The 90,598-nt window shown below is 70.3% G+C and carries 90 protein-coding genes, 2 tRNA genes and 2 pseudogenes; 43 read left to right on the top strand and 51 right to left on the bottom strand.

Annotation, left to right across the window (positions count from 1 at the left end; translation table 11 throughout):
- Positions 1 to 227 precede the first annotated feature (227 nt).
- The 4 genes from EXE41_RS10555 to EXE41_RS10570 all read left to right on the top strand — a co-directional run bounded on the left by EXE41_RS10555 (position 228) and on the right by EXE41_RS10570 (position 4,051).
- Positions 228 to 1,850, top strand: coding sequence for a cryptochrome/deoxyribodipyrimidine photo-lyase family protein (locus EXE41_RS10555; RefSeq protein WP_137690974.1), 1,623 nt, complete (start codon positions 228 to 230; stop codon positions 1,848 to 1,850).
- A 59-nt stretch (positions 1,851 to 1,909) separates the two neighbouring features.
- Entirely contained in the window at positions 1,910 to 2,143 is a 234-nt protein-coding gene (locus tag EXE41_RS10560) for a YgaP-like transmembrane domain (RefSeq protein WP_049932943.1), read from the top strand.
- 181 nt (positions 2,144 to 2,324) lie between these two features.
- Entirely contained in the window at positions 2,325 to 3,557 is a 1,233-nt protein-coding gene (locus EXE41_RS10565; RefSeq protein ID WP_137690975.1) for an FAD-dependent oxidoreductase, read from the top strand.
- Positions 3,558 to 3,640: 83 nt separating this feature from the next.
- Positions 3,641 to 4,051 carry a MaoC family dehydratase gene (locus EXE41_RS10570; protein ID WP_086216005.1) on the top strand — a complete coding sequence of 137 codons (411 nt, stop codon included), beginning with the start codon at positions 3,641 to 3,643 and terminating at the stop codon, positions 4,049 to 4,051.
- A gap of 313 nt (positions 4,052 to 4,364) precedes the next feature.
- Here the strand turns inward: EXE41_RS10570 and EXE41_RS10575 are convergent, their stop codons facing one another.
- The 10 genes from EXE41_RS10575 to EXE41_RS10620 form a co-directional block, all read right to left on the bottom strand.
- A complete protein-coding gene (locus EXE41_RS10575) occupies positions 4,365 to 5,417 on the bottom strand; it encodes a 3-oxoacyl-ACP synthase (RefSeq protein WP_137690976.1) in 1,053 nt (350 codons plus the stop codon).
- Between the two features lie 151 nt (positions 5,418 to 5,568).
- Positions 5,569 to 6,753 (bottom strand): branched-chain amino acid ABC transporter permease, encoded by a 1,185-nt coding sequence (locus tag EXE41_RS10580; protein ID WP_080508617.1) that lies wholly within the window; start codon positions 6,751 to 6,753, stop codon positions 5,569 to 5,571.
- Between the two features lie 199 nt (positions 6,754 to 6,952).
- Positions 6,953 to 8,005, bottom strand: coding sequence for a branched-chain amino acid ABC transporter permease (locus EXE41_RS10585; protein ID WP_086216007.1), 1,053 nt, complete (start codon positions 8,003 to 8,005; stop codon positions 6,953 to 6,955).
- Positions 8,002 to 8,700 carry an ABC transporter ATP-binding protein gene (locus EXE41_RS10590; RefSeq protein ID WP_049932949.1) on the bottom strand — a complete coding sequence of 233 codons (699 nt, stop codon included), beginning with the start codon at positions 8,698 to 8,700 and terminating at the stop codon, positions 8,002 to 8,004. The genes EXE41_RS10585 and EXE41_RS10590 overlap by 4 nt, the downstream gene beginning before the upstream one ends.
- Entirely contained in the window at positions 8,697 to 9,608 is a 912-nt protein-coding gene (locus tag EXE41_RS10595; protein WP_049932950.1) for an ABC transporter ATP-binding protein, read from the bottom strand. The genes EXE41_RS10590 and EXE41_RS10595 overlap by 4 nt, the downstream gene beginning before the upstream one ends.
- The gene (locus tag EXE41_RS10600) at positions 9,608 to 11,032 is read right to left on the bottom strand and encodes an ABC transporter substrate-binding protein (RefSeq protein WP_137690977.1); all 1,425 of its coding nucleotides are present in this window, start codon (positions 11,030 to 11,032) and stop codon (positions 9,608 to 9,610) included. Before EXE41_RS10600 ends, EXE41_RS10595 begins: the two co-directional genes overlap by 1 nt.
- Before the next feature lie 167 nt (positions 11,033 to 11,199).
- The gene (locus tag EXE41_RS10605) at positions 11,200 to 11,901 is read right to left on the bottom strand and encodes a helix-turn-helix domain-containing protein (protein WP_049932952.1); all 702 of its coding nucleotides are present in this window, start codon (positions 11,899 to 11,901) and stop codon (positions 11,200 to 11,202) included.
- 441 nt (positions 11,902 to 12,342) lie between these two features.
- Positions 12,343 to 13,317, bottom strand: coding sequence for a hypothetical protein (locus EXE41_RS10610; protein ID WP_094579733.1), 975 nt, complete (start codon positions 13,315 to 13,317; stop codon positions 12,343 to 12,345).
- Between the two features lie 106 nt (positions 13,318 to 13,423).
- Positions 13,424 to 15,028: a class I adenylate-forming enzyme family protein gene (locus EXE41_RS10615; RefSeq protein WP_137690978.1), complete on the bottom strand. Its 1,605-nt coding sequence runs from the start codon at positions 15,026 to 15,028 to the stop codon at positions 13,424 to 13,426.
- A 1-nt stretch (position 15,029) separates the two neighbouring features.
- Entirely contained in the window at positions 15,030 to 15,836 is an 807-nt protein-coding gene (locus EXE41_RS10620) for an alpha/beta fold hydrolase (protein ID WP_241987228.1), read from the bottom strand.
- A gap of 119 nt (positions 15,837 to 15,955) precedes the next feature.
- On the opposite strand from EXE41_RS10620, the pseudogene EXE41_RS19630 reads away from it, so the two are divergent.
- The 3 genes and pseudogenes from EXE41_RS19630 to EXE41_RS10635 all read left to right on the top strand — a co-directional run bounded on the left by EXE41_RS19630 (position 15,956) and on the right by EXE41_RS10635 (position 19,155).
- Positions 15,956 to 17,265, top strand: a pseudogene (locus EXE41_RS19630) (phosphoribosylamine--glycine ligase).
- 83 nt (positions 17,266 to 17,348) lie between these two features.
- On the top strand, positions 17,349 to 17,903 hold the full coding sequence (locus EXE41_RS10630) for a transcriptional regulator (protein WP_049933122.1): 555 nt from the start codon (positions 17,349 to 17,351) through the stop codon (positions 17,901 to 17,903).
- A gap of 19 nt (positions 17,904 to 17,922) precedes the next feature.
- Entirely contained in the window at positions 17,923 to 19,155 is a 1,233-nt protein-coding gene (locus EXE41_RS10635; RefSeq protein WP_137690979.1) for an HD domain-containing protein, read from the top strand.
- A gap of 105 nt (positions 19,156 to 19,260) precedes the next feature.
- Here the strand turns inward: EXE41_RS10635 and EXE41_RS10640 are convergent, their stop codons facing one another.
- Entirely contained in the window at positions 19,261 to 19,665 is a 405-nt protein-coding gene (locus EXE41_RS10640; RefSeq protein ID WP_049933119.1) for a universal stress protein, read from the bottom strand.
- Positions 19,666 to 19,802: 137 nt separating this feature from the next.
- Here EXE41_RS10640 and EXE41_RS10645 point away from each other — a divergent pair, with 137 nt between their 5' ends.
- The 5 genes from EXE41_RS10645 (at position 19,803) to EXE41_RS10665 (ending at position 24,320) form a co-directional block, all read left to right on the top strand.
- Entirely contained in the window at positions 19,803 to 21,089 is a 1,287-nt protein-coding gene (locus EXE41_RS10645; RefSeq protein ID WP_137690980.1) for an HD domain-containing protein, read from the top strand.
- Positions 21,090 to 21,120: 31 nt separating this feature from the next.
- Entirely contained in the window at positions 21,121 to 21,900 is a 780-nt protein-coding gene (locus tag EXE41_RS10650; RefSeq protein ID WP_137690981.1) for a class I SAM-dependent methyltransferase, read from the top strand.
- 74 nt (positions 21,901 to 21,974) lie between these two features.
- Entirely contained in the window at positions 21,975 to 23,039 is a 1,065-nt protein-coding gene (locus EXE41_RS10655) for an amidohydrolase family protein (protein ID WP_137690982.1), read from the top strand.
- Positions 23,040 to 23,143: 104 nt separating this feature from the next.
- On the top strand, positions 23,144 to 23,599 hold the full coding sequence (locus tag EXE41_RS10660) for a hypothetical protein (RefSeq protein ID WP_086216028.1): 456 nt from the start codon (positions 23,144 to 23,146) through the stop codon (positions 23,597 to 23,599).
- A 79-nt stretch (positions 23,600 to 23,678) separates the two neighbouring features.
- The gene (locus EXE41_RS10665; RefSeq protein WP_086216027.1) at positions 23,679 to 24,320 is read left to right on the top strand and encodes a thymidine kinase; all 642 of its coding nucleotides are present in this window, start codon (positions 23,679 to 23,681) and stop codon (positions 24,318 to 24,320) included.
- 46 nt (positions 24,321 to 24,366) lie between these two features.
- Here the strand turns inward: EXE41_RS10665 and EXE41_RS10670 are convergent, their stop codons facing one another.
- The 4 genes from EXE41_RS10670 to EXE41_RS10685 form a co-directional block, all read right to left on the bottom strand.
- Positions 24,367 to 25,548, bottom strand: coding sequence for a PAS domain S-box protein (locus EXE41_RS10670; protein ID WP_137690983.1), 1,182 nt, complete (start codon positions 25,546 to 25,548; stop codon positions 24,367 to 24,369).
- Between the two features lie 72 nt (positions 25,549 to 25,620).
- A complete protein-coding gene (locus tag EXE41_RS10675; RefSeq protein WP_094583443.1) occupies positions 25,621 to 25,929 on the bottom strand; it encodes a hypothetical protein in 309 nt (102 codons plus the stop codon).
- A gap of 66 nt (positions 25,930 to 25,995) precedes the next feature.
- Positions 25,996 to 26,595 carry a hypothetical protein gene (locus EXE41_RS10680; protein WP_137690984.1) on the bottom strand — a complete coding sequence of 200 codons (600 nt, stop codon included), beginning with the start codon at positions 26,593 to 26,595 and terminating at the stop codon, positions 25,996 to 25,998.
- Complete coding sequence (locus tag EXE41_RS10685) at positions 26,592 to 27,263, bottom strand: bifunctional 2-polyprenyl-6-hydroxyphenol methylase/3-demethylubiquinol 3-O-methyltransferase UbiG (RefSeq protein ID WP_086219777.1); 672 nt, start codon at positions 27,261 to 27,263, stop codon at positions 26,592 to 26,594. The genes EXE41_RS10680 and EXE41_RS10685 overlap by 4 nt, the downstream gene beginning before the upstream one ends.
- Positions 27,264 to 27,322: 59 nt before the next feature.
- On the opposite strand from EXE41_RS10685, the gene EXE41_RS10690 reads away from it, so the two are divergent.
- Positions 27,323 to 27,835 carry a CinA family protein gene (locus tag EXE41_RS10690; protein WP_086219776.1) on the top strand — a complete coding sequence of 171 codons (513 nt, stop codon included), beginning with the start codon at positions 27,323 to 27,325 and terminating at the stop codon, positions 27,833 to 27,835.
- A gap of 91 nt (positions 27,836 to 27,926) precedes the next feature.
- On the opposite strand, the gene EXE41_RS10695 is transcribed toward EXE41_RS10690, so the two are convergent.
- The 7 genes from EXE41_RS10695 to EXE41_RS10725 form a co-directional block, all read right to left on the bottom strand.
- Positions 27,927 to 28,130: a hypothetical protein gene (locus EXE41_RS10695; protein ID WP_086216023.1), complete on the bottom strand. Its 204-nt coding sequence runs from the start codon at positions 28,128 to 28,130 to the stop codon at positions 27,927 to 27,929.
- A gap of 109 nt (positions 28,131 to 28,239) precedes the next feature.
- Positions 28,240 to 28,629, bottom strand: coding sequence for a hypothetical protein (locus tag EXE41_RS10700; protein ID WP_049933103.1), 390 nt, complete (start codon positions 28,627 to 28,629; stop codon positions 28,240 to 28,242).
- A gap of 31 nt (positions 28,630 to 28,660) precedes the next feature.
- Complete coding sequence (locus EXE41_RS10705; protein ID WP_049933102.1) at positions 28,661 to 30,817, bottom strand: pentapeptide repeat-containing protein; 2,157 nt, start codon at positions 30,815 to 30,817, stop codon at positions 28,661 to 28,663.
- Between the two features lie 72 nt (positions 30,818 to 30,889).
- A complete protein-coding gene (locus tag EXE41_RS10710; RefSeq protein WP_049933101.1) occupies positions 30,890 to 31,657 on the bottom strand; it encodes a metallophosphoesterase in 768 nt (255 codons plus the stop codon).
- Between the two features lie 141 nt (positions 31,658 to 31,798).
- Positions 31,799 to 31,872, bottom strand: a tRNA-Thr gene (locus EXE41_RS10715).
- Positions 31,873 to 31,933: 61 nt separating this feature from the next.
- Positions 31,934 to 32,476 carry a GNAT family N-acetyltransferase gene (locus tag EXE41_RS10720; protein ID WP_137690985.1) on the bottom strand — a complete coding sequence of 181 codons (543 nt, stop codon included), beginning with the start codon at positions 32,474 to 32,476 and terminating at the stop codon, positions 31,934 to 31,936.
- An 86-nt stretch (positions 32,477 to 32,562) separates the two neighbouring features.
- Positions 32,563 to 33,285, bottom strand: a complete 723-nt coding sequence (locus tag EXE41_RS10725) for a CBS domain-containing protein (RefSeq protein ID WP_086219773.1) — start codon at positions 33,283 to 33,285, stop codon at positions 32,563 to 32,565.
- Positions 33,286 to 33,462: 177 nt separating this feature from the next.
- Here EXE41_RS10725 and udk point away from each other — a divergent pair, with 177 nt between their 5' ends.
- Positions 33,463 to 34,161: a uridine kinase gene (udk, locus tag EXE41_RS10730; RefSeq protein WP_086216020.1), complete on the top strand. Its 699-nt coding sequence runs from the start codon at positions 33,463 to 33,465 to the stop codon at positions 34,159 to 34,161.
- Between the two features lie 421 nt (positions 34,162 to 34,582).
- On the opposite strand, the gene EXE41_RS10735 is transcribed toward udk, so the two are convergent.
- The gene (locus EXE41_RS10735) at positions 34,583 to 35,965 is read right to left on the bottom strand and encodes a DEAD/DEAH box helicase family protein (protein WP_086219772.1); all 1,383 of its coding nucleotides are present in this window, start codon (positions 35,963 to 35,965) and stop codon (positions 34,583 to 34,585) included.
- Between the two features lie 49 nt (positions 35,966 to 36,014).
- Here EXE41_RS10735 and EXE41_RS10740 point away from each other — a divergent pair, with 49 nt between their 5' ends.
- Together EXE41_RS10740 and EXE41_RS10745 are read left to right on the top strand one after the other, a co-directional pair.
- Positions 36,015 to 36,977 carry an alpha/beta hydrolase gene (locus EXE41_RS10740; RefSeq protein ID WP_094593319.1) on the top strand — a complete coding sequence of 321 codons (963 nt, stop codon included), beginning with the start codon at positions 36,015 to 36,017 and terminating at the stop codon, positions 36,975 to 36,977.
- Positions 36,978 to 37,083: 106 nt separating this feature from the next.
- Positions 37,084 to 37,539 (top strand): cupin domain-containing protein, encoded by a 456-nt coding sequence (locus EXE41_RS10745; RefSeq protein ID WP_086219770.1) that lies wholly within the window; start codon positions 37,084 to 37,086, stop codon positions 37,537 to 37,539.
- A 57-nt stretch (positions 37,540 to 37,596) separates the two neighbouring features.
- Here the strand turns inward: EXE41_RS10745 and EXE41_RS10750 are convergent, their stop codons facing one another.
- Complete coding sequence (locus EXE41_RS10750; RefSeq protein WP_086216017.1) at positions 37,597 to 38,046, bottom strand: universal stress protein; 450 nt, start codon at positions 38,044 to 38,046, stop codon at positions 37,597 to 37,599.
- Positions 38,047 to 38,127: 81 nt separating this feature from the next.
- On the opposite strand from EXE41_RS10750, the gene EXE41_RS10755 reads away from it, so the two are divergent.
- Positions 38,128 to 39,726, top strand: coding sequence for an amidohydrolase (locus tag EXE41_RS10755; protein ID WP_086219769.1), 1,599 nt, complete (start codon positions 38,128 to 38,130; stop codon positions 39,724 to 39,726).
- A 97-nt stretch (positions 39,727 to 39,823) separates the two neighbouring features.
- The gene (locus EXE41_RS10760) at positions 39,824 to 40,075 is read left to right on the top strand and encodes a hypothetical protein (RefSeq protein ID WP_049932517.1); all 252 of its coding nucleotides are present in this window, start codon (positions 39,824 to 39,826) and stop codon (positions 40,073 to 40,075) included.
- 18 nt (positions 40,076 to 40,093) lie between these two features.
- On the opposite strand, the gene speB is transcribed toward EXE41_RS10760, so the two are convergent.
- Genes speB through EXE41_RS10785 form a run of 5 tightly spaced genes read right to left on the bottom strand, consistent with a single transcriptional unit; the run spans position 40,094 to position 43,176 of the window.
- Positions 40,094 to 40,924, bottom strand: coding sequence for an agmatinase (gene speB, locus EXE41_RS10765; protein ID WP_086219768.1), 831 nt, complete (start codon positions 40,922 to 40,924; stop codon positions 40,094 to 40,096).
- Between the two features lie 6 nt (positions 40,925 to 40,930).
- Complete coding sequence (locus EXE41_RS10770; protein WP_049932521.1) at positions 40,931 to 41,308, bottom strand: translation initiation factor IF-5A; 378 nt, start codon at positions 41,306 to 41,308, stop codon at positions 40,931 to 40,933.
- Between the two features lie 48 nt (positions 41,309 to 41,356).
- Positions 41,357 to 41,662 carry a hypothetical protein gene (locus EXE41_RS10775; protein WP_137690986.1) on the bottom strand — a complete coding sequence of 102 codons (306 nt, stop codon included), beginning with the start codon at positions 41,660 to 41,662 and terminating at the stop codon, positions 41,357 to 41,359.
- 60 nt (positions 41,663 to 41,722) lie between these two features.
- Positions 41,723 to 42,007 carry a hypothetical protein gene (locus EXE41_RS10780; protein WP_049932525.1) on the bottom strand — a complete coding sequence of 95 codons (285 nt, stop codon included), beginning with the start codon at positions 42,005 to 42,007 and terminating at the stop codon, positions 41,723 to 41,725.
- Positions 42,007 to 43,176, bottom strand: coding sequence for an aminotransferase class I/II-fold pyridoxal phosphate-dependent enzyme (locus EXE41_RS10785; protein ID WP_137690987.1), 1,170 nt, complete (start codon positions 43,174 to 43,176; stop codon positions 42,007 to 42,009). Before EXE41_RS10785 ends, EXE41_RS10780 begins: the two co-directional genes overlap by 1 nt.
- A 138-nt stretch (positions 43,177 to 43,314) precedes the next feature.
- On the opposite strand from EXE41_RS10785, the gene EXE41_RS10790 reads away from it, so the two are divergent.
- On the top strand, positions 43,315 to 44,334 hold the full coding sequence (locus EXE41_RS10790; RefSeq protein WP_086216013.1) for an AI-2E family transporter: 1,020 nt from the start codon (positions 43,315 to 43,317) through the stop codon (positions 44,332 to 44,334).
- 87 nt (positions 44,335 to 44,421) lie between these two features.
- Positions 44,422 to 46,056: a succinic semialdehyde dehydrogenase gene (locus EXE41_RS10795; protein WP_137690988.1), complete on the top strand. Its 1,635-nt coding sequence runs from the start codon at positions 44,422 to 44,424 to the stop codon at positions 46,054 to 46,056.
- A 50-nt stretch (positions 46,057 to 46,106) separates the two neighbouring features.
- Here EXE41_RS10795 and EXE41_RS10800 read toward each other — a convergent pair whose 3' ends face one another.
- Both EXE41_RS10800 and EXE41_RS10805 read right to left on the bottom strand, forming a co-directional pair.
- Complete coding sequence (locus tag EXE41_RS10800; protein WP_086216011.1) at positions 46,107 to 46,697, bottom strand: NAD(P)/FAD-dependent oxidoreductase; 591 nt, start codon at positions 46,695 to 46,697, stop codon at positions 46,107 to 46,109.
- Between the two features lie 95 nt (positions 46,698 to 46,792).
- Entirely contained in the window at positions 46,793 to 47,683 is an 891-nt protein-coding gene (locus EXE41_RS10805) for a hypothetical protein (RefSeq protein WP_137690989.1), read from the bottom strand.
- A 153-nt stretch (positions 47,684 to 47,836) separates the two neighbouring features.
- Between EXE41_RS10805 and EXE41_RS10810 the strand changes: the two genes are divergently transcribed.
- The 4 genes from EXE41_RS10810 (at position 47,837) to EXE41_RS10825 (ending at position 51,930) form a co-directional block, all read left to right on the top strand.
- A tRNA-Tyr gene (locus tag EXE41_RS10810) sits at positions 47,837 to 47,910 on the top strand.
- Positions 47,911 to 48,174: 264 nt separating this feature from the next.
- On the top strand, positions 48,175 to 48,840 hold the full coding sequence (locus tag EXE41_RS10815) for a thermonuclease family protein (protein ID WP_137690990.1): 666 nt from the start codon (positions 48,175 to 48,177) through the stop codon (positions 48,838 to 48,840).
- A 33-nt stretch (positions 48,841 to 48,873) separates the two neighbouring features.
- On the top strand, positions 48,874 to 49,629 hold the full coding sequence (locus tag EXE41_RS10820; RefSeq protein WP_049932537.1) for a hypothetical protein: 756 nt from the start codon (positions 48,874 to 48,876) through the stop codon (positions 49,627 to 49,629).
- A 402-nt stretch (positions 49,630 to 50,031) separates the two neighbouring features.
- Positions 50,032 to 51,930, top strand: a complete 1,899-nt coding sequence (locus EXE41_RS10825; RefSeq protein WP_137690991.1) for a DEAD/DEAH box helicase — start codon at positions 50,032 to 50,034, stop codon at positions 51,928 to 51,930.
- Between the two features lie 51 nt (positions 51,931 to 51,981).
- Here the strand turns inward: EXE41_RS10825 and EXE41_RS10830 are convergent, their stop codons facing one another.
- On the bottom strand, positions 51,982 to 52,536 hold the full coding sequence (locus EXE41_RS10830; protein ID WP_049932541.1) for an adenylate kinase: 555 nt from the start codon (positions 52,534 to 52,536) through the stop codon (positions 51,982 to 51,984).
- A complete protein-coding gene (locus EXE41_RS10835; protein WP_049932543.1) occupies positions 52,536 to 52,820 on the bottom strand; it encodes a hypothetical protein in 285 nt (94 codons plus the stop codon). The genes EXE41_RS10830 and EXE41_RS10835 overlap by 1 nt, the downstream gene beginning before the upstream one ends.
- Positions 52,821 to 53,026: 206 nt before the next feature.
- On the opposite strand from EXE41_RS10835, the gene EXE41_RS10840 reads away from it, so the two are divergent.
- From EXE41_RS10840 to EXE41_RS10860, 5 genes are all read left to right on the top strand, one after another.
- Positions 53,027 to 54,781, top strand: coding sequence for a thiamine pyrophosphate-binding protein (locus tag EXE41_RS10840; protein ID WP_137690992.1), 1,755 nt, complete (start codon positions 53,027 to 53,029; stop codon positions 54,779 to 54,781).
- 72 nt (positions 54,782 to 54,853) lie between these two features.
- Positions 54,854 to 55,366: a hypothetical protein gene (locus tag EXE41_RS10845; RefSeq protein ID WP_086216674.1), complete on the top strand. Its 513-nt coding sequence runs from the start codon at positions 54,854 to 54,856 to the stop codon at positions 55,364 to 55,366.
- Between the two features lie 103 nt (positions 55,367 to 55,469).
- Positions 55,470 to 56,534 (top strand): Gfo/Idh/MocA family protein, encoded by a 1,065-nt coding sequence (locus EXE41_RS10850; protein ID WP_086216673.1) that lies wholly within the window; start codon positions 55,470 to 55,472, stop codon positions 56,532 to 56,534.
- Positions 56,535 to 56,612: 78 nt separating this feature from the next.
- Entirely contained in the window at positions 56,613 to 57,815 is a 1,203-nt protein-coding gene (locus tag EXE41_RS10855; RefSeq protein WP_089308775.1) for a DUF418 domain-containing protein, read from the top strand.
- A 65-nt stretch (positions 57,816 to 57,880) separates the two neighbouring features.
- Positions 57,881 to 58,108 carry a hypothetical protein gene (locus EXE41_RS10860; protein ID WP_049932552.1) on the top strand — a complete coding sequence of 76 codons (228 nt, stop codon included), beginning with the start codon at positions 57,881 to 57,883 and terminating at the stop codon, positions 58,106 to 58,108.
- Between the two features lie 15 nt (positions 58,109 to 58,123).
- Here EXE41_RS10860 and EXE41_RS10865 read toward each other — a convergent pair whose 3' ends face one another.
- Together EXE41_RS10865 and EXE41_RS10870 are read right to left on the bottom strand one after the other, a co-directional pair.
- Entirely contained in the window at positions 58,124 to 59,791 is a 1,668-nt protein-coding gene (locus tag EXE41_RS10865) for an MATE family efflux transporter (RefSeq protein WP_137690993.1), read from the bottom strand.
- A gap of 44 nt (positions 59,792 to 59,835) precedes the next feature.
- The gene (locus tag EXE41_RS10870) at positions 59,836 to 60,894 is read right to left on the bottom strand and encodes a mechanosensitive ion channel family protein (protein WP_137690994.1); all 1,059 of its coding nucleotides are present in this window, start codon (positions 60,892 to 60,894) and stop codon (positions 59,836 to 59,838) included.
- 119 nt (positions 60,895 to 61,013) lie between these two features.
- Here EXE41_RS10870 and EXE41_RS10875 point away from each other — a divergent pair.
- The 3 genes and pseudogenes from EXE41_RS10875 to EXE41_RS10885 form a co-directional block, all read left to right on the top strand.
- Positions 61,014 to 61,284 (top strand): annotated as a pseudogene (locus EXE41_RS10875) (PAC2 family protein); the annotation flags it as partial.
- 143 nt (positions 61,285 to 61,427) lie between these two features.
- Positions 61,428 to 62,480 carry an HTH-type sugar sensing transcriptional regulator TrmB gene (gene trmB, locus EXE41_RS10880; RefSeq protein WP_049932559.1) on the top strand — a complete coding sequence of 351 codons (1,053 nt, stop codon included), beginning with the start codon at positions 61,428 to 61,430 and terminating at the stop codon, positions 62,478 to 62,480.
- 58 nt (positions 62,481 to 62,538) lie between these two features.
- Positions 62,539 to 62,892: a hypothetical protein gene (locus EXE41_RS10885; protein ID WP_086216669.1), complete on the top strand. Its 354-nt coding sequence runs from the start codon at positions 62,539 to 62,541 to the stop codon at positions 62,890 to 62,892.
- Between the two features lie 22 nt (positions 62,893 to 62,914).
- Here the strand turns inward: EXE41_RS10885 and EXE41_RS10890 are convergent, their stop codons facing one another.
- On the bottom strand, positions 62,915 to 63,556 hold the full coding sequence (locus EXE41_RS10890; protein ID WP_137690995.1) for a ribonuclease HI family protein: 642 nt from the start codon (positions 63,554 to 63,556) through the stop codon (positions 62,915 to 62,917).
- Between the two features lie 195 nt (positions 63,557 to 63,751).
- Here EXE41_RS10890 and EXE41_RS10895 point away from each other — a divergent pair, with 195 nt between their 5' ends.
- A complete protein-coding gene (locus EXE41_RS10895; protein ID WP_049932564.1) occupies positions 63,752 to 64,210 on the top strand; it encodes a universal stress protein in 459 nt (152 codons plus the stop codon).
- Here the strand turns inward: EXE41_RS10895 and EXE41_RS10900 are convergent.
- From EXE41_RS10900 to EXE41_RS10915, 4 genes are all read right to left on the bottom strand, one after another.
- Positions 64,207 to 64,947 (bottom strand): DJ-1/PfpI family protein, encoded by a 741-nt coding sequence (locus EXE41_RS10900; protein ID WP_137690996.1) that lies wholly within the window; start codon positions 64,945 to 64,947, stop codon positions 64,207 to 64,209. The two genes, EXE41_RS10895 and EXE41_RS10900, sit on opposite strands and share 4 nt — an antisense overlap.
- 96 nt (positions 64,948 to 65,043) lie before the next feature.
- A complete protein-coding gene (locus EXE41_RS10905) occupies positions 65,044 to 65,733 on the bottom strand; it encodes an SCO family protein (protein WP_049932567.1) in 690 nt (229 codons plus the stop codon).
- 117 nt (positions 65,734 to 65,850) lie between these two features.
- Positions 65,851 to 66,705 carry a sulfite exporter TauE/SafE family protein gene (locus tag EXE41_RS10910; RefSeq protein WP_137690997.1) on the bottom strand — a complete coding sequence of 285 codons (855 nt, stop codon included), beginning with the start codon at positions 66,703 to 66,705 and terminating at the stop codon, positions 65,851 to 65,853.
- Positions 66,706 to 66,812: 107 nt separating this feature from the next.
- Positions 66,813 to 67,325, bottom strand: a complete 513-nt coding sequence (locus tag EXE41_RS10915; protein ID WP_137690998.1) for a helix-turn-helix domain-containing protein — start codon at positions 67,323 to 67,325, stop codon at positions 66,813 to 66,815.
- Between the two features lie 112 nt (positions 67,326 to 67,437).
- Here EXE41_RS10915 and EXE41_RS10920 point away from each other — a divergent pair, with 112 nt between their 5' ends.
- Positions 67,438 to 67,791 carry a hypothetical protein gene (locus EXE41_RS10920; protein ID WP_086216664.1) on the top strand — a complete coding sequence of 118 codons (354 nt, stop codon included), beginning with the start codon at positions 67,438 to 67,440 and terminating at the stop codon, positions 67,789 to 67,791.
- A gap of 42 nt (positions 67,792 to 67,833) precedes the next feature.
- Here EXE41_RS10920 and EXE41_RS10925 read toward each other — a convergent pair whose 3' ends face one another.
- The 3 genes from EXE41_RS10925 to EXE41_RS10935 are packed head-to-tail and all read right to left on the bottom strand — an operon-like array spanning position 67,834 to position 71,509.
- The gene (locus EXE41_RS10925) at positions 67,834 to 68,697 is read right to left on the bottom strand and encodes a copper ABC transporter permease (protein WP_137690999.1); all 864 of its coding nucleotides are present in this window, start codon (positions 68,695 to 68,697) and stop codon (positions 67,834 to 67,836) included.
- Positions 68,694 to 69,488: an ABC transporter ATP-binding protein gene (locus EXE41_RS10930; protein ID WP_137691000.1), complete on the bottom strand. Its 795-nt coding sequence runs from the start codon at positions 69,486 to 69,488 to the stop codon at positions 68,694 to 68,696. The genes EXE41_RS10925 and EXE41_RS10930 overlap by 4 nt, the downstream gene beginning before the upstream one ends.
- Complete coding sequence (locus tag EXE41_RS10935) at positions 69,485 to 71,509, bottom strand: NosD domain-containing protein (RefSeq protein ID WP_049932577.1); 2,025 nt, start codon at positions 71,507 to 71,509, stop codon at positions 69,485 to 69,487. Before EXE41_RS10935 ends, EXE41_RS10930 begins: the two co-directional genes overlap by 4 nt.
- A gap of 104 nt (positions 71,510 to 71,613) precedes the next feature.
- On the opposite strand from EXE41_RS10935, the gene EXE41_RS10940 reads away from it, so the two are divergent.
- Positions 71,614 to 72,207 carry a nitrous oxide reductase accessory protein NosL gene (locus EXE41_RS10940; RefSeq protein WP_137691001.1) on the top strand — a complete coding sequence of 198 codons (594 nt, stop codon included), beginning with the start codon at positions 71,614 to 71,616 and terminating at the stop codon, positions 72,205 to 72,207.
- 31 nt (positions 72,208 to 72,238) lie between these two features.
- Here EXE41_RS10940 and EXE41_RS10945 read toward each other — a convergent pair whose 3' ends face one another.
- Positions 72,239 to 73,576 (bottom strand): hypothetical protein, encoded by a 1,338-nt coding sequence (locus EXE41_RS10945; protein ID WP_137691002.1) that lies wholly within the window; start codon positions 73,574 to 73,576, stop codon positions 72,239 to 72,241.
- Between the two features lie 275 nt (positions 73,577 to 73,851).
- Here EXE41_RS10945 and EXE41_RS10950 point away from each other — a divergent pair, with 275 nt between their 5' ends.
- The 4 genes from EXE41_RS10950 (at position 73,852) to EXE41_RS10965 (ending at position 77,164) form a co-directional block, all read left to right on the top strand.
- Complete coding sequence (locus EXE41_RS10950) at positions 73,852 to 74,574, top strand: hypothetical protein (RefSeq protein WP_137691003.1); 723 nt, start codon at positions 73,852 to 73,854, stop codon at positions 74,572 to 74,574.
- 107 nt (positions 74,575 to 74,681) lie between these two features.
- Positions 74,682 to 75,506, top strand: coding sequence for an IS5 family transposase (locus tag EXE41_RS10955; protein WP_137691004.1), 825 nt, complete (start codon positions 74,682 to 74,684; stop codon positions 75,504 to 75,506).
- Positions 75,507 to 75,648: 142 nt separating this feature from the next.
- Positions 75,649 to 76,221 carry a hypothetical protein gene (locus EXE41_RS10960; protein ID WP_137691005.1) on the top strand — a complete coding sequence of 191 codons (573 nt, stop codon included), beginning with the start codon at positions 75,649 to 75,651 and terminating at the stop codon, positions 76,219 to 76,221.
- Positions 76,211 to 77,164 (top strand): hypothetical protein, encoded by a 954-nt coding sequence (locus tag EXE41_RS10965; protein ID WP_137691006.1) that lies wholly within the window; start codon positions 76,211 to 76,213, stop codon positions 77,162 to 77,164. The genes EXE41_RS10960 and EXE41_RS10965 overlap by 11 nt, the downstream gene beginning before the upstream one ends.
- Positions 77,165 to 77,177: 13 nt before the next feature.
- On the opposite strand, the gene EXE41_RS10970 is transcribed toward EXE41_RS10965, so the two are convergent.
- Both EXE41_RS10970 and carB read right to left on the bottom strand, forming a co-directional pair.
- Positions 77,178 to 78,326, bottom strand: a complete 1,149-nt coding sequence (locus tag EXE41_RS10970) for a signal peptidase I (protein WP_137691007.1) — start codon at positions 78,324 to 78,326, stop codon at positions 77,178 to 77,180.
- A gap of 155 nt (positions 78,327 to 78,481) precedes the next feature.
- Entirely contained in the window at positions 78,482 to 81,712 is a 3,231-nt protein-coding gene (gene carB / locus EXE41_RS10975) for a carbamoyl-phosphate synthase large subunit (RefSeq protein WP_049932589.1), read from the bottom strand.
- Between the two features lie 242 nt (positions 81,713 to 81,954).
- Here carB and EXE41_RS10980 point away from each other — a divergent pair, with 242 nt between their 5' ends.
- Entirely contained in the window at positions 81,955 to 82,965 is a 1,011-nt protein-coding gene (locus EXE41_RS10980; protein ID WP_137691008.1) for a hypothetical protein, read from the top strand.
- 73 nt (positions 82,966 to 83,038) lie between these two features.
- Here the strand turns inward: EXE41_RS10980 and EXE41_RS10985 are convergent, their stop codons facing one another.
- The 4 genes from EXE41_RS10985 to EXE41_RS11000 form a co-directional block, all read right to left on the bottom strand.
- Complete coding sequence (locus EXE41_RS10985; RefSeq protein WP_137691009.1) at positions 83,039 to 83,263, bottom strand: hypothetical protein; 225 nt, start codon at positions 83,261 to 83,263, stop codon at positions 83,039 to 83,041.
- Between the two features lie 136 nt (positions 83,264 to 83,399).
- Positions 83,400 to 83,933 (bottom strand): DUF5815 family protein, encoded by a 534-nt coding sequence (locus EXE41_RS10990; RefSeq protein ID WP_086216682.1) that lies wholly within the window; start codon positions 83,931 to 83,933, stop codon positions 83,400 to 83,402.
- Between the two features lie 81 nt (positions 83,934 to 84,014).
- The gene (locus EXE41_RS10995; RefSeq protein WP_137691010.1) at positions 84,015 to 84,245 is read right to left on the bottom strand and encodes a hypothetical protein; all 231 of its coding nucleotides are present in this window, start codon (positions 84,243 to 84,245) and stop codon (positions 84,015 to 84,017) included.
- 60 nt (positions 84,246 to 84,305) lie between these two features.
- Positions 84,306 to 86,528 (bottom strand): CDC48 family AAA ATPase, encoded by a 2,223-nt coding sequence (locus tag EXE41_RS11000; protein ID WP_049932597.1) that lies wholly within the window; start codon positions 86,526 to 86,528, stop codon positions 84,306 to 84,308.
- Between the two features lie 222 nt (positions 86,529 to 86,750).
- On the opposite strand from EXE41_RS11000, the gene EXE41_RS11005 reads away from it, so the two are divergent.
- Together EXE41_RS11005 and larC are read left to right on the top strand one after the other, a co-directional pair.
- Positions 86,751 to 86,939, top strand: coding sequence for a hypothetical protein (locus tag EXE41_RS11005; RefSeq protein WP_049932599.1), 189 nt, complete (start codon positions 86,751 to 86,753; stop codon positions 86,937 to 86,939).
- Between the two features lie 72 nt (positions 86,940 to 87,011).
- A complete protein-coding gene (gene larC, locus EXE41_RS11010; RefSeq protein WP_137691011.1) occupies positions 87,012 to 88,364 on the top strand; it encodes a nickel pincer cofactor biosynthesis protein LarC in 1,353 nt (450 codons plus the stop codon).
- 28 nt (positions 88,365 to 88,392) lie between these two features.
- Here larC and EXE41_RS11015 read toward each other — a convergent pair whose 3' ends face one another.
- Positions 88,393 to 88,716, bottom strand: coding sequence for a hypothetical protein (locus EXE41_RS11015; RefSeq protein ID WP_086216685.1), 324 nt, complete (start codon positions 88,714 to 88,716; stop codon positions 88,393 to 88,395).
- A gap of 549 nt (positions 88,717 to 89,265) precedes the next feature.
- On the opposite strand from EXE41_RS11015, the gene aspS reads away from it, so the two are divergent.
- Complete coding sequence (aspS, locus tag EXE41_RS11020; RefSeq protein WP_137691012.1) at positions 89,266 to 90,570, top strand: aspartate--tRNA(Asn) ligase; 1,305 nt, start codon at positions 89,266 to 89,268, stop codon at positions 90,568 to 90,570.
- The last annotated feature ends 28 nt before the right edge of the window (positions 90,571 to 90,598 follow it).

Raw genomic sequence — 90,598 nt, forward strand, 5'->3', positions numbered from 1 at the left:
AACCGTCTCGGTAGCCGCTGCATTCAAGAACTCGTCGACCGAAGCTTCGTTTTGCAGGGCTTTGGAGCTTGTAGACACCGTCTCCAAACCCTGCTGCTTCGCACGTGAGGCTTTCTATGACAGGCTCGTGGCGGAACCCTATTCAACGTTTCCCGTCCCCGAGCCCGCGCCGCGTCCGAGCCCGGCCGACAGGCCCATGCGACGGGAACTCGTAACGGAGCTAACCCATGGCTTCCGGCGAGGACGCGCCGCTTCCAAGGGCTCCCGGCCCGGATGCGGCTCGGTCGATCTCTCGGTCCCACGACGCTCCCGACGAGCCGGGCACCGTCGTCTGGCACCGAGACGATCTGCGGATCGCGGACAACCCCGCGCTCGCGGCGGCCGCGGCGGACGCCGACCGGATCCTCCCGCTGTTCGTCTTCGACCCCGGCTTCTACGACGAGCGCGGCGCGGCCTGCGACGCCCGGATCGAGTTCCTTCACGACTGCCTGCGGGGCCTCGACCGCCAGTACCGCGACGTGGGCGGGGCGGGGCTGACGTACGGCCACGGCGACCCGCTGGACGTGCTCGCCCGGTTCGTCGACGCCGGCTGGGAGGTCGTCGCGAGCGCGACGGCGAGCGGGCGGTACGGCCGCCGGCGCGACGAGCGCGCCCGCGAGCGGCTCGGCGTCCGCTTCGTCGCGGGCGACGGGCTCGTCCGCGACGCGGACCGACCCCGCGAGGACTGGAGCGACCGCGTCGAGTCCTGGTTCGCCGCCGACCCGTTCGACTGGGACCCCCGGTCGGTCGCGGTTGAGCGCGTCGAGACGGGCGTCGACCCGGACCGGGTGAGCGACGCCTACGGAGTCGCCCCGACGAAGACGCGCGTCCCGACGGGCGGACGCGGTCCGGCGAAAGATCGACTCCGCGCGTTCGCGGAGCGGATCGCCGAGTATCCGGGGTCGATATCCTCGCCGGTCGACGCCCGCGAGGGGACGAGCGGCCTCTCGGCGTACCTCCGGTTCGGCTGCCTGTCGGTCCGCGAGGTCCACCGCCACGTCGACGAGCGCGCGCCGGACGGGCGCGGGAAGTCGATGTACGTCTCGCGGCTGTTCTGGAACCGCCACTACACGCAGAAGCTGCTCGACTGGCCGGGGTGGCTCGACCGCGCAGTGAACCCGGTGTACGAGGGGTTCAACGGCGACCGCCACGATCCGGACCTCGTCGCGGTGTGGAAGCGCGGCGAGACGGGGTTCCCCATGGTCGACGCGAGCATGCGCTGCCTGCGCGAGACGGGGTGGCTGAACTTCCGGATGCGGGCGCTGTGCGCGTCGTTCTACTTTCACATCCTCCAACAGCCGTGGCGGATCGGCGCCGACCACTTCTACGAGCACCTGATCGACGGCGACCCCGCGATCAACTACACCCAGTGGCAGTCGCAGTGCGGGCTGGTCGGCCGCCCGAGACTGCGCTTGTACGATCCCCGCAAGCAGGTCCGCGATCAGGACCCCGACGGCGAGTTCGTCGGGCGGTGGGTCCCCGAGCTCGACCCGCTCCCCGCCGCGCACCTCGACGCCCCCGAGAAGACGCCGCTCGCGGTCCAGCGCGAGGTCGGGATCGAGATCGGCGAGGCGTACCCGTACCCCGTCGTCGACTACGAGGCGGCCCGGGAGGAGTTCCGCGAGCGCTACGGCGCGGTCCACGGCGCGGCCGCGGCCCGCCTCGGCGACGAAGAGATCGCGCGACGCGCGTCACTGTCGGGGGGTGTCGGGGCCGCGCGGTCGATCGCGGCCGACCACGGCGAGCCGGCCGAGCCGAACGGGGACGACGCCGACGCGACCTCGCAGACCGGCCTCGACGAGTTCGGGTGAACGCGAGAGGCGAGTCGGCGGTGGAAAGGTTCATACGGCCGTGAGCCGTATTGTGACGCATGAACCAAAACGTCGGTGCGATGGACAAGCGCGTCAGGACTGCGGTCGGTGCCGTCGCCGGTGCTGCCTCGTTAGCCACCCTCGCGGGCTCCGGGCCCCTCCCCGCGGTCGCGGCCCCGGTGCTCGGCGTCGTCGCCCTCGCGATGCTCGCGACCGCCGCGACCGGGACCTGCGGCCTCTACTCCGTGCTCGGCGTCGACACCTGCCCCGCCGACGCCGGCGGACCGCGCTGAGCCGCCGTCGCGGCCGGATCCGGAATTCGGCCGGTAACACCCTTTCGAAACCGGTTTTCTCCCTCGTTCGACGGCAGTCTCAAGTGCGCGGAATGCGTATATATGGCATGATCGACAGTGACCGGAATCGACGGCGTCTCGCGGCGGAGCACGCTCCCGCGCCAACCCGGGTGACCGACGCGTGAGCGCCGACCCGACCGCGCTGGTCATCGGCGGCGGCGCGACGGGAACGGGCATCGCTCGGGACCTCGCCATGCGCGGCGTCGACGCGACGCTCGTCGACCGCGGCGGCCTGGGTAGCGGCACCTCCGGTCGGTCGCATGGCCTCCTCCACAGCGGGGCCCGCTACGCGGAGGCCGACGCCGAGGGGGCCGAGGAGTGTATCGTCGAGAACCGGACGCTCCGCGATATCGCCGGCGCGTGCGTCCGCGAAACGGGCGGCCTGTTCGTCCGGCTCGACGGCGACGACCCGGACTACTTCGAGGAGAAGATCGCGGCCTGCGAGGCGATCGGCATCGAGACCGAACGGCTCGACGGCGCCGCCGCCCGCGAGGCGGTGCCGGGCCTCGCCGACGAGGTCGCTGAGGCGTTCCGCGTCCCGGACGGCGTCATCTACCCGTCCCGGTTGGTTGCCGCCAACGCCGCTGACGCCGAGCGCCGCGGCGCGACCGTCCACCCGCACGCGCCGGTCGAGGACGTGACGGTCCGCGACGGCGCGGTCGAGTCCGTCCGCGTCGGCGGCGCGGTCGATGCGACCCTGACCCCGGACATCGTCGTCAACGCCACCGGTGCGTGGGCCGACTCGATCGCCGAGATGGCCGGCGTCGAGGTCGGAATGGCCCCGAGTCGGGGCGTGATGGTCTCGGTGGAGTACGACGGAGCGCCGCCCGTGCTGAACCGGTGTCGCGACCCCGACGACGGTGACATCGTCGTGCCCCACGACGGCGAGGTCGTGCTGGGGACGACGAGCGTGCCGGTCTCTGACCCCGACGACTACGAGACGGAAGACTGGGAAGTCGAGCGCTCCGTCGAGGAGTGCGCCGCGATGCTCCCCGCGGTCGCCGACGCGCCGACGGTCCGGACGTGGTGGGGCGTCCGCCCCCTCTACTCGCCCGACGAGGCGGGGTCGGACCGCCGCGGGATCTCGCGCGGGTTCACGCTGCTCGACCACGACCGCGACGGCGCGGCCGGGCTGTACAGCGTCGTGGGCGGCAAGCTGACCACCTACCGCCAGATGGCCGAGACGACCGTCGACGAGGTCTGCGACCACCTCGGCGTCGACGCCGCCTGCGAGACGGCGACGGAGCCGCTGGCCCACGCCGACGATCCGGACCGACTGGATGAACTGGTCGAGGCGTACGGCGGCGCGAACCCCACCGACGTGGACGTGGTCGACGCGCCGGCGGACGACTGATCCACGCCAGAGGTAGTCCCCGACGCAGCACGGGTTCGAGGCTGAACCGCGGGATTGAGGCGGCGGGCGCGCGTCCGATCGGTATGCCAGTCGCGACGGTCGGCGAGACGGCGACGCACGAAGTAACGATCACCGAGGAGACGATCGAGGCGTTCGCGGCCCTCTCGGGCGACGAGAACCCGATCCACCTCGACGACGAGTACGCCGCCGACACGATGTTCGGCGGCCGCGTCGCGCACGGAATCATCTCGGCCGCGGTCGTCTCCGCGGCGCTCGCGCGGCTCTCCGGCGACATCGTCTACCTCTCGCAGGAACTGTCGTTCGAGAAGCCGGTGTACCCGGGGGAGACGGTCGAAGCGAGCGTCAGCGTCATCGACGACATCGGCGGCGACCGGGTCGCGGTCGAGACGACCGCGACCGTCCCCGAGCGCGACGAGCGCGTCCTCTCCGGCGAGGCGACGGTGCTGTCCGTCCCGCACGGAGACGGCGACTGACCGACGGAGGCGGACGCTCGGCCGAGCCATTTTGTAAATGACGACGCGTCGAAGCGGTGGCGCGTGCCTCCGAGCGGGCGCCGGAGGCGGCCGCGAGGAGTGCGCGAGGGAGTCGCGAACGCCCGGAGGGCGTGAGCGACGAGGCTGGGGAGGCGTGAGGTGCTGTGCGGGGCGGGAACTCAAAGGGGCAGCCGCGACGTAACAGTGTAAGTAATCGAATCGTCCGTCTCGGACGGAACCGCACAGAGATCAGTCGAGCCGCCTGTCTTGCGAGTTCTGGAGAACCGTGAGACGCTCCGCTGTTTACAAGCGGTCAGCCTCGCCACCGGATCACTGTCGCGGACCACGTGTACCCCGTCCCGGCCGCGAGCAGGCAGCCGAGGTCGCCCGGTTCGAGGCGCTCGGTCTCGACGCCACGCTCCAGCGCGAGCGCCTGGTCGACGCTCTGGACGTGGCCGAACTCGTCGAGGTAGTAGCCGTCGCTCCTTGGATCGAGGCCGAGCTCGTCGAGGACCCGCTCGTGGAACGACCGCTTCATATGTGTGAGCGCGACGAAGTCGAGGTCGTCGCGGTCGAGCCCGGACCGTTCGAGGGCCGTGTCGGCGACCGAGAGGTACGCGGGCAGCGAGACGGGCCCGAGCCGCTCTTTCATCCCGTCCGGGTCGGGCACGTCGAGGGTGTGAAGCCCCTCGCGCACGGTCTCCTCGCTCGGCGGGCGCTTCGACCCGCCCGCCGGCATCACCACGTCGCCGGCGAACGAGCCGTCGGTCTGGGCCGCGCTGGCGCGGACGGTCGCCCGCGCTCGACCGTCGAAGCGATCGGCCTCGTTGTTGACCGATCCGCCGTCGGTCGCCTCGACGACGAACGCGCTCGCGCCGCTGCCGAAGTTGAACATGAAGGAGCTGTCCTCGTTGCCGTAGTCGACGAGGTCCTCCTCGCGGCTCGCGGCGACGAGCAGCGCGGTGTCGATCGGCTCGGTCTCCAGCTGGGCGGTCACCTGTCGGAGCGCGATCGGCGCGCCCGCACACAGCGTGTAGCTCTCGGTCGCGTACGCGTTCGTCGCCCCGAGTCGGTCGGTGATCGCCGCCGCGGCCGACCAGACGACGTGGTCCTTGTACTCGGATCCGTGGTAGACGACCACGTCGAGGTCGCTCGGATCGACGTCGGCGTCCGCGAGCGCGCGCTCGGCGGCCGTCACCGACATGTCGGTCGCGTGGTCGTCGTCCGGCGGACAGACGTGCTTCTCGCGGACGCCCATCTTCTCGACGACGACCTCCTCCGGGATGCCGCTCTCGGCCGCGATGGCCTCGCCGGTGATCGTCTCGTCCGGGACGTACGTCCCCAGTCCGGTGATCGAGACGGTCATCCGTCTCCTCCGCGCCGCGTTCGGTCCGGTTCGCCGCGCCGCGTTCGGTTCGCTCCGTCGTATCGCGTGATATCGGTCATATGTCGTGTGTCTACGTCGCGGTCCGTCGCGGGACGTGCGACGGAGGCCGCGGAGCCGCGGGCCCGCGACGCTACCGGAGGTAGCGCCGCAGGTGGTCCGGGAGCCGCTTCCCGACGGTGCCGCCGAGCCGGTCGCGTAGCGTCCCGAGGATGCCGTTCGGGACGAACAGCACGAACAGCACGAAGATGATCCCGAGGTACAGCGGGGCGCGCCCGTCGACCGCGGTGTTGACGAACAGCTCCACGCTGATCCCGAACAGATCCGCTTCGAGGACGCTCGCCGGGAGCTCCTCGCGCAGCAGCGTCGCGATTCCGCCGCTCTCGGTCGAGAGCACGTCCTCTAACCCCTGCGTGAACAGGGTCCCGTACACCGGCCCCGCGAGGGTGCCGAACCCGCCGACGATCGTCGTGATCAGCGCGTCGGCGGTGACGAGGAAGTAGAACGTCCCGTCGGGCGCGACGGAGCGCGAGTAGGCGGCGAAGATCCCGCCGGCGACCGCGCCGAAGAAGCCGCTGATGGCGAACGCGGCCAGCTTGAACCGGTAGGTCGCGTAGCCGACGGCCCGGGCGCGCTCCTCGTTCTCGCGGATCGCGATCATCACGCGCCCGAACGGCGAGTGGATGATCCGCTGCATCGCGAAGTAGCAGACGACCACTACGATCCCGAGCGCGTAGTACGAGACCACGGTCGCCGACAGGTCGATCCCGAGACCGAGCAGGTTCTCGACGCTCTCGCCCGTGAGCCGCCCCACGTCGAGGCTCAGCGCGTCGACGAAGGGGACGCCGATGGCGAGCGCGTCGCCGCTCACCGTCGCGCCCTCGGTCGGGTTCGTTGAGACGTACCCCCACGAGCGGATCAGCTCGTAGATCACCTGCGCGAACCCGAGCGTGATCATCGCGAAGTAGACGCCCGTGAGCCGGAACGACACCGACCCGATGACGAGCGCGAGCAGGCCGGCCACCACCGCGCCGAGCAGGAGCGTGATCATGAACGGCGTCCCGCCCGGGATCCCCGGCACCTGCCCGTTCGCGGCGAGGACGACGAAGTAGCCGCCGGTCCCGAAGAAGGCGGCGTGCCCGAACGAGAGGTAGCCGGTGTAGCCGCTGACGAAGTCGAAGCTCATCGCGAACAGCCCCATGTACAGCACCACGACCATGAACGTGATCGCGGGGAGGAACGTCTCCGCGAGCGGCGCCGCCGGCGTCGCGAGCAGCGCCTCGTAGCCGAGCGGATACAGCAGGAACCCGACGATCACGGCCGCGTGAACCGCGTGGTCTCGCAGGTACTCGCGGAGGCCGCCGGTTGCCTTCGACGGCGGAACCGGACCCGTCTCGTCGACGGGAGCGTCCGATTCGTCGACGTGAGCGCCGGAACCGTCGACCGGTGCGCCCGCGTCGCCGACCGACCCATCGGAGTCCGCCGGGGCGTCCGCATCGACACCGGAGTCGGGGTCGCTAATGGCCTCCCACCTCCTCGACGCCGTAGAGCCCCTGCGGGCGGAGTATCAGCATCACCACGAGCAGGAGGAAGATGGTCACCTCGGAGAGGCCGGGGAAAGTGACGATCCCGGTGGTGAACAACCACGTCGTCACCGAGTCGGCGATCCCGACGATACCCGCCGCGACGAGCGTCCCGGTGAAGCTCCCGAGCCCGCCGATGATCACGACGACGAACGCGTACAGCAGCACGTCGATGCTCAGGAGGACGCTGGGGCCCCAGATCGGGTCCCACATCAGCAGGACGCCGCCGACCGCGGCGAGGCCGGTCCCGACGCCGAAGACGACGGTGAACGCCTGCCGCACGTCGACGCCGAGCGCCTGGACCATCTCGGTGTCCTCGCTGCCGGCCCGGATGTAGAGGCCGTACAGCGTCTTCGTCAGGAACGCCCAGACGGCGACGGCGACGACCGCGCCGATAGCGACCTCGAAGAGGTACAGCCGCCTGACGCCGACGCCGAGCAGCTCGGTCCGCCCGAGCAGCACGTCGGGCGCGGTGCCCATCGGCGCCTGCCACTGCGGGTTCGGCTGGATCCCCCGGAGCGTCAAGACGATCCGGGCGACCTCCTCGATGATGAGCGAGACGCCGAAGGTCAACAGGATCTGGTAGGTAGGCGTCCGGTCGTAGATCGGCCGGATGAGCGTCACCTCCATCGCGCTGCCGGCCGCGGTGGTGACCGCGAACACGAGCGCCAGCGCGACGAAGAAGACGAGGATCGTTGCGACCGTCCCGGTGTTCGCCCCGACGAGCAGGACGAGAACCAAGCCGCCGAGGTACGCGCCGACCATCGCGATCGCGCCGTGCGCGAAGTTGAGCACGCCCATCAGCCCGAAGACAAGCGTCAGGCCGACCGCGATGGTGAAGTACACCGCGCCCTTGCCGATCCCCTCGGCGAGCACGCGAGTGGCCGTCTGGAGGCCGTCGACCGCGCCGCCGGTCGCGAGCAGCGCGCCCGGGTCGACGAGCGGGGCGACCTGCGCGGCGGCCCCCGCGAGCGGTCCGAGGCTCATGCGGTCAGGTACCTCCGGATCCGTTCGTCCTCGCTCGTGACGCCGGCGGTCTCTCCCTCCTCGACCACGACGCCGTGGTCGATGAGGTAGAAGCGGTCGGCCAGATCCATCGCCAGCCGGAAGTTCTGCTCGACGAGGACCATCGTCGTGTCCGCGGAGGCCGCGCGCAGCGCCTCCACCACGTCCTCGACGATCTGTGGCGCGAGCCCCTCGCTCGGCTCGTCGACGAGCAGCAGGTCGTTGTCGCCGAGCATCCCTCGGGCGATCGCGAGCATCTGCTGCTGCCCGCCGCTCAGGTCGCCCGCCTCCTTGTCGGCGAAGCGGTCGAGCGCCGGGAACAGCTCGTACGCCCCCGCGATCCGAGCGCCGGGATCGGCGGCCGAGTGGGCGGCGACGCGGAGGTTCTCCTCGACCGTGAGATGCGAGAATACGCGTCGTTCCTCCGGCACCCACCCCATGCCGCGGGCGGCGATCTCGTGGGGCTCCATCCCCGTCACGTCCGTCCCGTCGAACCGGACCGTCCCCTCGCGGGGCGGCGTGAGCCCGAGCGCGGTGCGGAGCGTGGTCGTCTTCCCGACGCCGTTCCGGCCGACGAGGGCGACGATCTCGCCCGCCTCGACCGACAGCGACAACCCCTGAAGGATGTGGCTCTCGCCGTAGTAGGTGTGGACGCCGTCGAGTTCGAGCGTCGTCACCGCGACTCACCCCCGGCGCGCACGCGTCGGCCGCCGTCGGCGGCCGCGTCGCCGTCCGAGCGCCCTCCCTCGTCGGCGGAGCGCTCTCGTCCGTCGGCGGATCCCTCGCGGCCGTACCCGCCGAGGTACGCCTCCTGAACGTCCTCGTCGCCGCGAACGTCCTCGGGCGGCCCGTCGGCGATCAGCTCGCCGCGGTGGAGGACGGCGATACGGTCGGAGATGTCCATCACCACCTCCATGTTGTGTTCGATGAGCATCACCGAGTGATCCTCGGCCACGTCCTCGATCAGCGCGACGACCTCGTCGACGCCCTCGCTCGACACGCCGGCGGTCGGCTCGTCGAGCAGGAGCAGATCCGGGTCGCCGGCGAGCGCGACCCCGATCTCGAGGCTACGCTTCTCGCCGTGACTCAGGTTCTGCGTGACGGTCTCGGCCTCCTCGGCCAGCCCGATCCGTTCGAGGATCGCGGTCGCCTCCGCGTAGTGGTCCTCGAAGTCGGTCACGTTGCGCCACAGCTTCCACGAGTCGTTCCCGCGGCTCGCCTGCGCGGCGACGCGGACGTTCTCCAGCACCGACAGCGTCGGGAAGAGGTTCGTGATCTGGTACGACCGGTGGATCCCCGCGAGCGCCGTCTCGTCCGGCGAGGCCGTCGTGATGTCGATCGCGGAGCCGGTCCCGTCGGCACCGGCGGAGGCCGCCCCCGCGTCTCTGCCGCCCGATGGGGCGAACCGGATGCTCCCGTCGGAGGGCTCCAACACGCCCGTGAGCAGGTTGAAAAACGTCGTCTTCCCCGCGCCGTTTGGGCCGATGATCGAGCAGAGCTCGCCGGTCTCCAACGCGAAGTCGACGCCGTCGACGGCGGTGATGCCGCCGAAGCGCTTCGTGAGCCCCTCGGTCTCCAGCAGCATTACAGCGAGCAGCTCGCGTCCGCTTCGGGGACCATCACGTCCTCGGCGTCGAGCCGTTCGAGGGGCTGGCCGGGCATGATCGGCGCGCCCCAGGTGTCGGCGTACTCGTCGCTGGTCGGGACCGGCCACGCGACCGTCATCTGCGAGGCGGCCTGGTTGTTGTGTTCTTGGAAGGTGTACCCGTCCGCGCCCTTCGGCGTTTCAGCGACGGTCATGCCGCGCAGCGCCTCGGCGATGTCGGCGCCGTCCGTGGAGCCGGTCTCCGAGACGGCCTGCGAGAGCGCCGAGGCGGCGGTGAACGTCCCGGCGCTGAACAGGTCCGGCACGATGCCGTACGCGTCGATGTGTAGCTGCCGGAACTCCTCGTTGATCGAGTTCTCGTACTGGTTCCAGTGGTACCGGCTGGTGAACGGTCCGAGCCCGGCGTCCTTGATATCCTGCTCGGTGAAGCCCTCGCCCAGCGCCGACTCGATGGTCCCGCCGATGAGCTGCGTCGTCAGCAGGGCGGCGAACCCGCCGAACACCTGGACGTCGTAGGAGATCGCGGAGGTGAGGAACTGCGGCAGCGTGGACGCGGTGAAGCCGCCGACGACGCCCGTCGCGCCGTCCGACATCGCCTGTTCGAAGAGCCCGTCGAACTCGGAGTACCCGACCTCGACGAAGCGGGGTTCCAAGACCTCCACCCCGTTGTTCTCCAATACCTGAGTGTAGTTTTCCGCGACGCTCTGCCCGAACGCGTTGTCGGACGCGAACACCGCGACCGTGTCGATGTCGAAGTTCTCGGCGACGTACGTGCCGCCCGCCCGCGCGTCCATCGCGGTGTGCTCGCTCGCGCGGAACGCCATCGGGTGACAGAACTCGTCGCTCACCGTGATGCCGGCGTCGGCCGCCGGCCCGATCAGGTAGGGGATGTCCGTCTCGTCGACGACGGTGTTGATGAGCCGGCGCGCGCTGTCGGAGGAGGTCCCGCCGAACAGGATGTCGACCTCCTCTTCCAAGACGAGGTCGGTCGCGACGCTCTGGGCCGTATCCGGACTGAAGCCGGTGTCCTCGACGATGATCTCGTAGGTCGGGCCGCCCTCGGGCTCGACCGTGTACGTGCCCGGCGTCGCCTCCTCGATGGGGTCGAGGTCGTGCTTGTACGCCAACCCGGAGTAGAACCCGCGGAGGCTGATCTGCCCGTAGTACTTGAGGTCGCCGGAGGTCGGCTGGAGCGCCCCGATCCGGACCGTCTCGCCGGAGAGGTCGCCGCCGTCTCCGCCGTCGCCCCCGCCCGAGCCGTCGCCCCCGTCCGAGCCGTCCCCGCCGTCGGAGCCATCTCCCCCGTCTCCGCCGGAACAGCCGGCCAGCCCGGTGATTCCGGCCGCGCCGACCGCGGCGCCGGTTCGTCGCAGATACGCTCGCCGTGTGTGTTCGTCTCGCATACAGTGTTCGACACCGGACACCACCATGAAGGGCCGAGTTAAGATGTTAACAGACCGCGGGGTGTCGAGGGAATACGCCGAAAACGGGCGCCGAAACCGCGGTTTCCGAACGACGAGCCGTCGGTCCGACGACCGCGGCGCCTCGGTCGTGTCGCCGCGTCCCCGGTCTACTCCAGCCCGTCGAGCGCGGCGACGACGCTGCGGAGCAACTTCTTCTCGCCGCGGCGCATGTTCTTCGAGACGGCCGCGGTCGAGACGTCGAACTCGTCCGCGAGCGTCGACAGCGTCGCCTCGCGGGGCGACTCGAAGTAGCCCGCGTCGGCGGCCGTCTCGATGGTCTCGCGCTCGACGTCGGTCAGGTCGCGGCACGCGTCCAGCATCGTCGAGGCCGCGTTCGCGTTCCGCATCGTGTCGAACAGCGCCTCCATCGAGAGCTCGGACCGGTCCTCGACGACGAACTCGTTGCCCTTCTCTAAGTCGTGGAGCGCCGCTTCCGTCGTCGCCTCGTCGTCGAACCCGACCTGCCAGCGCTCGGACCCGTCCTCGATCAGGAACGGGCCCGTGATGTAGCCGCCGTGGTCGGTTATCGTCGACATCGCGTTCGTCTCCTCGATGACGGTCCGGATGATCGCCGTCCCGTCCTGCTTCGAGAACAGCCGGTACTCGGCCATATTCTCGTGGTCGCGGAGGGCGGTGAGCCCCTCGCCGAGCTCGTAGCGGTCCGGCGACTCGACGAGCAGCCGCGTCTCCAGCTGCTCCGCCGCGGTGTCCAGCTGCCAGTGCATAGCGGAGAAGGAGACGTCGTGGTCCGCGGAGGTGTCGATGAACGGGCAGTCGAACTGCTCCATATCCATCGTGACGTCGAGCATGACACGACCTTATCCCCCGCGTATATAACGGTTGTTCCTGTGGAACGCTCGGTGAAGACTCAAAACCTTGTTTGGCACGTCATAACAGCCGTCGCCCCCGGTGTCTCGGTCGACCTCGTCACTGCGTACGCGCGACCCCTCGCAGACGCAGATTGCGCCCGAGGAGCCTGAAACGCTGTTTGATCGCGACCCCTCTGTCACCGATCGGGTCGCCGACCGACCGATCGTCTTCGGGACACGTCGGGCGAACACGGACAGTCGGGGCCCCACAGCCGATGCGCGAGGGTGTGAACGCCTTCCTTGAGGCGCTTGGCATCAGCTTCCGACGGGACGCACGAAGCCGCGGTCCACGGATCAACAAGCTCGACGGTCAACTTGATCGCGAGCAGAAACCCCGCGGCGAGTACTACGATGATTCCTGAACGACCGGGTAGGTCGTGATCAGGGGGTACTGACAGTGTAGCTCGCCCGATACAGTGTCCCGTCGTAGACGACCATTGCCTCACTACCCGACAGGTCAACGAGATCAACCGATTCGGGGTCGCTATCAGAGGCGAACAGGCGCACAACGAGCGTCCGGTACGCCGATGACGCGTCGTCGATCGGCTGATCGTGGCCGTACTCTTGATCGATTGCCGCCTGAAGAATATCGTGTTGGCGGTCGGTGAGCGTCGACGCTTCGAGTTTTACGGCGTCCGTCCGAGACCGCGTAAGGAAATCGGATACATAGGCCTCTTCTGAGGTAGCGACCGTCGAGCCTTCGAGTCTGTAGCTGTGTAAGCGCGTCTCGGTCGCCTCGCCGGTAACCGAGAGCCGGAGCTGTCCGTCTCCGTAGCGGACGGTATCATACTCGGGAGTCGGAGCGACCAGCGACTCCGTTGGTCCGCTTGGTGTCGCCGGATAGACCAGTTCCCCATCGCCGGAGACGCGCCCCTCGGTCCGGGAGAGTCTCCGCCAGAGTTCGTTTATGAGACCGGTTCGGAGGGCGCTTCGATCAACCGCCGGGAGGGCATCGAAAGAGACCGTCTCATCGTCGTCGACCGACGTCGTCGCCGGGACTGTCGCCTCGAATTCGATCGGATAGGCCATCGCCGGCGTATGCCCCGTCGTTTCGTGAGTGAGTTCGTAGAACGCTCCGTCCTGCTGGACGATCTCTCCTTCGGCAACCAGCGTGTCGGCAGCGGTATAGGACGCCGATCCGTCGTCGAGTACACGCCGAACAAGGGTGTGTCCGTACGGGCCGAGCGCACGAACTGTCACCGGCGTGGTGGTCCGCTCAGCGACGGTCGAGGGGGTCTGGGCGCGCAATGACAGCGATCCGATCTTGTCGTGCGCGGGCCCGAATATCGGTCTCACACACCCCGCGGTCGCGATGAGCCCGCTGGTCGCAAGGAGGGCACGACGTGTGGAGGACATACACCGGTTGTCTACTCCGAGTTTCAAAAAAAAATTGTTACTGCTCACTCCGAGCGAGGCGCTCTCCGCCCGCCAGCCCCGCTCCGAGCCGATCTCCTCGCCTCGCCTACTCGCCGAACCGCTCTTTCAGCGCCGCGCGGTCGATCTTCGACGGGCCGGAGGTCGGCATCTCGTCGACGAACGCCAGCGCCTTCGGGACCGCGTACCGGGCGACCCGCGAGGCGAGGTGCGACTCCACGTCGTCGAGCGAGAGCGACTCGTCGCCGACGAGTATCGCCTTCCCGACCGTCCCCCAGCGCTCGCTCGGAACGCCGATCACGACCGCCTCCTCGATCCGCCGGTGGTCGGTGAGCGCGTCCTCGACGCGGGGCGGGTAGACGTTCTCGCCGCCCGAGACGAACATGTTCTTCTTGCGCCCCTCGATGTGGTAGTAGCCGTCCTCGTCGACGCGCGCGAGGTCGCCGGTCGACACCCAGTCGCCGAACGTCTCGGCCGTCTCCTCCGGTTCGTCCCAGTATCGGTCCGCAGCGGCCGGCCCGGCGAGCTCCAGTTCGCCGACGGTGCCGTCGGGCACGGGACCGTCCTCGTCGACGACGCGCGCGTCGACCGCGAGCGCCGGGACGCCGACGCTCCCGGTCTTCTCCGGCGGGAAGTCGTCGGGCATCGCGAAGTTGTTCGGTCCGCATTCGGTGAGGCCGTACCCCTGCGATATCTCGACGCCGCGGTCCCGCCACGCGGCGATGACGCTCTCGCGGCAAGGGCCCCCGCCGCTCTTCACGAAGCGGAGCGAGGAGAGGTCTGTGGCGTCCCACTCGTCGTGGCGGGCCATCATCCGCAACACCGCCGGGACCGCGACGAGCGTCGTCGCCGACTCGCGCTCGACGTCGCGCAGGACGCGGCCGGGGTCGACCTCCGGGCTCAGGAGGATCCGCCCGCCCATCTGGAAGAAGGGGACCGTCAGCACGTTCCAGCCGCCGGTGTGGAACATCGGGAACACCATCGGCGTCACGTCGTCCTCGCGGAGCCCCCACGCGGTGATCGTGTTGAACGCGTTCCAGCGGATCGCGCCGTGACTGATGACCGTCTCCTTCGGCGTGCCCGTCGAGCCCCCGGTGTGTAAGAGGAGGTGCGGGTCCGCGAGCGACACGTCGGCGGTTTCGACGGGCGAGCCGTCCCCGGGCAGATCCCGCGTGTACGGGCGCCACGCATCGTCGCCGTCGGTCGGGATCGAGCGGACCGCGGGCTCGACGTCCGCCCGCTCTAACGCGTCGATGACGTCGCCGCCGAACGGGGCCTCGACGAGGAGCAACTCGGGGTCGACGGTGCCCAACACCGCGGCGAGGTCGCGCTCCGCGAGGCGGTGGGAGAGCGGCGCCAGCACCGACCCGGTCTTCCCGGTCGCGAAGTACAGGTCGACGAGCTCGACGCGGTTCCGGGAGACGACGGCGACGCGGTCGCCCGCCTCGACGCCGGCGTCGCGGAGAAAGCGCGCGGTCCGGTTGGCGCGCTCGTCCAGCTCCGCGTAGGTGTACTCGGCGTTCGCGGCCGTGTCGGTGACGGCGACGCGGTCCGGCGAGAGCCGCGCGCGGCGGGCCGACAGCGAGCCGACCCAGTCGTACCCCCGGTCGCCGTGCGGGTGCGGTCGCGGGTCGGACTCGGCGCCGACCTCCTCCGTACGGTCGTCTCCCTGCGGATCGTTTCCGGTCGCCATCTCAGGCGACCCCGCCGAGGAAGGCCCGGATTCGGTCGTTGACGCGCTCGCGCTCCTCGACGAAGAAGAGGTGCGGCCCGCCATCGAACAGGTCGACCTCCGCGTGCGGGAGACGCTCGGCGAGCAGCTCCGCGTTCTCGACCGGCAGCACGCGGTCCGCCGTCCCGTGGAGGACGAGCGCCGGGACGGACAGGTCGCCGATCCGGTCGCTCGCGTCGAACGCCGCCACCGCGGCCGCCTGCGCCTCGCGGCCGGTCGGGGTCGCGTCGCCCGTCAGCCGCCAGTCGACGATCCGGTCGACGAGTTCGGGCTCGCGGTCGTAGAAGCCGTCGGAGACCGCCGGCTCCATCAGGTAGCGGATCCGTTCGCGGGCGTCGGCGTCCTCGGGCGCGGAGAAGATGTGCTCTTGTACCTCGGGCGGGGTCGGTGCCGCGTCGTCGCCCCCGGGAGAGGTACACAGCAGCGTCAGCGAGGCGACCCGGTCGTCGGAGAGGGCCAACTCCTGCGCGATCATCCCGCCCATCGACGCGCCGCAAACGTGGGCCGCCTCTACGCCGCGGTTGTCGAGGACCGCGGCCGCGTCGGCCGCCATCTCGGCGACGGTGTACGGCCCGTCCGGCACGTCCGAGTCTCCGGTCCCGCGGTTGTCCGGCCGGAGCACCTCGTAGTCGTCGGCCAGCGCCTCGGCGAGCCACCGCCACATCCACCGGCCGTACCCGAGCCCTTCGAGCAGCAGCACGGTCGGTTCCCCGGGATCCCCGTCGACGGCGTAGTCTATCGTCACGCCGTCCCGTGTCACGGTTGGCATACTCGGATCGACCACGCCGTCCCTCATCAACCCGGGCGTTAACGTTTCAACCGTCTCCCGGTCGGACCGGCGCGAGCGACGCGGTACACACTCAAGTCCCTCCCGGGCGACCGCCCCGCATGGACGACGCCGCCTTCCTCTTCGTCTCGGCCGACGCCGCGCTGATCGCCGATCTGGCGTGGCAGGTTCACCGCGAGGGCCACGACGTGAAGTACTACGTCGAGGCCGAAAGCGACCAGTAGATCGGCGACGGGTTCGTCCCGAAGACTGACGACTGGCGCGCCGAGGTCGACTGGGCCGACGTGACCGTCTTCGACGACATCTGGGTCGGTTCCGGCGTCGGTACGTGCGAACCCGCCTAGGAACGACGCGAACAGGGGGAGGCCGTCGTCGGCGGGACGCCGAACACCGACCGCCTCGAAGAGGACCGCGGCTACGCGACGGAGGTGCTCGAAGACCACGGCGTCAACACGGTCGAACACCACGTGTTCCGCGAGTTCGACGCCGGTATCCAGCAGGTCCAACGGAACCCCGGACCTTACGCGATCAAACCGCTCGGCGAGGTACAAAACGTCAAGCGCCTGCTGTACGTCGGCGACGAGGACGACGGGGGCGACGTGGTCGACGTCCTCCGCGCGTACAAGGAGGCGTGGGGGCACCGGATGTAGGGGTTCTAGCTCCAGCGGAAGGTCGAGGGCGTCGAGGTGGCGATCTGCGGCTTCTTCGACGGGAGCGAGTTTGTCGACCGCGTCAACTTCAACTTCGAGCACAAGAAGCTGTTCCCGGGGAACATCGGGCCCTCGACCGACGAGATGGGGGCCTCGATGTTCTGGGCGGGACGGAACAGGCTCTTTCGAGAGACGTTCGGGAAGCTCGAAGGGTGGCTCGCCGACGAGGGGTACGTCGGGAGCATCGACATCAACTGTATCGTCAACGAGACGGGGATCTACCCGCTGGAGTTCACGCCGCGGTTCGGATACCCGACGATCGCCCTCCAGGAGGAGTCGATCGAGTCGTCGACGGCCGAGTTCTTCCACGACCTCGCGCACGGCGACAAGCCCGAGCCCGACCTCCACGACGGCTACCAGATCGCCGTGCGAGTCGTGCTGCCGCCGTTCCCGTTCGACGACGAGCAGACGTACGACGAGAACTCGCGGAACGCCGCCGTCGTCTTCGACGCCGCGGACAGAGCGGGGATCCACATCGAGGACGCGAAGCGGGTCGACGGCCAGTGGCGCGTCGCCGGCGAGAGCGGGATGCCGATCGTCGTCACCGGGAAGGGAGAGACGATGGGGGCGGCGCGCAAACGGGCGTACGGGCGCATCGACGACGTCGTGATGCCGAAATGTACTACCGCGACGACATCGGCGAGCGCTGGATCGACGGCGACGGCGACCGGCTTCAGGCGTGGGGGTACCTCGGCCCGTGACGCGCGGGTCGGTCCGACCGGCGCCCGAGACAGGGCCGCGAGGCTCCACGAGTTTTTAACGGTCCGGCGCAACTACACGTGGTATGCCGAAGTACTCGACGGGCGGCGGCGGCGGCGGCGACGACGGCGACGCGTGCGAGCTCTGCGGGCGCGAGACCGCGGACCTCCGCAAGGCGACGGTCGCCGGCGCCAAGCTGCTCGTGTGTTCGAACTGCCGCCCCCACGACGACGCCGGCAACGCCCCCAGCGACCGCGGCGGTCCGAGCGGCGGGTCGCGGGGCGGGAGCCCCGGCGGCGCCGGCTCCGAGTCGCAGCCGACGGAGAGCCGGAACAAGGAGCTCGCCCGGAAACAGGCGAAGATGTACGACTCCGCGACCGGCGACTCGAAGCGCTGGGAGGAGGAGGGGACGAGCTACGAGTCGGACCGGCTGCCGTACCTCGTCTCCGGCTACGGGGACGTCGTCACCGAGGCGCGGCAGGACGCCGGGCTGACGGTCGAGGAGGTCGCGGCCGAGTTGGAAGTCGACGAGGACGACCTCCTCGCGGTCGAGGACGGCCGGGCCGCGACCGCCAACGTCGGCGGCTCTGTCGTGCGCGCGCTCGAAGAGCGATTCGGGATCGACGTCGTCGACGAGTGACTCTGACCGAGACGCGCGGATGAAGGCGATCAAAGACAGCGTCCACGGGCACGTCCGGCTCGGCGACCTCGCCGCCGAGCTGGTCGACACCCCCGCGTTCCAGCGGCTGCGACACATCAAGCAGCTCTCCACGGTCCGGCTCGTCTACCCCTCCGCGAACCACACGCGGTTCGAACACAGCCTCGGCGTCTACCACCTCGCGGGCCGCGCGGTCGATGGACTCGGCGTCGACGGCGACACCGCCGCGCACGTCCGCGCCGCGGCGATGCTCCACGACGTGGGACACGGCCCGTACGGGCACCAGACCGAGGGGATCATCCGGCGCGCGACCGGCCGCGACCACGACGACGTGGGGTGGCTGCTCACCGACGCCGACCGCGAGGTCTGTCAGGTCCTCGAACGCAACGGGCTCGACCCTGAGCGCGTCGCCGGCCTCATCGACGGCGCGGGCGCGCTCGGCCCCCTCGTCTCGGGCGAGCTCGACGTGGACCGCATGGACTACCTCGTGCGCGACGCCCACCACACGGGCGTCCCGTACGGCACCGTCGACACCGGCCGGCTCGTCACGGAGCTCCGGCTGGTCGGCGGGGACGGGGCCGGCGGGTCGGCCGACCTCGTCTCGGACCCGGGCCACACTGTCGACCTCGTCTTGGACGAGGGGAACGTTGCGACCGCGGAGAGTTTGCTCGTCGCGCGCTCGCTGATGAACGCCGTCGTCTACCGCCACCACGTCTCCCGCGTGGCGGGCGCGATGCTGGAGCGCGCCTGCGAGCGCTACCTCGGCCGGACCGACACCGACGCGGCGGCGTTCCGCCGGATGGCGGACCACGACCTCCTCGTCGAACTCCGCGAGCGCGTGCCGGCGCTCGGCGAGCGCATCGAGCGGCGCGACCTCTACAAGCGCGCGGTGTGGGCGGGGATCGACGAAGTGCCGGCTGGTACGGTCGACGCGGGGCGCGCCGAGGAGCGGACCGCCGAACGCGAGATCGCGGACGCCGCAGGGGTCGACCGCGACGCAGTGATCGTGGACATTCCCTCGCGACCGACCCTCAAGGAGTCCGGCTCCGCCGTCGTCGTCGACGGCGTCCCGCAGCGGTTGGAGGACGCCTCCGAACTCGTCACCGGGCTCCGCGCCGCCGAGCGCCGCCGCTGGACGCTCGGCGTCTACTGTCCCGCGGAACGCGTCGACCCGGTCGCGACCGCGGCGCGGGAAGTATTGGGACTGCGCGCGACGGAGCGGCCCGCTCCCTGACCCCCGCCGACGGCGACGCCCCGGGGCTCGGGCGCCGCGGCGTGCTCTCGCTTCCGCCGCGACCGCGCGCTCAGTTTCGCCGCCCCTGATCGCACACCGCGGGCGTCACTCTTCGTTCGGTCCCGGAACCGCCAACACAGGTCGGTCGGCGTTCAACACGAGCGCCTGCGTCGTGCTGCCGAAGACCACCTTGCCGGCCGGACTCCGCTTGCGCCCGGACACGCAGATGAGGTCTGCGTCGATGTCGGTCGCGGCCGCGAGGATCTCCTCGCCCGGATCGCCGCTGGCCTCGTAGTGGACGCAGTTCACGCCGGCGTCCTCCAGAATCTCCCGGGCGCGCCGCACGGTCCCGATCTGGTGGACCGACGCGCCTTCCGGGTTGTCTCGGAACACGTGACAGAGGTGCGCGGTCACCTCGTCGGGATCGCCCGGGAGGTCGATCACCGCCTCGGCCTGTGCGATCGCTCGCGGCTCGTCGTCGAGTCCGATGCCGAGCAACACGTCGTACATACGCGACACTTCGCACGGTCGCCTCATAAACCGTGCCACGGATTCGCGGCTGACGGGAGCCGACCGGCGGCTTCCGGCGCCGCCGCGGCGGGAGCGACACTCACAGCCTTTTACCGGTTGCCGCCGAAGCCGGACGCATGATCACGGTCAAGGACACCGTCCACGACCACATCGAGATCGACGGTGTCGCCGCGGACCTCGTCGACACCCCCGCCCTCCAGCGGCTCCGCCACGTCAAACAGCTCGGCACGGTCCAGCTCGTCTACCCCTCCGCGAACCACACGCGGTTCGAACACAGCCTCGGCGTCTACCACCTCGCGAGCCGCGCGCTCGACCACCTCGGGATCGAGGGGAAGCGCGCCGACCGCATCGAGGCGGCGGCGATGCTCCACGACGTGGGGCACGGCCCGTTCAGCCACAACCTCGAATCGCTCACCCACCGCCGGACCGGGAAGTACCACGACGACGTCGACGAGCTGCTCGCGACCGGCGCGGTCGGCGAGGTGCTGCGCGACCACGGCCTCGACCCGGACCGGATCGCCGACATCGTCGCCGGCGAGGGGCCCTACGCCGGGCTCGTCTCGGGCGAGCTCGACGTGGACCGCATGGACTACCTCGTGCGCGACGCCTACCACACCGGCGTCCCGTACGGCACGATCGACACCGAGCGGTTCGTCCGTGAGCTGACGTTCGTCGAGCGCGGCGAGGTCGCGGACGGCGGGGAGAGCGCCGCCACCGACGGCGACGCACCGAACCGCCGCGGCCCGGAGCTCGTCTTGGACGAGGGGAACGTCCAGACCGCCGAGAGCCTGCTCCTCGCCCGCGCGCTGATGAACCCGGTCGTCTACACCCATCACGTCGCGCGGATATCGAAGGCGATGCTGCGTCGGGCCGCGACCGAACTCCTCGACGCGACCGCGACGACGGCGGCCGAGCTGCGCCGGATGGACGACCACGACTTCCTCGCCGCGATCCGCGACTGCCCGGGGACCGCGGAGCTCTCCCGCCGGTACGACGAGCGCGACCTGTACAAGCTGGCGGTGTGGGCCGAGTACGACGACGTGCCGGAGCGGGTCCACGAGGCGGACCGCGCGGCCGAGACGGCGCTCGAACGCGAGATAGCCGCGGAGGCGGGCGTCGCCCGCGACCACGTGATCCTCGACGTGCCCCCCGAGCCGACAATGCGGGAGTCGACCGCGCGCGTCACCGTCAACGGCGAGATCCGGCGGCTGGAGCGCCAGTCGCCGCTCGTCTCCGCGCTCCGGACCGCCCAGCGCAACCAGTGGCGCCTCGGGGTGTACGCCCCGGCACCGGCCACCGACCGCGTCGGCCGCGCGGCCGCGGACGTGCTCGGCCTCGACCCGGACGGGCTCGTGACCGAGGTGCGCGGCGCGATGCCGACGACGCTCGACGAGTTCGAGTGAGGTTTATGCCGTCGCCGACCGATCCGCCGGCGTGACCGACGACCACCGCGAGAACCGCCGGCTCTGGAACGAGTGGAGCGACGCGTTCCAGGCGCTGTGGAACGCCGACACGGACGAGTCCGGAGTTCCGCCGGTCCCGACGCCCTTCGACCCGGACAGCCACGCGGCGGCCGGCTCGGAGTTCCCGCCGCCGATAGCGGGCGCGGACGTCGTCGAACTCGGCTGCGGCGGCGGCCAAGGGAGCGTGGGGACGGCGCTGGCTGGCGCCGACCGCGTGGTCGGCGTCGACATCGCCGAGGGGCAGCTCGATCACGCGCGCCGGCTCCGCGACTACTACGGCGTCGACGCCCGGTTCCTCCAGGGTGACGTGACCCGGATCCCGCTCGCAGACGACGCGTTCGACGCGGCGTTCTCCGAGGCGGCGTTCCAACTCGTCGCGGACCTCGACGCCGCGGTGCGCGAGGCGCGTCGCGTCCTCCGGCCGGGCGGCGCGTTCTACCTGTCGGTGATGCACCCGTTCCGGGAGCTGATCGACCCGGAAACCGGAAAGATCGACAGGGGGTATCACGCGCCGCCGCGGCGGGAGATCGAGATCGACGAGTCGTACGATGCCGACCTCGTCGCCTTCGACCGGTCGGTCTCCGAGCTCCACCGCGCCCTCGTTGACGCGGGGTTCGACGTCGAGCGTGTCGTGGAGCCGGAGCCCGCGGGCGGCGAGACGACGAGCGAGGGCGACGCCGCGTCGGCCGCCGAGCCACGGGCGCTCCTCCCGGACACGCTCGGGTTCTGGGCGCGGCTCGACGCGCCCTGACGCCCCTGCTCGGAGGTGCCGCCGCTCGGTGCCGCTCCCACGACGTTTTCCCCGCGGCGCGACGAGCCTCCGGTATGTATCTTGAAGGGACGATCCTCGTCGGCCCCAACTTCGAGCCGGTCGAGGGCCGGGTCGTCGTCGCGGACGGCGAGGTCGTCCGGGTCGAGGAGGCGACCGTCGAGAGCGACGACGTGATCCTCCCGGCGTTCGTCAACGCGCACACCCACATCGGCGACTCGATCGCCAAGGAGGCGGGCGCGGGCCTCTCACTCGACGAGCTGGTCGTGCCGCCGGACGGGCTGAAACACCGGCTCCTCCGGGCGGCCGACCGCGGGCAGAAGGTGGCCGCGATGGCGCGCACGCTGCGGTACATGGAGTCGACCGGCACGGGGACGTTCCTCGAGTTCCGCGAGGGGCGCGTCGACGGCGTCGCCGCGCTCCGCGACGCGGTCGCCGGAGCGGGCGTTCCGTTCGGCGAGCGGGCGATCGACCCGGTGGTCTTCGGGCGCGACGACCCCGACGTGCTCTCCGTCGCTGACGGGTACGGCGCCTCCGGCGCCCGCGACGCCGACTTCGACGCGGTCCGGACGGCGACGCGGGACGCAGGCAAGCCCTTCGGGATCCACGCCGGGGAGCGCGACGCCGACGACATCAACGCCGCGATGGACTTAGCGCCCGACTTCCTCGTCCACATGGTCCACGCCGAGCCGATCCACCTCGAACGGCTCGACGACCGCGGGACGCCGGTCGTCGTCTGCCCCCGGTCGAACCTCGTCACCAACGTCGGCGTGCCGCCGATCCGCGAGCTGAGCGAGCGAACGACCGTCGCCCTCGGCACGGACAACGTGATGACCGACTCGCCCTCGATGTTCCGCGAGATGGAGTTCGCGGCGAAGCTGTCCGACCTCCCGGCCCGAGCGATACTGCGCATGGCGACGGCCAACGGCGCGGAGATAGCCGGGGTGGACCGCGGCGTGATAGAGCCCGGTGCCGACGCCGACCTGCTCGTCCTCGACGGCGACTCCGACAACCTCAGCGGCGCTCGCGACCTCGTCCGCGCGGTCGTCAGGCGGGCCGGACAGGCAGACGTCTCGCGGGTCGTCATCGGCGGCAAGCAGGTCGTCCCCCGCGACGACTGAATCGCGCTCTCGCCTTCCGCCGCGACTCCTCGCTCGCTCCGCTCCCGGTCCGATTCCGCACCGCGCCGACGGGATGAAATGGCTTCCGAGCGTACGACCGCGCGATGACGACGCTCTCGTTGCTCGCCGGACTCGCGCTTGGACCGATCGTCGGTCTCGTCGCGACGCTCGCGATGGATCAGGTGATGCCTCGGCTCCCCGAGGGGACGACGGCCCCGAAGGTCGCCGCCGGCGTGCTCACGGACACGCCGGTCGACGACGCGCCCGAGCGGCTGGCGACGTGGGTCCACTACGTCGCCGGCGGCGGCTCCGGCCTGCTGTTCGTCGGGCTGGCGGCCGCGACCGGGTCGCTGCTCGGTCTCGGTCCCCTCGTGGCCGTCGCGGTCGCCGGGGTCGTCCAGCTCGCGCTGATGGTCGGCTTCTTCGCGCTCGTCCCGCTGCCGCGCGCGTCGGGGCTCCCGCGTCAGCGGCTCGGTCGGGTCCGGCGCGACTGGGCCGTCTCCGCGGCGGCGTACGTCGTCGTCGCCGCCGCGATCGTCGGGGTCGCGACCGGGATCTGAGCGGCGGTCGCCGGCGGCGACGCGGCGGCCGCGTCCCGGGAGAGAAACGGTTTAGTCGCTGGCTCCGGCCGGATCGGGTATGCACGCAATCACTCGATCCGGGTGGATCGAGGTCATCTCGGGGTCGATGTTCTCGGGCAAGACGGAGGAGCTGCTCCGCCGGCTCCGGCGGTCCGAGATCGCCGGCCAGTCGGTCGCCGTCTACACGCCCGCGATCGACGACCGCTACGGCGAGGCGACGATCGGGAGCCACACGGGCCGGCAGTGGGAGGCGACCGTCGTCGAGAACGAGGGAGACGGGCCGCTCGACATCCTCGACGACGACCCCGCCGAGGTCGTCGCGATCGACGAGGCGAACTTCTTCTCGGACGCGCTCGTCGAGGTCTGTAACGCCCTCGCGGACCGCGGCAGCCGCGTGATCGTCTCGGGCACCGACCAGACGTTCCGCGGCGAGCCGTTCGAGCCGCTCCCGCAGCTCATGGCGACCGCCGAGTACGTCGACAAGCTCCAGGCCATCTGCTCGGTCTGCGGCGAGCCCGCCTCTCGGAACCAGCGGCTCATCGAGGGGGAGCCCGCCCACGTCGACGACCCGACGATACTCGTCGGCGCCGAGGAGTCCTACGAGGCGCGGTGCCGCGACTGTCACGTCCTCCTGACCGGCGACCGCCCCGACGCGGAGCGACCGTTCGAGAGCCCGGAGGCCGACTCCGCGAACGACTGAGCCGGTCCCGCGACGCCGCCCCTCGACGGTGGGGACGAACCGCGGCTCAGTCGGGCCCGTTCGCCAGCCGATAGGCCCAGAGGTGGCCGCCGCCGTCCGGTAGATCGATCGGTCGATACGTCCGAATCAGCGCGGTTCCGTCGGCGAGCGCCAGCCGCTCGTCGTCGACCGGCTGCCGGGCGTCGACGATCCGCTCGATCCCGTCGACGAACCCCTCCGGATCGGCGAACCGCCTGCTCAGTTGGACGGCGAGTTCCCGGCAGTCGCGCCCGGCGGCGGCCTCCGGGTCGCCGTCGATGTCAAACAGCTCGTACACCCGCTCGTTCGCGCGTATCACGCGCCTGTCCCCGTCCTCGACGAGCATCCCGACGGGGAGCGCGTCCAGCGCGGTCGACAGGACGGCGTTCGTCCGCTCGATCTCGCGCTTCCGGGCCTCCGCCTCGGTGACGTCCTCGAACTGTGAGAAGACGCCGATCACCGCTCCGTCCTCGTCGGTCACCACCTGGTTGTGCCACGCGCAGCGGATCCGCTCCCCGTCGCTGCGGACGTTCTCGTTGACGCTCTGGTACCCGCCCTTATTCGCGAGCAGGTCGCGTTCGAGCACCGCGACGTGTCGGCGTTCCGTCTCGGGAACGAACGGGAGCCACGTCCCGCCGAGGAGTTCGGACTCCTCGTAGCCGAGGATCTCCTCGGCGGCGGGGTTCACCCGAACGATCCGGAACTCGTCGTCGTACTCGATCGTTCCCAGCGGTGACTGGCCGATGAACCGCGACAGCCGCTCTTGGCTCGCGGCGAGCGCGGCCCGCGACCGGTGTTGGTCGACAGCGTTGCGGACGCGGTTGGCCAACACCTCGTACTGGTCGTTTCCCCCGCGCTTCTGGATGTAATCGGTCGCGCCGACGGAGATGGCCTCGCTCGCTATCTCCTCGCTCCCCTTCCCGGTGAACAGGACGAACGGGGTGTCGACGCCGTTGTCGCGGGCGCGCTGGAGGAAGGCCAACCCGTCGGTCTCGGGCATGTCGTAGTCGGAGACGACGCAGTCGATCGGCGCCGACTCCAGCGCGTCGAGGGCGTCCTCGACGCTCGTCTCGGAGCTGACCTCGAACGTCTCGTCGATCCGTTCGAGATACGTCGCGGTCAGATCGAGGAAGGCCGGGTCGTCGTCGACGTGGAGGACGCGGACCGTCGACGGGTCGTCCGACTTGGGGTCCGCTGGAGGCCCCGTCATGCGCACTCATACCGCGACCTGCGCAATATACGTTCGGGTCCGTTTATCAAACGGTTCGGGCGGGCGGTCGGCTCACTCCGCGGCCGCTTGGTCGTCCCCGTGCCCGCCTGCGATCGCCGGGTCGGATTCGCGCTCGTCCGCTGCCGTCGAGTCGTCGACCGGGAAATCCCCGTCCGCGGTCGCGAGCCGGAACAACCCCACGAGCGCGCCGGCCGCGATCAGCGTTCCCTCGACCTTCGCGGCCGCGTACACCCACTCGCGCGGCTCCGCCTCGCCGGCGTTCCGGTAGAGCGCGCGAGTCCAGAGCGCGACGACGCGGCGCGGCGCGACGGCCTCGATCAGTCCGCCGAGTCCGGCCACCAACAGCAGTAGCGCTTTCATACGCCCCCTTCGTCGGGGGCCCTCAAAAGCGGCCCGGGGACTGCGGCGTCGTTCGGCGTCGGTCCCTCAGCCGTCCGCTACCGGCTCAGCGGCGTCGAGATACCGCCGACAGGTCGCGGCCGCCCACTCCCGCACCGCGGCGTCCCCCGTCCACAGCAGGGCGGCGACCCCCGCTCCGTCGATCAGCCCGACGGCCGCGCGGTCGTCGGCGAGGACGACCGCGATCGGGGACTCGCCCTCGTGGCGGTACGCGTCGACGCCGCGGTCGGCGAGCGCGCGGCGGACGACCGCCCCCGTCGTTCCGGTGAGGCGGTCGGCCGCGGAACCGGTGAACACGACGCGGCCCTCGCTCGGCGCGGTCGCGTCGGCGGCGGCGCCGGATTCGTGCGCCTCGTCTCCCGCCGATAGCGACGCGTTCAGTCGCCCGGCGAGGTCGGCGTCGAACCGCGGCACGACCGCGACGACGCTGTCGGACCCACCGATCAGCTCGGCGAGTCGGCCCACGGGCGTCGGCGAACCTTCCGGCTCGTCGGCGCCGTTGGCCGAGCCGCTCGCGCGTTCGACGATCGCGGTCCGATCGCCGAGGCCCGCGGGGTCGCAGTCGACGGCGCGCGCTACGATCGACCGGAGGACCGCCGCGGGCGACGCGGAGCCGTCGTCGCTCACGCGTCTCGCTCGTCCGCGGCGGTCGCGTCGCTCTCGCCGCCCGGCCACCTGTCCGGCGCGTCCGGGCGCGTCGGGTACGACTGCCGGCCGCCGCTCGCCTTCCGCGCGAGCAGCCGCGCGGTGGCGCGCCGGCGGTCGTCCGGGCGCTCCGCCGTGGTCTCGTCGTAGTAGCGCACGCTCAAGGCCAGTCCGGCGCGGAGCAGCTCGTTGGCCGCGAACCGGTATCGGTCGTCGCTCGGTCCCGACGGCGACGGGTCCGCCGACCGGAGGTGCCCCTCCACGAAGAGGTAGCCGCCCGGCGCGAGCGCCTCGACGAGGTCCGCGAACCGACCGAGCGCGTGGAAGAAGCTCATCGTGATCACGTCGTACGCCTCCGTCGGGAAGCCGTACGTCGAGATGTCGGCGCGGACCGCCTCGATCCGCCCGCCGATCCCGCGCTCGGCGGCGCGGTCGCGGACGACGCGGAGCCCCTCCGCCGACGCGTCGAGCGCGTCCACCTCGCGTCCGCGGTCCGCGAGGAACACGGCGTTGCGGCCGGTCCCCGCAGCCACGTCGAGCGCGCGACCGTCGGGGAGCGACGGCTCGTAGGCGCGAAGCACGGGGGACGGCTCCGGCGCGCGCGGGTACTCGCCCGACGCGAACCGCTCGTCCCAGTCGGTGTCGGTCACGGGCGCCCTTCGCCGCGCCGCGGCGTAAACCTCAGGGGCGTCTCGCCCGGACTGCGGGTATGAACGAGACCGAGGCCCCCGCCGAGCGACTGAACGCGCTCCTCGGCGACCGCGACGAGACGCTCGCGACCGCGGAGTCGCTCACCGGCGGGCTGGTCGGATCGCGGGTGACGGACGTGCCGGGCGCGAGCGCCTACTTCGACCGCGGCTTCGTGACGTACACCTACGACGCGAAACGCGAGCTGCTCGCCGTCTCCCGCGAGTCGCTCGACGCCCACGGCGCCGTGAGCGACCCCGTCGTCCGCGAGATGGCGGCGGGCGCCCGAGACCGGGCGAACGCGGACTGGGCGGTCGCGACGACCGGTATCGCCGGCCCGACGGGCGGCACCGACGAGAAGCCGGTGGGTCTCGTCCACTTCGGCGTCGCGCACGCCGCCCCGTGGGGAACCGGGGAGTCGTTCGTCCGGACCGAGCGGGCCGTCATCGACGGCGACCGCGACGCGGTGAAGCGGGGCGCCGCCGAGCGCGCGCTCGACGCGGTCGTCCGTGCGATCGAGGACGCCGACGGCTGAGCGACCGACGACGCCGCTCTCCTCGTCGTCGAGACGGTGTCCCGGCGATCGTCGGTGCCGGTGACCGTCGTCCGGTGAAGCGTTCGCGCCGTCAGTCGATGTAGGCGTTCCCGACGACGGCGACGAGCAGCGCCGCGATCACGATCCACGTGAGCGGTTCGACCGCGAGGAGGCGGAGCGGCCGCGCGGCCGACTCGCCGAAGCCGAAGAGGGCGCCGCCGGCGAGCGCTACCGCCAGCACGAGCGCGCCGACGATTCCGGCCACGCCGAGCAGCGCCCGGTCCGACGAGTCCATGGCGGCGATCCGCGCGGGACGTATATAAACGGATCCCGAACGCGAGACAGCGGTCGACGCGCCGTCGGGAAGGCGGCGGGCGTGAAAACCCGCGCCGCCGCGTCCGGTGTCAGTGGAGGTACTGGAAGGCGATCTCGGTGTCATCCGACAGCTCTCGCTCCGTCCGCCACTCCCCGAGTTCGGTCGCGACGCGGCGCCACTCGACCGACTCCGACGGGATGGCCCCGACGAACCGGTCGAGTATCTGCCCGGCGTCGGCGTCGAGTTCGGCCGGCGTTATCACGAGGGTCTCGTCGCGGATCCCCCGCCCGACGCGGAGCCGGATCGCGTCCCCTTCTCGGATCTCGTGGTAGAGGTCCCTCGCGACCTTCCGGTCCGGGTGGTCGTACCTGAGGTCCTCGACCGCGTGGTGGAGCAGTCGCTGGACGGCGTCTCGGTCTCGGTTGTCGAACAGCGGGAGGGTCCGCCGGAACTCCCCGTCGCCCGTCGACTCGCTCATGGCGCCTCGTGGGACCCGTCGTCGCATAACGTCACCGGTGGACGCTGCGGGTGAGCGCGAAGATGAACAGGCCGATCATGAACGCGCCGACGAATCCTTCGGTGGCGGCGAGGAAACTGCCCGCGAAGTTCGGAACGGTCGCCGTGGGGCCGAATATCAGCGACGTGAACGACTGAACGCTCAACAGCCCGTATCCGAGCGGCGACGCGAACGGCGGGTCTGTGACGACCGCGGCGAAGAGCGCCGCGTAGACGACGACGGTGACGAGCGAGAATCCGATGGTGCGGCGCGGCTTCTCGCCGTACCCGCACGTGGCCGAGAGCGTGAGGTTCACCGCGACTAAGAACAGCAGTTTGAGCCGGCTGCGAAGCGACTCCTTGTGGGCGAACGCCCGGTCGACGTGCGTCCGGCGCCGGTAGTACATCTCCTTGATGAAAAACCGGGAGGCGGACTGGCTGTCGCCGACGCGCTCGGCCCCGTTCTTCGCCTTCAGGTACGTCACTTCGAGGTCCGACGCCTCGCCGTCGGCGAGCCAGCCCGCGAGCCGGCTTCGAACGCCGCCTCCGTCGGCCGGCTCTCCCGGACCCCCGCCCGATTCGTCGGCGGCGCCGCCGTCCGCGCCGGGCGCCTCGTCGGCGTCGTCCTCGATGGCGAACCGGTCCGCTTCGAGGCTGTACGTGTCGTCGACCGTCCCGCGGAACGTGTGTAACACCCACTCCGGAGCCAGCACGTACCGGTAGTTGGAGAAGTCGAAGCCGTCGAACTCGGTCCGGTAGAAGAGGAACCGCTCGAAGACGCCCTCCGAGTCGGCCATCTCGATATCCACGTCGCCGACCCTGCTCCGTCGGAGGTTGTAGTACACGGCGGCCCCGTTCTCCTGGACGAACCGGCCGCCGTCGACCGTCGTGCGCTCCAGGTTGATGGTGACGTCGCCGCCGGCCGTTCGCACGTTCTCGAACCGCGCCCGCTCGAACGTCGACTCCCGAAGCGTCGCGCTCGATCTGAACGTCGTCTCGACGAAGTGGACCGTCCCCCGGAACGCGGCGCTCCGGAAGTCGCCGTCGCCGACGAACGTCGCCCGCCCGAAGAAGGCCTCGTCCGTGAACTCGGCCTTCAGGAACCGCGCCGTGTCGGCGAACGTGGCATTCCGGAAGTCGCCCAGCCGGTCGAACGTCGACTTGTAAAACGACGCGTAGCTGTTGAAATCGACCGCCTTGAAGTACGTCGCGCCGCCGAACCGGATGTACGACAGCACCGCCTCGCCGTCGAACGTCGCGAACTGGAACTTCGCCTTGTCGCCGAACTCGGTCTCGGTGAACGACGCCTCGGAGTCGAAGTCGGCGTTCTGGTAGTGCGCGGGCTGCGCGAAGCTCGCCTTTTTAAACAACGCCTCGGCCGCGAACGCGCAGTTCATGAACACCGCGGCGTCCTCGAACTCGCACCGGTTGAACCGGCTCGTCCCGCCGAACTGGACGGTGCGGAAGTCGGTCCTCGCGTGGAACCGGCTGGCGGTGAAGGTCACGTCCGACCGGAACGCCGCGCGCTGGAACAGACACGCGCCCCGCCACGCCGACTCCTCGAACGAACAGGGGGCGCGGAACCGGGCCCGGTAGAAGTCGGCCACGTCGCCGAACCTGACGCGGTCGAAGCTCGCCGGCCGGGCGAACGTCGAGCCGCCGAACCGCGCGCTGTCCTCGAAGTCCGTCCCGTCGAAGACGGCGTCGCCGCGGAACGTCGCCCGCTCCGCCGACACGTCTTCGCCGAACTCAGCGTCGGTGAAGTCGGCGGCACCCTCGACCCGTATCTCGTCCATCAGGAGCGGCTGTCGGAGGACGGTCTGCTCCGCGAGGAACTCCCCATAGACGGTGACGTGCCGGAGGTCGATCGGGTGGTTGGTCACCCGGTCGAGGACTCGGTGTGAGACGTCGATCGTTCCGAACTCGGCCCCGACGAACCCGAGCGACGACGCCTCGCCGGTCGCCAGCTCCGACACCAGCGATTCGCACACCGACTCGTCGTCGATGCCGAGCTCCGCGCGCCGAGCGGGAGAAAGGTGGAACCGACAGCGGTCCGTCTCTCCCTCCGCCTCTCGGGGACAGGACCACCTCTCGTCGAGCGCGGCCGAACGACCGTGTTCCTCCTCCCACGCCACCGGGTCGAAGCTGTACGCACACGTTCCGACGGACACGACGTACCGGGCCGACGACAGCGCGGATAGTAAAACTACCTCACAGCACCGCCCGACGCGACCGCCGTCCGGCTAGAGGATGGTGTACGACGTCACGGTGTCGCCCCCGACGGTCACGTCGACGGTGATCCGATCGCCGACGGTCACGTCGGCGTAGGTCCCGGTCAGAGGTTTGCCGGGCACCTCCTTGCTGAACGCGTTGACCGAGACGTGGGCCATGTTGCGGAAGTTCGCGAACCCGGACTGGTGGATGTGCCCGCTTATCGTGCCGCGTCCGGACCCGAGCCCCTCGATGACGCGAAGCGTCTCCTTTCGGTCGGAGAGGAACGCGCGCTCCGGGTAGTGTCTGAACCAGTCGTTGTCCGAGATGTCGAAGGTCCCGAGCGGGTGATGGCTCAGGAAGAGCGGGTCGTCGTACTCCGCGCAGACGCCCGCCAGCCACTCGCGCTGGTCGGACCCGAGCTCGCCGCGGGCGCCCGGCGTCGCCTCCTTCGTCGAGTCGAGGTAGACAATCGGCACGTCGTCGGTCTCGATCACGCCGTGGAAACGGTCCTGGCCGAGCAGCGACGTGAGCTCCGCGCGGGTCAGTGTCTCGACATCGTGGTTCCCCAGCAGATACGTGACCGGGACCGGCGCGTCCGCGAATATCTCGCGGACCCGTTCGACGTTCGCCTCGTCGACCTCGGCCGAGCCGTCGTCTTCGATCAGGTCGCCCAACACAAAGATCCGGTCGAACGCGTCGGCGGAGACGGCCTCGAGCGCGTCGCGTAGCTCCCGCTCGATCTCGGCCGCGTGGCCGCTCCGCATGTGGACATCGGGAAACAGCGCGAATCGACCCATCGGTTACCAATGAGTCGACGCACCGCGGTCAAATAACTACGGATCGGCGCTCGCCGCGGGGAAAACGCCTCGCTGTCTCGGCGCCAGATCGCGTCGGGGAGTCGCCGCCCGACTCCTCAGAGAGTCGACGGCGTCCAGCAGAGCCAGGGCAGGGATTTGAACCCCGGAAGTCTCGATTACAAGTCGAGTGCATGAACCACCCATGCTCCCCTGGCGCGTGCGGCCGTACTCGGTCCTCCTATGAGTGCGTGTCGCTTTCCGCGAACCCGGCCGGAGTCACCGGCTTTCCTGATCGCCGCCGCGCTCGTCCTCGTCTTGGGGGTCCAGTGACTTCGTCAGTTCGACGCGGTGGAGGCCGTAGCCGCGGTCCGCGTAGAACGCACGGGCGCGGTCGTTGTCTGCCAGCGCCTCCAGCGCCACGCGGTCGGCGCCCGCCTCGACGAGCGCGCGCTCGGCCGCGTCGAGCAGCGCCGCACCGACCCCCTCGCCGCGCCGGTCCGGTCGCACGAAGAGGTTGCTGACGGTTCCGCGGACGGCGTCGCGGTCGTAGTCACCGCGTTCGAGCGAGAAGCCGACGAACCCGACGGGGTCCGGATCGCCGGTGTCCGCTTCGGCCGCGGCTTCAGGGTCGCGAGCGACCAGCAGGTCGCCGGTAACCACCGACTGCGCGACCCACTCGCGGACGGTCGCGCGGTTCGCCTCGCCGCGGAGCGTGGCGCCGTACTCGCGCTGCCCCGCGGCGAGCGTCACCCACATGTCGGTGACCGGGTCGACGTCGTCGGCGGTCGCCGGCTCGATCCGGGCGTCCGTCTCGGCCATGCGTTCGCGTTCGGCTCGCGACGTGTTGAGACTGCCGGCCGATGACTCGGCCTCGCCGTTGGCGCATCGAACGGCGGCCCAGCGACTCAGACCTCGCGGCAGTTCGGGCAGACGGCCTGCCCGTTCGCGGTGACGAGGTCGGGGACGAGCGCGCCGCAGCTCTCGCAGACCCCTTGCGTCGAGCCCTCGCTCGGCGCACCCGTCACCGGGTCGACGCCGTCTTCGCTTCCGGAGGGGCCGTCTCCCGAGGCGGCCGCGGCGGGCTCCGATGCCGTGGCCGGGTCCATCGTCGCCGCGGCGCTCCGCTCCGCGTCGGAGTCCGCCGCGGCCGCGGTCGACAGCACGGTCTCCTCCGGGTGGGGGTCGCCCGTCGCGGGTTCGTCACCGAAGCCGTCGGCGCCGGCGCCCGTCCGCGGCGCCCCCGCGGCGAGCGCGTCGCCGTCCGTGACGACGCCGACCGCCTCCCCGTCGTCGACGGCGACGACTCGGTCCGTCCCCTCGGCGACGAGCCGCTCTTCGAGCGCCGCGAGCGAGTCGTCCGGCGAGACCGTCGGCAGCGGCGGACTCATGGCCGCGCCGACCGTGGACGGCGGCCCCTCGGGCGACTCCCCGCCGTCGCCCGCCTCCAGCAGCACCTCGAGCGCGTCGCGGGCCTCCAGCCGTCCGACCGGCTCGCCGCCGCGCACGACCACCAGACAGTTCGTCTCCTCTTCGACCAAGAGCGCGGCCGCCTCCGGCAGCGCGTCCGACTCGCTGACGCCGAGGAACTCGCGGTGCATCACGTCATGAACCGTGGTGTCTGTTCGCATACGTTCCGGATCCGCTCCGACCGGCTAAAAGGTGCCCCCGGTAGCGTTTTATCCGTGCCCGGCCTACGCTTGCGATCGGTTCACATATCCGGCGGGGCGAGTCGCGTCCGGACGCCCTGCGGGCGCGCCCCGCCGACGAAAGGGAGCGTTCAAACCCTCCGACGTTCGAACTGGGACATGGCCATTCCCTCGTTCGTGATCGGGATCGCGGGGGGGACGGGCGCCGGGAAGACGACGGTCTCCCGGCTCGTCACCCGCGACCTCGGCGACAGCGTCACCCGGATCCCGCTGGACAACTACTACGAGGACCTCTCGCACCTCGAGTTCGAGGAGCGCAAGGAGGTCAACTACGACCACCCCTCGGCGTTCGAGTGGGAACTCCTCAGGGAGCACCTCGAAGCCCTCCTGGAGGGCCAGTCCGTCGAGATGCCGCAGTACGACTTCGAGATTCACAATCGGAAAGACGAGCGGATCACTGTCGAACCCACCGACGTCATCGTGCTGGAGGGCATCCTGGCGCTGTACGACGAGGACATAAACGACATGATGGACCTGCGGCTCTTCGTCGAGACCGACGCCGACGTGCGGATCCTGCGCCGGATCCGCCGGGACGTGATCGACCGCGGCCGCGACCTGGAGGGCGTCATCGACCAGTACCTCTCGACGGTGAAGCCCATGCACGAGCAGTTCATCGAGCCCTCGAAGAAACACGCCGACGTGATCATCCCGGAGGGCGCCAACAGCGTCGCGGTGAACCTCTTAGAGGAGAAACTGCGCGCCGAGGTCGAGGGCGACGCGGTCAGGAGTTGGGAGCGCGGCAGCCTCGAATCGGAGCTGGGCGAGAAGCGCTCGCTCGACATGGACGGCGACGATTAATCAGTTCGAAACGGTGGGTCTCTGGGCGTGGACGCCGGAGCGACGGTATCTGTCGCCGAAGCCCGTTCGTTTGCTTATAAACCGCTGCTCGTAGATCGACGCTGAACACTTCCTAAGCCCCAGCCGCGAGGACGCTGTACGCTCGCTGCGGTCCTCGTCGCTCGTGTTGCTCGCTCCTGCGGTCCTTACGTCGCCTACGGCGTCCTCGCGGCTGCCCCTTTGAGTCCCGTCCCGCGACCGCACCTCACGCCTCCCCAGCCTCGCCGCTCGCTCCCTCCGGTCGCTCGCGGCGTCCCTCGCGCGTGCTCCTCGCGGCCGCCTCCGGCGGCCACTCGGAGGCACGCGCCACCGCACCGTCATTTACAAGCGATCGTCGTAGCCGCTCACGGGCATTTAACCATCGTATCTCGACCGTTCCGGCTCATCGCCGCCGGCTCGCCACCCGCTCCTCGGCGGTCTCGGCGCTGACGAGCTCGTACAGCGTCGCGCGGCCGCCGTCCTCCTTCGGGCGGAGCACGCGGCCGAGCCGCTGGGTGAACTCCCGCTCGCTGCCCGACCCGGAGAGCAGGACCGCCACGTTGGCGTCCGGCACGTCGACCCCCTCGTCGAGGACGTTCGCGGCGACGACCTGGCCGTAGGTGCCGTCGCGGAAGCGCTCCAAGATTTCGCGGCGCTCCTTCGCGCCCGTCTCGGCCGTGATCGCGGGCAGCAGAAAGCGCTCGGAGAGCCGGTAGACGAGGTCGGTGTGGGCCGTGAACACGATCACGCGGTCGTCGCGGTGGCGGTCGAGGATCTCCGCGAGCCGCTCGACCTTGCGGTCGGCGTTCATCATGACCTCGCGGGCGTCCTGCTTCGCGAGGAGCGCCTCGCGGGCCGCCGGGTCGTTGCCCGAGCGCTTGACCAGCTCCTGGTAGTCGCTCCCGCTCGAAAACGTGATCCCCGCGTCGCGGACGTACTCGACGAAGGTGCCCTGTTTCTCGTCGTAGCGCTCGCGCTCCGCCTCGGTGAGCTCCACCTCGATCCGCCGGATGTCGTAGGGGGCGAGGTGGTCGCCCGCGAGGTCGTCGACGTCGAGCGCGTAGACGCGGTCGCCGACCAGCTCCGCGACCGCCTCGTGGGCGCCGTCCGGGCGCTCGAAGGTGGCCGTGAGCCCGAGTCGCGCGGGCGCGGCGAGGAGGCGCGCGGCGTCCCGGTACCCCTCGCCGCCGAGGTGGTGGACCTCGTCGAAGACGACGAACTCGAAGGCGTCGCCGACGCCGTCCGCCTTCAGGTACGCGGAGTCGTACGTCGACACCGTGATCGCCTCCCGGCGCTGCTCGCCGCCGCCGAAGCGGCCGATCGGGGCGTCGAACTCGCGCTCCAACTCTCGTTGCCACTGGTCGAGCAGGTCGACCGTGGGGACGACCACGAGCGTCGGAACGCCGAGTTCGACCATCGCGCGGATCGCGATCACGGTCTTGCCGGCCCCGGTCGGCAGCTCGAGGACGCCGCGGTCGCCGGCGTCCCGCCACGCGTCCAACGCCTCGCGCTGGTACTCGCGGAGGTCGTAGTCGGTGGCGAGCGCGTCCGGGAGCCCGGCCTCGCTCGCGGCGCGCGCGCTCGCGTCGAGGACCCGGTCGTCGACTGCGACGCCGGCCACCCGGAGCGCCCGCCGGAGTTCGGCGTAGCGGTGGGCGGGCGCCCGGCCGGTCCCGGTTCGGGGGTCCGTCTCGACCCCGGGCAGCGGCGGCAGCGCGTCGGGCGCGAGGTCGCCGTCCGCGTCGACCCGGATCGTGCCGTCCTCGTAGGTCAACCGGACGTCCATCATCCCGAGTTCCCGTCCGACTTACAAAGGCCCACCGCCTCGGTCCGCCATGCGCGCGGACGAACTCGACCCCGACCTCGCCGCGGCGATCGCCGAGATCGAGTCGCTGGGCCTGCCCGCGTGGAGCCATCTCTCGGTCGATGCCGCCCGCCGCCTCGAAGACGACCTGTTCTCGGGACCGCCCGAACCGCCGGTGGCCGACGTCCGCGACCTCGCGTTCGACGGCCCGCACGGCGAGGTGCCGGTCCGGGTGTACCGCCCGGCGGGGGCGCCCGATCCGATGGGCGCAGGGGGCGACCCGCCGGCCCGCGCCCTCGTCCACTTCCACGGCGGCGGCTGGACGCTTGGGACGCTCGATTCGGTCGACGGGATCTGCCGCGAGCTCGCGGTCCGCGCCGACGCGGTCGTCGTCTCCGTCGACTACCGGCTCGCGCCAGAGCACCCGTTCCCCGTCGCGGTCGACGAGGCGACCGCGGCGCTGGAGTGGGTCACCGAGACGGCGGACGCGCTGGGCGTCGATCCCGACCGGACCGGCGTCTCGGGCACCAGCGCCGGCGGCGCGCTCGCGGTCGCGGCGTCGCTCCGCGCGCGGGACGTCGGAGACGCGCCGACGCCCGCCGGGCAGTTCCTGCTGTACCCGATCGCCGGCCGCGACTTCGAGACGGACTCGTACCGGGAGAACGCGGACGGCCCGCTGCTCACGCGCGAGGACATGCGGTGGTTCTACGAGCAGTACCTGCGGAGCCCGATCGACGCCGCGAACCCGTACGCGGTCCCGCTGGAGGCGGCGGACTTGGGGGACCTCGCGCCCGCGACGGTCGTCACCGCCGGGTTCGACCCCCTGCGCGACGACGGCGTCGCGCTCGCGGACCGGTTCGAGCGCGAGGGAACGCTGGTCGAGCACCGTCACTACCCGGCGATGGCGCACGGGTTCTGTAGCCTCGCGGACAGGGTGGCCACCGCGGAGACCGCCCTGTCCGCGGTCGCGAGCGACGCGCGATCCCGGCTGTGATCGGTCGCCCGAAGCGTCGTCCGCCGACGGGTCCCGTCGGACGGCGGCGAGCGGAAACCGCGGCGCGAGGTCAAAGCATAACTCTCGCGAGGCCGTGTCCGTGAGTATGGAACGAGTCTCTATCGACGAGGTCGAGCCGAGCGCCCTCGGAAGCGACGTGGACCGCCGGGGGCTGTCGGAGCCGCTCGGGGTGACCGACGTGGCGCTCAACCGCTACCGCCTCGATCCTGGGGAGCGGTTCTCCGGCGGGCTTCACGCTCACATGGACCAGGAAGAGATCTTCGTCGTCGTCGAGGGGGAGGCGACGTTCGAGACGATGGACGGGGACGTGAGCGTCGGCGCGGGCGAGGCGGTCCGGTTCGCGCCCGGCGAGTTCCAGTCGGGCAAGAACGACGGCGACGAGCCGGTCGTCGCGTTCGCACTGGGCGCGCCCCGCGACAGCGAGGACGTGCGGATCCCGCAGGAGTGTCCGGAGTGCGGACACGAGAACATGCGGGCCGTTCCGAGCGACGACGGGTTCGATCTCCGGTGTCCGGAGTGCGGCGCCGAACTGGAGGGCTGACGCCGTCGAGGCGGGCGCGGGAGACGGGGGAAAACGGAGTCGGAGCGGCGTCGGGACTCAGGCGTCGACGGTCGTCTTCACGATGCTCACGGGCGCGGTCGACTGCCGGGAGACGCGCTCGGTGACGGAGCCGAGCATCCGGCGGTAGTCGCCGGAGCGCGTCTTCGACCCCATCACCGTGAGGTCGACGTCCTCCTCGTCGGCGTAGCGGAGGATCTCCTCGTGCGGGACGCCGTAGCGGAGGGCGGTGACCGCCTCCACGTCGGCGTCGCGGGCGAGCGAGGCCACCGCGTCAAGCGACTCGCGGCCGGTCTCTTCGAGCGTCTCCTCGGCGCCCTCGGCGCCGTCGACGAACTCGTCGCCGGAGTAGGCGTTCACCACGCCGCTGTCGACGACGTAGAGGACGTGGAGCGTCGCATCGTAGCGGTCGGCGGCGTCGATCGCGTGGTCGATCGCGCGGTCGACGCCGACGCTGCCGTCGGTCGGGAGGAGCACGTTGTCGTACATACGCGGCGGTTCGTCGAGCGACCGAATAAATCGGTCGCCGTTTCCCGAACGGTTAACACGCTGTGTGCCCCCCGGAGTTCCATGACCGAGGCCGCGGACCGGATCTTCGTGAACGGGGAGGTACACACGCTTGCGGACCCGGATTCGGGCGGCGACGCGGTGTGCGAGGCCGTCGCCGTGCGCGACGGCGAGATCGTCCGGACCGGGCGGACGCACGACGTGGAACTGCTCGCCGGCGTCGACACGGACGTGGTCGACCTCGACGGGCGCGTCATCCTCCCCGGGTTCGTCGACGCGCACACCCACCTGACCACCGTTGGCCGCTACCTCCTCCACGCCGACCTCTCGGCGGCCGACTCCCCGGACGGGGCCGTCGACCTGCTGGCCGAGCGCGCGGCGGAAGTGGAACGCGAAGCGAGCGAGGTGGAGGACCCCGAAAGCGACGACTGGGTCCTCGGCTACGGTTACGACGAGTCGACGTGGGACGACTCGCGCTACCTGACCCGCGCGGACCTCGACCGCGTCTCGACCGAGCGCCCGGTGGCGGCGTTCCGCGAGGACATGCACGTCGCGGCGGTCAACGGCGTCGCGCTCGACCGCTTCGCCGACGCGCTCGCCGACGCTCCCGACGAGACGGTGCCCACGGACGACGACGGCGATCCGACCGGCGTCCTGCTCGAAGCCGCCATCGACCCGATCTACCGAGCGGTCGAGCCCGGCCCGGCCGAGACGCGCGCGGTCGTCGAGGCCGCGCTCGACGGCTGCGCCGCCCGCGGTATCACGGGCTTCCACGACATGGTCCGCGACTCGCACGCACCCCGGGTCTACCGCGACCTCGACGAGTCCGGGTCGCTCACCGCCCGCGTCCGGATCAACTACTGGAGCGACCACCTCGACGCGGTCCGGGAGGTCGGCCTCGCGACGAACGCCGGGAGCGATATGGTACGGACCGGAGCGATCAAGTCGTACACGGACGGGAGCTTCGGCGGCCGGACCGCGCGCCTCTCCGAGCCGTACGCGGACGCGCCAGACGAGACCGGGCAGTGGGTCGTCGATCCCGACGAGCTGGACGAGGCCGTCGCAACCGCGACCGAGGCGGGCCTCCAGTTCACCGCCCACGCGATCGGAGACGAGGCCGTCGACGCCGTCTTGGACGCATACGAGCACGCCTCCCGGACCGACGCGGGGGAAGCCCGTCACCGCGTCGAACACGCCGAACTGGCCGACGACGACGCGATCGAGTGGCTCGCGGAGACCGGCGTCGTCGCGAGCGTCCAGCCGAACTTCCTGAAGTGGGCGCAACCCGGCGGTCTCTACGAGGAGCGACTGGGATCCGAGCGCACCGCCGAGACGAACCGCTACCGGGACATGCTCGACGCGGGGGTCCGGCTCGCGTTCGGCTCGGACGGGATGCCGATGGACCCGCTGTTCGGGGTTCACCACGCGGTCAACGCGCCGGCCGAATCTCAGCGCCTCACCGTCACCGAGGCGCTGCGGGCGTACACTCGCGGCGCCGCGTACGCCGGCTTCGACGAGGACCGGCTCGGGACGGTCGAGGTGGGGAAGCGGGCCGACCTCGTCGCGCTCGACGCGTCGCCGTGGGAGCGCGACGACGCGATCGACGATATCGACGTGGCGCTGACCGTCGTCGACGGCGACATCGTGTTCGACGGTCGGTGAATCGGCGGCCGAGGCGCGACCCTGCCGGAACGCCGAGAAAGCCGCAATCGCTGCCAGAAAACAGCAGTTATTAATCATGTAGTTCTAATCTGGGAGCATGACAGAGATAGCCGTCGAGTACGCCGCAGGAAACCGTCTCCGCTCCGAGGCCGAGACCGCCCGACGACTCATCGACGCGTACCTCGGTGACCGGCCCGACGTCGACCGCGTCACCCTCTCGCCCTCCGGCGAGTCCGTCTTCTGCGTCAGCGTCGAGGGCGACCGCATCTGGTGTACCGACACCCGCGAGTGGATCGACTCGATGGAGGCGGTGACCGCCGCGCGGCGCCGCCTCTCCGAACTCTCGTAACTCGCCTCGAAAACCCGGTTACTCGGTCGTTGCGGCCGCGTGCGAGTACGCGAACTCCCGCAGGAGCTTCGCGGCCAGCGCCGCCGCCTGCCCGTCGTCCCGGTCGTTCACCTCGACCGCGTCGAACCCGTCGGCGCGCGGCGCGACCGCGCGGACGAGGTCACGGACGGTCCGCGGCGCTACCCCGAACGGTTCCATCGTCCCCGTACCGGGAGCGTAAGCGGGGTCGAGCCCGTCGATGTCGACGGAGCAGTAGACCGTCTCCCCGGCGAACGCGTCGCCGTCGAGACCGTCGACCCACTCGCGGGCGTCCTCCGGCGCGACGACCTCCACGTCGGCGTCGGCCGCCCGTTCCCACTCGGCCTCGGACCCGGTCCGCGCGCCGACGATAACGGCGCGGTCGACGCCGAGGTCGTCGAGACACCGGCGCGTGACGCAGGCGTGGTTCAGCGGGTTCCCGTCGTATGCGTCCCGGAGGTCGAGGTGCGCGTCGCAGATGACGAGCGCGTCGGGGTCGACGGCCTCGACCCCCGCGTGCGTGACCGTGTGTTCGCCGCCGACGAGGAGCGGGACCGACTCGTCGTAGACGACGCTCCGCAGTTCGGCGGCGAGGTGGTCGAGGTACGCCGGCACGTCGTCCCACGGGCGCACGTCGCCCGCATCGTTGACGCCCAGCGCGGAGAAGCGACTGTCGGTGCGGCGGTCGTAGTCGTCGTACGTCTCGGCGAATCGCCGGACTCGGTCCGGTCCGAACCGGGTGCCCGGCTGAAACGTGGTCGTGGCGTCGAGCGGAGCGCCGACGACCACGTAGGAAGCAGCTTCGCGGTCGGTCGTCGCCCCGGGGAACATCGCCGATTACCCGATGATCTTCCGTTGGCCCTCGTAGTCGAGGTACTCGATGTTGTCGTCCGAGGAGAAGTCCTCGCCCTCGGGGATGCGCATCGTGAACGTGTCGTAGGTGTCTAAGTCCATCACCTGAACCTCGTCGCCGCTGACGTTGACGACCTGTCCCTGCTTGCGCTGAATGATCGGGACCCACACCTTCGCGTCGACGGGCTGCGAGAGCGAGCGCTTCTTGTCGTCGAAGACGCCCTTCCCTTCGACGCGGGCCTTCGCGCTGCCGTGTTTACCGGGTTTGGCGGTGCTGTAGTGGTTGATCTTACAGGGCGCGTCGTCCATCATCACGTAGCTGCCCTCCTGGAGTTCGCGAACCTGCTTCTGCTCTCGCGGCATGTCCGCCAATTTCCCCGGCGCGGGTATAAACGGTTTGGAATGCCGCCGCTACCCGGCCCGAGACGGCGTCCAACCGCCCCGACGGCCTGCGGCGTGGGCGTGTACGTCCTCCGCTCGTCGGACGACCGAGTCGATCGCGTCGCCGACGCCCTCGGCGACGACCTCTCCGGCAACGCCGGCGCGCCGATACGCGATGACGCCGACGTTCCGGCGGCCGCGTGCCTCCACGAGGTCGCGACGCACGCGGACGGCGACCTCGGCGTTCCCCCGGTCGACTGGGGCGACGCGGTGACTCCGCGAGCGGCGGCGGGTCTTCCGGGGCGGCGGGCGCCGCCGCGGCGACGTAGCGACCACGACGGCGGCGACGTGGCAGCCGCGACGACCGCGGCGACCGAACTCGTCCCGAAAGCGAGCCTACGGGTCGAGCTCGTCCACGTACTCCTCCGGCTCCTCGTCGTCGTCGACGTTCCCGTCCGGCGGGACGAGTTGGCCCGTGTACAGGTAGCTGACGACGAACATGACGATGAAGCCGACGCCGACGGCCGCGGTCGTCCGCACGACGAACGGGATGTCGTTATAATAGAAGTACCGGTCCGAGACCGCCATGGAGACGAACGCCACCAACAAGATCTTCTGCTCGTCGGTGGGGTTGCGGACGAAGCCGACTACGTCGTTCTTGAGGTCGCCGAACACGCCCATCAGGCGTCACCCCCGTTCGTCGCGGCCGAGTCGACCGTCGGCGCGTGCTCCTCGATCACGCCGCTCACCCGATCGAGGCCCTCTGTCAACTCCTCGGTCGGGAGTCCGAACCCGATCCGGAATCGCTCCGGGAAGCCGAACAGATGCCCCGGTGCGAGGACGACGCTCGCCTCCTCGACGACCGTCCGGCAGAACGCCTCCGCGTCCGCGAAGCCGTCGGGGACCGTCACGAACGCGTTGACCCCGACCGGGTCGAGCCAGTCGAGGCCGTGGTCGTCGACCCACGCCGCGACCGTCTCGCGGTGGGCGGCGGCCAGTTCGCGGTTCTCCGTCAGGATCTCCTCCTCGGATCGCCCCAGCGCCTGCTTAGCGACGTGCTGGCCGAACAGGCTCGGCGAGATGGTCGTGTAGTCCTTCCAGCGCCACGCGCGCTCGACGACCGGCTCGGGACCGGCGATCCAGCCGAACCGGAGGCCAGCGAGCCCGTACGCCTTCGTGAGGCTGGTCGTGGAGATGCCGTGCGCGCCGTAGCTCGCGACCGGCGGCTGCGGGTCCTCCGCGAGCAGGCGGTACACCTCGTCGCAGAGCAGGTATGCGTCGCGCTCGACCGCGACGTCGTACACCGCCCGCATCGCGGCCTCGTCGTGGTACTGCCCGGTCGGGTTGTTCGGGTTGTTCACGACGATCACGGCCGTGTCGTCGCGGGCCGCGTCGGCGACGGCCCCCGGGTCTAACTCCCACTCGGGCGGCTCCAGTTCGACGCGGGTCACGTCGCCGAACGCGTCCGGGACGGCGTGGAGCGCCTGGTACGTCGGCGTGACGACGACCGCGTGCGTGCCGGAGCCGACGCCCGACGCGTCGGGGTCCGAGGCGCCGCCCGCCCCGTCGACGGGGGCGTCGTCGCCGAGCAGCGAGAGGAACGTCAGGAAGTTCGCCTCCTGGGTGCCGCAGGTGAACAGCACCTCGTCGGCGGATCGGTCGTAGCGGTCGCCGACGGACGCCCGGAACTCCGGGTCGCCGTTCGTCGGGATGACGTAGCCGAGCTCCCCCGGATCGAGGTCGAACCGGCTCGCGTCGAGCGACCGGATGCCGCTTTCGGCCAGCATGATGTCGGCCTCGTGTTCGTACTCCGCGAACCAGCGTTCGAGGCCGAACGGGTCGATGCGCATACCCCTCTTCGGGCGGGCGCGAGGTTAGGTGCTGTGGTTGGCGACGTCGTCGCGGACCGCTCCGGCGGCCGCCCGCGAATCGGGGGCACTGCGGGCCGCCATCGCAACGCATTTCGCCGGGGATTGCGACACGACGGCATGGTTCTCAACCGGCAGCGGCTGTTGGGCGTGCTGTTCGTCGCCATGGCGGCGCTCACGGCGGTCGCGCTGGCGGAGGTGCTGCGGACCGTCGTGTTCGCGGTCACCGTCGCGTACGTCCTGTATCCGCTCCGGCAGCGGCTCGTCGGCCGCGGCCTCTCGCGCCGGATCGCGTGCGTGGTCTCGACCGGCGTCGCGTTCGTCGGCGCGACCCTCCTCGTGGCGCCGCTGCTGTACACGCTGTACCGGCGGCGGTCGGAGCTGATAGCCCTCCTCGAAGGGGTCCCCGACCTCGTCCCGATCACCGTCGGCGGGTTCCAGACGGTGGTCGAGATCGCGCCGTACGTCGCGGCCGCGGAGACGTGGATCCGCGGGGTCGCGATCGCGGTCGCGGGCGCGGCGCCGGTCCTCGTCTTGGAGGTCGTCGTGTTCACCTTCCTCGTGTACGGCATCCTCTACCGGCCGCGGGCGGTCGAGGCGGCCGTCTTCGGCGTCGTCCCGCCCGAGTACCACGACATCCCCACACGGCTCCACGAGCGGACGCGGCAGACCCTCTACTCGATATACGTCCTCCAGGCCGCGACCGCCGCCGCGACGTTCGTTCTCGCGGTCGCGGTGTTCCGGACGCTGGGCTACGGCTCTCCCGTCCTGCTCGCGGTCATCGCCGGCGTCCTCCAGTTCATTCCCGTCGTCGGTCCGAGCATCCTCATCGTCGCGCTCGGCGCCCTGGACTTCCTCGTCGGCGCGACCGGGCGGGCGGCCGCCGTGCTGGTACTCGGCCTCGTCGTCGTCGCCTTCGTGCCGGACGCGGTGATCCGCACTCGGCTCGCCGGCTGGACCGGGAAGATATCGCCCGGTCTCTACTTCGTCGGATTCGTCGGCGGCATCCTCACCCTCGGGGCCGTCGGCGTCATCGTCGGTCCCCTCGCCGTGTCGCTGCTGCTCGAAGCGATCGACATGCTCTCCGAGCACGTCGACCCGACGGACTCGGTCGGTGGCGACGCGGGCTCGACGCAGTGACCGGCGACGCGGGCCCGACGCAGTGACCGCCGACGCAGGGCACCACCGGCACGGCTTTCCATGGCCCGACCCTCTGTCCGACACCTGATGTCCTCGACGGATCCCCCAACCGCGGTCGGCGCCGCGCCGACCCTCACGGCGCGGCGTCTCGACGGACTCGCCGATCGCGTCTTCAGCTCGCCGGACGGAAGCGGCGACGACGGCGACGGCGCGATCGACGTCTCCGCCCCGGCGACCGACGAGCGGATCGGGCGCGTGCCGGCCTGCGACGCCGACGACGTGTCCGCCGCGGTCGAACGCGCCCGCGACGCGCAGACGGCGTGGGCCGAGGTGTCGGCGACCGAGCGCGCCCGTATCGTCGACCGGTTCGGCGACCTCGTCGCGGACCGCCGCGAGGAGCTGCTCGACGTGCTCCAGCTGGAGACCGGGAAGTCCCGGCGCACCGCGGTCGAGGAGCTGTTCGACGTGCCGACCGGCTGCTCGTACGTCGCGAGCGAGGCTCCGGGCGCGCTCGCCGAGGAGCGTCGCCGTGGGGTCGCGCCCGGCGTCGCGACCGCGACGGTCACCCGCGAACCGGTCGGCGTCGTCGGCGTCATCTCGCCGTGGAATTACCCGCTGACGCTGTCGATGGCCGACGCGATCCCCGCGCTCGCCGCGGGCAACGCGGTCGTGCTCAAGCCGGACGAGAAGACGCCGTACGGGGCGCTGCTCCTCGCGGAGCTGCTGGAAGTCGCCGGGCTCCCCGACGGCCTCTTTCAGGTCGTCACCGGCGAGGGGCCTCAGGTCGGGCCGCCGCTGATCGACGCGGTCGACTACGTCGCGTTCACCGGTAGCACCGCGACCGGCCGGACCATCGCGGAGCGCGCGGGCCGGAACCTGATCGGCTGTTCGCTGGAGCTCGGCGGCAACAACCCGCTCGTCGTGCTCGGGGACGCCGACGTCGACGAGGCCGCCCGCGGCGCGGTCCAGGCCTGCTTCTCGAACGCCGGGCAGCTCTGTCTCTCCGCGGAGCGGATCTACGTCGTCGAGTCCGCCTGCGACGAGTTCCTCGACGCGTTCGTCCGCGAGACGGAGGCGCTCACGCTCGGGACGGGGTACGACTACGACGCCGACCTCGGCTCGCTCGTCGACGCCGACCAGTTGGCCCGCGTCGAGTCGCACGTCGAGGACGCCCGCGAGCGCGGGGCGACGGTCGAGGCCGGGGGCCGAGCGCGGACGGATGTCGCGCCGTACTGCTACGAGCCGACCGTCCTCACCGGGCTCGAGCCGGACGCCGCGGTCGCCTGCGAGGAGACGTTCGGTCCGGTCGCCGCGGTGACGGCGGTTCCGGACGCGGACGCGGCGGTCGCCGCCGCGAACGACTCCCCGTACGGCCTCAACGCGAGCGTCTGGACCGGGGACCGCGAGCGAGGCGCCGAACTCGCCCGCGAGATCGACTGCGGGACCGTGAACGTCAACGACGCGTTCCTCGCGACCTGGGGCGCGGTCGACGCACCGATGGGCGGGTTCGGCGACTCCGGCCTCGGTCGCCGACACGGGCCCGAGGGGATCCGACGGTACACGGAGACGCGGACCGTCGGCGTCTCGCGGGTCGGCCCGCTGACGTTCCCAGACCGGATCCCGACCGACTGGTTCGTCCGGGGCGCGTTCGCCGCGACCCGGCTCGGCCGACGGATGCGTCGCGGCGTCGACGAGGTCCGTCGTCGCCTGTCGCGCCGCTGACTGGACATGTGGAATCGACGGCGCGCGACCGACGACGGCGAAAAGCGGGGTTACTCCGCGTCGTCGATCAGGTCGCCGAACACCGACGCCGCGGTGTCTGGCACGTCGAAGTCGTGGTAGTGCTCGCCCTTCTCGTTCGAGAGGATGTTGAGCGCGGCGGCGGCGCCGTCGCCGGCGGAGATGACCGCCTGCCACTCCTCGGCACGGGCCATTGCGCCGGTCGCGTAGGCGCCCTCGACGCTGGTCTCCATCGACACGCCGACGCTGACGGTGTCGTCGTCGTCGAACTCGCAGCCGAGCGCCTCCGCGAGGTCGCGGTTCGCGCCCGTCGCGAGGACGACGTAGTCGGCCTCGTACTCGCCGTCCTCGGTCGTCACGGTGAACCCGCCGCCTCCGTCCTCGACGCCGGTGACCTCCTCGCCCTGGCAGCGGTCGACGCCGAAGTCGTCGGCCTGCTGGCGGGCGGTCGCCATGAACTCGCTGCCGCCGACCGAGCCCACGCCGAGGTAGTTGAACAGGTGCGCCTTGTGCATCCACGTCTCGTCCGTGTCGAAGAGGACGGTGTCGAGGCCGTTCTTGCTCGCGAACAGCCCGGCGCTCAGTCCGGCCGGTCCACCGCCGACGATTGCGACATCTGTCATGGTCGCTACAACGCAGTCCCGAACATAAGGCTTGGCGGAAGCGGGGATCGGTCACGGCGGACCTCGCGGCGACCCCCGTCGCCGCGGCCGACACCTCACTCCGCGAAGTCAGAGAGGGACCCGGTCCCGTCGCCCGCGCCACCCCCCTCGTCGCCCGTGTCCGGCTCGGCATCGCTCCGGTGCGTCTCGCCGTCGCCCGTGTCCGGCTCGGTGTCGCCGGAGGCCGATCCGCCCCACGAGTCGTCTGGATCGACCGGTGCGACGGCGCGGGCGAGCTCCGCCTCGTCGTACTCGATCTCCTCGTCGAGCACCATCGCGAGCCGCTGCCACCGCGCGCTCTGTTCGTCTTCGCCCTCCGGGCCGACGCGCGCGCCGTGCGTCTTGAAGAACCGGGTGTCGCGCCCGCGCTTGGATCCCTCGCCGGTGTGCCCGTCGAAGACCGCGCCGAACTCCCCGTCCGGTTCGAGGTCACCGACGGGGAAGTCGTGCGCCGGCTCCTCCCCGCGGGCGCGCGCCTGGGCCCGGAGATCGGCGACCGCGCCGAAGTAGGCGTCCGCGTTCGACGCCTCGCGTGTCGAGTGAGCGCGGGCGGCCGCGAGCGCGGCGTGGATCGCGCAGAGCCGGCCCTTCCACGCGTCGGGCTCCCAGCGCTCCGTCGCGAGTTCTTCGTAGCGCTCGATCGTGAGCGCGACCTCGTCGCCCGCGCGCAGGTCCTCGACGACGTAGAGGTTGAGTCGGTCCCAGAGGTTCCAGGCGTACCCGGAGCGCGCCAGTTCCCACGCCGCCCACGCCGCGATCTCCTCGTCGGAGCGCCGGACCGCCTTCTGGAGCAGGCTGGAGACGACGTACCGGCTGTACCCGCCGTCGGTCTCGTTCGGCTCTTTCTCCTCGCCGAAGTCGTTCTCGCCCGTCGCGTCCGGCGTCCGATCGGTTTCGAGGCTCCCGTCGGACCCGAACGTCGCCTGTCTGTCGTCGCCGTCGGCCATGTCCCCGCTCCCGCCGCGAGAGACTTAACAGCCCCGCGGCGAGCGTGGGTCGCGAGCGGGGTTCGAGTCCGGCGATCCACCCCGCGGTACGGCGGATCACACCTGCTCTGAAAGGGAACTCTTAAGTCGAATCCGGCGGCTATGTTTCGGTAACCGCCCTTAGCTCAGCCTGGTAGAGCAGTCGACTGTAGATCGACTTGTCCCCCGTTCAATTCGGGGAGGGCGGACTGTCTTTTCATTCGATCTGTAACGGACTGCGTATCGACTTGTCCCCCGTCCCCGCGAGCACCGCGAGCGGGGAACAGCGAGACGACCGCAGGGAGTCTCGCGCGTTTCAATTCGGGGAGGGCGGACTGAATTTCTGACTCGTGAGCGACAGCGAGCGGGTGAGGCTTTTCTTTTTCAGCGAGCGAGTTGGTTAGTAGTAGCACGCGAGTAAGCTGAACGACTTTCCTGCCTATTTATACTGAAACCAGCGCAACACGGGATCGATGCGCGTTCGACCGAGGCTGGTCGCGGTCATCGGAGTCGTCGCGGTCGTCGCACTGTCCGGCTGCGCCGGGGGTCCGGGCCCCGCCACCGACGGGGATTCACCGACCGGCGACCTCAACTCGCCGCCGACCGATCCGGCGGGAGTCGACCCCGGCGACCCGGACGACACGGCCTGGACCGGCACCGTCGTGCGCGTCGTCGACGGCGACACGGTGGAGGTCGAGTTCCCGAACGGCGAGGTCGACACCGTCAGGCTCCTCGGCGTCGACACGCCCGAGACGAGCGCCGACGTGACTTCGCCGGGTGAGTTCGAGGGGATCCCCAACACCGACGCCGGCCGCGCGCACCTCCGAGCGTGGGGCGGTGAGGCGGCCGCATTCGCCGAGTCCGAACTCGCCGGCGAGGAGGTCACGGTCGTCGCCGGCGGGGACCGACGCGGCGGCTACGGGCGGCTGTTGGCGGTGCTGTACGTCAACGGTGAAGATTTCAACGAGCGCCTGCTGACCGAGGGGTACGCGCGGCTGTACGACACCGAGTTCGCGCTGCGCGACGCGTACGCGGCGGCCGAAGCCGACGCGAGGGAACGCGGGGTCGGACTCTGGGCGTTCGACGAGTCCGACTCCCCGGCCGATGCGGGCGCGGTCGACGCCCCTGTGCCGGCGTAACACACTTAAGAACGCGCTCGGTACGATGTCGTAGTGGCATCCCGACAGGGCGGGTCGGGGGACGCGGAGCCCCTCGGGCCCGGATCGACGGAGCGTCGGACCGTTTCCACGACCGCCGCCGGCCGGCAGGCAGACGCCCGGCCTCGGTCGCCGCCGGAGTCGCCCGCGCGCCGCCGCGCTCGGGCCGGCCGATCCGGCTCGACCGGCCGAACCGGCGAGTATCGGTCGGTTGATCCCCCGCACGGCGGCGAGGCCGCCGCCCGGACGCCGGAGGATCCTCCCGTGCGCGACCCGGGCCGCTACGCGCTGACCGATCACTTCCGCGAGCGGCTCGAACAGCCCGGTCGGTACGTCTCGACGCGCACCGTGAGCGACGCGATCCGCGAGGGGCAGCTCCGGTGGAACAGCACCGACGGGTGGCGGTTCGCCCTCGTGGAGGGCGGCGTCCGGTTCGTCGTGGTCGTGAGCGACACGGAGACGAACTCCCCGGTCGTCGTCACCGGCTGGACCGAGGTCGCGGACCGCGAAGATGCGCTGGAGGCCTCGCGGTGGGACGGGGTCGACGTCGACACCATCGCCGTGCGGGCCGCGCTGAGCGAGTCGGCGTCGACGCCGATCCCGGACCGGATCCGCCCCCGGACCGTGACCCGCCCGTTCGAGGTGGGCGAACATCGCCTCGAAACCGAGCCGGGCGAGCCATTCGTGCGCTGTACCGACTGCGGCTGCCGGTTCCGCTCGAAGGAGGGGATCACCTCGCGGCGGTGTGGGCAGCGGTCGCCGGGCCGCTAGTCGGCGATACTCATTTCTACTCAACTCCATTCTGTTCGCTCGGTTCACGAGTGGCCAAGTCGCTGCGGTGGCGCGCGCCTCCGAGCGCCCGCGGGGCGCGAGGAGTCCGTGCGAGGGAGTCGCAACCGTCGGGAGCGACGAGGCAGGGGAGGCGTGAGGCGGCGGTGCGGGGTGGGGCGGGACTCGAAGGGGCAGTCCTGCGGCCGCAGTAGGCGACGTAAGCACCGCGGCGAGCGACGCGAGCGAGGAGCGCAACGAAGCGTACTGCGGCCGCACGACTGGGGCTTTGGAGATGTTGTCGGTCGCTCCTCCGAGAGCAACCCCGTACGACATGTGTAAGACCTCCGTTCCGTCTCGTCCGCTGACGCTATCCATTTCCGCGTCGCGACCGAAGCGGCGGTGATGACCGACGACACCGGCGACGACGCCGGCGACGATTCCAGCGAGGACGACGCTGAAGACCTCTCCTTAGATCGCTTCCACGAGGCGCTCGAGGCCGAGGAGCGACCGGTCGCAACGGCGAGCGAGGTCGCCCGCCGGCTCGGAACGTCGCAGGCGGCAGCGCGCGACGCGCTCGCTGCGCTCGTCGACCGCGGCGACGTGGACCGACTCGACGTCGAGGCCGACCCCGTCGTATTCTACCCCCGCGACTGGGGCGCGTTGGCGAGCCGCGAGCGCGTCGTGACCTTCCCGAAGCGCCGCGAGATCGTCGTCGACCGCCCCACGCAGTACACCCGCGCGCGGCTCTCGCAGTTCGCGAACCTCGTCGACACCACCGGCACCGAGCCCGGAACCCGCGGGTATCTCTATCGGATCCGCCAGGAGGACGTGTGGGCAGCACCGTTCGACGACGCCGACGCGCTCGTGGGCGCGCTCCGGTCGGTGCTGCCGCGGCGGTACGAACACCTCGAAGCGTGGGTGCGCGACCAGTGGCGTCGGGCGCACCGCTTCCGGCTGTACACCCACGCGGACGGGTACGTCGTCCTCGAGGCCGCCTCCGAGAACCTGATGGGGAACGTCGCCGACCAGCACCTCGACGACGACCACCTCCGCGCGCCAATCTCGGACACCGAGGCGTGGGTGAACGAGGCGGCGGTCGCCGCGGTCAAGCGCACGCTCTACGACGCCGGCTACCCGGTCGAGGACGACCGCGACCTCGAGACCGGCGACCCGGTCGAGATCGACCTCGCGACCGACCTCCGCGATTACCAGGAGACGTGGGTCGAGACGTTCCTCGACCGCAAGTCCGGCGTGTACGTCGGGCCGCCGGGCTCCGGCAAGACCGTCGCCGGGATCGCGACGATCGCCGCGGTCGGCGGCGAAACGCTGATTTTGGTCCCCTCACGCGAGCTCGCCGACCAGTGGCGCGAGGAGCTGCTGGAGCACTCCACGGTCGACCCCGCCGACATCGGACTCTACCACGGGGGGACCAAGGAGATCCGCCCCGTCACGATCGCGACCTACCAGATCGCCGGGATGGACCGCCACCGGAGCCTCTTCGACTCCCGCGAATGGGGGCTGATCTGCTTCGACGAATGCCATCACGTCACCGCCCCGGTGTACTCGCGGACCGCCGAGCTCCAGAGCAAACACCGGCTCGGACTCTCGGCGACGCCCGTCAGCGAGACTGGCAGCGAGGAAGAGATCTACACCCTCATCGGCCAGCCCATCGGGGCGGACTGGGACGCGCTGTTCGAGGCCGGCTTCGTTCAGGAGCCCGAGGTCGAGATCCGCTACGTCCCGTGGCGCGACGAGACGGCGCGCAACGAGTACGCCGCCGCGGACGGCCGGGACCGCAGACGGCTCGCGGCCGAGAACCCCGCGAAGGTCGAGGAGATCCGGTACCTGCTCGCGGCCCACCGCGACAAGAAGACGCTCGTCTTCGTCGAGTACCTCGACCAGGGCGCCGCGATCGCCGACGCGCTCGGCGTCCCCTTCATCAGCGGCGAGACGCCGCACCACGAGCGCGCGGAGCTGTTCCGCCGGTTCCGGGCGGACGGCGAAGCGGAGGGTTCGGGCGGCGGGGCGGCCGACGACGACCTCGACGTCCTCGTCGTCTCGCGGGTGGGCGACGAGGGGATCGACCTCCCGAACGCCGAACTCGCCGTCGTCGCGAGCGGGCTCGGCGGCTCTCGACGACAGGGCTCACAGCGGGCGGGACGGACGATGCGGCCGACCGGCTCCGCGTTGGTCTACGTCCTCGCGACGCGCGGGTCGAGCGAGGAGGAGTTCGCCCAGCGACAGATGCGGCACCTCGGGCGGAAGGGCGTCCGCGTCCGCGAGACGAGCGTCGCGGAGTAGTCCGCGGCCCGACGCCGCCGGACCGGACGCGTGCCGAATCGCGCCGCTCGCTCAGAGCGCGTCAGCTAAGCGCTCGGCCGCCCCCTCGATCTCCCCCTCGTTCTCGACGAACCGGACGGGCGCGTTCTGGTCGCGCGCGTACTGGAGCGCCGCGGACCGGTTGAGGTCCTGCTCGAAGTCGATCTGGCGTTCGGTGACCCCGTCGAGGTCGCGGTCGCTCGCCCGCCTGCGTTCGAGGATCGTCGCCGGTTCCGCCTCCACGAGGACGAACGCGTCAGGCGAGACGTCTTCGAGCACTTCGACTGGAAGCCCTTGGACGTAGCCGGTCAGCGTCTCGACCGCGAGGTGCGTCGAGAGGATCACGTTCGTCGTCTCCGCTTCCTCGGCGACGAACTCGCCTGCGCGGCGCTGGAGCCGCCGCGTCTCGGGCTGTGAGAGCGTGCCGAGCTTGGCCCGCTCGGTCGCGAGCCCCATCGCCGCCGCCTGTTCGAGCATCACGTCGCCGAAGTTGATCAGCTTGTACCCATCTCCGAGTCCGCGCCTGACCGCCTGACAGACGCTGGAAAGGCCGACGCCGTTGACTCCCGACACGATCGTGACTGACATCAGAAGCTCACCTCGTTCTCCTCGTCGCCCGGCATCCCGCCGCGGTCGTCGTAGTACCGGCGGCCGATGAACTGCGCGCCGACGAGCATCATCAGCGTGTCGTAGAGGTCGTCGGCCGAGTCGAACGTCTCGACCTCCGACCGGTCGATGACCGCCCGGATCGTCGTGGACTCTCCGTCGGGCGGCGACAACTCCGTGTCACCGACCGTCTCCAGCACCTCGCTTCGGGGCGCCGGAAACTGTAGTTTCCTCGCGAACAGGTCACGAGTCTCTGGTAAGCGCATACATGACACATGACAGCACACGCTAGCATAAGTGTACATGTCAGTGCCCCGCGACCGAAGTCGCGGGTTACCCCCTCGTTCCGTTGTGACGCGGAGTGTCGCCGCCCCTCCGATGCGTTCCCCTCCCCGCCGCGTCGCGTCCCGCGCTCGCCCGCGGGCCCGGCGGCGGACGAAGCTTTCAACATACGCTCCGCCGACTTCGCGACATGGACGCTGACGAGCCCTCGCCCGCCGCCGATAGGCACGACGACCCACCGACCGTCGCCGAGGCGGTCGTCGACGCGATGCTCGACCGCGGCGTCGACACCGTCTTCGGGATCCCCGGCAAGCAGACCCTCCCGCTGAACCGGGCGCTCGCCGATCGCGACGCGCGGTTCGTCGTCGCCCGCCACGAGACCGCCGTCCCGCACCAAGCGTGGGGGTACGCCGAGACGAGCGAGCCCGGCGCGATGGCAGCCACCTGCGTCGTCCCCGGCCCGGGCGACACGAACGCGATGAACGGGCTGAAGAACGCCCTGAACGACTGCGTCCCTCTGCTCCACCTCGCCGTCGAGACGGAGCGGTCGGTCCGCGGCGGCGACGGCATCCACGAGACGCCGCCGGAGACGTACGACACCGTCGTCAAGGAGAACGTCCTTGTCGACTCGCCCGCGGGCGCGGTCCCCGCCGTCGTCGAGGCGATCCGGACCGCCCGCGAACACCCGCAGGGACCGGTCCGCGTGGGGATCCCGAAGGACTTCCTCGCCGGTCGGACCCCGCAGCCCGCGGTCGGCGAGCGCGAGCCGTCACCGCCGCCGGCACCGCCCGCGGCGGCGGTGCGCGAGGCCGCAGACCTGCTCGGCGATGCCACAGCGCCCGTCGTGCTCGCCGGCGGCGGTGTCAGGCGCGCGGACGCGAGCGACGCCCTCCGGTCGGTCGCCGAGGGGCTCGGCGCGCCGGTCGTGACGACGTACAAGGGGAAGGGGACGCTCCCCGAGACGCACCAGCTGTCGGCGGGCGTGCTCTGCGGCGGGGCCAGCGCGGAGCTCCGGGGACTCCTCGCGGACGCCGACGTCGGCCTCGTCGTCGGCTCAGACCTCGACGCGGTCGCGACCGCCTCGTGGTCCGTCGCGATTCCCGAGACGCTGATCCACGTCACGCTCGACGGGGACGACGTCGGGTTCGGCTACGAAGCGGACCTCGGCGTCATCGCTGACGCGGACCGCTTCCTCCGGGCGCTCACCGACCGCCTCGACGACGAGGGGGTGGCGCCCCGCGGCGCCGACAGCGCCGAGCGCGCCGAGTCGGTCCGCGCGGCCGACCGCGAGCGCTTCGCGGCGTTGTCCGAGCAGAGCGCCGACGGTTCGGGGAAGTCGACGGCCGACGACCGCGAGGAGCGCCCGCTCCGCTCCGTCGAGGCCCTCTCGGCGGTTCGCGACGCGGTCCCGGCGGACGCGGTCGTCGCCGCCGACGCGGGCGGGTTCCGGCTGTGGACGCTCGTCTCGTTCCCCGCTGCGGGGCCGCGGTCGTACGTCAACCCCGGTTCGTGGGCGACGATGGGTACCGGGCTCCCGTCGGCGCTCGGCGCCAAGCTGGCGAACCCGGACCGCGACGTGGTCGCGCTCACCGGCGACGGCGGGCTCATGATGTGCGTCCACGAGCTCCACACGCTGGCGAGCGAGGGGATCGACGTCACCGTCGTCGCGCTCAACAACGACGACTACGCGATCATCAGCGAGGAGGCGTCGCGGTCGTACGACTTCCCGGACCAGAGCTACGGGTGGGCGGAGACCGGCCTCGACCTCGTCGCGGTCGCGTCGGGGATGGGCCTGCCCGCGGAGCGCGTCCATGCGCGCGGCGCGGTCGGCGACGCCGTCGAGCGCGCCCGCGACCGCGACGGCCCGGCCCTCGTCGAGGTCGTCACCGATCCGGACGAACCGCAGGCGAGCGAGTGGATGACCGGCCCGCACCCCCGGTCCTAACCGGTCCGTTTCACGCCGAGCGTTTCCGAGATCTGAAGCGATCTATATACTCGTCGGGTCTGAATTTCCCGTATGCGCAACCCGTGGGTTCACGACGACGTCCCGGACGACGCCGGGAGTGGGTACGACGGTCCCGTCCGCCTGCTGGCGGCGTTCATGTGGGGGACGTTGGCCCTCGGCGTCGGGGGGTTCGTCATCCTCTCCGGCGCGGGCGTCGTCGACCTCGCCGACGGCGGGTCGTTCGGCGAGGTCGTCACGGGCGTCGTCGCCGCGCTGGCGCTCGCGCTGGCGCTCCCGGTCCTGTTGAAACTGCTCACCATCTCGCGGGCGCTCGCCCTCCTCGCCTTCCTCGGCACCGGCGCCGGGGTCGGCCGGTTCGTGATCGCCCGCGAACCGGAGCGGTTCCGGGGGCTCCTCGACGCGCGCGAGAGCCTCGCCGAGAACGCCGGCTCGCTCGGCGACCTCTTCGACTTCGTCGACTCGATGGCGCCCGGCGCGATCGACGGCGTGACGGTAGTAGCCGACGCCGCGGCGGTAGCGGTCGACGGCGCGATCGCCGTCGCCGTCGGCGTCCCGATCGCGTGAGCCGACCGCCAGCGGGGTCGTGACGGCCGTCCCCACGCGCGGTCGGGTTCCGGCGCGTCCCGCGGGACGGGAGCCTTAACAACACCCGTGGTGAAGCCCGCCCATGACGCATCCGAACGACGTCGCCGTCGGCATCGTCGGCCTCGGCGGCATCGGGTCCCACCACGCGACGAAGCTGACCGAGCGCGGCGCGAACCTCGTCGGCGGGATGGACGTCGACGCCGACGCGCGGGCACGGTTCCACGAGGAGTTCGGCGTCCCCGCCTACGAGGACGAGACGGACCTCTACGAGGACTGCGACGCCGTGCTGGTCACCACCCCGAACCGCTTCCACGAAGAGTACGCGACCTCGGCGCTTTCGGCCGACCTCGACGTGCTCTTGGAGAAGCCGCTGGCGCACACGCTCGACAGCGCCGAGCGGATCGCCGACGCCGCCAGCGACGCCGACGGGTTCTGTATGGTCGGGTTCAACAACCGGTTCGCGGAGCCGGTTCAGGTGATCAAACACTACCAAGACGAGGGGAGGTTCGGCGAGACCACCCACGTCGAGGCGAACTACGTCCGGCGGCGCGGCGTCCCCGGCCGGGGCTCGTGGTTCACGTCGGCGGACGTCGCCGGCGGCGGCGCGCTCATCGATATCGGCGTCCACGCGATCGACTTGGCGCTCTACTTCCTCGATCACCCCGAGGTCGTCGAGGTGTCCGGGGACACGCGCTCGGCGTTCGGCGGTCGCGACGACTACGCGTACGTCCACATGTGGGGCGACGACGCGGGGCCGGAGGGGTTCGACGTCGACGACTCCGCGTCCGCGTTCATCCGCGGCGCCGACGGGAGCACCGTCTCGCTGGAGGTCGCGTGGGCGACGAACCGGCCGGCGACCGACGAGTTCGTCGTCCGGGGCACCGAGGCGGGCGCGACGCTCGACCGCGGTAGCGGCGACCTCACGGTCCACGAGGCGGGCGTCGGCGGCGGCCACCACCTCACGGACGCGAGCGTGGAGACGCGCGACGGCGACGCGCACGCCGCCGAGCAGGCGACGTTCCTCGAAGCGGCCGCCGACGGCGAGGCGCCGTCGATAAACACCGTCGAGGAGGGGTTACGCGTCCAGCGCGTCATCGACGCGATTTACCGCTCCGCGGAGACCGGCGCGGCGGTGCGGCTGGACTGAGCCGCCGACCGAGCAGGCCGACCCGGGAGCCGCGATGGGAACCTATTCGGTGCTGGGGACCGTCACCGCGGACAACTCGTGACCAGCGATCCCGGCCCCACGCCGCCCTCCGAACGGATCACCAGCCTCGACGCGCTCCGCGGCTTCGCGCTGCTCGGCATCCTCGTCATCAACATCCGCGTCTTCTCGATGCCGGAGCAGACCCTGCTCAACCCCACCGTGTACGGCGACTTCACCGGGCTCAACTACTGGACCTGGTTCGTCGGCCACGTGTTCGCGCAGTCGAAGTTCATCACCGTCTTCTCGGCGCTGTTCGGCGCCGGCGTCCTGCTGTTCATCGAGAGCAAAGAGGAGAAGGGCCAAGACGCCGTCCGCCTCCACCTCCGCCGGACCGCGGTGCTGATCGCGATCGGCCTCCTTCACGCGTACCTGCTGTGGTACGGGGACATCCTCGTCACGTACGGGCTGCTCGGGCTGTTCCTCCTCTTCGTCCGCGACCTCGACGCGCGTCGGCTCGGCGGGCTCGCCGGGATATTCCTGCTCTTCGTCCCCGCGATCGAGCTGTTCGCCGCGACCTCGATCGGCGGCGAGGCGATCGCCGGCCAGTGGCTGCCCGCGGAGGCCGCGGTCCGAGACCAGGTGGCCGCCTACCGCGGCGGCTGGCTCGACCAGATGAGCCACCGCGTCTCCTCGTCGTTCCAGCGACAGACGTCCGGGTTCATCGGGTCGAGCTTCTGGCGCGTGGGCGGCGTCATGCTGCTCGGCATGGCACTGTACAGGCGCGGCGTGTTGACCGGCGAGCGCTCGACCGCGTTCTACCGCCGGCTCGTCGCGGGCGGCGTCGTCGGCGTCGGAATCGTCGTCGCCGGCGTCGCGTATATCGAGGCGAACGACTGGAGCGCCGGCGCCGCGCTGTACTGGCGGCAGTTCAACTACGTCGGGAGTCTGCTCGTCGCTGGCGGGTACGTCGGCCTCGTCACGCTGTTCGTCCGGTGGCGCGGTGAGGGGCTCGTGGCCCGCGCGCTCGCCGCGGTCGGCCGCACCGCGTTCACCAACTACCTGCTCCAGACGGTGATCGCGACGACGGTGTTCTACGGTCACGGTCTCGGGCTGTTCGGCTCCGTCAGCCGCGTCGAGGCAATGGGGATCGTCGTCGCGATCTGGGCGGTCCAAGTCCCGCTGTCCGTGATCTGGCTCCGGTACTTCCGGTTCGGTCCCGTCGAGTGGGTGTGGCGGACACTCACCTACGGGGAGGCACAGCCGTTGCGGCTGAAAGACTGACCCCGCGTTCTCCGAACTGAGACTCGCGAGGACACGTTCAACAGTCCCCGGTCGGACTCCCGCACATGAGCGAGTTCGACGTTCACGACCACCGTCACGAACTGAAACAGCTCCGCGACTCGGGCCGAACGAGCCTCTGGGAGAACAGGGAAGGGATGGCGTGCCCGGTGTGCGACGACGCCTTTTCGCGGCTCTTCGTCACGCGACAGTCCGGGACGACGTTCCCCGAGAACGACGGCGCGCGGTTCTGCCTACTGCGTTCCGACGACGCGGTGTACCTCTTCCGACACTGAGCGACCGGGGGCTCGTCAGTCGTCTCCCACCGGGTCGACGCCGGGCTCGGGCTCGTCGATGTACCGCTCGGTCCACGTGCCGCGCGAGAACCACGCGACGCCGATGACGGCGCCGAGGACGTTTCCGAGTGCCATACCGACCCAGACTCCGGTCTCGCCCCACCCGGCGACGAACACGAGGTACCCGACGCTCGCGACCCGGCCCACCCAGAGGGTGAGGATCGAGATGACCATCGCGGTCTTCGTGTTGCCCGCGCCGCGGAACGCGCCTAAGATCACCTGCGAGACGCCGATGAAGGCGAACTCGACCGACCGGATCCGGACGTACTCCACCGCGTAGCCGATCGTCGCGGGCGCGTCCGGCACGTCGCCGAGGAACGCGCCGACGATCGGTTCGGTGAACGTCACGGCGACGACCGCGACGAGGAACATCACGCCCGCGCCGGTCGTGGCCGCGAACTTCACGGCCCTGCCGGCGCGGTCGGCGCGGTTCGCGCCGAGGTTCTGCCCGACCATCGTGTCGATAGCGCGGCCGAGCCCCATCGCGGGCAGGAAGACGAGCGAGATGAGCCGGTTGCCGAGCCCGTATGCGGCGACGACCGGCGGCGAGAACGTGACGATCATCGCGGTGAGCGTGATCATCGCGAGCGCGCTCGTCGTCTGCTCGACGCTGGAGGGGAGCCCGAGCCGGAAGATGTCCCGGATAAAATCGAGGTCGGGCGCGAGGTGCCCGAGCGTCACGTCGGGGCCGTACCCGGTGCCGAACAGTATCCAGAGGCCGATGGCGGTCGCAACGCCCCGCGAGAGGATCGTCGCGAGCGCGGCGCCCTGGATGCCGATCCCGGTGACCCCCGTCGCCGAGAGCAGCGTCGCCTCCAGCGCGACCGGGTCGAGCGCCGCGAGGCCGGGAACCGCGGCGAGCCACTCGAACAGCGGGTTCCCCTCGAACCCGAAGATGAAGAACGGGTCCAAGAGGACGTTCAGGAGGACGGAAATGAACATGACGGCCATCGGCGTCCGCGTGTCGCCGTAGCCGCGCATCAGCGCCGAGAAGACGAAGAACCCGAACATCAGGGGGATCCCGGCGAAGATCACCTCCATGTAGTCTGCCGCGAGCGGGATCACGGTCGCCGCGGTCTCCGCGTCGCTCGGCAGGATCTCGAGGGCCGGGCGCGTGTAGAAGTAGCCCCCGATCCCGATGAGCACGGACAGCACGGAGACGGTGAAGATCGTCTGTCCCGCCACGAGCCCGGCGGAGCCCTCGCCGTCGGCGCCGGTGTACTGCGCGACGAGGATCGCGCCCGCCGTCGTGAACCCGCCGGCGACCGCGATCAGGAGGAAGATCAGCGGGAACGCGAGGCTGATCGCGCCGACGGCCTCCGCCGAGAGCCGGCCGAGGTACAGGGTGTCGACGATGTTGTACGTCACCTGGAGCAGCTGGATGACGACGATCGGCCACGCCAGGCGGAACAGCGGTCGGAGGAGGCTCCCCTCGGTGATCGACTCCTCGCCGACGGGGTCGTCGGGCGCGGGCTCGGGGGCGTCGGACGCAGCTTCGGGGTCGTCGTCCCCGTCGCGGCCGTCGTCGCCGCCCGTGGGACCGCCGCTCGGTCCACCGGGGGGGTCCGGCGGCTCGGAGGAATCCGACGGGTCGGAGGGGTCGGCGGCGGGCTCGTCGCTCACTGCGGTTGAAAAGCCGGGCGCGCTCTATCAGGCTTCCGATCCGATCATCGACGCCCGTCGCTACCGTCTATGGATCCGGCGGGATTGTCCGCGTCCGAGGGCCCGCCCTCGGCCGTCTCCGTGGCGCCTGCTCCGTCGCCCGGGGTCGGATCGGCGGCGCCGTGAGCTCCGTCGGCACCGGGCGTCTCGGTGGCGGCGTCGACGCGGACGACGCCGGAGGTGTCGTCGAAGACGAGGTGCCGGTGCGGGTACGCCATCTCGACGTCCGCGTCGGCGAGGCGCTCGCGGATCTCGGTGTTCACGTCCGACTGGACCTTCGCGAGCTTGTACGGCTTCTTCACCCAGTACCGCAGCCGGAGGAGGACCCCGTCGTCGGCGAACTCGTGGAGGCGGCAGTCGGGACCCGCCATGTACCGCGCCACGCCGATCCGGATGTCGGGGCCGCCGTCGACGACGGCCTCGGAGTCGCGCGCCGCGCGCTCGATGAGCCGCCGGGCCTCGGGGATATCGCTCTCGTAGGTGACGAGCACGTCGATCGAGCGCCGGGTCCGCTCGTCCTCGGCCGAGAAGTTCGTCACGTCGCGCTCGCGCATCGTCCCGTTCGGCACGACGAGGAAGGTGTTATCCAGAGTGAATATCTTCGTGTAGCGGATCGTGATGTCCTCGACGAACCCGGTCGTCCCGTCCTCTAACTCGATCATGTCGCCGATCTCGAACGGCTGGTCCGCGAGGATGAACACGCCGTTGATGAAGTTCCCGACGAGCGGCGCGAGGACGATACCGATGACGGCCGAGAACACCGCGGTCCCGAGGAGGAGGTCCGCGAACCGGAAGCCGACGGCGCCCAGGCCGACCAGCACCGAGGCGGCGATCGTGCCGACCCGGACCCCGCGGACGATCGTCTGCGCGACGCTCTGTCGCGACACGCGGCGGGCGACGGGGCGACCGATCAGCCGGACGAGGAAGTTCGCGAGGACGACGCCGACCGCCAGTGACGCGAGGACGGTCAACACGCCCGTTCCCGGCAGGTCCGCGAGCCGAGAGCCGATATCGGCGAGCCGCGAGACGGCCCCCGCGATCGGCGTTCCCCCCGGGAAGACCATGGGAACCCGCTGTCGGCCATCGGAAAAAGCGTTTCTCCACGCGCACGACCGGCGGCGAACGAGCCGCTTCGAACGAGAGACGGGGCAACCACTGTGACTCCGCTGAGCGAACGGGCGGTATGGGCCAACCGCCTGCGGACCCAACGAGGTTCGGCGTCGAACACGACACCAAGCCGGGAGACGCGCTGCTCGCCGGCTTCCCCTCGTTCGGGCTCGCCGGCCTGACCGCCGTCCACTACTTGATCGACGACCTCGATCTCGAGGAGACGGGGCGCGTCCGGATCGACGGCGCCCCGTCGATCACGCCGTTTACGAAAGGGGACGCCGCGCCACCCGCTCCGGCTGTACACCGACTCGGACCGCGACGGCACCGTCCTCGTCGCCGAGCGGATCGAGGAGCGGGAGCCGGAGGGGACCACGACCGCATGGACATTTGGACCCCATCTGTCCCGACCGTGAGGACCGGGCTCTGAAAACGCGTACAACTCGTCTCATAGTAAAAAGCTATAATCCCCGGTCCCGTTCTTCGGTACATGACTGACGATCTCCGGGACACGCTCGACCGCGTGGGGGACCGATTCAACCTCGGCGAGTACGAGATTGACGCGTACCTCGCGGTGTTGGAACACGGCGAACTGACGGCGAGCGACATCGCCGACCGGACCGAGATCCCGCAGCCGCGGGTGTATGACACGGTCCGGAGCCTCTCGGACCGCGGGCTCGTCGAGCTCCGCGAGTCGCGGCCGATGAAGATTGTCGCCGTCGACCCCGAGGACGCCTTCGGCGATCTGCGGTCGTCGTTCACGGAGATGGTCGACGAGCTGGAGGCGCGGTACACCGCGCCGACGCGGGAGACGGAGGCGGTGTCGCTTGTCAAGTCGCGCTCGACGATCCTCCGGTACCTCGAAGAGGTGATCGCGAACGCGGAGTACGAGCTCGCGCTGTCGCTCACCCCCGGCCTCCTGCGGCGGTTCCGGGACGAACTCGCCGCGAAGGTCGCCGAGGGCGTCACCGTCGAACTGCTCGTCACGCCGGCGTCGAACGCGCCCGACCCGACGGAGTTCGACTACTTGGAGGTCGCGACGATCGCCCGCGCGCGCCGCGGGATCACCACGCCGGTCCTCGCGGTCGGCGACGGCGAGTACTCCGTGTACGCAACGCAGGACGCGCTGCGCGACGACCGCGAGCGCTACGGTGTCATCTTCAACCGCTCCGCGCTCGGCTTCCTCGTCTCCGGCTTCTTCGGCACCGTCCTGTGGACGACCGCGGAATCGCTCGCCGCCGACGGCGAGGACCGGCCCTTCCCGCGCCGCTACGCCTCCATCCGTCGGGCCGTGAAGGACGTCCGCGAGTTCGGCGACGAGGAGTTCTACGCGACCGTCGAGGGCCGCGACATCGAGACCGGCGAGGAGGTCACTGTCCGCGGGAAAGTCGTCGACGTCGCGTTCGTCGACACGGAGGAGGTGGCGTCGCTGGTCGTCGAGACCGAGAACGGCCGCGTCGAGATCGGCGGCCGCGTCGCCGCCTTGGAGGACGTGGAGGGCCAGGAGATCGTGATCGGCCGCGGCGAGCCGCCGGCGCTGTGAGGTGCGCTCGGGTCGTCCCGGCGTCGCCGTTCAAGTGCGGGCGGACCGAAGCGGACCCGTGACCGACGACGCGCGTCCCGACGACGAGCGAGACGCACCGACCGTCGCGTGCGAGCGGTGCGACCGGGAGTGGGTGCTCGACCGCGAGGTCGACGACCTCGACCCCGGGAGCCACGCGATCGAGCAGTTCGCGCTCGACCACGAGCGCCACACCGGCCACTACCCGGACGGCGTGACCCCGTGGGTCGCCCGGTGCGACCGCTGCCCGGACGGGGAGCGCTTCCTCGCGGAGCGTCCGGCGCGGCGCTGGGCGGAGACGCACGCGCGCCACACGCGCCACACCGTCCGGCTCGAACCGCCAACGGGAGCGGTCGAAGCCGTCTCGCCGCGAGACGACGGGGACCGGTCGTAACACCGCAGCCGCTTCCCCTCCGCTACGGACCGAGCGCCGCGATATCGGCTCCGACCGCCGCGCGGGCGTCGGCCGGGTTCGGGTCGCTGTCGGCCAGATGCGTCCACTCGCAGGCGGGTAGCGCGGCGATGCGGTCCCGGATGGCCGGCCGGTACGGTGCGGCCGACGCGATCCCGTCACCGCTGCCCCAGATGTCGTCGATGACGGTCCGCGAGTCGATCCGGACCTCGACGGCCGCAGGGTCGCAGCGCGCGGCCAGCGCCTCCAGTCCGAGGTGGAGCGCCGCGTACTCCGCGGTGTTGTTCTCGGCGCGAGCCCCGACGGGTCGGCCCAGCCGAACGAGGGGGTCATCGCCGACCAGCAGCACGGCCCCCGCGCCGGCCGGTCCGGGGTTTCCGCGCGAGCTCCCGTCGACGTAGAGAACGATGTCGTCGGCGGACTCGCCGCGGTCGTCGCCCGATTGCGGCGGGTCGGCGGCGAGGACCGACTCGACCGCGGTCCGGATCTCGGCGTCGGTCGTCGTCGGGCCGAACAGCCCGCCGTAGCCGGTCACCGCGTCGTCGATGGCGTCGATCGCCGGTCGTATCTCGTAGCCGTACAGGGCGAGGACGTCGTCGACGCGGCTCGCCAGCGGCGAGAGCCGGTCCGTGGGAAGTCGGTCCATGATGTCTCACGCGGCCGAACTGCGGTCCACAACGGTTCATTCGAGAGCGCAGGGAAAAATGCGCTGGCGGCGAGCGCGGTGAGCCGAGCCGCCGCCGATCGGCGGTCAGGACTGAGTGAGAGTGACGACCGCGACCGACCGAGAGCGAGGGCCACACCGACAGCGTATTTACGCCCCCAACCCCTCCGACCCGACATGACGCTCGTCGTCGTCCCGGTTCGATTCCCTCCCTCGTCGCACTCGGCGGCGACGCTCCGCGAGGCGGCCCGCGTCGCCGCGGAGCGCGACGCCGACCTCACGGTCCTCCACGTCGACTTATACCAGCGCTCGGGGGGCGTCTCGCGCAGCGACCTCAAGCGCGCCGCCGAGGAGCGGATCGGCCGGATCGACCGGGCGCGGTACGTCGTCCGTCGGGGCTTCCTCGTCGAGGAGACGATCCTCGAAGAGATCGTCGCCGAGGGGGCCGACGTGGTCGTCATCGGGTCGAAACAGGCGGGACGGTGGCGCCGGATGGTCCAGAAGTTGCTCTCCGACCCCGACATCGACTCGTTCCTCCGCAGCCAACTCGACTGTACCGTGATCACCGTGGACGCGGACGGAGAGACCACGACGAACGACGCCGACGACGACGCCGCGCCGCTCCCGGACGACTAGTTCTCCCCGCGCCGCGACCCGTCCCGCGTCGCGACCTCGTACCGCCGCTCGTACTCGATGACGGTCGCCGCCCGGTCGGCGACCGACTCGCCGAACTCGCGCTCGACGACGTACAGCGCCAGATCGATCCCGGAGGTGACCCCGCCCGCGCTGAGCACGTCGCCGTCGTCGACGACCCGCGCGTCGACGACCTCCGCGCCCGACTCCCGGAGCTCCTCGACGGCGGAGGCGTGCGTGACGGCCCGGCGGCCGTCGGTGACGCCCGCCTCCGCGAGCAGCATCGACCCGGTACACACCGAGGCGATCCGGGTGTCCGCCGCGTGGTACGCGGCGAGCGCGCGCGGCACGTCGCCCTTCTGCGCCTCGGCCCACGCGCTCGCCTCCTGGTTGCGCGCGTTCCACCCGCCCCCGGGCACGACCAGCAGGTCCGGGGCGTCCTCTCCTCTCGGGCCGGGGAGCGCTCCGTCCACGCCGACGCGGGTCCCGTGGCTCGCGGTCACCGTCTCGCGCTCGTCGAGCGACACGTATCGGACGCGGCCGCCGTCGTCTCCTGACGCCCCGTCGTCCCCTGTCGTCCCGTCGTCCCCTGTCGTCCCGTCGTCCCCTATTGCTCCGTCGTCCCCTGTCGTCCCGTCGTCCTCCTCGGCGGCGTAGCCGAGCGCGTAGTCGAACACCTCGTACGGGCCGATACCGTCCAGTTCGTCGAACCCGTCGTACACCAGAATATCGACGTTCATGCCGGGCCGAACGAGCGGCGCGGGCTTGTGCGTTCCCCTCCGATCGGGCGACTCCCGGTGACCCGCAGCGCCGAGCCGTCAGCCCCGGTCGCCGCGTCACTCATCGGCGAACGCCGACGCAACCCGCTCGATGTCCGCGACGACGCGGTCCCGGTCGACCCGCTCGCCGCGGTAGGCGCGCTCGACGATCCCGTCGGGGTTGACGAGGAACGTCACCACCATGTGCGTGAAGTCGTACCCGGGGAGGCGCTCGCTCTCGGTCGTCCGCTCGAAGGCGATCCCCAGTCGGTCCTCGACCACCGTCTTCGCGCGGGCCGGCGTCTCGGGCCGGAGGTACAGCCAGTTGCCCGCGTCGAGGTCGGCGCCGACCGACGCGGCGTTCTCTCGGAGCGCGGCCGCGTCGTCGCGCTCGGGATCGAACGTGATCGGGAGGAAGTACACGTCCTCCGTCAGCCCCGCGTCCGCGACGCGGCCCTGAATCCGAGCCCACTGTCGGAGCAGGATCGAACACTCCGCGGGGCAGAAGGTGAACACGCCCGTCACGAGCGCGGTCCGGTCGAGCGCGTCGCTGTCGAACGTCTTCTCCGCGAGCGGGGCCGACAGCTCGAACGACGGCAGCGGCTGGCCGTACGCGGGGTACGCGAGGTCTTCGCTGTCCGCGATCTGGTCTTCCTGCGGGTCGAGCACGACGCCGTCCGGCGTCCCGCCGAACAGACGCGATGTACAGCCCGCGAGAGAGCCGGACGCGACCGTTCCGGCCCCGGCGAGCAGCGTGCGGCGATTCATACCCGTGTGAAGGGCCGAGCGGCGCATAACGCGTCTGGTGCGATCGCCGAACGAGCGGCCGCGGCGGGTGGGAATTGGGATATTGGGTGCGCGGGCTCCCGGGGCGCTGTCGATCCCTCAAAACGGCGTGTAGTACGGAATCGGCGGATGCGGCAGCGGGACGCCGAGCGTCGCGAGCCCGTGCTGGAGCGGGAGGTAGCCGAGCGCGACGAACGCGACGCCGAGGACGCGGTGGAACCGGAGCCGGGTCTCGAGGCGCATCGACTGGAAGGCCGTCCCGAACAACAGGAGCGCCGGAACCGTCCCGAGGCCGAGGACGCCCAGCGAGACGGCGCCGCCGAGCGCGCTCCCCTGAACGAACGCGTACAGGAACGCCGGGTACAGCAGCGGGCACGGCAGGAACCCGTGTGCCGCCCCCACCCCGAGGATGCGCCAGTCGCCGACCCACGCGTCGACGCGGGCGACGATCCGGTCGCTCACCGCCGCGGCCGCCCGGTCGAACCCCGGTATCGGGAGCGACTCGAACTCCAGCCGGAGCGCGTAGCGCGCGCCGAGGGCAACGATCACCCCGCCGACCGCGATTCCGGTGAGCGCGTGGACGTCGTCTGCGAGGGTCGTGACCGCCCGCCCCGTGACGAACGCGAGGCTCCCGGCGAGGCCGAAGAGACCGCCGAGCGTCGCGTAGCTCGCGGTCCGGCCGAGGTTGAACAGCGCGTGCTGCCGGACCTGCCGCACGGTGAGGTCGTCCCGCCCGTCGCGTCCGCCGGCCTCCGCGGACCGCATCCGGTCGGCGTAGGTGCCGACGAGCGGACCGCACATGCCGAGGCAGTGGGCTCCGCCGAGCAGCCCGATGAGGAGGAAGACGCCGAGGCCGAGCGAGTCGGTCGCGTACAGGGAGCCGGTCGGCTCGCACGTCGCGCCGCCGCCGGTGGCGACGAGCGCTCGGAGCGCGCCGAGGCTAGAGAGGTCCATATCGGACGGAGGTGCCGGAGACCGCTAACCGATCTGGTGCGATCGGCGAACGGGAGCGGTTCGCGCGCGGCGTCGGTCCGGGGGGAGCCGCCACCCGGTCGGCGGCGTCACCCGTCGGCGTCGAAGAGCGAGTCGACGGTGCGGACGAAGCGGTCGACGATGCGGTCGGGGAGCGACGGCGACACCTCGTCGAGGAGCGCGGCCGTGCGGTCCGGCCGGGCGAGCGAGACTGTCATCGGCCGGTCGGGGGACTTCTCGACGATCCCGTGGTTGGCGAGCGTCGAGACGTGCCACGACACCGTGCTCCGCGCGAGGTCGAGGTCGTCCGCGAGCGCCGACGGCCGCGTCGGTCCCGCGGCGTGGAGGCAGACGACGATCTCGCGGGCCGTCTCCCGCCGGAGGAACGCGAGGGTCCGTCGGTCCCACGGGTCGACCGTCGGGTCGAAGTAGTGTGCCCGCCCGCCGATCCGCTCGACCGCGAGCTCGCCGTCGCGGACGAGCCGGCGGAGGTGGTACTGCGCCTGCCCGGTCGCGATCTCGAGGTCGCGACCGATCCGGTTGAAGTGGACGCCGGGCGTGTCACGGACGTGGCGTCGGATCCGGGCTCTGGTGTCCGACATTCCTGACTGGCCGTTCTACCCGCCTCTGGGATAAAAGGCGCTCGTGCGGTCCCCCCATCTGGGAACGGCGAACGGGAACGTCTTCTTATCCGTCCCCTCCCAAGGGCGACCCGTGACGCAGTCGATCCCGGGGGAGGTGCCGGCGCTCGCCGGCTGGTCCGTGGAGGGATCGCTCCCGATCCTGGCGGTCGTGGTCGCCGCCGGACTCGGGACGAGCCTCCTCTTCGCCGTTAGCCTCGCCGCGTACCGCCGCCGCCGCCGAGCGCAGTACCGACTGATCTCCCTCGCCGTCGGCGCGCTCTTGGCCCGCTCGGTGGTGGGCGTCGGGACCGTCCTCGGGGTCGTGCCGATGCCGGTCCACCACCTCCTCGCGCACAGCCTCGACTTCCTGATCGCCGCGCTCGTCCTCTATGCGGTGTACGCCCACGCGCCCGGGGCGATCGGCGACGACGCGGCCTCGAAGTGAGTCGACCGGCCGGCTTGCTTCAAGTCGATTCGACCGACCGGCTCATCGGTCGAGCCGCGCGCGGAGGTGCTCGACCGCGACGTCGACGCGGGGACCGAGCGCGATGGCGGCGACGGCCGCGACGCCCCCGACGACGGTCCACCCGACGAGCGAGGCCACCGCCCGCCCGGTGTCGACGAACCCGCCCTCCGGCGCGAAGGAGACGCCGATGACGTGCTCGAAGACGAGTCCCCTGAACGCCCCGTTCGGCGAGAGGGCGACCGAGCCGGCGATCCCGCTCGGCGACGCCCCGGCCGACAGCGACCGGAGCACCGCGAGGTCGCCGCCGAGGACGCCGGCGAGCAGCGCGAGGAGGCCGAGCGCGAACGCGCTCCGCCGGGTCGTCGCGATCGTCGACACCGCAGCCGACAGCGAGAGGTACGCCGCGCCGAACGGGACGACGAGCGCGAGGAAGCGGAGGAACAGCACCGGCGAGTCGACGCCCGAGTGCGTCGCGAAGATCCCCGTGTCCGGCGCGGCGGTGAGCCACACGTACGCGCCGACGAGCGCGAACGGCCCGCCGACGAGGACGACGAGCGCGGCCGTCCGCGCGAGCAGCACGCCGACGACGTACCCGGCCGCGCTCACCGGGTACGTCCGGATCACGCCGAGCTCCCCGCTCGCCGCGTCGGCGAACAGCGCGCGGTAGCCGAGCACGACCGCCAGCAGCGGCACCAACACCTCGGTCGGTAAGAGGAGGTCGACGACCGCGGGCACGAACCCGGTCGCGCCGCCGCCGCCGACCGCGACGAGCCCGCCGAGGACGACGAGGAGGCCGACCGCGAGGACGGCGTACCCGGGCGTCCGCCGCACCGTGGCCAGTTCACGGCGGAAAACAACCCAGACCCCGCCAAGTCGCCGGTTCATCGCTCTGACACCCCCGTGACGTGGACCTCGCCGTCGTCCCGACCCCCCTCTCCGTCGTCCGCTGACTCGCTTTCGGCGGGCGAGGCCGGCGACTCGGCGCCGCCCGCGACCGCGCGGTACAGCTCGGCGACGCCGTCGACCCCGTGGTCGTCGAGGAGCCGGTCGCGCGCCCCCGCCGCGGCGACCCGACCGCGACGGAGGACGACGACGGCGTCCGCGTGCGCGTCGACGAGGTCGAGGTCGTGCGAGCTGACGACGACGGCGGCGTCGTCGCCCGCGCGGGCCGCCGCCCGGAAGGCCCGCTCCCGCATCTCCGGGTCGAGCCCGCTCGTCGGCTCGTCGAGGACGACCACGTCCGGGTCGCCGAGCGTCGCCTGCGCGATCCCGAGCAGTCGCCGCATCCCGCCCGAGAGGGCTCCCACCCGCTTTCCGGCCGCGTCGGACAGCCCGACGCCGGCCAGCGCCGCGTCCGGGTCGCCGCCCGCCAGCGCCGCGTAGAACCCGAGCGTCTCCCGGGCGGTGAACCCGTCGCGGAACGGCACCCGCTGCGGCAGGTATCCGACGCGCTTCTCGGACCCGGCGCGCGGGCCGCCCTCGGGGTACCGGACGCTCCCCGCGGTGGGCTCGACGGCGCCCGAGAGGATCCCGAGGAGTGTCGACTTGCCGGACCCGTTGGGGCCGACGACGGCGGTGACGCCGGCCTCGACCGACAGCGAGACGCCATCGAGGACCGGGACGCCGCCGTAGGTTCGGGTGACGCCGTCGACGGCCGCGAGCGTCGGCTCGCTCACGCCGACCCCTCCGCGGTCGCCGTGGCGTTTCCGGCGGGCTCGCCGGCGGCCCGCCAGTCCGCTCGGACCGGTCCGTCGGCGTCGGCGCCCGCACCGGTGACCGCGTCGACCCGCTCGGGGTGGTACGGCGCGGCCGCCGGCGCGGGGTCGATGATGCTCCCCGAGCGGGCGCCGGGGACGGTCCCCCGGAGGGCGTCGAGCAGCCGCGCCGCGGGCGACTCGCGCACCGCGGCCGCGCTCACGTGGCGGTGGAGCGCGGCGTCCACGGGCGAAGTCGGGCGATACGCCCGGCTCCCGGGAGCGTGCGGGCCGACGCTCGCGCCGTCCCAGTAGTTCCCGCGGTCGCCGTCGGCCCACACGCGGAGCGCCCCGGCCCCGGCCGTGGCGTGGTCGCCGTTGCCGACGAAGTCGTTTGCGACGACCCGGCTGGAGGGGACCACGGTCGTCGCTCGCGCGCCGAGCTCGTTGTCGACGACGACGTTGTGTTCGTACAGCGACCCCCGGGCGCTCGTCGAGAAGCCGAGCTCGTTCCCGACCAGCGTGTTGTACCCGACGTACGTCCGCGTGCCGGACGCCTGGATCCCCGCGCTGGAGTTGCGGACGTCGTTGCCGACGATCGCGTTGCCGGCCGGCCGCGTCATCACGGTGACTCCGGCGAACAGCTCGTTCCGGAAGGCGTTGTCCGCGACCAGCGCGTCGCCGGTGTACATGAGGTGCGTCCCGTACCGGTTGTCGACGAACGTCGAGTTCCGCACGATCGAGCCGTCGGCGCGGTGGAGGTAGATCCCGTCGCGTCCGCCCTCGAACCGGCTGTTGGTGACGGTGACGCGCGACTTCATCCCGGCGACGCCCATGAACCCGTCCTGCCACTCGTCGGTCCCCTCGACGAGGAGTCCGCTCGCGGTCGCATGCGACCCGTCGCGCAACAGGATCCCGCTCGCCTCCGTGTCGACGGCGACATCGTCGACGACGAGCCCGGGCGCGCCGACCGCCTTGATCCCGGCGTCGCCGTAGCCGTAGCCAAGCTGGATGTTCGTGTCCCACGTCCCGCCCTCGCTCTCGCGGGACGCGCGGGCCGCCTCCGGGTCGCGGGTGCGGTTCCCCGTGCCCGCGATCCGCAGCCCCGTGACCGCCACGTCGCGCGCGTGAACGGTGATCACGGACCCGTTCCCGTCGCCGACGACGCGGGTCGCTCCGGGACCGGTGCCGCTGCCCGCGCCGGCGATCGTCACGGACCGGTTCACCGTCACGGTCTCCTCGTAGGTCCCGGGCGGGACGCGGACCGTCGTGTTCGGCGGCGCGGCCGCGACCGCGGCGCCGATCGTGGGGGCGTCCTCGCCGACGACGACGGAGGCCGGGCGGTCCGCGCGCCGCTCCGCCGCGGCGATCCGGTCGTTCGCCGTCCGCCAGCGGTCCGGGGCGAGCGCCCGCACGGTCGCCGCGGAGTCGACGTCGAACGACCGACTTCGGACCGCCGCCCAGCCGACGACGGAGCCGCCGTGTTCGTCGGCGAACGCCGCCGCGGCGTCGCGGCTCGCGAATGGGACGACGACCGGCCCGGCCGGCGTCCGCGCGTCGCTGTCGACCACGTACCGCGCTTCTCCGACGGGCGTCCAGCCGCCCGCGCCGCCCGCCGCGAACAGCCCCGACTCGGTCGTGCCCGGGTCCCGATGGTCGAACGTCTCGACGTACGCGACGAGCGGATAGCCGAACTGGCGCTCCGTCCGCCCGTCGCGGCGCGAGTCGACGAACGAGGCGATCCCGTTGTACCCGACGACGTACTGGAGCTGCGAGTAGAACACCTGGACGCGTGGGAGCGTCGCGTCGCCGGCCATCAGCGCGTCCGTCTCCGAGGAGAGCCCCAGCTCGACCGCGTCGTCGAACCGCACCGGCTCGGGTACCGACTCGCTCGGGTCCGCGGCGAACGCGCCCGCGGTCGCGACCGCGGCGAGCGCGACGAGCCCGAGGAGCGCGAGCCGGAGGCGACGCGACCGGGCGGTAGCGGGGTCGAAAACTGCCACGCGTCCGCTTCGATCGGCAGCGCCTTAGAACGTCTGGTTCGTTCCTCGAACGAACCGTTGAACGCGTCCAGAGGGGCTAATAGCCCGGTATTCCAAATACAACTATGACGAGCGACAACCAGCCGACGAGCGCACCCGACCGACGCGAGAACATCCCGCGGCGACGCCTGCTCGCCGGACTCGCCGCCGGCGGCGCCGCCGCGGTCGCCGGCTGTGCCGGCGGAGGGTCGGAGTCCGCGTCCCCCGTCTCGATCGACGACGACCAGGCCTGCGACCAGTGCGGGATGATCGTCGCGGACCACCCCGGAACGGTCGGGCAGGTCCACTTCGAGGACGACGAGCCGGAGGGCGGGCGCCCGGCGCAGTTCTGTAGCGGCACCTGTACGTACACCTACCGGTTCGACGCGGCGGACGCGGGACGGACGCCGGTCGCGACCTTCCTCACCGACTACTCGGCGGTCGACCAGGAGGTGTTCGAGGAGGGCGGCGACACGATGTTTTCCTCACACGTCGAAAGCGAGGCGTTCGCCCGCGAGACGACCCTCACGGTCGTCGCGCGCAGCGAGGTGATCGGCGCGATGGGGCCGGACTTGGTCCCGTTCTCCGACGAGGACGACGTGGAGGACTTCGTCGCGGAGTACGGCGGCGAGGCGATGCCCGCCACCGAGGTGGACCGCGCGACGCTTGAGGCGCTGTAGGGTCGGATACCGGTTCATCCGGAGGGTGAGCTCAGATCCTCGGGAACCCTCTGACGCCGGACACGCCGCCGACGACGGCCGAGAAGGCCAACGTCGCGACGAGTTGCGGCGTGCCGGTGACGCCGGCGCTGGAGAGCACGCTCGCTACCAGCACGGTGAGCGCTATCACGGCCACCGTGATCACCGCCTCGCGGACGAGGATGCTCCGGAGGCGTGCCCTGCGCTCCGACCGTTCGGTCTTCAACGCCGGTACCACGTCCCTGATTCGGGTCTGGACGAGGTAGTTCGAGAGCCCGGCGAGGAAGCCCGCGAACAGGGACCACTCGACGGGTAACAGCTCGAACTGACCACCGGCCGGCTCGGCCGTCGGATCGCCCTCTGCCGAGTCGGAGACATCGTTGGCGGTACCGTCCGCCTCGCCGTCGTCAGTCCCCTCCCCGGCGTCGGAGTCGCCGTCTGTCCCGTCGGACCCGCCGTCGCCCCCGTCCGCACCGCTGTCGGCGTCACCGCCCGTTCCGCTGTCGCCACCGTCGGTCCCGCTGCCACTACCACTAGTGCCGTCGTCGCCGGTGCCGTCGTCGCCGCCGTCACTCCCGGTCCCACTGTCACCGTCTCCGGCGCTGTCGCCACCGCTGCCACTCCCGGTCCCACCGTCGTTGCCGCCAGTGCCGTCGCCGTCACCGCTATCGGCTGGTCCGCCGTCGCCGTTACCGCTATCGGCTGGTCCGCCGTCGCCGTTACCGCTATCGCTCGGTCCACCGTCGCCGTTACCGCTATCGCTCGGTCCACCGTCGCCGTTACCGCTATCGCTCGGTCCGCCGTCGCCGTTACCGCTATCGCTCGGTCCGCCGTCGTCGTCACCGCTATCGCTCGGTCCGCCGGTGCCGTCACCCGGATCGGATCCGGTGTCGCCTTCGGGGACGTCGACGGTGAAGCGGACGCTCTCCGTGTAGCTCCCGACCGTCGGCGGGACGGTCGCGCCGAGCGTGACGGACGCCTCCGGCTCAAGCGTTATCTCGCCGCCGGTGACTCGCTCGCCGGTGTCCATCCGGTACAGCGTCACGCCCTCGGCGTCGGTGTCGATCTCGACCGTCGTGGCGGAGTCGTCGCCCTCGTAGCCGGCGAACCCGACGAGAAACAGGTTGTCGACGCTCGTCCGCGCGTCCGGCGGGACCGATCCGAAGCGGAGACGCAGCTCTCCGGCGCCATCGTACGCGACGTACCTGTCGGCGTTCTCGCTGTCGGCGGGCGACAGGTAGACGCCCGAGTCGGTCGCGACCTCGTCGCCGTCGGTAAACGAGCCGGTGGTCGCGACGCCGCCGCCGAGCAGGACGACGAGCACCGCGAGCACGACGAGGGCGCGGTTCATGTTCCCACCGAGTTCGCCGTCCGGGTCGAGCCTCGCCGCGCGACGACAGGGCCGAGGCTACTCGGCGTCATCGCTCTCGTCGGCGCGGCCCGTTCGCTCACGCTCGTGGATAGGTCACCGAGGGTGTTAGTAGTGAACTGCGTTAGCCGCTTCAGCGTCGCATTGACTCGGCTAACCGGGGGCGTTAGAGCCGTCCACCGGCTTCAATGACCGCCTGAACCCGGCTAACGCGGCCTAATAGTAAGTGGGTACCTAGCCAATGGATAGACGTAACAATGAAGCTGAATCGCAGAAGCGTGTTGGGGGCAATCGGGATGATCGGGGTCGGAACCGGTGCGGCGTTCGGATCGGGGGCGTTCACCACGGTCGAGGCGCAGCGTGAGGTTGAGGTAAATGTTATCGGTGGTGGTTTTCGGGCTGATGGAATTATCCACTTAGCCGATGATCCGCTTAATAATGTGAGTTCCGAGGATACTGCTATAGATGCTGACGGGGCCGACTACGATGGTCAAACAATCGGAGATATCGAGAGCACCATCTCAAACGAGATCATCGGGAGTTCAGGTACTGCTGACGTACTCGTGAATACCGCGTCGGATTTCGTCACGGTGAAAGACGCGAACGGTGACGAGTTCGACGGCCGTTCGCTGTACCCGGCGCTCGATAACACGTACAATAGCAGCACTGACCGGAGTTACGTCAGTCTCGTCGCCAACGACGTGACTATCGTCTTCGGACCGGAAGATCGCAAACTGCCACCGAACTCGAACCTCAGTGAAACCGAGCTCTTTGACGTCGTGAGAAACGGGAAGGTCGATGTCACGTTCGCGAAAGGGGACGTCGACGAGGGACTGCTTACGAAGGTCCAGGGACAGAACGTAAGCACCAATGCGAGCTTCCCCGGTTCCGGTAACAAGACACTCAGTGGCGATGTTCAGGCCGGAGAGGCGAGCAGGGAGACCGAAGACCTGCTGATCAGGATCGGCGGCAGCAGCTAATTCGACCCTGTCAGCACCAGTATAAACTATTCTGCTCTGTTGAAGAGCGATCTTATTAGCCGATATCACGGGTTTAGAAGGATGAAGCCGAGGAAATCGAGCTTGGTATGGAGATCGATATCCTCGACTTCATCGAGCAGTGTCGTCACCTAGCTAAACAAGCGTTGGGGAAGCATGCGGGCGAGCCCGCCAGCGGCGGGTTCGCCCGCTGGGTTCATGTCGTTCTCCACTGTTTTCGGGTCGAAGAGACCCACAGCTACCGTGAAACGCCGAATCGGCTGAAGTACATGGACGAAGTTCGTGACGCTCTCGACTTAGATCGGGACGACCTCCCTGATCACACGACGATCTACAAGTCGTTTGATCGGCTGAAAATGTGGGTATGGCGGGCGCTGCTGCGCGTTTCCGCGCAGCAGCACCCGCAGTCTGGCCACGCCGCTCTCGACAGCACGTTCTTCGATCGCAGACGTGCGTCATCGTACTTTCGCCAGCGGGCAGGACGAACGATACAGACGCTGAAAGTGACGACATTGACTGATGTGGAATCACTAGCTGTTCTCGACGTTCACATCACAGCGCGGTGGAAGCATGACACGAAGACCGGACCGCAGGTCGTCCGCCGAAACGCGGACGACCTGCAGTCTGTCGCCGCCGACAACGGCTTTCAAGACTGGCACACCGAGTACGAAATCGCCGCACACGACATCGATTACCTCGTTCATTATCGCGGCTCGTCAGCGAACGCAGCCGCGAACAACGCGCTCAACCGGGCAAAGGGCTACTCTCAGCGGTGGATGGCCGAAACATCCTACTCGACAACCAAGCGCTCGCTCGGCGATGCCGTGCGAGCGCTTGGCTGGTATCGGCAGTTCCGTGAAATCGTCTTGATGTTCGCCATTACCAACATAGAACCACTATGTGAGCCGCTGTAACCGTGACTCAGCATCTATTCAACACAGCAAACTATTCTTATCTGGAGCGTTTCCTTTTAGTCGTTGGACAACTTATAAGATCGTAAGTGAATAGTGTGCCTCTTTACATTAGCAGTCAGTTATCAGCGGTTACGAGGCGCCAATGAGCACCGATCAAGTTGGTGCCGGAGAACAGCACCCTTCCTCGCTCTCACGGAACGAAATTTATGAAATATTAAGCAATCCACGAAGACGCTACTCCCTCCACGCGATTAAGAACGAAGACGGCACCACGGAACTCTCTGATGTCGCCGAACAGGTGGCGGCGTGGGAGAACGGCAAGTCGGTCTCCGAGATCACCTCCAGCGAGCGGCACCTCGCGTACAGCTCGATACAGCAGAACCACATCCCGAAGTTAGAGCGCGCGGGCATCATCACGCACGATAGCGGGACGATCGAGTTGACCGAGGAGGCGCGGGACCTCGACGTGTACGTCGACGTCGTGCCCGGGGACTCGATCCCGTGGGCCGAGTACTACCTCGGCCTCGGTGCGGTGTCGCTGAGTCTCGTCGCGGCCGTCTGGGTCGGCGTCTTTCCGGAATCGGTGCCGAGCCTCGCGTGGGCTGGGATAATCGCGGCGTTGTTCACCGCCTCCGCGGCGTTCCACGTGTACCAGAACCGGGAGATGAATCTCGGCAGCGACGGAAAACCGCCGGAGCTCAGAGATGGGCGATAACAAGAAGTGGACGCGACGCGCCGCCGTCGGCTCACTCGTGAGCGGCGGCGGACTCATGCTGTTCGGTACCGGCGGATCGACGCAGATCACCTCGAATCGGGATGTAACGGTTAATACGGGCGACGGCGAGGATGCCGTGCTACGGTTCGTCGACGTTTCCGGCAACGCGGGCACCGTCGATTCGGGTAGTCCGTCGGTGGTGTACGAGATACAGGACAACCTCGGGGCCTTCGAATCGGACGACATCGAGGTTGAGGCACGTGTCGTCGGGGGCGGAGCACTCGATACGACGGTCACCGGTGGAACGGAGACGTTCGACGTAGCAGTGAGCTGTTCCGACGACACGAGCGAACTCAGCGGCTCCTACACGGTTGAGTTGGAGTTCACCGCGTCGAACCCGGACTTCACTATCACCGCGACGCGCACGACCGGACTCGTCGACATCGACTGCTACGACTTCGGGAGTTCGAACAACTACCGCGACAGCGGTGATGTGGGAACCGCGGCGCAGCCGGCCAATCCGAAGGGGGCGCTTGAAAGCCCGGGTAGCGTCAACGACAGTGACGAAGACACGTTTGCGACAGCTGTAGCCGCGCAAAGAAGCAAGAGCGATAAGAAAGGCGGGCGAGTCGGGTACGCCCTGCCGTCCGTTGAACCGGGTGGTACGTACCAACTCAATATTAGCTATAAGAACAGCAACGGAAGCTGGAATGTATACCTCAAAAATAAGGCCGGAGATGAGTGGACGCAGAAGTTTTCGATAAACGGTGGCGGACCCGATGTCCAGTCGAAGACGATTAATTTCAACAATACAGATAACGTTAAAATAAGCAACAATTCTGATAATCTCTATCTGATATTCGAGACGACTTCCAACGGTAACGGCGTTTCTGTCGATATCTACTCGTTCGAGCTCAGCCGGACTGGGACGAAGGCTAACTGATCCGCGCTAACGGTTATTTGAACAGCCGCCGCAGTTGAACGCTCAGCGACGCGCCGCGTCTCCGTTCTCGAACCCGCCTCGATCCGGAGCCGAGGAGCGCCCCCAGCAGCGTGGCGATGCTCCCGAGGACGAGTAGGTTGAACGCGCCGACCGCGACGGCCGGATGGATCGAGTGGAGCCGGAGGATCAGTGAGGGCGGAACCACGAGGAAGTACCGGTGTTCCGAGACCGTGACCGTCGCGCGTTCTCCGGATCCCGGAGCGGTCGTCGACAGCGTCGCAGTCACCGACTCTCCCCGCGGAACGGCCAGCTGAGTCCGGTCGAACTCGCTCTCCGGATGGGTCGTTTCGAGTACGACGAGCATCGTGATGAGCCCGTTGTTCTCCGCGGTGAACTCGTTCTCAACTCGGTCGCCCGGGAGCGTCCCGGCCGGGAGGTCGCCGCCGTCGACGGTCACGTGATGCGTGCCGCTAGGAGCGATCATCGCGGCGTTGGCCGGTACGAGTATCAACAGCGCCAGGAGGAGCGCGACCCAGCGAGCGTCGAGCCCGTCGTCGCCCCGGGACCGGTCTCGGCTCTGAGCCCGCCGACCGGCGTTCCGGAGGTCGTCGACGAAGATGAACAGCAGCAGCGCGAGACCGAGGCCGATGAACAGCCCGCTGAGCCCGTTTTGACCCGGCGACCAGTCGAGACCGACTGCGGCTGTCACCCCGACCACGGCGCCCGCGGCCACGTCTCGGACGCCGGTGATCGCGGTCCCCAGCCCCGGAATTCGGACGACTTCTCCGTTCACTTGGAGCGCCGTTGCGACGATCCGGTCCTCGGTCACCGGGGGTTCGTCGCCGTCCTGATCCCGAAAGGGGTTGTTGTCTCCCTTCGTGAGATAGCCGTCCGGCGTCGCTCCGACGACTCGGTGCGTCGTCGTCCCGCCCCCGTCGAGTTCGATCGCTTCGAAGACGACGACGTCCCCTTCCTCGACGGGTCCCGACGCCGCCGCCGGCACGGCGACGAACCCGTCTCCGGCCTCCAGCGTCGGCGCCATGCTTCCGGAGGTAACGTACCCGAGAAGGACCGGCTGCCCGGCGAGCTGGCCGGCAACGATCACGACGACGACTAACACGGACACGACGGCGATCGCGTCTCCCGCCGTCTGCCGTGACATGCTCATACCGACGAAGTGTCGGCACTTAAAACGTCGAATGCGGAGCGCCGGCCCGTGGGAGCGCGGCCGTCAGCGCCGCCGGGCGCGCTCGCTCCGAACGTCACGGAATCGCTCCTGTCCACGAGCGCGCACTCCGGCCGCGTGGAGTCCGCCCGCTACTCCGCGGCGCCCCACTGCTCGACGCGCTTCGGCCGGTCGGAGACCGCCATCACGTCGAGGTCGTCGCCCGCGCGGTCGAGGGCTTCGAGCGCCGCCTTCGCGGAGGCGTGCGTCGAGAAGTAGGTGATCTCCTCCTCGACGGCGACCTCCAGCAGGTCGCGCTGCCGCGAGACGATGAGGTCGAGCTCGCCGCGCTTGGCCGCCTCGATCAGGTCCGTCGCCTCGCTCAGCTCGAAGTGCGCCGCGTACCCGTCGACGAGCGCCTCGCCCGCCTCGGTGCCCGGGTCCGGGAACTCCTCGGCCGAGAGGTCGACGACGGCTGTGCCGGACTCGGGGATCGGCTTCCCGGTCGAGTCCTGCGCCTTGTCGTACGCCTTGCCGAAGGAGGTGGCCGTGCCCATCACCTCGCCGGTGGACTTCATCTCGGGGCCGAGCCGCGGGTCCGACCCCGGCAGCCGGTCGAACGGGAGGACGACCTCCTTCACGCTGCGGTGTTCGGGGATCTGCTCGGCGGCGTCGAGGTCGGCGAGCGTCAGGTCGTCGGTCATCACCTTCGCCGCGAGCTTGGCGATGGGGACGCCCGTCGCCTTCGAGACGAACGGGACGGTCCGCGAGGAGCGCGGGTTCGCCTCCAGCACGTACACCTCGCTCTCGGCGTCGGGGTCGTCGACCCCCGTCACCGCGAGTTGGACGTTGAGCAGTCCGACCGTGTCGAGCGCGCGGGCGATATCTTCGGTGACCTCGCGGACCCGGCCCAGCGTCTCGTCGCCGAGCGAGCGCGGCGGGATCATACACGCGGAGTCGCCCGAGTGGACGCCGGCGCTCTCGACGTGTTCCATCACGCCGCCGAGGAGCACGTCCTCGCCGTCCGCGACCGCGTCGACGTCCAGCTCGACCGCGTCGTCGAGGAACTGGTCGACGAGGATCGGCTTGTCGGGGGAGACGCGGACCGCCTCCTCGATGTACTCCTCTAACTCCGCGTCGTCCTCGACGACGCGCATCGCGCGCCCGCCCAGCACGTAGGAGGGGCGAACGAGGACCGGGTAGCCGATCCCGTGGGCCAGTTCGAGCGCCTCCGCCTCGCTCGTCGCGGTGCCGCCCTCGGGCTGGGCGACGCCCAGTTCGTCCATCAGGACGTTGAACCGGTCGCGGTCCTCCGCTAGGTCCATCGCCTCGACGCTCGTCCCCAGGATCTCGCAGTCGAGCCCGCGGCGCTCGATCTCCGCCTGAAGCGGTTCGCCCACGTTCACCGAGGTCTGCCCGCCGAACTGGACCATCACGCCGTCGGCGCCGGTCGTCTCGATCACGTCGGCGACCTCCTCGGCGGAGATGGGCTCGAAGAACAGCCCGTCGGAGGTGTCGTAGTCCGTCGACACCGTCTCGGGGTTGTTGTTGATCACGTGCGCGTCGATGCCGAGCTCGCGGAGCGCGCGCACCGCGTGGACCGCGCAGTAGTCGAACTCCACGCCCTGTCCGATGCGGATCGGGCCGCCGCCGACGACCACGACGCTCTCCACGTCGGGGTCGACGCGGACCTCGTTCGCCGCGCCCGCGGTGTCGGCGCCCCGGAGGAACTCCGGCAGCCGCGCGGAGTAGTAGTACGGCGTCGAAGCCTCGAACTCGCCCGCGCAGGTGTCGACCTGCTTGTAAGTCCGGTCCGGCACCGCGCTCTCGACCTGCCCCACGTCGGCGTCGACGCCGGCGGCGGCGGCGGTCGCCGCGATCTCCGCGTCGGTGCGGCCGACCATCGCGGCCTCGGTGAAGTCGCCCTCGGCGGCCGCCGCGGTCCCGGCGGCGATGCGCTCGAAGCGCTCGACGTACCAGCGGTGGATGCCGGTGAGGTCGATCACGTCGTCAACGTCGTAGCCGCGGTCGAACGCCTCGAACATCGCGTACGGGCGGTCCGGGCTCGGACGTTCGAGGTACTCCGACTCCAGCTCGTCGTCGCTCACCGTCTCGAAGTCGACGGCGGGGTCGTACTCGGAGGAGCGCAGCGCCTTCACCATGCTCTCCTCGAACGTTCGCCCGATCGACATCGCCTCGCCGGTGGACTTCATCGCCGTGCCGAGCTCGAAGTCCACGTCGTCGAACTTGTCGATCGGCCAGCGCGGCACCTTCGTCACCACGTAGTCGATGGCGGGCTCGAAGGCGGCGGTCGTCTCGCCGGTGATCTCGTTGTCGATCTCGTGGAGCCGCTTTCCGAGCGCGACCTTCGCAGTGACGCGGGCGATCGGGTAGCCCGTCGCCTTCGACGCGAGCGCGGAGGACCGCGAGACGCGCGGGTTCACCTCGACGACGCGGTACTCGCCGCCCGGGGTGCCGTCGTCGTGCCACGCGAACTGGATGTTACAGCCGCCCTGAATGCCGAGGTCGCGGATCACTTCGAGCGCCGCGTCGCGCATCTCCTGGTGGCCGTCGTCGGGGATGACCTGCGAGGGGGTGACCACCGTCGACTCGCCGGTGTGGATCCCCATCGGGTCGATGTTCTCCATGTTACAGATGATGATACAGGAGTCGTCGGCGTCCCGCATCACCTCGTACTCCAACTCGACCCACCCCGAGATGGACTCGGTGACGAGGACCTCGCTGTTGCGCGAGAGGCGGAGCCCCTTGCGGACGCGCTCGACGAGCTCCTCGAACTCGTCGACGACCCCGGAGCCGGAGCCGCCGAGGGTGTAGGTGGTCCGGGCGATGACCGGGAGGCCGCCGACCGCGTCGACAGCCTCCTGGACGCGCCCCCGGAACGCCGCCTCGTCGAAGTCGGTGACCGACTCGCCCTCGTCTAAGGAGATGGTCGTCGACTTGGGGACCGGCTGGCCGAGGTCCTCCATCCGCCGGCGGAACAGGTCGCGGTCCTCCGTCGCGTAGATGGTGTCGAGCGGCGTCCCCATCACCTCGACGTCGTGTTCCTCCAGAATGCCCTCCTCGGCGAGCTCGGCGGTGACGTTGAGCCCCGTCTGCCCGCCGAGCCCGGCGATGACGCCGTCCGGCTCCTCGATCCGGATGACCTCCGCGATGGCCTCGGGCGTGATCGGCTCGATGTACACCCGGTCGGCCGTCTCGGGGTCGGTCATGATCGTCGCGGGGTTCGAGTTCACTAGGACGACGCGGGCGCCCTCCTCCTGTAGGGCGCGGCACGCCTGTGCGCCGGAGTAGTCGAACTCGGCCGCCTGTCCGATCTGGATCGGTCCGCTGCCGATAAGGAGAATCGTCCGGTCTTCGCTCATTACGCGGACGGAATACGCTCATCGTAATAAGGTCGGCGGTAGAGTACGAATCTCGCAGTGGATTTGCGATTTTCGCAAGCTATTCCGTATCACGGTGAGTGTTACGACATCTCACGATAGCCGACACCGCCGTCAGGAACCGAGTCACGACGCCCGGCTCGTACGACGCGTCACCGCCGGCGTAACGGCCTGAGCCGCCCATCGCAAGGAATTTACCGAGATGTCGGGAACTCCCGGACGACATGGCCTGTTCCCGCCGCCGTGCCCTCCAACTGCTCGGCACCGCCGGCGCGACCGCCGCGACGGCCGGGTGCCTGAGCCCCGGCAGCCTCGACTCGTACGCCCTCATCGGGGACGAACTGGACCTCTCGTCGATCGGACCCCCCTACCTGTGGCCCGATCCAACGGTCATCGACGCCACCACCCGCGTCGACTTCACGACCGAAGCCAAGACCGCGTCCCTCTCCGCGCTGTTCGAGACCGGGACGGTGACCGTTAGACAGTGGCCGCTGGTCGGTCGAGACGAGTGGGGGACCGAGACGCGCCCGCAGCCGACGTTCCTCCGCCGGGACGAGACCTTCTACGAGGTCCGGATCACCGACGAGCGCGTCCTCGAACGCGAGCGCTGGCACTTCGCGGTCGACCGGGTCGACGAGACGCCGCCCGACAGCGCGGCGGTCGCGGAACCGCCCTTCGACCTCTCCGACCAGGACGAGCGCGTGCTCGACGCGGCGCTCGACGCCGTGTACGCGGGCAACGACGGCTTCCTCGGGGACCCAGAGTTCGACGAGCTACAGACCGTCGAGTTCCATCACGGGCTCGACGCCGATGCGAGCGCCCTCATCCCCTCGCCCCCGTTCGAGTTCGTCGAGTACGAGGACGAGTACTTCCGGGCCGTGACGGAGCGCCGGACCGTCGAAGTCCCGGAGTGGACGTACGCGATCGGCGAGGTCAGCGACTCGCGGGCCGATTTTATCGCGTACGCGCGCGACGCCATCGTCGAGCGCAATCTCACCGACGCCGGGCTCTCGCAGGCCGCTCAAGGGGTCTTTGACGATGCGATCGCTGAGGAACCCCGCCGCTACGAGGAGGGCGCGCCGCCCTCGGACGAACTCAGCGAGGCCCTCGGCGCGCTCGGTATCGCCGAGGACCTCGAACCGATCGACAGCTACGAGGAGCGCGTCGACTTCCGGAACGTCGTCGTCGAGTACCGTGACGGCGTCTATCGGTTCGATCTCATCGTGACGCCGTAGCACGCTCGCGGGCTCAGCCGAACGATCGCACGCCCGGCCGCAGACAGTTGCCTTCCGGGCCTCCGGCCGCCCCTCAGGTCTCCAGCCGGTACCGGTACGGTTGGCCCGCGATGACCTCGACCTCGCCGCGCTCGGCCCGTCGCCCTAACACGGTGGCGACCCTGTGCGGGTTGTCGATCGCCTCGCACTCGTCGCACTCCTCGACGAGCGCGAGGATCTCCCGGGCGGTCAGCGGCTCGTCGGCCTCGGCGAGCACGCCGCGAATTCGGTCGTACCGGTCGTATTCGCCGGCGCTCATACGTCTTACGTAGGGTCTCCGAACATATAGGGTTCAGTGTGACAGGAGTCGGACGACTGTCAGACGCACGCATCGAAGCGGCCGCGTTCTGGGGGCTGAGCGATTCTCGCGGTCGTCACCGCGGTGAGGCCGACGCTCAGGCGTAGGGGTCTTCGGCTTCGAGGTCGCGCTCCGCGCGGTACTGCTCGACGAACTCGCTCACGTCGAACTCGACCATCTCTCGTTCGAACGCCGACAGCGCCTCGTCGTCGTCGGCGTGGCTCACGGCGTGCTCCATCAGCTCGACCACCAGTTCGACGACGACCTCGTGGAGCCGGCGGGAGTCGAACTCGGTCACCCACACCATCGCGTACCCCACGTCGGCGTTCTCGCTGGCGTCGTGCGAGACGACCGCCTCGGGGAACTCCTCCAAGACGACGCCGAGGAGGTGCGGCGTGTCGAACTCCGGCATCTCCTCGCTGGTCGTTTCGATCGCCTCCCGGAGCACCTCGACCAAGAAGTCGGGGAGGAACCGCTCCGGGGGATGGACGTCCATCACGACTGCGTGGGTCTCGCCGCAGTCGCACTCGTACTCGCGCATCCCGAGGTCCAGTTCGCCGACACCGATCGTCTCCCCGCAGGGTAGCTCCAGCGCGTTCTCGTCGCCGCCGGGGACGCGGGGCTTGGACATAGCTCTCTTTGGTCGCTGGCGAGGTTAAAAGGAGCGGAACGGGTCGGTGCGCCGGGGGGAGCGGCGGCGACTCGACGCCCGCTACTCGGAGTACTCGTAGCCGGATTCTCCGCCGCTCTCGGCGGATTCGTCCTCCTCTTCGGCGGACTCGCCGTCTCCGCCGTCCGTCTCCACCTCCGCTTCAACCTCGATCTCGATCCCGTTCGCCTCGTAGGTCGCCTCGATCGACTCGGCGTCGTCGCGCTCGATCTCCAGTTCGTCCCGGTCGACCTCCACCTCGACCTCCACGTCGACGGTCACGTCGTCGGACATGAGCATCGCTACGCGCGCGACACTCAAAACGTCCCCGCAGGAGATCGACCGCCGGCCGCGTTACTGGAACCCGATCCGACCGCCGGTGTCGCGCAGCGACTCGCCGCCGCCGCCCTTGAACTGCTCTCTGACGTCCTCGTAGTACGCGAGGATGTCGTCGTTTATCGTCGGCCGCACCGACTCCATGGCGCGCCGGAAGTGCTTCATCTCGACCTCCTCGGCGTCGTCGTCGTCGCGCAGGGCCTCGATGGCGGCCTCGCGGGCGATCCCCTCCAGGTCGGAGCCGACGTAGCCGTCAGTGATCTCGGCGACCTCACGCAGGCTCACGTCGGGCGCGAGCGGCGTGTTCTCGGTGTGGATGTCGAGGATCTGCTCGCGGCCCTCCTGATCGGGCTGGCCGATCATCACGAGCCGGTCGAACCGGCCGGAGCGGAGCAGCGCGGGGTCGATCATGTCCGGGCGGTTCGTGGCGCCGATCACCATCACGTCGCCCATGTCTTCGAGGCCGTCGAGCTCCGTCAGGAGCTGATTGACGACGCGCTCGGAGACGTTGTTCCCCATCTCCTGGCCGCGCGAGGGCGCGAGGCTGTCGAGCTCGTCGAAGAAGATGATCGTCGGGCTCACCTGCCGGGCCTTCCGGAAGGTCTGCCGGATCGCCTTCTCAGACTCGCCGACCCACTTCGAGAGCAGCTGCGGCCCCCGCACCGAGATGAAGTTCGCGTTCGTCTCGTTGGCGACCGCCTTCGCCATCAGGGTCTTCCCCGTCCCGGGCGGGCCGTACAGCAGCACGCCCTTCGGCGCGTCGACGCCCATCCGGTCGAACTTCTCGGGAGAGGTGAGCGGCCACTCGACCGACTCCTGGACCTGCTGTTTGGCCTCTTCGAGTCCGCCGACGTTGTCCCAGGATATCTTCGGGAGCTCGACGAGCACCTCTCGCATCGCCGACGGCTCCACCTCGTTCAGCGCGCCCGAGAAGTCGTCGCGCTTGACGATCATCCGGTCGATGAGGCTCGGCGGCACCTCCTCCTCGTCTAAGTCGATCTCGGGGAGGTAGCGCCGGAGCGCTTTCATCGCGGCCTCCTTCGTGAGGCTCTCGATGTCGGCGCCGACGAAGCCGTGCGTCTCGTCGGCGAGGTGGTCGAGGCTCACGTCGTCCGAGAGCGGCATCCCGCGGGTGTGGATCTGGAGGATCTCCTTGCGGCCGACCTCGTCCGGGACGCCGATCTCGATCTCGCGGTCGAAGCGCCCGGGGCGGCGGAGCGCGGGGTCGACGCTGTCGACACGGTTCGTCGCGCCGATGACGATCACCTGCCCGCGGGTCTCCAGCCCGTCCATCATCGTCAGCAGCTGCGCGACGACGCGGCGCTCGACCTCGCCGGTGACGTCCTCCCGTTTCGGCGCGATCGAGTCGAGCTCGTCGATGAAGATGATCGAGGGCGACTCCTCCTTCGCGTCCTCGAATATCTCCCTGAGCTGTTGTTCGGACTCGCCGTAGTACTTCGAGATGATCTCGGGGCCGGCGATCGAGAAGAACGACGCCGAAGTCTCGTTGGCGACCGCCTTCGCGAGCAGCGTCTTCCCGGTGCCGGGCGGGCCGTGGAGCAGGACGCCCTGCGGCGGCTCGATCCCGAGTTTCGAGAAGATCTGCGGGTGTTTCATCGGCAGCTCGACCATCTCGCGGACGCGCTGGATCTCCGACTGGAGGCCGCCGATGTCCTCGTACGTAATTCCGCCCCCGGTCTTCTCGAACCCGGAGATCGGCTCCTCGCGCAGCTCGACCTCGGTGTCTTCCGTGATGAGACAGACGCCATCGGGCTCCGTCTCGACTGCGATCAGCGGGATCGCCTGCCCGGGCGACCGCATGAACGGGTGGTTCGTCGACGACATCACGGGGACGATGTCGCGCTCGACGACCGGCCGCTTGAGGATCTGGCGTTTCACCATGCCGGCGGCGTCGGAGCCGAACTGGACCGACGCCTCCTCGGGCGGGGCCAAGACGAGCTTGTCGGCCTTCTCGGCCTCCGCCTTCCGGATGGTGACGCGCTCGCCGATGCCGACGTCCGCGTTCTGGCGGGTGAACCCGTCCACCCTGACGGTGTCGGTGTTCCAGTCCTGGCGGTCGGCGCGCCAGACCTTCGCCGCGGTGGTCTCCGCGCCCTCGATCTCGATGATGTCGCCGGGCGAGAGCTTCAGATGTAACAGGGTATCGGGGTCGAGTCGGGCGATGCCGCGCCCCGAGTCGTTCGGGTACGCCTTCGCCACTTCGAGTTGGACTTCGTTCATAGTTCCTCGCGGGGGATGGTCGTATCTGGACCCGGTCCGGGAATAAGCCTGTTGCCCGTGCCGCCGCTCCGCACCGATCTGTCGGCGGCCGCGGCAGGTTGTGTTATCATATAGCACGGTTAGGCGTCCGTTCTTAAAACCTCGTCGTAAGCGTGCGTTTTCGCCGTGGATCTGCGGCGGCCGCAACGGACGTTTTTTGCCCGTTCGAGGTGACTTTCGGGCGTGTTCGACTCCCTCTCCGGCCCAATGCGGTCCCTCCTCGCTCGGCTCGCCTTCCTCGTCGCCGGCGCGCTCGTCGGGGCGGCGCTGTACGCGCTCGGCGTCGCCGGGATTCTGGCCGTCCCGCTCGCGGTGGTGGCGCTGCTGGTGATCGGCGAACTGTACCTGTTCGCGGCCGGCCAGGGGGTGTAACTCGCCCGACCCTCGCCGCCCGCCCGCGATCGAATCCGGAGGTATTTATCCGGCAGTCGCGTCGGAACCAGCATGCGAACGCTCGTCTTCGACGGTCGGACCGGGGCCGCCGGCGACATGATCTGCGCCGCGCTGATCGCCGCCGGGGCGGACCCCGACGCGCTCGCCCCCGTGAGCGACGCGCTTCCGGTCCGGTACGCCGTCGGCGAGGTCGAGAAGAACGGGATCCGCGCGACGACGGTCGACGTCCTCATCGATGACAGGACGGTCGAGACCGACGGAGACCACGACCACGACCACGGCCACGACAACGATCCGAGCACCTCCGGATCTGATGAACCGGCCGAGGGGGCCGGCGTCCACCGGAGCTACCGCGAAGTGGTCGATCTGGTCGAGTCGATGGGCCTTCCGCCGGCCGTCGAGTCGACCGCGCTCGACGCCTTCGAGCTGCTCGGCCGCGCCGAGGCGTCGGTCCACGGCACCGACCTCGACGAGACCCACTTCCACGAGGTGGGCGCGGACGACGCGATCGCCGACGTGGTCGGCGCCGCGCTGCTGCTCGCCGATCTCGGTCCCGAGCGAGTCGTCACGACGCCGGTCGCCGCCGGCGGGGGGACGGTCGAGATGAGCCACGGGACGTACCCAGTCCCGGCCCCGGCGACGACCGAGATCGCGAGCCGGGCCGGGTTCCGGATCGCCGGCGGGCCGATCGACCGCGAACTGCTCACGCCGACCGGCGCGGCGATACTGGGAGCGGTCGCCGACGGCTTCGACGCGGTCCCGGACCTCGCGGTCGAACGCGCGGGCTATGGCGCGGGCGACGCCGACTTCGAGCGCCACCCGAACGTCCTCCGCGCGCTCGTCGGCGACGGGAGAGAACCCGGACCTGACGGCGACCGCGAGAAACGCGACGATGACCGAGCCCGAGCCGGGCAGCCCGTCGACGGACGGCTCGCACACGACGACATCGCCGTCCTGGAGACGAACCTCGACGACGCCGCGCCGGAGGTGCTCGGCGGGCTTCAGGAGACGCTCTCGCGGGCCGGGGCGCGGGACGTGACGATCGTCCCGACGGCGATGAAGAAGTCGCGCCCGGGACACCTCGTGAAGGTGATCTGTAAGCCGGCGGACGCCGAGGCCGTCGCCGAGCGCCTCGCCCGCGAGACGGGAACGCTCGGGGTGCGCCAGTCCGGCGCGAGCCACCGCTGGATCGCCGACCGCGCGTTCGAGACGGCGACGCTCCGGGTCGACGGCGAGGACCACGAGGTTGACGTGAAGGTCGCCTCGACGACCGACGGGGAGGTGTACGACGTCAGCGGGGAGTACGACGACGCGGCCGCGGTCGCGGAGGCGACCGGCCTCCCGATCCGCGAGGTGCTTCGCCGCGTCGAAGCCGAGGTGCGGGAGCAGCTCCCGCGAGAATAGGGCGGGAGGTGACGCCCCGGCACCCCCGTCAGTCGGGGGGGTCGACCCGCTCGACGCGCTCGGGGTCGACGCCGAAGCCGTCGGCGAGGCGCTCGCGGACGCGATCGACGACGAACTCCTCGGCGTCCTCGTTGAGGCCCGCCTCCTCGCCGACCGCGAGGGTGGCGACCGCCTCGACCGTGGTGTCGTTGAGGCCGGGACGGAGGCCGGCGATCTCGATCTCCTCGACGCGGAGGCCGTCGATTCGCTCGATCTGTGCTCGTGCGCCGGCGACGAGGTCGCCGGTGGCCGCCTGCGAGACGCGGACGGTCACCGTGGCCTCGACCGACGGCGTGTGGATGGCTGCCGCCATACGCCCCCGCCGCGAGTCGAACGCGGTGCGGCCGGTCGGCCGCCCGGGGTCGCAACCCGGAACGCGACCGGTCCGCGGCCTCGAACGCGCCGGCGGCGAGGTCGCCGGCGGCAGCGCTCGCGAGGGCAACGGTCGTCCGGTTCGACCCGCGCGACGAACGCGGCGGCTGGAGAGAACGGGTGTGGTCCGTCCCGCGGGGAAACCTCCCCAGCCGACGCGCGTCACGCGGTCGGGCGGACGGACCGTGAGTTCGGAGCCGAATACCCGATCCCGATCCACCCGAGGGACGCGACGCTCACGGACCGCACGAGCGTCGGGAGGGTGGAACGGGTCATGGTCGGTCTCCGAGGCGCTGAATGCGCCGTCGTCCAACTCCAGTACCGGTTTCGTATTAAAATTATGTTAGTTATGCTACCTCATGACATGGCTAATTCGGTCCGGAAGCCGCCGATAATCCGCCGGAGCGGCCGCGGGCGACCCGTTCAGTCGCCCCCGAGACGACAGGCCTATGCCGGCCGCCCGACCAGTTGCGCGTAAGCAGTCACCGCCATGATCGAGCGAATTCACACGTCGGACGTCGAACCGGACGCGGACGAGGTCGCCATCGCCGGCCACGTCCACGAGATCCGCGACCTGGGGGGCCTCGTGTTCCTCATCGTGCGGGACCGCGAGGGGCTCATCCAGATCGTCTTCAAAGAGGAGCGCGAGCCGGAGCTGTTCGAGGCCGTTCAGGACGTCGGCGCCGAGGACGTTGTTCGCGTCGTCGGCGAACCGCTGGAGAGCGATCAGGCGCCCGGGGGCGTCGAGATCGCGCCGACCGAGTACGAGGTCATCGACGAGGCGGAGTCCCCGCTCCCGCTGGAGATCTCGAAGGACATCGAGGTCGACCTCTCGACCCGGCTCGACAACCGCGCGCTCGACCTCCGGAAGCCGGAGACGCTGGCGGTGTTCACTCTGCGCTCCGAGCTGATCACCGCGATGGAGGAGTGGTTCGAAGCCGAGGGGTACGTCGACATCAAGACGCCGCTGATCTCGAAGGGCGGCGCTGAGGGCGGCGCCGAGCTGTTCCCGATCCTCTACTACAACCAGGACGCGTTCCTCTCGCAGAGCCCCCAGCTGTACAAGCAGATGCTGATGGCCTCGGGCTACGAGGCCGTCTACGAGACGGGGACCGCGTTCCGCGCCGAGGACTTCGCCACCTCTCGCCACGTCTCCGAGATCGCGATGTTCGACGTGGAGCTGGCCTACATCGACGACCACGACGACGTGATGGACGTCCAAGAGGAGTCGCTGCGCTACGCGCTCCGCGAGGTCGCCGAGAACGCCGAGCGCGAACTCGACCTTCTCAACGTGGACCTGGAGGTCCCCGAGGACGACTTCCCGCGGATCACCTTCGACGAGGCGCTCGACATCCTCGAAACCGAGTTCGGCCACTTCCCCGACGACCCGACGGACCTCGACACGAAGGGCGAGAAGCTGCTCGGCGAGCACTTCGAGGAGCAGGGGCATCCGGCGTTCTTCGTCGTCGGCTACCCCGACGAGAAGTTCTACTACATGCAGGACGTGCCGGACGACGAGATCGCCTCCCGGAAGTTCGACCTCATCTACAAGGGCCAAGAGCTCTCCTCTGGCGGCCAGCGCGAACACGACGTCGAGCGCATGGTCGAGGTCATGGAGGCGGAGGGCGTCGAGACCGCGAACTTCGAGTTCTACATCGAGGCGCTGAGCTACGGCACGCCCCCGCACGGCGGCTACGGGCTCGGTATCGACCGCCTCGTCCAGAAGGTCGCCGACCTCGACAACATCAAGGAGGCGATCATGTTCCCGCGCGACCCCAACCGGCTGGAGCCGTAGTCGGTTCGAACGACGCCCACCCTACCCG

Source organism: Halorubrum sp. SD690R (assembly GCF_005435035.1).
In the GTDB taxonomy this organism is placed as follows: domain Archaea; phylum Halobacteriota; class Halobacteria; order Halobacteriales; family Haloferacaceae; genus Halorubrum; species Halorubrum ezzemoulense.

Excerpts from the sequence above, each read along its gene's own strand:
- EXE41_RS10555 (WP_137690974.1), top strand. The coding sequence starts at position 228 with ATGGCTTCCGGCGAGGACGCGCCGCTTCCAAGGGCTCCCGGCCCGGAT.
- EXE41_RS10560 (WP_049932943.1), top strand. The coding sequence starts at position 1,910 with ATGAACCAAAACGTCGGTGCGATGGACAAGCGCGTCAGGACTGCGGTC.
- EXE41_RS10570 (WP_086216005.1), top strand. The coding sequence starts at position 3,641 with ATGCCAGTCGCGACGGTCGGCGAGACGGCGACGCACGAAGTAACGATC.
- EXE41_RS10575 (WP_137690976.1), bottom strand. The coding sequence starts at position 5,417 with ATGACCGTCTCGATCACCGGACTGGGGACGTACGTCCCGGACGAGACG.
- EXE41_RS10585 (WP_086216007.1), bottom strand. The coding sequence starts at position 8,005 with ATGAGCCTCGGACCGCTCGCGGGGGCCGCCGCGCAGGTCGCCCCGCTC.
- EXE41_RS10595 (WP_049932950.1), bottom strand. The coding sequence starts at position 9,608 with ATGCTGCTGGAGACCGAGGGGCTCACGAAGCGCTTCGGCGGCATCACC.
- EXE41_RS10600 (WP_137690977.1), bottom strand. The coding sequence starts at position 11,032 with ATGCGAGACGAACACACACGGCGAGCGTATCTGCGACGAACCGGCGCC.
- EXE41_RS10605 (WP_049932952.1), bottom strand. The coding sequence starts at position 11,901 with ATGCTCGACGTCACGATGGATATGGAGCAGTTCGACTGCCCGTTCATC.
- EXE41_RS10610 (WP_094579733.1), bottom strand. The coding sequence starts at position 13,317 with ATGTCCTCCACACGTCGTGCCCTCCTTGCGACCAGCGGGCTCATCGCG.
- EXE41_RS10615 (WP_137690978.1), bottom strand. The coding sequence starts at position 15,028 with ATGGCGACCGGAAACGATCCGCAGGGAGACGACCGTACGGAGGAGGTC.
- EXE41_RS10620 (WP_241987228.1), bottom strand. The coding sequence starts at position 15,836 with ATGCCAACCGTGACACGGGACGGCGTGACGATAGACTACGCCGTCGAC.
- EXE41_RS10630 (WP_049933122.1), top strand. The coding sequence starts at position 17,349 with ATGCCGAAGTACTCGACGGGCGGCGGCGGCGGCGGCGACGACGGCGAC.
- EXE41_RS10635 (WP_137690979.1), top strand. The coding sequence starts at position 17,923 with ATGAAGGCGATCAAAGACAGCGTCCACGGGCACGTCCGGCTCGGCGAC.
- EXE41_RS10640 (WP_049933119.1), bottom strand. The coding sequence starts at position 19,665 with ATGTACGACGTGTTGCTCGGCATCGGACTCGACGACGAGCCGCGAGCG.
- EXE41_RS10645 (WP_137690980.1), top strand. The coding sequence starts at position 19,803 with ATGATCACGGTCAAGGACACCGTCCACGACCACATCGAGATCGACGGT.
- EXE41_RS10655 (WP_137690982.1), top strand. The coding sequence starts at position 21,975 with ATGTATCTTGAAGGGACGATCCTCGTCGGCCCCAACTTCGAGCCGGTC.
- EXE41_RS10660 (WP_086216028.1), top strand. The coding sequence starts at position 23,144 with ATGACGACGCTCTCGTTGCTCGCCGGACTCGCGCTTGGACCGATCGTC.
- EXE41_RS10665 (WP_086216027.1), top strand. The coding sequence starts at position 23,679 with ATGCACGCAATCACTCGATCCGGGTGGATCGAGGTCATCTCGGGGTCG.
- EXE41_RS10670 (WP_137690983.1), bottom strand. The coding sequence starts at position 25,548 with ATGACGGGGCCTCCAGCGGACCCCAAGTCGGACGACCCGTCGACGGTC.
- EXE41_RS10675 (WP_094583443.1), bottom strand. The coding sequence starts at position 25,929 with ATGAAAGCGCTACTGCTGTTGGTGGCCGGACTCGGCGGACTGATCGAG.
- EXE41_RS10690 (WP_086219776.1), top strand. The coding sequence starts at position 27,323 with ATGAACGAGACCGAGGCCCCCGCCGAGCGACTGAACGCGCTCCTCGGC.
- EXE41_RS10695 (WP_086216023.1), bottom strand. The coding sequence starts at position 28,130 with ATGGACTCGTCGGACCGGGCGCTGCTCGGCGTGGCCGGAATCGTCGGC.
- EXE41_RS10700 (WP_049933103.1), bottom strand. The coding sequence starts at position 28,629 with ATGAGCGAGTCGACGGGCGACGGGGAGTTCCGGCGGACCCTCCCGCTG.
- EXE41_RS10710 (WP_049933101.1), bottom strand. The coding sequence starts at position 31,657 with ATGGGTCGATTCGCGCTGTTTCCCGATGTCCACATGCGGAGCGGCCAC.
- EXE41_RS10720 (WP_137690985.1), bottom strand. The coding sequence starts at position 32,476 with ATGGCCGAGACGGACGCCCGGATCGAGCCGGCGACCGCCGACGACGTC.
- EXE41_RS10725 (WP_086219773.1), bottom strand. The coding sequence starts at position 33,285 with ATGCGAACAGACACCACGGTTCATGACGTGATGCACCGCGAGTTCCTC.
- udk (WP_086216020.1), top strand. The coding sequence starts at position 33,463 with ATGGCCATTCCCTCGTTCGTGATCGGGATCGCGGGGGGGACGGGCGCC.
- EXE41_RS10735 (WP_086219772.1), bottom strand. The coding sequence starts at position 35,965 with ATGGACGTCCGGTTGACCTACGAGGACGGCACGATCCGGGTCGACGCG.
- EXE41_RS10740 (WP_094593319.1), top strand. The coding sequence starts at position 36,015 with ATGCGCGCGGACGAACTCGACCCCGACCTCGCCGCGGCGATCGCCGAG.
- EXE41_RS10745 (WP_086219770.1), top strand. The coding sequence starts at position 37,084 with ATGGAACGAGTCTCTATCGACGAGGTCGAGCCGAGCGCCCTCGGAAGC.
- EXE41_RS10750 (WP_086216017.1), bottom strand. The coding sequence starts at position 38,046 with ATGTACGACAACGTGCTCCTCCCGACCGACGGCAGCGTCGGCGTCGAC.
- EXE41_RS10755 (WP_086219769.1), top strand. The coding sequence starts at position 38,128 with ATGACCGAGGCCGCGGACCGGATCTTCGTGAACGGGGAGGTACACACG.
- EXE41_RS10760 (WP_049932517.1), top strand. The coding sequence starts at position 39,824 with ATGACAGAGATAGCCGTCGAGTACGCCGCAGGAAACCGTCTCCGCTCC.
- speB (WP_086219768.1), bottom strand. The coding sequence starts at position 40,924 with ATGTTCCCCGGGGCGACGACCGACCGCGAAGCTGCTTCCTACGTGGTC.
- EXE41_RS10770 (WP_049932521.1), bottom strand. The coding sequence starts at position 41,308 with ATGCCGCGAGAGCAGAAGCAGGTTCGCGAACTCCAGGAGGGCAGCTAC.
- EXE41_RS10780 (WP_049932525.1), bottom strand. The coding sequence starts at position 42,007 with ATGGGCGTGTTCGGCGACCTCAAGAACGACGTAGTCGGCTTCGTCCGC.
- EXE41_RS10785 (WP_137690987.1), bottom strand. The coding sequence starts at position 43,176 with ATGCGCATCGACCCGTTCGGCCTCGAACGCTGGTTCGCGGAGTACGAA.
- EXE41_RS10790 (WP_086216013.1), top strand. The coding sequence starts at position 43,315 with ATGGTTCTCAACCGGCAGCGGCTGTTGGGCGTGCTGTTCGTCGCCATG.
- EXE41_RS10795 (WP_137690988.1), top strand. The coding sequence starts at position 44,422 with ATGTCCTCGACGGATCCCCCAACCGCGGTCGGCGCCGCGCCGACCCTC.
- EXE41_RS10800 (WP_086216011.1), bottom strand. The coding sequence starts at position 46,697 with ATGACAGATGTCGCAATCGTCGGCGGTGGACCGGCCGGACTGAGCGCC.
- EXE41_RS10805 (WP_137690989.1), bottom strand. The coding sequence starts at position 47,683 with ATGGCCGACGGCGACGACAGACAGGCGACGTTCGGGTCCGACGGGAGC.
- EXE41_RS10815 (WP_137690990.1), top strand. The coding sequence starts at position 48,175 with ATGCGCGTTCGACCGAGGCTGGTCGCGGTCATCGGAGTCGTCGCGGTC.
- EXE41_RS10825 (WP_137690991.1), top strand. The coding sequence starts at position 50,032 with ATGACCGACGACACCGGCGACGACGCCGGCGACGATTCCAGCGAGGAC.
- EXE41_RS10830 (WP_049932541.1), bottom strand. The coding sequence starts at position 52,536 with ATGTCAGTCACGATCGTGTCGGGAGTCAACGGCGTCGGCCTTTCCAGC.
- EXE41_RS10835 (WP_049932543.1), bottom strand. The coding sequence starts at position 52,820 with ATGCGCTTACCAGAGACTCGTGACCTGTTCGCGAGGAAACTACAGTTT.
- EXE41_RS10840 (WP_137690992.1), top strand. The coding sequence starts at position 53,027 with ATGGACGCTGACGAGCCCTCGCCCGCCGCCGATAGGCACGACGACCCA.
- EXE41_RS10845 (WP_086216674.1), top strand. The coding sequence starts at position 54,854 with ATGCGCAACCCGTGGGTTCACGACGACGTCCCGGACGACGCCGGGAGT.
- EXE41_RS10850 (WP_086216673.1), top strand. The coding sequence starts at position 55,470 with ATGACGCATCCGAACGACGTCGCCGTCGGCATCGTCGGCCTCGGCGGC.
- EXE41_RS10860 (WP_049932552.1), top strand. The coding sequence starts at position 57,881 with ATGAGCGAGTTCGACGTTCACGACCACCGTCACGAACTGAAACAGCTC.
- EXE41_RS10870 (WP_137690994.1), bottom strand. The coding sequence starts at position 60,894 with ATGGTCTTCCCGGGGGGAACGCCGATCGCGGGGGCCGTCTCGCGGCTC.
- trmB (WP_049932559.1), top strand. The coding sequence starts at position 61,428 with ATGACTGACGATCTCCGGGACACGCTCGACCGCGTGGGGGACCGATTC.
- EXE41_RS10890 (WP_137690995.1), bottom strand. The coding sequence starts at position 63,556 with ATGGACCGACTTCCCACGGACCGGCTCTCGCCGCTGGCGAGCCGCGTC.
- EXE41_RS10895 (WP_049932564.1), top strand. The coding sequence starts at position 63,752 with ATGACGCTCGTCGTCGTCCCGGTTCGATTCCCTCCCTCGTCGCACTCG.
- EXE41_RS10900 (WP_137690996.1), bottom strand. The coding sequence starts at position 64,947 with ATGAACGTCGATATTCTGGTGTACGACGGGTTCGACGAACTGGACGGT.
- EXE41_RS10905 (WP_049932567.1), bottom strand. The coding sequence starts at position 65,733 with ATGAATCGCCGCACGCTGCTCGCCGGGGCCGGAACGGTCGCGTCCGGC.
- EXE41_RS10910 (WP_137690997.1), bottom strand. The coding sequence starts at position 66,705 with ATGGACCTCTCTAGCCTCGGCGCGCTCCGAGCGCTCGTCGCCACCGGC.
- EXE41_RS10915 (WP_137690998.1), bottom strand. The coding sequence starts at position 67,325 with ATGTCGGACACCAGAGCCCGGATCCGACGCCACGTCCGTGACACGCCC.
- EXE41_RS10925 (WP_137690999.1), bottom strand. The coding sequence starts at position 68,697 with ATGAACCGGCGACTTGGCGGGGTCTGGGTTGTTTTCCGCCGTGAACTG.
- EXE41_RS10940 (WP_137691001.1), top strand. The coding sequence starts at position 71,614 with ATGACGAGCGACAACCAGCCGACGAGCGCACCCGACCGACGCGAGAAC.
- EXE41_RS10945 (WP_137691002.1), bottom strand. The coding sequence starts at position 73,576 with ATGAACCGCGCCCTCGTCGTGCTCGCGGTGCTCGTCGTCCTGCTCGGC.
- EXE41_RS10950 (WP_137691003.1), top strand. The coding sequence starts at position 73,852 with ATGAAGCTGAATCGCAGAAGCGTGTTGGGGGCAATCGGGATGATCGGG.
- EXE41_RS10955 (WP_137691004.1), top strand. The coding sequence starts at position 74,682 with ATGGAGATCGATATCCTCGACTTCATCGAGCAGTGTCGTCACCTAGCT.
- EXE41_RS10960 (WP_137691005.1), top strand. The coding sequence starts at position 75,649 with ATGAGCACCGATCAAGTTGGTGCCGGAGAACAGCACCCTTCCTCGCTC.
- EXE41_RS10965 (WP_137691006.1), top strand. The coding sequence starts at position 76,211 with ATGGGCGATAACAAGAAGTGGACGCGACGCGCCGCCGTCGGCTCACTC.
- EXE41_RS10970 (WP_137691007.1), bottom strand. The coding sequence starts at position 78,326 with ATGTCACGGCAGACGGCGGGAGACGCGATCGCCGTCGTGTCCGTGTTA.
- carB (WP_049932589.1), bottom strand. The coding sequence starts at position 81,712 with ATGAGCGAAGACCGGACGATTCTCCTTATCGGCAGCGGACCGATCCAG.
- EXE41_RS10980 (WP_137691008.1), top strand. The coding sequence starts at position 81,955 with ATGGCCTGTTCCCGCCGCCGTGCCCTCCAACTGCTCGGCACCGCCGGC.
- EXE41_RS10985 (WP_137691009.1), bottom strand. The coding sequence starts at position 83,263 with ATGAGCGCCGGCGAATACGACCGGTACGACCGAATTCGCGGCGTGCTC.
- EXE41_RS10990 (WP_086216682.1), bottom strand. The coding sequence starts at position 83,933 with ATGTCCAAGCCCCGCGTCCCCGGCGGCGACGAGAACGCGCTGGAGCTA.
- EXE41_RS10995 (WP_137691010.1), bottom strand. The coding sequence starts at position 84,245 with ATGTCCGACGACGTGACCGTCGACGTGGAGGTCGAGGTGGAGGTCGAC.
- EXE41_RS11000 (WP_049932597.1), bottom strand. The coding sequence starts at position 86,528 with ATGAACGAAGTCCAACTCGAAGTGGCGAAGGCGTACCCGAACGACTCG.
- larC (WP_137691011.1), top strand. The coding sequence starts at position 87,012 with ATGCGAACGCTCGTCTTCGACGGTCGGACCGGGGCCGCCGGCGACATG.
- EXE41_RS11015 (WP_086216685.1), bottom strand. The coding sequence starts at position 88,716 with ATGGCGGCAGCCATCCACACGCCGTCGGTCGAGGCCACGGTGACCGTC.
- aspS (WP_137691012.1), top strand. The coding sequence starts at position 89,266 with ATGATCGAGCGAATTCACACGTCGGACGTCGAACCGGACGCGGACGAG.